We start from the raw sequence: 113,219 nt of genomic DNA, 5'->3' as shown, positions 1-113,219 counted from the left end.
AAAGCATTGTCGAGGCGGTTCCTATTCCTGAATCCCTTGCAGCCTGGATAAAAGAGTTTATCGATATGCACTATATCGAGGAGCCGTTCAAAAAACGTCGTCGCGACGAAGTCCGCGTGGATGGCGTTGAGGACGCCAAGGGCGACCCGCGCATACGTCAGGAAAGTGACGTTTTTCGTGCTCCCTCGAACATCAAAAAGCCGAGAATTCAGTGATGGCCGAATCACGTCTTCAGCGCTGGGCTCGCAAGAAGGCCGAAGCCGCCAAGCGCCCGGAACCATCCCCTCCTCCGGTTATCGAGGCTGAGCCAGCCCCGGAGGAGCAGGAACTGGCAATCAATGAAGCATTGCCGGAACACGAGCTGCTAGAGAAGTATGGCCTGCCTGACCCGGAAAACATTGAGCTGGGTACGGACATCACCGGTTTCATGCGCAAGGAAATTCCGGAGTTCCTCCGCCGCAAGGCCCTGAGGGGACTCTGGAAATCCAACCCGGTACTGGCCGTTCTGGACGGCCTCAATGATTACGATGAGGACTACACACTGGCCTCGACGGCCGGACAGACAGTGAAAACTTTATACAAGGTTGGAGAGGGGCTCGTCGACAAAGCCAAAAAAGCCGCGGACGTCGTGGACGATCAGTCGGAAAAGCAGGCAGTCTCGTCGTTGGCAGGGCCTGATTCCACAACCGCCGAGGAACCGGATTCTGAGGACAGTCCCGAACTGGAAGATATGGCAACGCCGACGGAACTTCCCGAGCAGCAGCTTGCCCAAGAAGAGGCGACCTACTCGGAAGAGGAGCCGGAACCACGATTCCGTCCTCGTATGCGTTTTGACTATTAGCAGAATACGTTTCAGCTATTAGCAAGTTAAAGGTCGGTCAGGCCAATATTCTGGATTGTGTACTAGAATAGCGTGACAGGCCGCACATAATAATTAGAAGGAACAGGAATTGAGTAACACTGCGGAAATCCAGTGCCCGCGTTCGATCTCTGAAGAAGATCGTGCCAGGGCCCAGATCTATCAGCTGCTTGGCGTCCTGCTTGTAGACCCGCCCTCCAGTGAATTGCTGAAAGGGCTGGCTTCATTACAAGGCGACGAGACGCCACTCGGTTCGGCCTGCAAAAACCTGGCAGCCCTCGCCGAACGCACCAACCCGTATGACGCCGAGCGAGAGTTCAACAATCTGTTTGTCGGACTCGGTCGCGGAGAACTGCTCCCCTATGCCAGTTATTACCTTACCGGCTTCCTGAACGAGAAACCCCTGGCAGAACTCCGAACCGACCTTCGGACCAGGGGCATCAAAGCCCGCAGTGACGTGAAAGAACCAGAGGACCATATCGGCACTCTGTGTGAAATCATGGCGGGCATTATCACCGGCGGGTTTCCCTGCGATAGCGGGCTGCCCTCGCAGAAAGCTTTTTTTGATGCCCACCTGGCGAAGTGGGCAGCACTGTTTTTTACCGACTTGGAAGAAGCGCAAAGCGCCGTTTTTTACGCGCCGGTCGGCTCGCTCGGGCGAGCCTTCATGGCGGTGGAAGCCGACGCCTTTGCAATTCAGTAACCGGGACCTGAAGGTCTCTTAACCCAGGGGGAGGTGTCCAATGGACAACCCGAAGCGTGAAAACAGCCGTCGCCGTTTCCTGCAAATGGCCGCTGCTGCAGCACCGGCTGCGGTGGCAATGACGGTTGCACCGAACGCCGCAGCGGAGGTCGTCAGACAAGACGCGCCGAAAAGCCGCGGTTTACGTGATACCGAACACACACGTAAGTATTTCGAATCGGCTCGCTTTTAACGGGGATTTGAGTTGATCGAGGTTGCGAAAGGCCCTTGAGAGATTCAGCTTTCCGAAAAAACGAGAATAATAAAGAGAGAGGTAAACGACATGTTAAGGAAGAAGACCAACGGGGTAGCGAAAGGCTCCCGTGCAGGCTCTTTGCTTTCTTCTCTCGCTGCCAAGACTCTGGACCGTCGTCAGTTCCTGACAACGTCTGGCGTGGCAGTGGGTGGTCTGGCCGCACTGTCGCTGTCATCGGGACGGGTTGAAGCTGCGGCCCCAACGACCGGGGGTGGCGAAGTCGTCGTCAAAAAATCCGTTTGTACGCACTGTTCGGTAGGCTGCACGGTCGAGGCTGAAGTGCAGAATGGAACATGGATCGGGCAGGAACCAGGCTGGGACAGCCCCTTCAATCTGGGTGCTCACTGTGCCAAAGGGGCTTCTGTACGGGAGAGTGCCCATGGCGAACGTCGTCTCAAGTCGCCCATGAAGATGGTCAACGGCCAGTGGCAGAAAATCTCCTGGGATACCGCCATCAACGAGATCGGCGACAAGATGCTTCAGATCCGCGAGGAGAGCGGGCCCGACTCGGTCTACTGGCTGGGCAGCGCGAAGTTCAACAACGAGCAGGCCTACCTTTTCCGTAAGTTTGCGGCCTACTGGGGCACCAACAACGTCGACCACCAGGCCCGGATCTGTCACTCCACCACCGTCGCCGGCGTAGCCAATACCTGGGGCTACGGCGCAATGACCAATTCCTACAACGACATCCACAACTCCAAAGCCATCTTCATCATCGGGGGTAACCCTGCCGAAGCGCACCCGGTCTCGCTGTTACATGTGCTTAAGGCGAAGGAAGAGAATAACGCACCTCTCATCGTCTGCGATCCGCGTTTCACACGCACTGCCGCGCACGCCGATGAGTTCGTCCGTTTTCGTCCGGGCTCCGACGTTGCGCTGGTCTGGGGCATACTTTGGCACATTTTCGAAAACGGTTGGGAAGACAAAGAGTTCATCCGCACCCGGGTGTGGGGCATGGATGAGATTCGTGAGGAAGTAAAACGCTGGAATCCGGAAGAAGTCGAGCGTGTAACCGGCGCTCCGGGCGCTCAACTCGAGCGTGTGGCCCGCACTCTGGTCAACAACCGCCCGGGTACCGTTATTTGGTGCATGGGTGGTACCCAGCACACCAATGGTAACAACAACACCCGGGCCTACTGCATTCTCCAACTGGCACTGGGCAACATGGGCGTTGCTGGCGGTGGCACCAACATCTTCCGGGGGCACGACAACGTTCAGGGTGCTACCGACTTGGGCGTGCTCGCCGACACTCTGCCCGGCTATTATGGTCTGTCCGCTGGCGCCTGGGCCCACTGGTCAAGAGTCTGGGAAGAGGATCTGGACTACCTGAAAGGCCGCTTTGCCGTGTGGGACAAGAACGGCAAATCCAAAGCCATGATGAACGAGAAAGGCATTCCGGTATCCCGATGGATTGACGGTGTCCTGGAAGCCAAAGAAAACCTGGAGCAGCCAGACAACACCCGGGCCATGGTGCTGTGGGGCCACGCGCCCAACTCCCAGACCCGTATGACGGAAATGAAGGAAGCGATGGAAAAGCTCGACCTGTTGGTTGTAGTGGATCCCTTCCCGACCGTTTCTGCCGTACTCCACGATCGCAAAGAGGGTGCCTACCTGCTGCCCACGACCACCCAGTTCGAAACCTACGGCTCGGTAACCGCGTCGAACCGTTCTCTGCAGTGGCGAGAAAAAGTAGTAGAGCCGCTGTTCGACTCCAAGGTCGATCATGAAATCATGAAGCTGTTTGCGGACAAGTTCGGCTTCACCGATCGCATGTTCCGCAACATTGCCATTGATGGAGACGAACCGTCGATTGAGGACATCACCCGCGAGTTCAACCGTGGCATGTGGACCATTGGCTACACCGGCCAGTCCCCTGAGCGCCTCAAGAAGCACATGAAATATCAGCACCACTTCGACAAGACTACGCTGCGTGCAGTCGGTGGACCTTGTGATGGTGATTTCTACGGCTTACCGTGGCCTTCATGGGGCACACCGGAGATGAACCATCCGGGCACTGCCAACCTGTACGACATGTCGTTGCCGGTTTCCGAAGGCGGCCTGACGTTCCGGGCCCGCTTCGGAGTCGAGCGTGATGGCGAAAGCCTGTTGGCAGATGGCGTCTACTCGAAGAACTCCGAGATCAAGGACGGCTACCCGGAATTCACCATGCAGATGCTAATGGATCTGGGCTGGGATGGCGATCTGACGGCTGAGGAGCGGGCCAGTATTGAAGCCGTGGCCGGCCCGGAAACCAACTGGAAGACAGACCTGTCTGGCGGCATTCAACGTGTGGCAATCAAGCACGAGTGCGCACCTTTCGGTAATGCCAAGGCCCGCACCGTGGTCTGGAACTTCCCGGATCCGATACCGCTGCATCGCGAACCGCTATATACCAACCGTCGTGATTTGGTTAAGGATTACCCGACATACGAAGACAAGACTTTCTGGCGGGTGCCTACCCTGTACGAGTCCATTCAGAAGAACGACTTCAGCAAGGAGTTCCCGATCATCCTTACCTCCGGCCGTCTGGTCGAATATGAGGGTGGTGGTGATGAGACTCGCTCAAACCCCTGGCTGGCTGAATTGCAACAGGAAATGTTCATCGAGGTTAACCCACGCGATGCCAACAACCTGAACATCCGTGACGGCAATGATGTCTGGGTTTCCGGCCCCGAAGGCGCGCGGATCAAGGTCAAGGCCATGGTGACCGAACGTGTCGGAGAGGGGGTGGCCTTCATGCCATTCCACTTTGGCGGGCACTATCAAGGCAAGGACCTGAGGGACAAGTATCCCAAGGGCGCAGACCCCATCGTTCTGGGCGAATCCACCAACACGGTTCAAACATACGGGTATGACTCGGTCACGCAGATGCAAGAGACCAAAGCCACCCTGTGTTCGATTATGCCGGCATAACAAGAGGTGTAAATCATGGCACTTGAGGGAAAAGCACGCGCAAAATTCCTGGTCGATGCCGAACGCTGCATCGAATGTAATGCTTGCGTAACGGCCTGTAAGAATGAGAATGAAGTCCCCTGGGGTATCAACCGCCGGCGCGTGGTGACCATCGGAGATGGTAAGCCTGGCGAACGCTCGATCTCGGTAGCTTGCATGCACTGTTCAGACGCGCCTTGTATGGCCGTTTGCCCTGTGGATGTCTTCTACCAGACCGAAGACGGTATCGTGTTGCACTCCAAGGATCTGTGTATTGGTTGTGGGTATTGTTTTTATGCCTGCCCCTTCGGTGCGCCTCAGTTCCCCCAGGCGGGCAACTTTGGCAGCCGGGGCAAGATGGACAAATGCACGTTCTGTGCAGGCGGCCCTGAAGAAGACAATTCAACAGCTGAGTTCACCAAGTACGGCCGCAACCGCATTGCCGAGGGCAAGCTGCCAATCTGTGCCGAAATGTGCTCGACCAAAGCGCTGCTGGCCGGTGATGGCAGCGAGGTGGCAGACATCTATCGCCAGCGTGTGGTGAGCCGTGGTTTCGGTTCCGGCGCCTGGGGATGGGGCACGGCCTATGGGAAGAAGGTCCCTTAAGCCCGCCATGAGTTTCGGGGCCCCCCGGGCCCCGCAAAACTCATGGCGGCAACGAACTCTTCTTCTTGATTCTTTTGGGGTGCTCGCATGAAGCGTAAGTTGTTAGGTGCTGTCGTCCTTGCACTGGCGACACTGGTGTTTAATCCTGTCTGGGCGCAAGAGGCCCCCGCGGTTGATCGCACGTCTACCGGGGGTGCTCAAACCCTGGAAGACATCCTGGCTCGTCAAAAACAGTTGGAAATTGACGAGTCTTTTCGCTCGGAAAACCTGGGTAATCCTGCCAATGCGGCACCGATCAGTGGTCGACTCGGCACCCTGGGAGGGCGCTCGGATTCCGACATCTATCGTGCCATTCGATACAACAAGATTGACCCCAGTACCCAGGCCCGGGGGCCTGCCGCTGACGTCCTGATCCAGGACGGAGGCATACCCTGGTACAAGTTACGAGAGGGGCCGGTCATCACTTACGGTGGCAGTGCAATCCTGGCTATCATTGCGCTACTGGCAGTGTTCTATTTTGTGCGCGGAAGAATCAAAATCACAGGCGGCCCTGCGGGCACCACGGTTGAACGATTCAAAGCCATCGAACGATTTGGTCACTGGCTGTTGGCGGGCTCGTTTGTCGCATTAGCTATAACGGGGTTAATCACCTTGATGGGTCGCAGTTTCCTCATTCCGGTTATGGGGCCCGAGGCCTTTGCCACTCTGGCTGCCGGCTCCAAATGGCTTCACAACAACATTGCGTGGGCCTTTATGTTGGGGCTGGTGATGACCTTCTTCATGTGGGTGGCGCACAACATCCCCAACAAGCTCGATTGGCAGTGGCTCAAAGTGGGCGGCGGCATCTTCACCAACGCCCATCCGTCAGCGAGGAAGTTCAACGCCGGTCAGAAAATTGTTTTCTGGACCGTGATGTTGCTGGGTTTTTCAGTCTCGTTGTCGGGCCTGTCATTGTTGTTTCCGTTTGAAATTCCAATGTTTGCCAAGACGTTTGGCGTCGTGAACACTGTTTTGGGAACGGATTTGCCGACAGTGCTGACGCCGCACGAAGAGATGCAGTATGCCAACATCTGGCACTCTATCGTGGCGTTTGTGATGATGCTGGCCATCATTGCCCACATCTACATCGGCTCGGTCGGCATGGAAGGTGCCTTCGACGCTATGGGTAACGGCCAGGTTGATCTCGAATGGGCTCGTCAACACCACGATCTGTGGGTCGCTGAGGTTGAAGCCAAACAAGGCAAAGGAGGTTCGTCGTGAAGGTAATGATTTCGGCTTTTATCGCGGCCCTGCTCATTGCCACGGCTGCACCAATGGTGCTGAACCAATTTGGCTGGTCGTCGGCGGAACAAACCAGCGCAGAGAGCGTTCGCCTTGACTGATCAGTCCGAGGTATACCAGATCGACGCCGTCGGTCTGGTATGTCCTCTCCCCATCCTGCGCTTCAAAAAACGGACCAAAGACCTGCCCGGCGGAACACTGGTCGATTTCCTGGCGGATGACCCCACCGGCCGAAAGGACCTTCAGGCCCTCTGTGATATCACCGGCCACCGGATTGAATGGACCAGAGAAGAAGAAGCTGGCGTCACTCGTTACCGCATTTCCCTGGCATAAAACGGCATCGAAATCGTCAATCTTTTCCTACACTTCACCACGCCCTCTTGGAAAATCAGGCGCCAACCCCCTATCTTAAATTAGGACTCCTAATAATTGGAATTCCGATGAGTTCAGACCCACTGTGGGAAATGATGATGCCTGAAAATGTCGAGGGACTGGCCCGGTCGATTCCTGGTGCTGCGGAAACCATGACCTTCTGGAGGCACGAGTGGCGGATCAAGTCAGCATCCGGTGTTGTGAAATGACTGAGTGGTACCGGCACTCCCAAACAGCGTGAAAACGGAGACATATGCTGGAATAGCGTGATCATTGATGTAACACGGGAACGTCAGATCCATAGCAAGCAAACCACCGTAAGCCTACCCTCATTTCTATTTAATACAGACTAAAAGGCCAAACAATGAGCGACAACAGTCGACCGGTAATTCTGACTGCCCGGCAAATAAGATTCCTGCAGGACCTGATCCTCGAAAAGCAGTACCAGCTTGCCGCTCAGCAGTCAGAGAATCAGCAGAGCACTGATTACAGTCAACTCAGCGAGCAGATGAGCCACACAACAGATCTGCTGATGCAGCTGACCGACGCATTGCCGGAAGATTGCGCAATTCCCCTCCAGGAAACTCCGGAAATCCCGGCGAGCACCTGCCCCTAGTGACCACCTCGTGGATGCTTGCGGGCTTCCAGGTTACCCAGCGACATTTTCACGTCTCGATCCGAAAGTTCTGGAAGATCGTCAAAATTCGAAACTCGCGGAAATTTCGAATCGATCACAGTCGCCAGCGTATCGTCGATGCACAGGGTGTCTGCCACGGCCTGATGACAACCGGGCATCAGGATTGCCCTGATCTCGCCGATTTCTCTTGTTCCCGTCTCAACGTCTCCGGAGCGACTGGCGCTGATCACGGTGAGCTTTTCGGCCCAATCCACAGCGCGGCCATCAACAGGTTTCGCCTCAATCCGCTCACAGGCTGTCAGGGTTGCTTCAAGCAACGTTCGGAAGTTAGCTGATTCAGCCAGCCGCTCGGCCTTTTCGCGAGCACTGCGATCTTCGTCAGGCACCAATAGTATGTAGGGCGTATTATCAACAAAGACACCCCAGTAGTCGGCCGCAATGGCTTCGGGTTTCGGGTAATAAACCCCAGCGGTCAGGGTCGAATGCTTTTTCCTTCTAGCCAGGAAGGCGCCTTTTTTTTTCACAATCCAATTCTTTGCCTCGGTCTTTTCCGGTTTTCACTTCTTGCACGGGTCGTCCAGCAATGGCCATTGAACGATAGGCTCGAGCCCCATCGGTGGATCATTTCGTGGACGCAGAAATATGGTGATTGCAAGAAGGTTTTACAAATCCGCAGCCAGGCCTGTGCCTGCCGAGCGACATTTCCGCTCTTTTGGCAGCACATATGCGTCGTAATCTCTGGAATGATTCACGAATGACGCAATAATGATTAAGGAAGCATCGATCCCGGCCGATATAAAAAAAGATCGCAGTAATTTGCGTGCTCCAATAGTCCGTAAAGCTTATAGATTCTGGGGAATCAGCATGTCTATCAGAAAACTGTTCATCGTCTCGATTGCCGCTGTTCTGCTGGTCATCGCAATACTCGCAAGCGTTGTGATCGCTTTAAACACGCAGAAAACGATCACGGCAGATGTCGCTGAAAGGCAGAGTGATCTTGTCGAGGAGATCACCGGAATGCTCTCCATCACCGACGAGCTCATGTCAAAACGGGTGAAGAATTCGCTGAATCTGCTCATTGAACGCGGCCAGCAACTCGGAGCCGCCAGGATCCAGGGAACCGAACCGGTCGCAGGCAAACCCGTTCCGGCACTGTTTCTCGGCGACACCATGATCAACAACAACTTTGACCTGGTGGATGGCATAACCGGGATCATGGACGGCACAGCCACTCTATTCGTCAGGGATGGACAGGACTTTGTCAGGGTTTCCACAAACGTAAAGAAAGACGATGGATCCCGTGCCATCGGCACCAAACTGAATATGGCGGGCGCGGCCGGGCAGGCCATTAGCCGGGGCGAAGCCTACTTCGGACAGGTCGATATTCTCGGCAATCCCTACCTCACCGCTTACAGCCCTATCCGTAACGCCTCAAACCAGATTATCGGCATCTGGTATGTGGGCTATTCAGCGGACCTTGAAGAACTTGAAGCGGCCATCACCTCATCCAGCCTGCTGGAAAGAGGATTTCTCGCCCTGGTGGACGACAAGAATCGACTGCGCATGCACTCCAGCTCCATTGAGTCCGATCCACTGCAAAACCTGCTGGAATCTGAGCCGGAAGACTGGAACCTTGCACGTACTGCGTTCGATGCCTGGGGGTACCAGATTATCACCGGCTACTCGGAAGACGAAGTGGCAGCCATGGTTCGCAATCAGACCATCAAGACGGTCATGGCAATTCTGATCGGCGGACTGGTGCTGATCGGCTGCCTGAGTGCCCTGGCACAACTGGTTGTGGCTCGACCTCTCCAAAAAATGATCGATGCCATCAACGACATTGCCAGCGGCGAAGGCGACCTGACGGTGAGGTTCAATGCAACCGGCAAGAGCGAATTGGACGTCATGGCCCAAGGCTTCGATCGCTTGCTAGACCGGTTACAAACTACAATTTCAGAAACCAAAAGATCCTCGGAAAGCCTGCTTGAGGCCTCGTCGAGTCTAAGGGGCATAGCATCAGACTCCGCCACCGTCGTCTCGCAACAAACCGAGGAGACCGAGCAGGTTGCAACCGCCATGAATGAGATGACAGCAACCGCTCAAACTGTTGCCGAAAGCGCCTCCAGGGCTGAAAACATTGCCAAAGAGGCGGATGGTCTGGCCGAAAGTGGCCAATCGCTCATTGCCAAAACCACGGCGAAAATACAGAGCCAGCTCGACAACAACCAGAGCTCAGTGCAAACCAGTGCTTCGCTGAGAGCTGCATCGGATAACATCGGCAATATTCTTTCCGTCATAGAAAACATTTCGGAACAGACTAATCTCCTGGCGCTTAATGCAGCGATTGAGGCAGCGCGAGCCGGAGAACACGGCAGAGGTTTTGCGGTGGTGTCAGACGAAGTCAGAAACCTGGCCCGTCGGACCCAGGAGTCCATCAAAGAGATCCAGGACCAGATCAATCACCTGCAGGAAGGCGTTGCCGGTGTCACCGACGTTATTGAGGTGGGCAGTCAGCTAGCAACTGAAACCAACGACATGATCCGCGAAACCGGCAACGCGATCGAGGCACTGCGCGAGGGCGTTCGAACCATTCGGGACACCAACATTGAAATGGCAAGCGCCGCCGAGCAGCAGAGCCAGGTTTCTGAGGACATCAACCAGCGCCTTGAGCACATTCGGCAAATGGCTGGTAGCAGCCAGGAGAACGCCGCATCAACCAATGAGGCGGCAGAAACGTTGAAGCAACTAGCGGAAAAACTGAAGTCTCAATTGGACTCTTACAGGACCTGACCCAGTTTCCATACCCGGCAATCATTCTTAAATAACGAACGAATCGATCGGATATATATATTTTTGTTCACAGCAAAAGCCTCGGATACTACGCGTATTAAATACTCCTGATTCCGAGGCCCTCGCATGTTCGATGTTCAGGCGATCGAATCCTTGTTCTCACTGCTGGTACCGCTGCTTTTCGGTGCCGGAGCAGTCGCGACCGGATTGGCAACCAACCAGAGCAACCTTCTCGCACGGTCATTGACCTTCAAGCTTGCCTTTGTATCGGCTTTGGCCGCCGCAATCGGAAGTTGGTGGTGGCCGGTCGATGGCGTCTGGTTCAGTCACGCGCCTCTGGCCTCAATCATGTTGCTGCTTATCACTTTGCTGGGAATGGTGCTGGGACGCTTCTCGGAGAGGTATCTTGCGGGGGATCCCGGCCAGCGCCGATTTATGATCTGGCTTCAGGTGATCCTCGCCAGCGTTGCCATGATCGCCATCACCAATCATTTGCTGGTGTTCCTCGTCAGTTGGATTGCCATCAGCGTAAGCCTGCACCAGTTGCTGATGTTCTTTCCTGATCGCCCGCGCGCCGCCCTGGCCGCGCACAAAAAATTCATCTTTGCGCGAATTGCGGAGTTCTGCCTGGCACTGGCGTTCCTTCTGCTTTATGTCCAGTACGACACGCCCTTTATTGATCGGATTCTGGTCCAGGTATCCGGTGCAACAGAGGTGCCCGCCGGCGCCCAGATCGCTGCGGTTTTGATGGCCGTGGCTGCTTTGCTCAAATGCGCACAGATGCCGTTCCACGGTTGGCTGATTCAGGTGGTGGAATCACCCACGCCGGTTTCTGCCCTGCTTCACGCTGGCGTTGTGAACCTTGGCGGTTTCCTGATGATTCTGATGGCACCGCTTATTTCAGAAGTAAGCGCCGCCCAGTGGCTGCTGCTTGCAGTGGCAGGGCCCACGGCGGTGTTTGCCAGCCTTGTTATGATGACCCGTATTTCCATCAAGGTAAGACTGGCCTGGTCAACCTGCTCCCAGATGGGCTGGATGCTGGTTGAGTGCGCTCTGGGGCTGTACGAGCTGGCACTCCTGCATCTGGTTGCCCATTCTGCTTACAAGGCCCACACCTTCCTGAACGCCGGCAACACCGTTGAGTTGTCGATGAAAAAACGCCTGGTTACCGTCAATGAGCCCGGGGCAAAACAGTGGCTGGCCGCTGCCGCCCTGGCCGGCCTGTTCATGCTGCCGACTGTTTTTCTGTCCAATGAGACCAGCACAGCACACATGTTTTCATGGCTTGTCCCGGGCATCGCCCTGACGATTCTGCTCTCAGAATTCCTGTCGGCCGGGGGCGGCGTTGTAACGGTCGGGCGTGGCCTGATTATCGGCGCCGCCTTCTGGGCATTGTACTGGCTTCAGAAAACCTTCTTCGGCATGGTGCTCGCCCCACCGGAGAGCCAGGCAAGCCTGCTGGAAGTGGTTTTTGTCGCGGCCCTTATCGCAATCCTGGTACGCGGCTACTACCAGATTCGCTACCACCGTTTCTCACCCGCAGGCGCCAGGCTTTACCGGTTCCTGTTCGCCGCGGGCTACCTCGATGAGTGGTCCACCCGTCTGACCCTGAAAATATGGCCTGCCAAACTGCCTGATGTCGTGCGGCCGCGAGCCGTGGTCAGCGTGTCTTCAACCTCTGGTTCCAGGGAGTCCGCATAATGTTAGCGTCGAACCTTAATGCCACCACCGAAGCAACCACTCATACACCAGATTGGCAGGCGGCCGTCACCGATGCCTGCGCGCGAATCGCGCCCTCCTGGCCATTGGATCAGATGATCGCCGTGAACCCGTTCTGGGAAATGCGGGACCTGCCATTCACCAGGGTCGCTTCGCGCATGGCGGCACTCAATGGCACCTGCTGCCAGAATCAGGCCGCGCTTGCCGGGCAGGGCAACGGCCCGGCAGCCGCGGAGACCGCCAGCATGCCCGAACACTGGCAGAACCTGAGCGCCCAGCTGGATCGCAATCGCGACACCGCCCATCAGGTAGGCTGGCAGGATGAAGTTGTGCATCAGATAAGCCAGTTCTGCGGCGACTATTTCCAGCGTCTGGATGCCGGTGATTTCAAGGCGGATGCCCAGGACCTTTACCATAGCTGGCTGCAAATGACCCGGGCTGACCGCGGCATTGCCATTGTTATGGGAGAACCATCCCTGCCCTCCCAGTTTCAGGTGTTGCCGGATCAGCATGAAAAACTGATTACCGATGCCCTCGAAGCCCTGGCATCCCAACCGGACTATGCGCCAGATTATGCCCATGCGCTCCTCCTGGATATCAACGGCTGGTCATCCTGGGCCGCCTACTTGCGGTGGCAAGCGCGACTCAGTGGCCACGAGGAAGACCTGCTGCCGGGTCTACTGGCCATCCGACTGGCCTGGGAGCTCGCCATATGGCGGCACGTCCAACACGTTGGCGGGGCCATCTTTGCCGAACTGAAACAACGCTGGCTCAAACAGTGGGATGGCTGGCCAGAGATGCTCCAGACCCACGAGCAATCTCAAACCACAGGTTGGCGCCAGCAAACAGAGGCTGAGTCGGCCTACCAGTCACAGATGGCTGAAAAGCTTCTTACCAGGCCTGAAAATCCCTCGTCGGACGATCAGCCGCTGAAGTTACAGGCGGCCTTCTGCATCGATGTTCGGTCGGAGGTCTATCGTCGTGCGCTGGAAGCCCAGAATCCAGCTATCCAGACCCTCGGGTTTGCCGGCTTCTTCGGCCTCCCGATCTCGTATCGACCCAAGGGCACCGGGTTTTGCCGGCCGCAATTGCCGGGCTTGCTGGCGCCGGCGCTCGAGGTTACTGAGGCCGAACCTGCCGGCAGTTTCAGCCGGCAGTCATTAGCCAACCACTCCCACTGGTCACAGTTTTCCAACGCCGGCCCGGCGAGCTTCAGCTTTATCGAGAGCATGGGCCTGGCAGGTCTGGGACGCATGGTTCGCAAAACCTTTTTTGGCAAGTCCTCGGATAACCCGGTCGATCAACTCCATAAGGGACAGACCGAGTTCGAGATCCGCCAGAACGGGACCCTGCTGGGCGCTGCGGAGAAAGCGGAGTTGGCCGGGGGTATTCTCCGGGCCATGACCCTGACTCATGATTTTGCGCCCACCGTTCTCCTTGTTGGGCACGGCAGTAGTACGCGTAACAATCCCCATGCAGCGGGCCTCGACTGCGGCGCCTGCGGCGGACAGACCGGTTCGGTAAATGTTCGCGTACTTGCCGGCATCCTGAACGACAAGGACGTGCGTGCGGCCCTGGCTGAGCAGGGGATTTTGATCCCCTCCGAAACCCGGTTCGTGGGGGCACTGCATAACACAACCACCGACGAGGTCGAGTGCTCAGGTGATGTTCCCGACGAGATCCGGGGTTTCCTGGCCAATGCCGGCGCCCAGGCACGTCGTGAACGCGCCCTGCGGCTTGGTATCGCAAACGAGAGCGATGTTGACAGCGCCATCAAAAAGCGCAGCCAGGACTGGTCCGAAGTTCGGCCGGAATGGGGTCTTGCCGGCAACGCAAGCTTTATCGTGGCGCCTCGTTCGGCCACGCGACACCTGGACCTGGGTGGCCGCAGTTTCCTCCACGACTATCGCTGGCGCGAGGATGAAGGCTTCAACATCCTCGAACTGATCATGACCGCGCCCATGGTGGTCACCCACTGGATCAACCTTCAGTACTTCATGTCTGTTACCGACAATCTGCATTACGGTAGCGGCAACAAGGTCCTGCACAACGTGGTTGGCGGCCACCTGGGGGTTTTCGAGGGCAACGGCGGCGATTTGCGAATCGGTTTGCCGCTGCAGTCAGTCCACGATGGTAAGCGCTGGGTTCACGAGCCCTTGCGCCTGAGCGTTTATCTGGCGGCACCCAAGGAAGCCATTGCCGAGATCGCGCAAAAACACAAAGTTGTGCAGGAGCTGATCGATAACGACTGGCTGTACCTGTTCCGGATCGACGATGAGCAGACCTCGATTGAGCGTTTCTACCGGAATGAGTGGCAAGCCATCGCCAGCCAGCCCAACCTGTAACCCCTGAGACCTTATGCCCGCAACCATCAAGTTAGACGCAACACAATCAGGCGACCTAGAGAAAGCCGCCAGCCTGCTTCTTGCCGGCCACCTTGTCGCTATACCCACCGAAACTGTGTACGGGCTTGCGGCCGATGCCAGCAACGATCAGGCGGTCCGGAAGGTATTCGAGGCGAAACAGCGCCCGGTCGGACACCCGCTGATCGTGCATGTGGCATCACCGGACCGGATCAGTATCTGGGTCGACCAGATCCCGGAGACTGCCAGGCAGCTGATCCAGGCATTCTGGCCCGGCCCGCTTACGCTGCTACTGCCGAAGAAAAGCGGCGTCAGCGATTTTATTACCGGCGGCAATCCGGGCGTGGCGGTCAGGATGCCGGCGCACCCGGCCACGCTGGCGACCATGCAACGGCTTGGCAGGGAGCTTGTCGCCCCGTCCGCCAATCCCTATGGCAGGATCAGCCCGACCACCGCAGAGCACGTACTCGCGGGACTGTCCGGGAAAATCAAGGCAGTTCTGGACGGCGGAGACTGTTCGGTAGGCATTGAATCCACCATTGTCGATCTGACCGGCGAAACCCCAGTCATCGCGCGACCGGGGCAGATCGGCCAGAGCGATATCGAAGCCTGCCTCGGAATCGCGCTCGCCTCAGGCAAAGCGGCCAGCCAGGCAGTGCCGGGGAGCGTAAAGCGCCACTACCAGCCGGTCACACCTACCGTTGGAGTGGCCACGGATCGGTTTGCCGGGCTTTTGCCCGAAGTTACACCAGCAGGCGAGAAGACTGGCGTTATCTGGTGGCAGTCTGCCCCGGGCGAGCTGGCATCCGAGTCCATTATGCTCAGCGCCGATCCGAACGAGTACGCTCGCATGCTTTATACCGCCATGCACGCTATGGACAAGGCGAACGTGGATCGGATCGTGATTGAGCTTCCCCCCCGGGAAAGCCAGTGGCTGGCCGTTCACGATCGGCTGGGACGGGCCTGTACCGAACAATTCACTTAATCCGGCACACCCTGGCACTCAGGGCAATAATACAGCCGCCGGCTGGCCATCATGGTTTTAACAAGAGGCGACGCGCAATCGTGGCAGCGTTCGCCATCGCGGTTAAACACCATGTGCCGGCGCTGCCCGAACGTCCATCCTTCCTGTTTGAGCCGCTCTGCACGGTCGGGCGGATTGGTGATGCCCTTTAATCGATAGGTTCGCTGAACCAGAGTCAGAATCGCCTCGGCCAATCTCGACTGCTGATCGGCGTCCAGATCACGAGGCCGTGCCCGCGGTGAAATCCCCGCCTCAAAGAGGATTTCCGAGCGAAGGTAATTACCGATTCCGGCAACGAAGGCCTGGTCTAGCAGCAAACCACCCAGGTTCCGGCCCCGGAACCGCTTGTCATCAAACACTGCCAACAGTTGATCGACGCTGACATCCTGATTGAGAGGGTCCGGCCCCAGGCGTGACAGATAAGGCACCTCGCTCAATTCATCGGGCCGAACCAGTTGGATGTCGGAGGCGCTGTATAACCGGGCCGCTTTCTTCGGACCGATAATGGCAAATCGCAGTTGCCGGTTTGTACTCGGTTCCCGATCGGGTTTACCCATGCGCCACTTGCCATACAGCTGGTTATGGCTGTAAACGCACCAAGGCCCGTCTTCATCTGTGGCCTCAAAAAACACCAACACGGCTTTGCTACGGGCCTCCACTCTCTCGACTCTGCGTCCCTGAAGGGCACGCTCGAAAGGCTTCAGGTGTTCAAAGGCAAAAAACACAGATTGCGCTGCCTTGCCGCCAACGGCCTTATGAATGTCATCGACCATGCGGCGTATTTCGGGACCTTCGGGCATACTCGTTTCCGCTCCTGACCGGTCTATCTGCAATACAGGTGAGCTTTACCCTACGTTGCATCCAGCAATTCGGAGTTGTCGGGTCAAAAAGTTTTCTCCGGATCCGGGTAAGCCCTTTACCCAACCTGCTCGTAGGTTTTGGTGTAGCTAAACCACGAGCAAGGTGAGTCATGAAAGACACCAAGCTGGCCCTGTTCATTGCAGCGATTCTGATTGTGTTGGCGGCGGCGACAAGGGAGGAACCGGCTGCCTCGGACAACCTGGCGAAGACCCAGGTTGTCCCTCTGGTATTTGCCGAAGCGCTGGGCGCTGATCAGTGGCCACCCTCGATGAAGGAGCGGTTTCTGGAAGACCCGGAGAACCAGATCAGAATGAGTCAGACTGACAAGACATTGAGGGATGGACGTGGCCCAGATGAGTGGTTGCCGGCTTCGGGTCAATGCGATTACATGGGCAGGTTCATGGCGGTGATGGAGCGTTACCGGCTCCATCACCGCGAGCCCCAATGGCGGGGCTGGCAAACCAAACGACAGCGCTGCTACACCCAGTTTCAGTAGACGCAGCCTGCCGCTCCTCAGCCAAGCGGCCTAGCGCTTGTTGTCAGGGCCAATCAGATCGGAAAGCCGCTCGCGCAGGCTGTCGATGTTGTCTTCACCGCTCTGTTTGAGTTCGTCCAGTTTTTTGCGGCCTTCCGAGATTTTATCTTCCACCGAGCGCACTGCATCGGAGGCGCTCTGCTGAATGTCAGCACTCGCCTTCTCGTTCTCGGCTTCAGCTTCTTTGGCTTTGGCCTTGGCTTTCAGGGAATCGGCTTGCTTTTCCCATTCTTCCAGCTGGGTTTCGGCCTTTTTGATCAATTCGTCTTTCAGTGACATAAATGCCTCCATTGCGCAAATAGCGAGCGATCGCCCATCCTCAAGAAATAAAAGTGGAAACGCAACCCGGACCCAACTGAATAGCTGCCTCAGTCCGATTTTGACGATTGATCCGAGCTATCGGACTCAGAACTGCCCTTGCGCTCGGGCTGCAATTCCTCTTCAACCCAGCGTCTCACCTGGTGTCGATCCTTCCGGCGCACCAGCTGCTCGCTGTGAATGTTCCGCGGGAAGATCTGGGGCCAACCCTCGTGGTTAAGAGAAAAGCTGCGCCGTACACCCACCGGATACTTCGTGGGCCCGTGGATCACGGCGGCCCGGATTTCAACGCCGGTGATGTCCTCGAACAGGTAATCGCTTTCGCTTTCTTCACTGCGACGTCCCAGGATGATGTTCCTGAACGAGCCCAGCACCAGATACCCACCGGGCTGTAACGGGCCCTGGCGCAGCACCTGATGCACGTTGGCATCATCCGCGCCGACACGGCGATAGTCGGTCACCGTCATGATTTTCTCTTCGCCCGCGCGGGTGTAGAGAACCACCTGCACACACTGCACGTGCACCGTTTCCTTGCCCATGTTCACCAGCAGACACAGGGCATCCGGGTTTTCGTTCTGGGCGTGATGAATAATAAGGTATGGGCGATTATTTCGTTTTTACTGCAGGAAAAACAGCTGGAAGTAGACAATCCAGACGATCGCCATGATTGCGCTGCTGACAGGCGCGATGTAATCCATTTATTAATTCCCTCCCGATTCCAACACTCCGAAAAGCCAGCTTGCTTTGAACCTTCCATACTCAACTGGATAACAGGATCCCAATCGGAGATAATAAACGCGATTATTTAACACCAGTGCCATTCGTTAGTCTCTGGTCATGACCATTTACAGCGTTATTCAATTAGTCATTTTTTCGGTTCTGTTGCTCAATACCGTGCACCTGATGCCAGCTTTTGGCCGCTGTCTGAAGGGTGCAGAATCGGCATTCCAGTCCGGGTATCTCTGCGCCATGCTCACCATGCGCCTGGCCCGCAACATTCTGGGCCTGATCCTGGTAACCGCCAGCACCGCGCCCAACCCGGAAATTCACGCCCTGGTGCCCAAGGGTATCCTGCTGTTCCTGGTTCTGGCACTCATTAACGCCGCCCTGACCCAGTACATGGAACGAATCCGGGTGGAAGAGGGCGCCCGTTTCTAGGCGCCTCGCTGTCAGGCGTAAAGCGACTCGATCACCTCGGTATATTTCTCGTAGATATTGCTCCGGCGGACTTTCATGGTCGCCGTTACCTCGTCATCGTCGTGGTCCAGTTCCTTCGTCAGCAAGTGGAAGCGTTTGATCTGCGCCACCTGTGGTAGCTGCTCGTTGCCCTTGTTTACTTCTGCCTGGATGAGGTCATTCACCTGCGGCTGCTCGGTCAGGCTCCGGAAGGTGGTGTAGGCAATGCGCTCCTGCTCTGCCCACTTTGCCACCGTATCGAAATCAATCTGGATCAGCGCAGACACATATTTTCTGGCCTCACCGATCACAATGCATTCCTTGATATAGGGACTGGCCTTGATGGTGTTTTCGATTTCCGTTGGTGAAAGATTCTTGCCGCCGGCGGTGATCATGATGTCTTTCAGACGGTCGACGATCTTTAGCTGGCCATCCCGCCATTCACCCACGTCACCGGTGTGCAGCCAGCCATCCTTCAAAGTTGAAGCCGTGGCCTCGTCGTTCTTGTAATATCCCTTGAACATGCTGCCACCGCGCATGATGATCTCGTTGTGCTCCCCAAGCGTTACCTCAACCCCGGACACAGCCACACCCACCGTTCCAAGGCGCACGTCATCAACGGGTTGTGCCGTGGCAACGCCGGTACTTTCCGTCTGGCCATATACCTCTACCAGGGGAATGCCGATGGTCCGGAAGAACTCCAGTATGCCGGTTGATATAGGGGCTGCCCCGGTGAGCGCAATGCTGCATCGGCGCAGGCCGATAAAATTCTGCAAGGCGCGCAACACAAGCCAGTAACTGATGCCATACAGGCATTTCTCCTTCAGGTTCCAGTCTGCGCGGGGTTTCGTGGCCATAGGCGAACACACCCGGATTGCCCATTTGAACAATGCCTGCCGCAAACGCCCGGTCTCCTGAATCTTGATGTAGATGGACGAGTGCAGTTTCTCCCATATCCTCGGCACCCCCAGGAAAAAGGTCGGCGCAATCTCCCGCAAATCCTCCTGAATGGTCCGCAGGCTCTCGCCGAAGCTGACCGTACTGCCCACATAGACCGGTGCAATGTTGGTAAAGGCCTGCTCTGCAACGTGGCAAAGCGGCAGATAGGAAAGGCTCGAGCCGTGTTCGTCCGCCTGCAACAGCTCAATAAGCCCCGGCGCCGCGGCATGAAGGTTGTGCCAGCTGATCATTGCCCCCTTGGGTCGGCCGGTGGACCCGGAGGTATAGATCATCAGGGCGGTGTCATCCATTTGCTGGCTGTCCAGCAATTCATCCACCAGGTTGGGATGCTGCGTTTCGAATTCCCGGCCCCTGGCCTCGATATCCTCGAATGCCGACGGCGGCTCCGGGTAATAGCGCAGGCCCTTCATATCAATGGCAATGCAGTGCTTCAGTTTGGGCAAATCTGGCCAGGCTTCCAGCACCTTGTCGGTCTGTTCCTGATCTTCGCAGATCGCAAATTCCGCGTCGCTGTGCTGCAGGACATAGGCCACCTCGTTCCAGGGACTGGTGGGATAGACCCCGACACAGATGCCCTGCACCAGGCCGATGCCCATCTGGCCGATGACCCACTCCACCCGGTTTTCCGAGATAATGGCCACGTGGCCACCCGGTTCGAGCCCCATGGCACGCAGCCCCAGCCCGAAGTGCCGGGCCCGCCGGTAATAATCCTGCCAGGAATAGGCCTGCCAGATACCGAAGTCCTTCTGGCGCAAAGCAAGGGCGTCCGGCCGCTCCCGGGCATGGGCCCGGAGCATCTGTGTCAGCGTGAGGTCAGGGATGGAAGGCGTTGTCATGACAGCCACCGTTTACGGCGTTTGTAGTGCTTGATGTCTCGATAACTGCGGGCCTCACCTTCCTTGCCACCCACACCCAGATAGAATTCCTGAACATCTTCATTGGCCGTGAGTTTGTCTGCCGGGCCGTCGATTACGATCTTGCCGTTTTCCATGATGTAACCGTAGGATGCAACCGCCAGTGACACCGCGGCATTCTGTTCCACCAGAAGAATGGCAGTCCCCTGTTCCCGGTTGATTCTGGCCACGATGGTAAAGATCTCTTCCACCAGCAGCGGCGCCAGACCGAGGGAGGGCTCATCCAGCATGATCAGGTCCGGCTGTGCAATCAGCGCCCGACCCAGGGCCAACATCTGCTGCTCGCCGCCGGAGAGGTAACCGGCCAACTGCTTGCGGCGCTCCTTCAGTCTCGGGAAATAGTTATAAACCAGCTCATAGCTGTCACTCAGGGACGGCTTACTGCCACTGAGCGCGTAGGTGGCGGCAATCAGGTTCTCCTCAACCGTGAGGTCCTCGAACACTCGTCGGCCTTCCATGACATGAAAGAGTCCGTCGCGCACAAGCCGCTCCGGCGGAACACCTTTTACATCCTTACTCCTGAAGCGTACTTCGCCGGCAGTGACCTCTCCGTCTTCCAGGGTCAGCAGCCCTGAGACGCTTTTGAGGGTGGTGGATTTACCAGCACCATTGGAGCCGAGGAGCGCTACAATGGCCCCCTTCGGAACCCGCAGTGACAGGCCCCGAAGGACCTGCACTGACTTGTTGTAGACTACCTCGATATTATCGATTTCCAGTAAGGCTTCCATACAGCCCCTCAGTCGAGGTGGATCCAGTCCGACACGGGCTCATAGCGGCCCTCGTCAGCGTTCACCCGCCAGATACGGCCTACCGGGAAAGACATGTCCCGCACGGTCACGGGAATCCCGATGATACCGCCGGTGTCCCAGTCCTCGATGGAGGCCAGGGCCTCTGCCATGTTGTCCGCGTTCAGCTCTTTGCCGGCATCCAGGGTGCGCTTGATCACTTCGGTCCAGACCATGGCGTTGAACCAGCCCTGGATATACCCGGTGGGACGGTAGCCGGCCTCCGGATCACTCTTCTCGGCCTGGGCCCTCAGGGCATCCAGCATCGGGCCACTTTCCTCACTGTCGTAGTAGTTATAGGGCATCACGCCCATGTAACCATCAGCATCTGCACCCATCTTGTCGATAATCAGCTTGTCCGAAGACCAGAAGGTACCCATGAATTGGGTATCCAGGCCCATCTGGCGCATCTGCACCATGAATTCGTTGATCGGTGACAGCACATAACCGTGGAAGACCACGTAATCGGGGCGCACCCGACGCAGTTTCAGCACCTCGGCAGAGACGTCGACACTGCCGGGCTTGGTGACAATTTCTTCCACCACTTCAATGCCCAACTCGGCAGCGCGGGCCTTGCCATTCTCGATCGGGTCCTTACCAAATTCGGTATCGCTATAGACAAACGCCACGTTCGGCATATCGCCGCCTTCACCCTGGGATGCGATGTACTCGAGGATGATGCCGAACATCTGGCTGTAGTTCGGCCCCGGAATGAACTGATACGGATAGGTTTCGTTGTCGGTCAGCACGGTAGCGAAGGACGCGCCGCTCATGAGCGTGTTGCCCTGGCTGTTGAGCTCCGAGGCGATGGCCTTCATGAAACCGGTGCTGTCGCCGTAATAGGTAGCCGGCGAGCTGCTGCCGGAGATCTTCTTGAAAGCCGCGACCGAACGGTCCACCTCATAGGCAGTGTCTTCCATGACGTATTCCACGGGATGACCATTGATGCCGCCCTGGCTGTTGATCCAATCGGTGTAGTCGGTGAGACCGGCATGAAGGTGAATACCGGCAAAGGCAAAGACACCGGAAAGCGGTATGGAGCCACCGAACACGATGGGCTCTTTATCCTGAGCCATCGCCGGGGCAGCAACTGTCAGTGCAGCGACCAGGCTACCAAGCCCGGCAAGCCGGCGACCTTTTTCGAGGATGTTTCTGAACATGTTTCTTCTCCTTGCTGCTTCTTGTTGTTGGTGGTGCATGGGCCCGAGGTAGCGAGCCCGTTGAAACACGATTAATTCCTGAACGGCCACAGGCGGAAGAAGCGACGGATCCGGTGCCAGATCTCCGCCAGGCCGTGGGGCTCGAAGATCAGAAAGCCCACGATCAGGGCGCCAAAGATGATTTCCAGCATCGGCGACATGAACACCGGCGCATTCGGATAGAAAGGCGTCAGCGCGGCGGTCAGCAGCTTCAGGGCTTCCGGCACCAGGGTCATGAAGGCGGCGCCAAGAATGCCACCCAGCAAGTTCCCCATACCGCCGACGATCACGGCCGCCAGATAGAAAATGGACATGGAAAGCGGAAAGCTCTCTGGCGTGACCACCCGATAGAAATAGGCGAACAGGCCGCCGGCGATCCCGGCATAGAACGAGCTGAGCGCAAAGGACATGAGCTTGTAGCGCAACAGGTTAATGCCCAGGATCTCCGCGGAGATATCCCGGTCGCGAATGGCGATAAAGGCCCGGCCAATTCTTGTCCGGAATACATTCCTGGCACCCGCTACCATCAGCACCGCCAGCGGCACAATGATGAAATACATCATGAAATCGCTCTGGAAGGTCAGACCGAACAGGTGCGCCGGCTCCAGGCTCAAGCCACCCATCCCGCCGGTTACCGATTCCCACTCGGCGAAGATGAAATGCAGGAACACGCTGGCCGCGAGAGTCGCGATGGCCAGATACAAACCTTTGACGCGAAGCGAGGGCAGGCCGACGAGGATCCCGACGGCGGCTGCCATGAGGCCGGCCAGTACCAGGGTCACCGGGAAAGGCAATGCGGTGTTAATCGACAGCCAGGCAACGGTGTAGGCGCCCACACCCATAAACCCGGCCTGCCCCAGGGAAATCAGTCCGGTGAAACCGGTCAGGATGTTAAGGCCGGTAGTACTGATCACCGCTATGCCGACCAGGCACCCCAGGTAGAGAAGATAGGAGTCCACCACAAAAGGGAAGACCAGCAAGATCAGCAGGAAGAACCCCAGCCACAATTTCTGGGTCTGGCTTGTCCAGATTGCCTCATCGGCCTCGTAGCTCTGTTTTGCGTCACCGATACGCATCTTACACTCGCTCTATTTCGTGGGTGCCGAACAGGCCGTAGGGGCGGATCACCAGGATGATCGCCAGCACCAGGAAGGTTGCCGGCATCCGGTATTCACCGCCCAGATAGGCGCCCGCTACCGTCTCCAGCCAGCCGATGAACACGCCGGCCACCAGGGCGCCGAGAATACTGTCCAGGCCGCCTACGATCACCACCACAAGAACACTCAGGCCAATGATCCCGAACTGCGGGCTGAGGCCTCCGGTGGCCGCCACCAGCACACCTGCCAGGGATGCCGCAAGAGAGCCAAACACCCACGCCATGTTGAACACCCGGCGCACATTGATGCCCATGGAATAGGCTGCCGCCTGATCCGAGGCGGTGGCTCGCAGGGCCACGCCACCCCGGGAGAACCGGAAATACAGCAGGTAGACAATAAGAAGGGCCGACCCGATAAGAAAGCCGTAGGCAATTTTCGGGGCCAGATACAGCTCGCCGATAAACACCGGCTCGCGAGGCAGGAAATTGGGTAGCAACTGCGGATCCGCCGTCCAGACGAACTCCACCAGACCCACCAGGATGCTCGCAATGCCGATGGTCACCATCACCACTGAAATCGGCGACTCGCCCAGCATCGGCCGGATCATGGTCTTTTCAATGACGCCACCGAGAATACTGCCGCCGATGACAGCCAGCGGAAGGGCAATCCAGGGCGACATTTCCATGCCACCGGCAAACGCCAGGAACAGGTAGGCCGCGAACATCATGATCTCGCCGATGGCGAAATTGATCACCCTCGTCGCTTTATAGATGATCACAAAGCCCAGGGCGATGAGGGCGTAAAGGCCGCCCATGGCAAGGCCTGCCAGGCTGATTTCGCCGAAGAACAACCAATCCATCAGGCGGCCTCCCCCTCGGCATTGAGCTTTTTGCGAAGGCTCTCGATATCACTGTTGCCCAGGTAAGCCTTGATAACCTCGGGGTTGTTCTGAACGTCCGCAGGCAGGCCTTCAGTGATGACCTGACCAAAGTTGAGCACCGCGATGTGGTCGGAAATATCCATGACCATGCCCATGTCGTGCTCCACCATCAGCACGGTGACACCCCACTCTTCCCGAATATCGAGAATAAAGCGGGCCATGTCTTCCTTTTCCTCCCGATTCATACCCGCCACCGGCTCATCCAGCATCAAGACTTTCGGCTGCATGGCCAGCGCCCGGGCAAGCTCGACCCGCTTTTGAAGGCCGTAGGAAAGGCTCGCAACCGGCTGGCGACGAATGTGGTCTATCTCGAGGAAATCGATGATGCGCTCTTCCACATCCCTACGGACAGCCATTTCCTCACGCCGGGCCGGGCCGAAATAGGCCAGCGCACTGAGCAGTCCGCTCTTCATGTGCACGTGGGCGCCCAGCTTGATGTTGTCCAGGACGGTCATACCCCGGAACAGGGCAATGTTCTGGAAGGTTCGGGCAAGGCCCAATGCTGCCCGTTTCGGCGGCTTGATACTGCCCGGCAGCGGCTGCCCCTGATAGCGGATGGTGCCCTGCTGGGGTTTGTAGAAGCCGGAGATGCAGTTGAACAGCGATGTTTTGCCGGCGCCGTTCGGGCCGATAATGGTTGTTACCGTGTTTTCAGGCACCCGGAAGCTCACGTCCTGCAGCGCCTTAACACCACCAAACGACAGAGACAGGTTACTGATCTCAAGGATGCTCACTATACCTCCCGGCACCCCTGGCGCCGGGTACTCAGGCACGTGAACACGCCCTGCCGATACCCATCTCACGCCCGAAGATGATTGTAATTTTTGTTTTTTCTTGTCGTCGGGGTTAGCCCCGATCCAGATTTAAAGTAGTCCATTCAGGCAACATTAGGCAAACCGCTCTATCCTGATACCTCATCATTACGCAGGTTTCTGATCTTCAGACCTGCTGAACAGGGAGGGCGATTCATCATGACAGACACGCTGGTAACCACCTCTTTTGATGCCGGAACAGGGGTAGCCAGGTTGACCTTTAATCGCCCCGAAGCCCTGAACGCCATCAATGTCCCCCTCGCGGAGGCCTTTCTTGCGGCAGTCGAGCATATCAATAGCCTTTCCGGCGTTCGGTGCATTGTCCTGGCAGGCACAGGGCGAGCTTTCATGGCCGGAGGAGACGTGTCCAGCATGGTCGGAACGTCAGAGCAGGCAGGCAAAGCCATAGGCGCGATCCTGGATGCCGTCAATCCCGCCATCCTGCTACTTCGCAGCATGGACGCACCGGTTATCGCTGCGGTCAGGGGCGTCGCCGCCGGCGCAGGGCTCAGTCTCACGCTGATGGCCGATCTGGTGATCGCCGAGGAAGACTCGAAATTTCTGGTCGCCTACAATGGTATTGGCGCGGTTCCGGATTGCGGCGGCAGCTGGGCCCTGGCCCACAAGTTGGGCGCTGGTCGCGCGGCGGAGCTGATGTTGCTGGGACGCACCTTGAATGCCGGCGAAGCAAAAGACTGGGGAATGGTCAACGAGGTCGTCCCGGCCAGCGAATTCGAGAGCCGGGTGAACCGGATGATCGAAAAAGTCGCCAAGGGACCGACTCGGGCCTTCGGTGCCTTTCGCCAACTGATCGATCGTGCCAACGGTGACCGGTTGGCCGCCCACCTGGAGGCAGAGCGCGCGGCCTTCCTTGAAATGACCCGAACCGAGGATTTTGCCGAGGGCGTGTCGGCATTTCTGGCCAAACGGCCGTCAGGGTTTCGCGGCTGCTGACGCCGTTACGAATTCGGCCCGGTTGCGGCCATTGTGCTTGGCCTGATAAAGCGCCCTGTCCGCGGAAGCCATGACGTCAGAGAAGGCAGCATGTTCAAGAGCAAGAGAGGCGCCTCCGATGCTTGCCGACAGATGAACCGGAACACCGTCAACCTCCCGACCGGCTTCAACAATGCGCTGTAACAGCCGCCCGGTTACAGCTTCAATCGCCTCGCGGTTGTTATTACGAAGCACGGCCGCAAATTCTTCCCCGCCAACACGGCCAATGATGTCATCATCCCGGAGTTCCGCTTTCATCAGGTTCGCCACAATTCTCAGTACCTCGTCGCCGGTGGCGTGCCCCCAGCGGTCGTTGATCTGCTTGAAGTGATCGAGGTCGATCATGAGAACGGTGATCAGTGAGCCGTCTTCCCGCGCCTTTTCAAACGCCAGATTACCCTCCCGGTAAAAGGCCCGTCGATTGAACAGTTGAGTAAGGCCGTCCCGCTCTGCCAGCACGACCAGGGCCTGTTCGGCACGGGTAAATGCCAGCAACGGAAGCGCCATGGCCGTCGCGCTCACCAGCAACAGGTGGTTCACGAGAATCAGTTTCAGCAGCCCGTGCAGATCCAGCGGGGCACTTCCTGTCACGGAGACCGCAATCACCAGTACCTGGGCCATCATGAGGGTACCGTGGATGCCGAACAGCGTTTGCAGGATCCGCAGCGGCAGCCGCGGTTTGCGTTCAATGGAAGCCAGACGATAGATCGCCAGGCTAAAGACCAGTGCGGAGAACAGTGCCGTCAGGAATCTGGCAGCCACCGGATCCCATCCTGTACTCACAACCAAACCGAACAGATAGAGTAGAGACGCTCCGTACAAAAAACGGGAGGAACCTCGGGTGCCAGCCATGGGCAACTGCATCAGGGCATGTATCCCTGCGAGGAGCAACAAGGGAGACCCGCCAAGCGCCAGATGAACCGTAAACTGCATGAGCCCGGGCGCTTCGGTTATCTCATTAACTACCGCTAACGCCGTGCCCGCCACAAAAGTAAGACAGGCCAGTGCCCAGAGCAGGAAACAACGTTCACGGTGGCGAAGATGGTAGATTGCCCAGAGCATGCCGCCGATCAGGAGGTTAATCATGACCGAAGTGACCAGCAGCGTTGGCAGGTGCATGTTCAGATCCATAAAGGCACAGCGTTCCAGGCTATACAACGGGATATGTCAGGGTATCAGCTTCCCGCCCAGGCCTGCGCACGTGCCGTGTAGCGTTTGGTATGATAATTGTCACAGATTGACTCGACATCCATGCACTCACTGCGAGACCCCATGAATCCGACCATAGACCTTCTGAAATCCCATCGTTCGATACGCAAATTTACCGGCAAGAAAATTCCCGAGGACCTGCTCCGGGAGTTGATCCGCGCCGGCCAGTGCGCCGCCACCTCGAACCACGTGCAGGCGTATTCAATCATTCACGTGATTGATCCGGACAACCGCCGGAAAATCGCCGAACTCGCGGGCGGACAGGACTACATCGCCGATTGCTCGGACTTTCTGGTGTTCTGTGCCGACATGCGGCGCTCTACCGATGCCGCCGGACGGGCCGGGGCAGACGTGGTGCGGGGGATGACTGAGCAGCTTCTGGTTGCCACCATCGACACCAGCCTGATGGCCCAGAACGTGGCCATCGCCGCGGAATCAGAGGGGCTGGGTCTGTGCTATATCGGGGGCATACGCAACAACCCCGCGGACATTAGCGAAATTCTCCGGCTTCCCGAACATGTCTATCCGGTGTTCGGTATGTGCCTGGGCTACCCGGACCAGAACCCGGAGGTGAAGCCACGCCTGCCGGTGGAGGCGATTCTCAGGGAAGATTACTATTCCGATGCCCGGGACGAGGAGCTGGTCGCCGGGTTCGATCGCACCATGAACGAGTACTATCGGGAACGCACCGGTGGCAACAAGGACACTACCTGGTCCGAGCAGCTCAAGCCGCTGTTCACCTCAAAACTGCGACCGCACATGCGCGACTTCCTGCGCAAATGCGGCTTCGAGATGAAATAACCGCTAGGCAGTTGCTCGCGGCCTCGTGACCCGGTCAACCAGATACACGAGGCCGTGATAGTCGATACCGCTGTGCCGGCTGAGCCCGATTTCGCAGGTTCGGCTGGTGGATATTCCTTCCTCACAGCCGGCCGTCTGCTCTGCCAGCGTTTTCAGAGAATGGGCATTCAGCTCGGGCACGTTGAAGCCCTTGTCGCCGGCAAAGCCACAGCAGTGGATACCCTCGGGCACCACCACCTGGGTGCTGCACCGCCGGGCGATATCGATCAGTCCCTGCGACTCCCCCAGGTGCTGGGTGCTGCAGGTGACGTGCACCGCCAGCGGGGTCTGCTCCGGCTCGAAGTCCAGACGCTCGTAGAGATGATCCCGAATGAACCGGACAGGATCAAACAGCGTCAGGCCGGCTTCTTCGGCGGCTTCGCGGATCTGCAATGTGCAGGGGCTGGTGTCGCAGTAGATCGGATCAACGCCATTCCGGCTGGCCCGCAAAAGCGCCAAAATCAGCTCATCTTTCTTGGTCGCCGCCTGGTCCGGATAGCCCTTGGAGGCAAATGGCTGGCCACAACACAGGCTGTCCAGGGCCTCCGGATACACCACCTGGTAACCGCCCTTCTCCAGCAGCCGCCGGGTCACTTCGATCACCGGTTCCTGCGCCTTATCGCCCCGCGCCGGGCCCATGGTCCGGGACACACAGGCCGCCAGATACACCACCCGGGGCCGGCCATCGGACGGTTCCGGCGCGTTCGGTGAAACAAACCGCACCGGCTGGGGCAGACTCGGATCCCACTGGGCGACCCGACCACCAGACACCTTTCGAACGCCGCCACTGAGCCGGGTCAGCAGTGGCGCACCCAACAGTCTTTCGGCCATTGATGCGCTGGCCAGCACAAAACGGGTGGCTTTCAAGGCGCCGGCAAAATGCTTTGCCAACTGATTGGCCACGGATTGACCGTTGGCCTTTTCACTGCGCAGCTTGCGTACCAGATCGCCGGTATTGATACCGACCGGGCATCGCTGGGCACAGAGACCGGTCGCGGCACAGGTATCCAGACCGTGATACTGGTAGGCCTTCTCCAGTTCAGCCGTGTCTTCACCGGCACGGCGGCGGGCCTGGATGTCCCGCCAGATCACGATGCGCTGACGGGGCGACAGAGTCAGCCCTTCAGATGGACACACCGGCTCACAGAAGCCACATTCGATGCACTTGTCCACCAGCGGATCCGCCTCCGGAAGAGGCTTCAGATTCTTGAGGTGGATCTGCGGATCTTCCGAGAGCACCACGTCCGGATTAAGCAGGTTCTCAGGGTCCAGCAGCCGCTTAATCTGCCACATCAACTGCCAGGCATCATGCCCCCATTCCAGTTCCACGAAGGGCGCCATGTTACGACCGGTGCCATGTTCCGCTTTCAGAGAACCGCCGAATTCCACGGCAACGAGTTGTGCCACATCCTGCATGAAAGCTTCGTAGCGAGCGACTTCCGCAGGGTCGTCGAAGCCCTGGGGGAACACAAAGTGCAGGTTGCCCTCCAGGGCGTGGCCAAAGATGATCGCATCGTCACAACCATGCTTGACGAACAGCGACTGGAGGCGGGTGACCCCCTCGGATAGCTGATCAATCGGGAAGGTCACATCCTCGATGATCACGGTGGTGCCGTTCGGTCTGACTGCCCCCACGGCAGGGAAGGTACCCTTACGAATGGCCCACAGCTGATCAGACACTTTGGCGTCGCGGGTGAAATCCACCCGCTGCTCCAGCGGGAATTCAGCGAGGCACGCCCTGATCCGGGTCAGCTGCTCATCCAGAACCTGCGAAGACGACGCCCGGGTCTCCACCAGCAACGCGCAGGCGCTTTCCGACAGATCATGAATCCAGTCCGGCAGGCCCGGCTTGTCCTGCACCGAACGAAGGCTGCGTCGATCCAGCAGTTCCACCGCCGCCACAGGCTGAGAGCGCAGTGCCGACGCTGCCCGGCAGCAGCTCTCCGCATCCCGGAACACCAACAGGGCCGTGGCTTTGTCAGGGTATTCGGGAACGGTGTTGTAGGTTACCGCGCTGACGAAACCCAGCGTGCCTTCGGAGCCCACCATCAGGTGCGTCAGGATGTCGAGTGGACAGGTAAAATCCACCAGGGCGTTCAGGGACAGGCCGGTGGTGTTTTTCAGGCGGTATTTATGTCGAATACGCTCCGCCAGGTCGGGATTCTCCCGGGTATTGATGGCCAGCTTTTTCAGGGCCGCCAACAGATCACCGTGGCTGTCGCGAAACGCCGAAACGCTTGCCGGATCCTCGGTATCCAGCACTGCCCCGTCGGCCAGCACCAGCCGCATTCCGGCCAGCGTATGGTAGCTGTTCTGGGCCGTACCACAGCACATACCGCTGGCATTGTTCGCAACAATGCCGCCAATCTTACAGGCGTTGATGGACGCCGGATCCGGTCCGATCTTGAAGCCCTTGGGTGCCAACCAGGCATTCGCCTGAGCGCCAATCACACCCGGTTGCAGACGAATCTGGCGGCCTTCTTCCCGGATGTCGTGGCCGTTCCACTGATCGCCCAGAACAATCAGGATCGAATCACTGATCGCCTGTCCGGAAAGGCTGGTACCGGCGGCCCGGAAGGTCACCGGGACCTTGTGGCGGCGGGCGATGGCCAGGAGATCGACAACCTCTGCTTCATCCTGAACCCGCACCACCACCTTTGGGATCAGGCGGTAGAAACTGGCGTCGGTTCCGAACGCAAGGGTGGACACCGGATCGTTAAAGACCCGGTTTTCGGGAATCCGTTGCCGGATATCGGCCAACACTTCCGGGGTAAAAGTCATGCATCCTCCAGAACCAGCACAATGAGCTCACGGGGGCCGTGGGCGCCATAGGCCAGCACCTGTTCGATGTCCGCGGTCTTGGACGGGCCAGACACCAGCAGAACATTTGTTGGCAGCCCGGCCGCCCAGTCCTGAGCCACCATCATGTCATACAGATTGTCGTGAATCTCGCTGGCCTTGAGCAGGGCAATATGTACCGGCGGCACCAGGCTCATCAGCCGCGGTTCATTGCGGTCCGGCCAGAGCACGAGCGTGCCGGTCGCGGCAATACCGCCAAGGGTGCCGGTCAGGCTGGCCTCCACATTCCAGAACAGCTCTTCTTTCCAGTCTTCCACCGGCTGATCGTAGGCCAATAACTCGACCTTCTGCTCCGTGGCCTCGAAGTATGCCTGCAGCGCCCGGCCATGTTCTCTCGACGGGGCGCACAACAGGTTGGTGAGGTTGCGTTTGTTCAGAAGTTCGGCCACCAATTCCGGCCAGTTGTCAGACCGGCACGGATGCACTTCAGTGTGGACCGCTTCCATCAGGCTACGCAACCGGTCGATCCGGTCTTCCGGCGCGTACCGCCAGGGGGCCGTAACCAGCCGCTCGTCGAACTCGTCGGGGCGGGGCGTCGTGCCGGCGAGGCTGTTTCTCAATTTGCCAAGGATGTTCGCGCGGGCGCTCATGATGGCCGACCTCCGTTCTGGTCAAGATGCCGGGCCGCCAGATCATGCAAGGAGCGGCGGGCGGGCACCGGCGCACTGTGATTCTCGGTCCAGGGGCCGGCCTTTTTCGGAGCCAGCGCCCGGAAGCGGGTCGCGGCCCAGAGAAAACTGCGATACAGCGCCGGCCGGGTATTCAGCATCTGCCAACCACGCCAGATCCACCGTTCCGTCCGGGAATATTTGGCGCCGCCACCTTTCACCTGCTGCGGTTGCTCCGGGTTTTTCACGTTCTCCTGACGTAGGCGCTGCAGAAGTTCAGGAATGGGAATCTTGACCGGACAGACCTCGCCGCAGGCTCCGCACAGAGAGGAAGCACTGGGATGGTCCGGCACCTTGTCCAGTCCTGCCATGTGCGGCGTGATGATCTTGCCAATAGGGCCTGGGTAGACCTCACCGTAGGTGTGGCCGCCCACCCGGGTATACACCGGGCAGTGATTCATGCAGGCGCCGCAGCGGATGCAGTTCAGGGTCTGGCGCATCTGGGCATCGGCAAAAGCGCCGGTGCGGCCGTTATCCAGCAGCACCAGGTGCACCTCTTCCGGACCATCCAGCTCGTCGGGCTTGCGGGGGCCGGAAATCAGGTTCACGTAGGTGGTAATGGGCTGGCCAAGGGCCGAGCGGGTCAGCAGGGACACCAGGGGCACCACGTCCCTCAGGTTCGGAACCACTTTTTCAATGCCTGTTACCGCAATGTGCACGGGCGGCGCCGTCGTGCTCATGCGCCCATTGCCTTCGTTTTCCACCAGCAGCAGGGTGCCGGTTTCGGCGATGGCGAAGTTCACGCCGGAAACACCCACATCCGCTTCCATGAATTTCCGACGCAGGGTCCGGCGACCAATCTGGATCAGTTGGTTAACGTCTTCGGTCTCCGGCTCGCCCAGTTTGTCGTGGAACAGCTTGGACACCTGCCGCGCGTTCTTGTGGATCGCTGGCATAATGATGTGGGAGGGCTTTTCGTTGTCGAGCTGAACAATGTATTCCCCCATGTCGGATTCCAGGCATTCGACGCCCCGCTCCGCCAGGTAGTCGTTCATCTCCATTTCTTCGCTGACCATGGACTTGCCTTTCACCACCTGGCTGCCCTTGCGGGCTTCGATGATGCCATGCACCAGGCTGTTGGCTTCCTCGACGGTCTCCGCCCAGTGAACCTTGACGCCGTTCTCCGTCAGCTTCTGTTCAAGCTGCTCCAGCAAATCCGGCAGACGGGAAAGGGCACCGGCCTTGATCCGGTTACCCAGTTCCCTCAGGCCTTCACGCTCGTCGGCATCTGGAAAGGCGTTGGCCCGCTTGGTCATCAGCGAGTCCATGGCCACACGGAAATTGTTGCGCAGCTGACCGTCCGCAAGGGCCTCTTCGGCGCGGCCCCGGAAGTCCGGGGTCAGCTCGGTAACCGGAATACGCTGACTCATGCCACCTCCCCTGCGTTGTCGCCGTTGGTGCGCTCCCAGAGGAAACTGGCCAGGTGCCGGCCCCGGAAGCTCTCTTTCTGTTTCTCCAGCGACCCGTTGATGTTCATCAGGCAGCCGCCGTCGGCGGTCACCATTTCAACCGCGCCGGAGTCGATCAGCGAACGGGTCTTGTCTTTAACCATGGCCCCTGAAACTTCCGGCATTCGCACCGAGAAGGTGCCGCCAAACCCACAGCATTCGCTTTCATGGTCGTGATCGATACGTTCGACACCTTCAAGCTGCTGCAAGAGCTCGCGGGCGTGCAGGTGGGTGTTCATTTCCCGGCGGGCCGAACAGGAGGTGTGCAGTGCAATCTTGCTGGGCGCGCCCCGGTCCGCCAGCTGCACCCGGCAGACTTTCAGCAGGAACTCGGTCAGCTCGAAGGTGCGCTCGGCGAGCGCTTCTACCCGCTTGAGCGTGTCCGGCTCATCGGCAAACAACGCCGGGTAATGGTGCCGGAACATCCCGGCACAGGAGCCGGACGGCACCACGACCGGCAGACCCGATCGATCGAGGATATCCAGCTGGGCGCGGGCCACTGCCTTGGCCTCATCCCGATATCCGGAAGTCCAGGCGGGCTGCCCGCAACAGCTCTGCTCCTGGGGGAAATGCACGCGAACACCTTCCCGCTCCAGCAGGCGAATGGCATCCAGCCCGGCCTCAGGAAAGAACAGATCCACCACGCAGGTACCGAACAGAGTGACCGCTTCCGGCTTCTCCGGGTAATGCCGGTCGGCTTCCCGCTCGGGCGATACCCGGGTGGCATTGGGAGCGGCATCGTAAAACAGCTGACTCATTGATTGCGCCTCAAGACAGTCTCAGACAGACAAACTGACAATTGGTAATACCAATTGACATACAATAATAACCAAGGTATTCGAGACCGCTTGCTGATGTCAAAGTTTTCCGCAGCAGACTTCAGTCTAACCATCGCAGATACACCGGGACTTGGCCTGAATCGCGCCCTGTGGTATTGGTATTACCAATAAATTCTTGGACAGGAAATTCGTTCTTATGGACGTCGGACAGATCGCCCCACGCAGACTCGCGGACACCATCGTGGAACAGCTGGAAACGATGATTCTGGAAGGCACCCTGCAACCGGGCGAGCGGCTGCCCCCGGAACGGGTATTGTCGGAGCAGTTCGGCGTGTCCCGCCCTTCCCTGCGGGAGGCCATTCAGCGGCTGACCGCCAAAGGCCTGCTGATCAGCCGCCAGGGCGGAGGAAACTATGTCACTGAGTCCCTCGGCGGCAGTTTCAGCGATCCGCTGATTCCTCTGCTTGAAAACCGGCCAGACGCACAACGGGATCTGCTGGAATTTCGCCGCACACTGGAGGCGGACTGCGCCTATTACGCAGCCTTGCGAGCGACAGAGGTCGACAGGGCTCACCTGAAAACCGCTTACGAGGCACTGCAAGCCTGCTATTGCAGCGACAGGAACCGGGACCTGGAAGCCGAAGGGGCAGCCGATGCCCGGTTCCACCTGGCGATTGCCGAGGCGAGCCATAACGTGATTCTCCTGCACACCATTCGAAACCTGTTCAACATGCTGAAAAGCAACGTGGTTACCAACATCGGCGGCATGTATCGAAGAGAGGCGGAGACCCGGCAGGGTCTGGTGGAACAGCACCGGATGCTGTACGAAGCCATCACTGAAGGCAGGGCCGAGGAAGCCCGGGAACTGGCCGGCAAGCACATCCAGTACGTTCAGCAAGTACTCTCAGAACGCAGTGAGAGCCACCGCCGACTGGAGCGCTCCCTGCGGAGGGACAAGCTCGCCCGATCCTGAGCCCATGCGGTGAGGGCCTCAGAGCAGGCGATTGATCTCCTTCCACAACCGGCGGTAGGCGTCGGCGGCCACCGAGCCGGGCGCCAGCAGTTCCACCGGCCTGCCCTCCTCACCCATCTTTTCCACCACGCTGGCGTTCGGAATGATGGTTTTCAGGCCTTTGGGTAAAATCTCATCCTGCGCGTTGATCAGCTCCCGGTGCAGCCCTTTGCGCCGGTCGGCCATGGAATAGAACGGGTGCAGCTTACCCGGCTTCAACTTCTTATCCTTGGCAAACTCCAGCAATTGCTTCCAGCTGTTGAGAGACAGCCAGGTGGGAATCACCGGCACGAACACCTCGTCTGCCGCCTTCAGCACCTGCTCGGAAAGCCTGGAAAGCGACGGCGGGCAATCCAGTACCACGAGACTGGTTTCTTCAGACAGCGGCGCCAGCCACTGTTTGATCAGGTTGCTGCCATCCTCCTGATCCAGCTTTACATCCAGGTTGCGGAAACTGGTGTGAGACGGGATGAAATCCAGGTTTTCATAGTCACTTTCGTGAATGAATTCGGCGATGGGCGTCTTGCCCTTGAGCAGCTGCGATAACTTGTGCCCTTTGATTTTGTCGGCCCCGGCCAGATACCAGCTGGAGGCGCCCTGGGGGTCAAGATCCCAGAGCAGTGTGGGATAGCCGGCCTGGCTGGCCAGATAGGCGATATTCACGGCGGCGGCGGTTTTGCCAACACCGCCCTTCAGACTGTAAAACGCAATGGTCCTCATCCTGTCAGATCCCTTAATCCAGGCATAAAAAAACCGGGGAAGTCCCCGGTTAAAGCATTCACACGATGCACAACACAATGCATGTCGTCCTGATGAGTTTTCAGGCTATGCTTTCCCGGTGACAGTTTGATGACAGCCTTCAGGCCATCCTCAAAATTCCCGCATCCTTACTGGCTTACTTTCTCCCAGACGGTCAGCTCGGAGAAGCTGTGCTGGAACTTGTTTCTCGTTTCCCTGATGACAAACGGCAGGCTCCAGGGTTCGAACAACAGCCGGAAATGGGGCGCCAACATCTCCTTGAGGCCGTCGAATGTCGAGAAATCTTCTCCGTTCTTCTTGAACCCGCCAACCCAGTGTTCCTTCGGCGTGTACTCTTCCAGCCAGGTATAGGGTGAGGCAATCACCAGAAGCCCGAGTTCGTTAATCCGCTCATGAATGGTCTCCAGAAACAGAGATGGCTGGTACAACCGGTCGATCAGGTTGCCTGCGAGTACCAGATCATACCCGGTGAACTGCGATGGCAGATCGCAGGCGTCGCCCTGATGAAAAGACACGCGCTCAGCGGCCTCCTCCAGCCCGAGGGACGCAAGAGACTGGTCCTGAAAGGTTACCAGCTCCCCCTCCTCCGGGCGCGCATAACGCACCCTTCTGTCGCGAGCGACTTCCTGGCATTTGTTGACGAACGCCCTGGAAAAATCAATGCCGTCCACGTGCCGGAAATGGCGGGCCAACTCAAGGCTGGTGCGGCCCACGGCACAACCAATATCCAGCGCACGATCCAGGGGCCTGCCATCCATCGCATGCATGGCAGCATCCGCCAGCGCCTTGGGGAAGTTGGCCTCTCCGTGCCACCGCTCGCCAAAGTGAAATTCCAGGTATTGGGCGAGTGTGGTGTCGTTTTCATAGTACTCGGCTTGCTGCAAGAGAATTCTCCTACCCTGAATGGTTCAACGGCTTCATCTAGCGTAACAGGAAGTTGCCAATACCCTGATCAATAACCGTCTCTTCCGAGCGATCCTTGAGAGGTACGCCGGAAACCTCCTGACGGCGAGCCTCCCTGAGCAAATACCCGAGCCGCCGGCTCGCCTCTTCGAACGACAACCCAGCCGGGCGGATATTGGATATGCAGTTTCGGCTGGCGTCAGTCAGTCCGGGCTCCGGCGCCCAGGTCAGGTAAAGCCCGAGGCTGTCTGGAGAACTCAGGCCGGGGCGCTCACCAATCAGCACCACAACACATCGGGCGTTAAGCCGGTTACCGACATCATCACCAATCGCAACCCGTCCCTGAGAGACAACGATCAGGGGCGCCAGTTCCCAGGTCTGATCATCGGCCTCAAGATTCGCCAGCAGCGCCTCGAGAAACCCCACGGCGTTTTCCTGTACGCCATAGGAGGACAAGCCGTCTGCGACCACGAGAGCCAGGTCGACCGGTGAATCACCGGTGTGGCCCTGGCGGTCCAGCGCCTCACAGGATTTCTGGCTGAGCCTGCGCCCGAGATCCGGGCGTTGCAGGTAGGTTATCCGGTCGCTGGCCTGACTTTGCAGATGAACCGGCTCATGGGGCAATAACGCTTTTCTCCGCTCGGTCAGTTCGGCCAGGTCCTTCATCAACGCTGAGGTATCCAGTGGCAGATGGACCGCATCCCTTGCCTGGGCATGGGCGAGCTGAAACGCCAGCATCTCATGCGTGGGCAGGCTGATACCGGCCCGGCCAAGACCAATCCGTGCATCGGTCCAGGCTGAGAGCCGGCGCCAGGGGTTGGCGATTACTGAGGGCTTTTGGCCAGTCATGATCCGACCCCTCCGGGCAAACTGGCCAGGCTTTTCCGGAAGGCTTCTGGTAACCCGTCTGCGGGCACCTTGCCCGCGCCATCCTGGAAAATCTGCATGCGGGTGAGCCACTGTTCGAATTCCGGCGCCGGCCGTTTGTCGAGCACCCGGCGAACGTAAAGGGCATCGTGAAACGAGGTGGTCTGATAGTTCAGCATGATGTCGTCGGAGCCGGGTATACCCATGATGAAGTTACAGCCGGCCACGCCCAATAAAGTCAGCAGGTTGTCCATGTCGTTCTGATCGGCCTCGGCATGATTGGTGTAGCAGATATCACACCCCATTGGCAGGCCCAGCAACTTGCCACAAAAATGGTCCTCCAGGCCGGCCCGCGTGATCTCCTTGCCGTCATACAGGTATTCCGGCCCGATAAACCCGACCACGGTATTCACCAGAAGCGGCTCGAATTTGCGGGCCACGGCGTACGCCCTGGCCTCGCAGGTCTGCTGATCGACACCGTGATGGGCATCGGCCGACAGCGAGCTGCCCTGGCCGGTTTCGAAATACATCACGTTCTTACCCACTGTGCCGCGGTTTAGAGACAGCGCTGCGTCCCGGGCCTCGGCAAGGGTGGCCAGATCAAATCCGAAACTCCTGTTCGTGGCTTCGGTGCCGCCAATGGACTGGAACACCAGATCCACCGGAGCCCGATTCTCGATGGCTTCCAGGGTATTGGTTACATGGGTCAGTACGCAGGACTGGGTGGGAATCTCGTACTTGCGGATCACCTCATCCATCAACTGCAGCAGCCGGACACTCTGGGCCACGTTGTCCGTGGCAGGATTGATTCCGATCACCGCATCGCCGCTGCCATACAGCAACCCGTCCAGGATGCTGGCGGCAATGCCTGTTATATCATCCGTGGGATGATTGGGCTGGAGCCGCGTCGACATCCGCCCCGGCAGGCCGACGGTGCTTCGGAAAGCGGTTTGCACCCGGCATTTCTGCGCGACCAGGATCAGGTCCTGGTTGCGCATGATCTTGCACACAGCCGCCGCCATCTCCGGAGTTATCCCGGCGCGGATGCGCACCAGCATCTCGGGCGTGGCCAGATCGCTCAGCAACCAGTTCCGGAAGTCGCCCACGGTCAGGTGGGAAACCGGCTCAAAGGCCCCGACATCGTGGTCGTCGAGAATCAACCGGGTAACCTCATCCTGCTCGTAGGGGACGAGGGCTTCAGTCAGAAAGGTCTTCAGGGGCAACTCGGCCAGAGCCATCTGGGCCACCACCCTTTCCTCGGCGGTATGGGCGATGACGCCGGCCAGCCGGTCACCTGAGCGCGCGGGCGTTGCCTTCGCCATTAACTCTGCCAGCGTTGCAAACTGCCATCGCCGGTTTCCCAGACTGTACCGATACATTGCCCTCTCCCTGAGGTTCAAACTCCTACTATCTTAGGTGAATATCACCCGGGCAGATCAATAGCACGGTTAGTTTTCGGTGGGCGACCCTGTTCTGAGCAATCCCGTGAGCCAGTCCGTCAGCTCGGGATAAGCGTCGAGATCGAGCACGAATTCCTGCCCCCTGGCAGCACAAGACAGATAGCACCAGGGCGGTTCCAGGCACCACCTGTCCGGCCTGGTGTGATAGCTCAGGGGAGGCCGTTTATCGCCGGGATAAAACCCGGCGGGCAGGCGCCACCGCGTGGGCAGGCGGCTCTGCGGGGCGGTCAGGACCAGGTCCTCGCGAAGCTTCGGAAACACGCCACTGCCGGACCAAACCTCTGCGCCGCCTGCCAATGGAAACGACAGTGAGGACGTGTAGAGCGTATTGCCTGGATCCGGCTCGCCGTGGAGGTGCGGATGATACCGGGCCCATGGCAGGGCATCCGGACCCAGTTCGTCAACAGTATGAACCTGGTCAATATGGAGCCAACCCCAAAGGGCATGGAACGGACGGGATCCGGGTACAAACCGCCAGCGCCGGTTATGCATTTCGGCGTGGCGAAAAACGCCGAAGAACAGAAACAGATCTCCCGGCTCAACTCCCTGATTGCGAAGGTGTCCCTGGGCTGAGCCAGTCTGACCCAGCAGAGGTCGCCAGCCTTCTCCACGGGGGTAGGCACCCGCTATCAGATCCGGATCCAGGTGGGCACCGTGACTACCCCGGATTCGGCCACCGGTGAGATCCCGGGCAATCTTGCCGAGCCTGCGTTTGTCGAAAACCACATCGTCATAGCGGATTCGGGACCGGGTATCAGGAATAGGCAAAACGCACAGCGAGCCATCCGGCAGGACCGGGCTGGGACATCCACCGGCAGAAGAATCAAATCCTTTTCGGCTGAGTATCAATCGCATGGCATTACTCGAAAAGCATGAAGGCTGAACGGGCGGTAAATGCTATCTTAGACAAAACAAAAATGCGCGAATGTCACTGACCGGAACCGCCAACACCATGAGAATTGTCTGCATCTCCGACACCCACAGCATGCACCGCCAGATCCAGGTTCCGGACGGCGACCTGCTGATTCACGCCGGGGATTCCCTCGGGGTTGGCACACTGGACGAACTCGAGGATCTGGACCAGTGGTTCTCGGAGCTGCCCCATACCAACAAGATACTGATTGCCGGAAACCACGACTGGTGTTTCCAGGACGAACCGGCAGAGGCCCGGGAACTGGTGCGTAACGCTCATTATTTGCAGGACAGCCCGTTGGAGCTTGCCGGCCTGAAGTTCTGGGGCAGCCCATGGACGCCAGTGTTCTTCAACTGGGCATTCAATCTGGAACGGGGCGATGCCATTGCCGAGCGCTGGGCCCGCATCCCCGGAGACACCGATGTCCTTATCACCCACGGGCCTCCCGCGGGTATTCTCGACCGAATCGAGTCTCCCTCTGGCATCGTGCGCCCTGGCTGTGAGGCCCTGGCCGAGCGAATCGCCAGACTGTCCCTGAAACTCCATATCTTTGGCCATATTCACGAAGGCCACGGCGAAGAACAGATTGGCGATTGCCTGTGCGTAAACGCCAGCACCTGTAACGGCAGTTTCAAACCGCTGAACCCGCCGATTGTGATCGATCTGTAGCACCGTTCGCGGCTTATCTTGAAACAGGCGCCGGCAGACACCATGTTTTCTATCTCTCGAATTCCACTTTTACTGCGGGAGCTCCATGCCTGACTGTCCTGATTACTCGCTGCTCGAACTGGCCTCCGTCCGCGAAGGCGACTCGGTAGGCACCACGCTTGCCAACAGCGTGGCCTATGCCCAACGGGCCGAGAAACTCGGTTTCAAGCGCTTCTGGCTGGCCGAGCATCACAACATGGAAGGCATCAGCAGCTCCGCGACGTCTGTCCTGATCGGACACATCGCAGGCAAAACGAAGTCTATTCGGGTCGGTTCCGGTGGTGTCATGCTGCCCAACCACCCGCCACTGGTCATTGCCGAGCAATTCGGAACACTCGAGAGTCTGTACCCGGGGCGGATTGACCTTGGACTGGGCCGCGCGCCGGGCACTGACCCGGTGACCGCGCGGGCCCTGAGGCGCGACGGCCTGGGTGCTGAACAGTTTCCTGAGGATGTCGCCCGGCTTCAGTCCCTGCTTGGCCCCCTGCAGCCAGGGCAGCCCGTGAGGGCCATTCCCGGCGCGGGCACCAATGTGCCGCTCTGGCTGCTGGGATCAAGCCTTTACAGCGCCCAGCTGGCCGCCATGCGCGGTCTGCCCTATGCCTTCGCCGGACATTTCGCACCCCGGCTCTACAGGGAAGCGCTCAGAGTCTACCGCGACAACTTCCAGCCCTCGGAAACGCTTGAACAGCCCTATGCCATGCTTGCCCTGCCAGCCGTTCCGGCCGATTCCGTTCAGGAGGCAGAGTTTCTGGCTACCACCAGCTATCAGCGCATTCTCGCCCTCTTCCGCGGACAACCGCTGTGGATGAAACCGCCTGTAAACAGCATGGACGGGCTCTGGAACGCGGGCGAGAAAGCCAGTGTGAAGGATTTTCTGGGTCTGCAACTGCTTGGCGATGCCGAAACCATCGGGAGACAGCTGCGACACATTCTCTCGGACATTGAGGTCGAGGAACTGATGTTCACGGTGGATATCTACGACCCAGAGACGCGCCGGCATGCGCTCGACATCCTGGCCCAAACCAGAAATGCCGGGCTGGCATTGTCCTAAAGCACAGATTCCACCGCGTCGATCAGCTCCGGATCCTGTGGGCGCACCCGGCTCGGAAAGGAGTCGACGACCGTGCCGGAACGATCAATCACATACTTGGTGAAGTTCCAGCGCGGGGGTTGGCTCTGCTCATTGATGGCCCGGAACACCGGGTTGGCCTCGGCTCCGGTCACCGCTCCTGGTGCGATCATGGTGAAGGTCACTCCGAAGTTCTTGAAACAGACGGTGGCCGCCTCGGCTTCGGAATCTGCCTCCTGCCGGAAATCGTCGCTGGCGAAGCCGACCACAACCAGCCCTTTCTCCGAATACTGTTTGTGCAGGGCCTCGAGCCCCTCGAACTGCCCTGTGTATCCGCAACGGCTGGCGGTGTTGACCACCAGCATGGGTTTGCCAGCCGCGAGATCACACAGGTTTACCGTGTCTGTTGAGTGAAGCTTGCGTTGTTCATGATCGAGAAACGCCGGACAACTGTCCGCCATGGCTACCTGCGCTCCTGAAAGACCGAGAATCAAAGCGGTGATTATCAGACCTCGTTTTACCTGTTTCATGGATCCGGATTCCCTGTTCAACTAAGTTTCATTTATACGCCGCAACCGGACCGATGGCTCAGCCAGCACGGTGGACAGAGCAGGCCCTGCTGCTCATCATTCAGGTGATTAAAGCGTTCAGCACCGGAGCAACATTCATCATGACAGACACCCCGATCCACGTCTTCCTTTCCCACGGCCTGGAGAGCGGCCCTGGCAGCACCAAGATCCAGGCCATGAAAGCCGAGTCGGAAACCTTTCCGGGCATTCAGGCCCACGCGATTGATCACAGCAGCACCCGGGATCCAGCGACACGGCTGGCCCAGATGCGCGAGGCAATGGCTGAATGCAATGCCAAGCCGGAAAACACCATCCTTGCCGGTTCGAGCATGGGGGGCTGGGTCTGCGCCCAGACATCCTCGGAAACGCCTGTTCTGGGATGCTTCATGCTGGCGCCAGCCCTGGCGATGGCCCGGTATCCCCAATCCAGCCCGCTGATCCAGGCGGACCACCGTCAGATCATTCATGGTTGGGATGACGACGTGGTACCGGTAGCGCCGGTGCTTGATCTGGCCCGTGATCAGGGCCTTCCGATTCTGGTCCTGCCGGATGGGCACCGACTGGAAAACAGTCTTGATCGGGTCGTCAGTGAGTTCCGCGAATTCCTTCAAACCTGCCTTTCAGATATGAATCGACCGTGATTTCATGAACTTGCGAAACGATCAAAACCATCTCTGCTGAAACGATTGTTTTGGCCATTTTCTTGCGAAAACCACTTTGTTTTGCCAGTCTTTATTAATGTAACAATAAATTTCAGCAAAAAAACGAACGGAGAAAACCCGATGAGCAGCATGAGTAAGTTCAAGAAACTGGCCGGAATTTCAGCGTTCGCATTCGCTGCGATGACCATGGCGAACTCTGTAAACGCCGCTAACTGGCGCTATGCGCACGAAGAGTACGAAGGCGACGTTCAGGACGTATTCGCCTACAAGTTCAAGGAATACATTGAGGATAACTCTGACCACACCCTGCAGGTATACCGTTTCGGCGAGCTGGGTGAGTCTGACGACATCATGGAGCAAACCCAGGCAGGTATTCTGAACTTTGTTAACCAGTCGCCCGGCTTTACAGGCTCGCTGATTCCGGAAGCGCAGATCTTCTTTATTCCTTACCTGATGCCGACCGACATGGATACGGTGATCGAATTCTTCCGCACCAGTAAAGCCATCAATGAAGACTTCCCGGAGCTTTACGCAGAGAAGGGTCTGGAGCTTCTCAAGATGTATCCGGAAGGGGAAATGGTTGTAACGGTTGATGAGCCGGTCACCCAGCCCGAGGACTTCAACAACAAGAAGATCCGGGTCATGACCAACCCGCTTCTGTCAGAAACCTATTCTGCCTTCGGCGCGACACCGACCCCGCTGCCCTGGGGTGAAGTCTATGGTGCGCTGCAGACCAACATGATCCAGGGGCAGGAAAACCCGATCTTCTGGATCGAGTCCGGCGGTCTTTATGAAGTGTCCCCGAACCTGGTCTTCACCAAGCACGGCTGGTTCACCACTGCCATGATGGCCAACCAGGATTTCTATAATGGCCTGTCTGACGCCGACAAGAAACTGGTTCAGGACGCTGCAGACTTTGCCTTTGAAGAAATCATTGTGCACATCGACGGTCTGGCAGACGAAGCCCTGGCCAAGATCCAGAAAGCCAGCGATGAAGTCACCGTCACCCGTCTGAACGACGAACAGATCGAAGCCTTCAAGGCCCGTGCGCCCCAGGTGGAAGAGAAGTTCATCGAAATGACTGGCGACAGTGGCGAAGAACTGCTGAACCAGTTCAAAGCAGACCTGGAAGCAGTTCAGAACAACTAAGACTAGAGGAACCACTCCCGCCGGCTCCGGCCGGCGGGCAGCTGTGCTAACCCCGCCCCGCCGGGGATTCCCTACCGGCAGGGAGCGACATGCTCTGGAGCAGACCCCATGTCCGAGAATTCCCCGGATCTTGAAGACGACACCGGCACCTACGAGTCCGGCCTGCCCGGATTTCTGGGGACCATCGATGAAATCATTGCCAAGGTCGAGGCGTTCATGCTGGCCGCTGGCGTCATCCTGATGGCAATCAATACCTGTGTGAATGTCATTGCGCGGTATGTATTCGGTGAAGGCCTCTTTTTCTCAGGTGAAATCAACCGGATCCTGATTATACTCATCACCTTTGCCGGCATCGGCTATGCAGCCCGCCACGGCAGGCACATCCGGATGTCCGCAATCTACGACGCACTGCCAGTCAAGGGCCGCAAGGTTTTGATGATCATCATCGCCCTGTTCACGTCTCTTGTGATGTTCTTTCTTTGCTACCACTCCTTCGGATACATCGAAACTCTTTACAGTCGTGGGCGTATTCTGCCCGCCCTGGGCTTTGAGATCTGGTGGATTTATATCTGGGTCCCGATCGGTTTTGCCATTACAGGTATTCAGTACCTCCTGACGGCCATCAAGAACTTCACCAGCAAGGATGTTTATCTTTCCACTGGGGTTGTCGACGGCTACGCGGATACAGAATCGGAAGTATGAACCCTGCAGCTGACGTTAAGGAAGGATAGGAAATCATGGCAACTATAATGATGTTGATCATGATCGGGTTGCTGCTGCTGGGCTTCCCGATGATGGTTCCGCTGATCACAGGTGCGGTGGTCGGCTTTGTAATGATGTTCGATGGCTTCGGCCAGATGGGCACCTTCGTCCAGCAGATGATGGGCGGTATCCGGCCCGCCTCGCTGATTGCGGTCCCAATGTTCATTCTGGCAGCGGACATCATGACCCGCGGTCAGTCTGCTGACCGGCTGATCAACATGGTCATGGCGTTCATCGGCCACGTAAAAGGCGGTCTGGCCATCAGTACCGCCACGTCCTGTACCCTGTTCGGTGCTGTGTCCGGGTCTACCCAGGCCACGGTCGTGGCTGTTGGCTCCCCCCTGCGGCCAAAACTGCTGAAAGCCGGCTATTCGGATTCGTTTTCGCTGGCACTGATTATCAACTCCAGCGACATCGCCTTTTTGATTCCGCCCAGCATCGGTTTCATCATCTACGGGGTTATCTCCGAGACCTCCATTGCGGAACTGTTCATTGCCGGTATTGGGCCAGGCATCATGATTCTGTTCATGTTTTCGATCTATTGCCTGATCTACGCCCATATCAACAAGCTTCCCACCGAGGAGAAGTCCACCTGGGGCCAGCGAGCCGTGGCCATGCGGGAGGCCTTATGGCCGCTGTTCTTCCCGGTCATTATCGTCGGCGGGATCTACGGTGGCATCTTCAGCCCGACAGAGGCGGCGGCCGTTTGCGTGCTCTACGCTTTCCTGCTGGAATTCGTGGTGTTCCGATCACTGAAGCTTGCTGACATCTATCGGATTGCAAAGTCCACCGGCCTGATTACCGCAGTCGTGTTTATCCTGGTCGCCGTGGGCACCGGCTTCTCCTGGATTATATCCTTTGCCCAGATTCCCCAGGCGATTCTGGATTCAGTCGGGATCAGCGACATGGGACCGGTTGGCGTGATGATTACCATCTGTGTCGCGTTCTTTATTGCCTGCATGTTCGTGGATCCGATTGTGGTGATTCTGGTGCTGACACCAATCTTCGCGCCAGCAATCCAGGCTTCAGGCCTGGACCCGGTCCTGGTCGGTGTGCTGATCACCCTGCAGGTGGCCATCGGCTCGGCGACACCGCCGTTCGGCTGTGACATCTTCACTGCCATCGCGATTTTCAAGCGCCCCTATCTGGAGGTTATTCGGGGCACGCCGCCGTTCGTATTCATGCTGATAGCTGCTGCCGGGCTTTTGATTGCGTTTCCGCAAATAGCATTGTTCCTGCGCGACCTGGCCTTCAGGTGATCTGACCACCCTGGAGGGTGAATACAAAGGAGAGCGACATGTTCAAACGGATTCTGGTGGCAGTAGACGGTTCAATGACCTCCTTCGAGGCCTTGAGCAAGGCTATTGAGCTGCAAGAACTGACGGATGCAGAGATCTACCTGCTTTGCGTGTACAAGCATCACAGCCTCTTTGAGGCATCCCTGTCGATCGGACGGCCGGCTGAAATGGACATCCCGGATAAAGTGCTTTCAGAGTACGCCAAGGACGTGGTGAATCACGCGAAACAACTGGCTGCGGAGCGCGGCGGCAAAAACGTCAGAGGCTTCGTTAAAGCAGGCAAGCCTTCGAAGGTCATTGTCGATTTTGCCAAGGACAAAGGGGTGGATCTGATCGTCATCGGTACCAAGGGTACGCACAGTGACAAGGATGGCCTGTTTCTGGGCAGTGTTTCGCATCGGGTAGCATCTCACGCGAAATGCCCGGTTCTTGTGGTTTAACCGTCTAACCAAAAACTTCGACCCTGTTACGGCCGGCTTCCTTGGCGCGGTAGAGCGCCCTGTCGGCCAGGGTCAGAATCTGCAACGGTTTCTCGCCACTTTCCGGCCAACTGGCAACACCCACCGAGACTGTCAGTGCGCCAAGATCTTTCTCCCGATGAATGATCGCCACGTCCCTCACTGCGCTACTGAGCTGGCTTGCCTTATCCATTGCCGCTTCTGATGTGGCTCCCGGCATCACCACCACGAACTCTTCACCGCCATAGCGGCAAACAAGATCACTCTCACGGAACTGTTTCTGGAGAATACCCGCAACTATTTTCAGGGCATTATCTCCAGCTTCATGACCGTAAGTATCGTTGAACTTCTTGAAGTGATCGATATCGATGATCAACAGCGACAGCGGAAGATCGTTGCGCTGTGCAACAGCGCTCTCATGCTCGAAAAGCTGATCAAAGTAGCGGCGGTTTTTAAGCCCGGTTAGTCCATCCTCGTACGAAAACTTCTGCAACTCTTCCCGAAGAGCAATGCTGGAGAGAGTAATACTGATTCTCTGAATGGCCTGATCCAGTGCCGCTAAAAGACGGGCCGAACCATACTCGCTCTCTGCGTTGTCGAAAACGCCATCCCCCTCCAGCAGCAGAATGCCTTCAGTGACGTTACCCGCGCTGGCTGACTCCACATTCACCCAGAAGCAAAGCGTGGCACTCTCGACTTCTCTATCCACCCCTTCGGCGCCATGCCACTGTCTCAGTTGCGGCAGCCTGGAGGGTTCCGGTAGACCTTTGCGGGCGTCCAGCAACACCGGCAGAGGGACCGGCCGGCTGAATCCCCAGACAGCGACGCGATCGTACCGGTCGCTTGACCCCCTTTGATAGAAGGCGCCTTTCAGTGGGCTGCAGATATCCGGGAGCGCCCGTACAAGCAGACCGAACGCCTGCTTCAGGCCCAGACAGTCCTGGAGTTCGGTAAGAACGTCGCCCAGAATCCTGTTTTTCTCGTTTTCGAAGGTCAGCATCCGGACCCGTGCCTGCTCACGCCGGGCCAGTGCCTCTGCTTTGGCGGTACGTTCAGCCACCTTTTCCTCCAGAGACACGTTCAACCGCTTCAGCGCTTCCTGGGTTCCCGCATAGTGCCACAGAGAGATAACCACCACGGCCAGTGAGAACAGGAGCATACCCCAGCTAACCGGCACCCGTCCCCAGGGCAGTACCCCGTGGGCAACTGCCATATCTACAATCAGCAAGCCACAGAAAATGCCAAAGGCCAGTAGCAATATCTGTTGTTCCCGCAACATCCGACGGATACGACGCAGCACCACGGCAAAAATGATAACCAGAGAAACAAGGAACAGGGCATCGAATGGCGGGAATGTCGAGGACAGATCAAACACGCCAGCAAGCGCGCCGAGCAATGCACCGACGAGATACACCAGATGAACCTTCCAGATCAGGTTGATTAACCAGGGGCGATGATTTGTCAGCCATTGTTCGAGCAGAAGCGCCAGCGCTACCGGCAGCATGTAGTAGGAACCGGCGGCCAGGTAATCCCACATCAACGGCTGATAGGCAATCAGCAGACTGGCCTGGCTTTCTGATACCAGCATCAGAGCCGAAGCGAGGGTGAACAGTGAAATACTGGCAAACGTCTTCTTTTCCGTCTGGAGTAACGCAAAAATGATCGCCAGCAGCGCAATCAGGGTAGCGAAGCCTGCAATCACCAGGGCTTCCAGGGAATTCTTGAGGATGTACAACACCAGATCCGGGTGGTCCATGATGGAGACTTCACCCCACAGACCGATATCCGTGTAGTTGGAGAAGATCCGGAAATACACCGGCTTGCCTTCATAGTTCTCGGGAAGAACGATTTCATGCCAGGGCCAGCCCTCAAACCGACCCCTACCCTGAGCATCAAACTCCCCATATTGGTAGATTTTTTCACCCTTGACCCAGACCTGAACGATCAGATCCACACTGAAGATGTAGAGGACAGGCTCCTGCCACTCGCCGGTTGGCAGGGTTACCCGGAACCAGACGTTTTCACGTCCTTCACGGCCGGGGGGATTGGAGGGGAAACCAATGCTTTGCCATTTTCCAGGTGCATCCTGCAACACCCACTCTGGAATACCGTCTTCGGTGAAAGGTGAGTCACCCCAGCGGTATTCCCAACCCTGGGTTACCGGCTGCGATGCTGCATGGGCCAAAGCGGGCATCAAGAGGGCCAGGAGCAGCGCGGTAATCAGGCGTAGCAGGCTAATCGATGGCATCAGGAAGGCAAACCTGCGTTCTGTAACGATCAGACCAGATTATAGCCCAGTCCCTGCGAAATCCAGAGGGCTGATGTCATTGCGGCTGCACCACCCATTCCGGGTCCTCAAACTCTCCAATCAGTTTGATATCCACAAACGGCGCAGCACTGCGAATGATAGCGGCCACCTCAGGGTTATGCTGCCCTTCCATGGCATCCCGCTGTTCCTTGCTCTCCCAGGAGGCGATGGCAATCAGGGTGTTGGGGTCGCCAATCTTGCGGTGCAGTTCAGTACCCCGGGCCCCGGGCGCCTGCTGTATAATTTCGCTCGCTCTCACCCAGGCATCCGCGTATTCCTCGGCAGTATGGCCTTCCCGGATATGCACTTCGAAAATAAACTTCATGAGACCTCCCGGCGACTGCCAGTTCAATCCGGTCGCGCATCCCGTGATTGCGGCGAACACCGTTAACGTGAGGAGCGGCCCATCACCAGCAACGCCAGTAGCGCAGAGCCCACCATCAGCAACAGTGCCACCGCATTGAGCACAGGCGTCGACCCTTCCCGGAGGCGATTGAACAGTGCCACCGTCAGCGGTGTATCACTACCTGTCAGCATAACGGTGGTATTGAAGTTTTCAAATGACATCAGGAAAGCCATGGCGGCGGCCCCGAAAATAGACGGCAATAGCCAGGGCAGGGTCACGGTAAACCATGCCAGCAGGGGCGTGGCGCCCAGGTTCAGGGCGGCTTCTTCCAGCTGGGGATCAAACTTGCGCAGGCGGGCCGCGATCACCAGAGTGCTCAGAGTCGCGATGAAGGTCACCTGCCCCATCACCACCAGAGTCATTCCGGGCCGGAACAGATCCAGCTCGATTCCCCAGGCTGCCGACATATCATTGGCCATGCCGCTGTAGAACACCAGTATGGACACCCCCAGAATGACACCGGGAATCACCAATGGCAGCAGCATGAGCAGGTACAGGAATTCCTTGCCCCGGAACTGCACCCGTTCAAACAACACGGCATTAACACACCCCAGGGCAACGCTCACCAGAGTCACCCAGAAAGCAATTTTGGCACTGACCCAGAGCGCCGTAAGCAGCCCATCGTCGTGGAATAGTCCGGTACGGCCCTCACTGCCATCTGCGAAATACCAGTCCAGGGTGAAGCCTTTCCATGGCAGTGACGGGAAAGGCGCGTCGTTGAAAGCAAACACGGCCGTGACCAGCAGCGGCAAGGCCAGGTAAACGAAAAATGCCACCAGGTAGGCCAGATAGAGGCTGTCGAACAGACGGGACCGGGGTACGGAACGGATCATGGCTTCACCCTCACCTTCACCCCATCACCTTGCGCAACGACTGACCAGAGATTTTCAGCCCGAGCCAGACGATGACCGACGACAGTACCAGCAGCAGAACACCGAGTGCCGCGCCCTGCTCCCAGTTAAAACGGGTAATGAACTGGGTGAAGATCTGCTCGGTAAACCAGGCACTGTCCTTCCCGCCCATGAGCACCGGCGTCAGATAGCTGCCAAGAGTGAGCATGAACACCACGATGCAGCCGGAAACGATACCGGGCATGGCCCAGGGCACAACGATTTCGCGCAACACGGTACCATGGCCGCCACCCAGGTCGTAGCCGGCTTCGACCAGGTTCTCATCCATGCCATCGAGGGTTGTCACCAGTGGCACCACCATGAACAGAAGGCCGTTGTAGACCAGGCCGATGATGACCGCAACGTCGTTGTAGAGCATTTCCACCGGACCATCCACCCAGCCCAGGGCCTGTAGCCAGGAACTGAACAGGCCGCTTTCGCGCAGCAGAATCATCCAGCCGTAAGTACGTACCAACTCACTGGCCCAGAATGGAATCAGGCAGGCCAGAAACAGAATGCCTTTGGAGCGGCCTCTGGCAAGACGGGCAATGTACCAGGCAATGGGGAAGGCGATGATCAGCGTCAGAAAGGTGGTGAACAGCGACATCACCCCGGTGCGTACAAACGTCCGCCAATAATAGGCCTCGGTAAAGAAATTCTGGTACTGCTCAATGCCCCAGGCAATGGTGTCCCAGCTTTCCCGGACCTGGAACGAGACCCGGAGCATCTGAAGATGGGGCAGGAGCACCAGCAATACGATCCATAGCAGGAACGGAGTGAGCAGCAACCAGAGGGATAGGCGACTGACCGACGACCTCACAGACTGTCGGCTCCAAAGACCCTGGCCAGGGCCGGATTCCAGGCCAGACGGATTGAACTGTCGGCAGACAGCCTGGGTGCCGAGCCATCCTGAGGCAGGCGGGCGTATACCGGTTGCCCACAGTTCTCTGCCTCGACGCGGCTGTTGGCGCCATCGAACAGAGTGGTGCGCACTTTCGCCTGCAGCGATGAGAAGCCCGCACTGAGCGCATCCCCAGACAGCACCAGGGATTCAGGCCGGATATACAATTCGGCCCGATGGCCGGTTCGAAGGTTGTCCGATGCCACTCTGCCCTGAACCAGCACACCATCATCCAGACGAATTTCGGCCAGATCATCCCGCACGGACACCAGCTCTCCGGACAGGCGATTGTTATCGCCGACGAACCCGGCGACGAACGGAGTGGCCGGTTCCCGATAAAGCTCTTCCGGCGGCGCTACCTGATCAAATCGGCCGTCCCGCATAACCGCCACCTGATCCGACATCACCATGGCTTCCGACTGGTCGTGGGTGATGTACACGAAGGTGGTTCCGAACTGTTTCTGGAGGTGTTTAAGCTCCACCTTCATCTGCTCACGGAGTTTCAGGTCGAGCGCGCCGAGGGGTTCGTCCAGCAGCAGGAGCGTGGGCTCCAGTACCAGGCAGCGCGCCAGGGCCACCCGCTGTCGCTGTCCGCCGGAAAGCTCCTGGGGGTTGCGGTGCTCAAGATCTGGCAGGCCGACCTGCTCCAGCACCCGGGCAATGCGCTTTCGCCGCTCTGCCAGAGGCATTTTCCGGCGCTTCAGCCCATAGGCGATGTTGTCACCGACCGTCATGGTGGGAAACAGGGCCAGATGCTGGAACACCATGTTCACCGGTCGACGATTGGGGGGCACATCGTTCATACGCTGGCCACGGATGTGGATGTCTCCCTGATCGGGTTTATCGAACCCGGCGAGGAGTCGCAACAACGTGGTCTTGCCGCAACCGGAGGGTCCCAGAATCGAGAAAAACGTGCCCGCAGGCACGTCCAGGGACACATGATCCACCGCGGCATTGCTGCCGAACCGGCGGACCAGTCCCTCACAGAACAGGTCCGAATCCATTCCCATGAGAATCAGTTCGCGGCCTGGACGCGATCCAGCACCTGACCTTCCATGGTTTCCAGCCCCGGCGGAACCGGCGGATACCACTTGATATTGTTGATGGCGGCGTCATTAAAGCTTTCGCGATAAGCGTCCCTCAGATCAGCTTTGACAAACTCATCCGCACCTTTTGAGGCGGTAAAGTTGCCTGACGCATTGGTAATACGGGCCGCAATCTCAGGCTGCATCACAAAATTGATCCACTTGTAGGCAGCTTCTTCGTTCTCGCTACGGCGGGGAATCGCGAAAGTGTCGATCCAGCCGAGGGCACCGGATTCGGGGGCCACAAACCGGATGTCCGGGTTCTCGGCATTGAGCTTCCAGCCGCCGGCATCCCAGGCCATGGCCGCTTTCACTTCACCGGTACGCAGCAGGGCCAGCAACTGGTCGCCACCGGTCCAGTAGGTTTTCACATTGCTTTTGCAGTCGATCAGTTTGTCCTCAACCTTTGCCATGATCGACTCGTACTGGTCCCGGTCATCGTAGGCTGCGAACGGATCCAAACCCATCGCAAAGGCAAAACCGATCAGTGTGGGTCGCTTGAGGCGGTAGCTGACCTGTCCTTCGACAGCAGGATCACACAGGTCGGTATAGTCAGACACGGTATCCGCTACCGAGCTGTGCACGATCAGACCACTGGTTCCCCACACCGAGGGCACCCCATAAAACTGGCCATCCAGTTCGGTGGAATCCTGGGTCGCCTTGACCATGGACGGCTGCAACTGATCCGTGTTCACCCGGCTGAAATCGATCGGCTTGTAGATATTGAACTGGCGCTGCACACCAACAATCCGGTCCTGGCTCGGCTGGGCCAGGTCAAACCCGGCACCGCCCGTGGCACGGAGCTTGGAAATCATGTCTTCATTGTTGGAGAGGGTCACCTTCACATCGATGCCGGTCTCCTCCTCAAACTGGGCGACCACATCATCCGGGGCGTAGCCACCCCAGGTAATCAGGCGCAGCTCTTCTGCCAGGGTACTGCCAGAAAAACCTGTGGTGGCAAGGGCTGCAGACAGCAAAAAAGCACGGTTCCGTGTCGAGCGAGAGGGCATGATCATAACGTGTCCTTACTGATGGCAAGTTCAGAAGTTTGCTAACCATTTGTTATCAGGAAGTTATAGACCATGTATTGCAGTTTTGTGAAACCCGATACAAAAAACGGAGGCCGCAGCCTCCGCTTTTTCAGGACCATTAACAATCCGCGCGCTTAGCGGCCAGACTTCAACATTTCCCAGTACTTGGCGTAGACCTGCAGGGCGTCGTCGCCGATGTCGGTCTGGAACTCCGCATTGATCATATCGGTGGCGTTCGGATAGCTTGCCCGGTTATTCGCCACTTCGTCCGGCAGCAAGTCCCGCGCTGCCAGGTTCGGAGTGGCATAACCGATCTCCTCACTGATCAAAGCGGAGATTTCCGGCTGCAACACGAAACTGATGAACTGGTGGGCCGCTTCCGGATTCTTCGCGTTCTTCGGAATCACGAAACTGTCCAGCCAGGCGATAATGCCTTCTTCCGGATAGACGTACTCCAGCGACTCCATGGTGTCCTTGCCCATCACGGCTTCGCCGTTCCAGATCATACCCACGTCGGTCTCACCCTCCAGGTAAGGCATGCGGGGCGCATCGGAATTGAAAGTACGAACCGAGGGCATCAGTTCGGACAGCTTTTCATAGGCCGCCTCGATTTCATTCGGATTGGTGCTGTTGCCGGAGTAGCCCAATACCCGCAGGCCAACGTGGAAAACCTCCCGCATGTCGTTGGTCAGCATCACCCGGCCATCGAAACGGTCTTCCCACAGGTCTTCCCAGGCAGTGACAGGCTCACCTTCGATGTCTGCGGTGTCCACGGCCAGCCCCGTGGTACCCCAGAGGTACGGGACGGAGAATTTGTTCTCCGGATCAATATCCAGGTTCACCAGTTCCGGGTCCAGATTATCGAAGCCCTCGATCTTGCTGCGATCGATCGGCAGCAGCAGGTCTTCCTGACGCATCTTGCTGACGTAGTAGGTAGAAGGTACCGCCAGGTCGTAGGCTGCACTGTCATCCAGCAATTTCAAGCGGGCATACATGGCCTCGTTGCTGTCGTAGGTGGTGTAGACCACCTGGATACCGGTTTCTTCAGTGAAGCGGTCGAGCACTTCCTGGGGCATATACTCGGACCAGTTATAGAGGTTGAGAACCTGGGGCTCCTCAGAACTGCACCCCGTCAATCCCACTGCCAGCAAGCCGGCCAGTGCCAGTTTCTTCATCGTTTGCTCCTTATCAGAATCCATTGAGACAACATCAGCATAACCAGTGAAAACACCAGCAACAGTGTGCCCAGGGCATTCACCTCGGGTTTCAGGCCCACACGCACCATGGAGTAAATGCGCAGGGGCAGAATCTCGTAGCTCGGGCCACTCACAAAAGTACTCACTACCACATCATCGAGGGACAGTGTAAACCCTAGCAGCCAGCCTGCCAGTAATGCCGGCATGATCACCGGGATCAGCACGGTACGGGTCATGGTGAAATCAGAAGCACCAAGATCCCGGGCGGCCTCTGGAAGACTCTCATCGAATCCGCTCAGCCGCGCCATCACCGTGATCACCACAAACGGAAGACAGAAGGTGACATGAGCCAGTAGCAGCGATACATAGCCGAGCTGCAGCCCCACCAACAGAAACAGGGCCAGCAACGAAATGGCCAGGACAATCTCCGGCGACATCATCACCACAAACAGCATGCCATTGAGCAGCTTCTTGCCCCGGAACCGGTAACGATGCAGGGCCAGGGCGGTCAGGGCGCCAATCACCGTGGACACGGTGGCGGCAGACAGCGCCAGCCAAAGGGAATTCCACATGGCATTGACCATGGCCCGGTTATCGAACAGCGCCTCGTACCAGCGCAGGCTGAGCCCGCCCCAGGCATAGCCGGTGCGGGATTCGTTGAAGGAGAACACCACCAGCACCACGATGGGCACGTAGAGCAAAATGTAGACGAGGGTCAGATAGGTGCGGGGCAACCATCGTGTCATCAGGCACCCTCCTCGCCAATTCGCCGTTTACTCAGGCGATGGGCGAACATGAGGAACGCCATGGTCAGGGTCAGTACAATGCTGGCCGCCGCCCCGAAGGGCCAGTTGCGGGCATCGAGGAACTGGTTCTTGATCACGTTACCCACCAGCAGATTGCGGGAACCGCCAAGAATGTCCGGCACGAAGAAAAGCCCCATGGCCGGCAACAGGACCAGCATCACGCCGGCCAGAACCCCCGGCAGGGTGAGCGGCACAATCACATGGATAAAGGTGGACAGCCGACCCGCGCCCAGATCGTGGGAGGCCAGCAGCAACTCCTGCTTCAGGTCTTCGAACACCGAATACAGCGGCAGGATCATAAACGGCAGCAGCAGATACACCAGCCCGATGATCACCGCGCCCTCGGTATAGAGGAGCTGCAGGGGCTCATCAATCAGCCCGATCGACATCAGGGCGCTGTTCAGCAGACCGTTGGTAGCCAGGATCAGCTTCAGGGCGTAGGTGCGCACCAGGGAATTGGTCCAGAAGGGCACGATCAGCAGGAAGATCAGGATCAGTTGTCGCTGCTTGCCCACTTTGGACAAGGCCCACGCAAACGGGTAACCAATCAGCAGGCACACCAGGGTGGTCATCGCCGCCATGTACAGGGAGTGGAGAAAAACCTCCAGATACAGCGGGTCAAACAGCTGGCGATAGGCATCCAGATTCAGGGGCAGGGACAGAAAGGTTGCCGGATCCCGGGTCATGACACTGGCGCCTACCACCAGGAGATTCGGTGCCAACACCAGAAACAGGAGCCAACCCCAGACCAGGATCAGGACGGCAGTTTTGAACGGCTGCTGCATAACGCTATGCATCGGCCGCAAGTTCCTCTGCCGTTGCGGTTTCGCCGGGCAGCAGCCATTCCCAGCCATCCACCCAACTGACCTTGACCGGCTCGCCCAGGCGGTAATCGAAGGCGGGATCGTCCTCATCAAAGAATTCGCTGGCCAATACCTCGGTGCCGTCGTCCAGGTGAATGACAGAATCCAGCGTGCTGCCTTTGTAGTTACGCTCGACAATCTTGCCCGCGACACCCTGCGCATCGGCCGGATCCAGCACCCGGATGTCTTCAGGCCGCAGCAGCACGCTCAAGGGCTGGCCTTCGCTTACCGCGAAGTCCGGTCGGCGCAGGGTTCGTTTGAGGCCAAAGACATCCACGGTAATAGAGCCATCGTGAACCGACTCGACCGTGCCCGGGAAAAAATTGGTTTCCCCTACAAACCGCGCGGTAAAGAGGTTGGCCGGTCGCTCGTAGACCTCCCGTGGAGTACCGAGCTGCTGCACCAGGCCATCCTTGAGGACCACTACGCGATCCGACATGGACAGGGCCTCTTCCTGATCGTGGGTTACGAACACGAAGGTGATGCCCAGTTCCCGTTGCAGACGCTTCAGCTCAACCTGCATGGTACGGCGAAGCTTGTAATCCAGGGCCGAAAGCGGTTCATCCAGAAGTAGCAGCCTCGGCCGCTTGACCACCGCCCGGGCGATGGCAACCCGTTGCTGCTGGCCGCCGGACAACTGATGCGGCTTACGGCGGGCAAAATCCTGCAACTGGACCATGGCCAGCGCTTCATCGACTCGCTGGCGAATCTCGTCCTTCGGGCGCTTTTCCATCTTCAGGCCATAGGCCACGTTGTCGAACACCGACATGTGGGGAAACAGCGCATAATGCTGGAATACGGTATTGAGCGGACGGTTTTCCGGGGCAGTGTGGGTGAGATCTTGTCCCGCCAGGGTGATGCTGCCCTCATCGGGATGTTCGAAACCGGCCATCAGCCGCAGCAGGGTGGTTTTTCCGCACCCGGAAGGGCCCAGCAGGGTAATGAACTCGCCGTCGTAGATCTCAAGATCCAGACCGTCGAGCACCGTTTTGCCACCGAATTGCTTGGAAAGATTGCTCAGGGATAGCAGTGTCTGTTTCATCGGCGCTGCCCAAAGAATGAGCGGCCTATTTTTCCAGAAACCGACGCAAACAAAAAGGGGCGCTGGGGTATTACAGCCCCGGCGCCCCTTTGACTGACAAAGCCCTCAAGCCTTTGGCTGGCTCTCAGGTATTGTCAGGCTTCAGTCCTCAGCCACACTGTTCAGGTAGGCCTTGTCCGAAATGTTGGTCCACTGACGAACCTGCTTCAGGTAGTCGCGCTGGGACTCGATGATTTCCTTCGCGAGCGGATCGTTCTCAGCGGCCTCGGCCAGCAGCCGGTTGGTGGTGCTACGCAGGGCATCAATGACTTCCGGCGGGAACACCTTGTGGGTCACATCCGGGTAGTCTTCCTTCATCCGATCCCAGGCCACGCCACTCTGGTGGGTGCTCTGGATGTACATGTCATAGGCGGCGGTGCGCATGGCCACACGCAGGATTTCCTGAAGATCCTTTGGCAGCTCTTCCCAGGTCTTCTTGTTGATCAGGAACTGGACTTCCGCGCCCGGCTCCTGCCAGCCCGAATAGTAGTACTTGGCGATCTGATGGAAGCCCATCTGGAAATCCAGGGCGGGACCGACCCATTCAACGGCATCCACGGTGCCACGCTCAAGTGCGGTATAGAGCTCACCCGGCGGCAGGTTGGTCACGGCAACCCCCAGCTCGGACATGACTTCGCCGGCAAAACCGGGGGTGCGCATCTTCAGACCCTGCAGGTCTTCCAGCGAGTTGATTTCCTCGCGGAACCAGCCACCCATCTGGTTACCGGTATTACCGCCCGGGAAAGACAGCATGCCGTACGGCTCGTAGACCTTCTGCATCAGTTCCATGCCCTCGCCGTGATAGAACCAGGCGTACATTTCAGGCGCAATCAGCCCGAATGGGATGGTGGTGAAGTACATGGCGTTCGGGATGGTGCCCTTGTAGTAGTAGGACGCGGTGTGCCCCATGTCGTACTGGCCGTTCCGCACCAGATCAAAAATCCCGAACGGCGCCTTGTGCTTGTTGGACGGATCTATGCGGATCTGCAAACGGCCGTCCGACATGGTTTCCGCCATGTCCGCCATATGCTGAACCGTCTCTCCCAGTACCGGAGAATTGGGCCCCCAGGTTTGCGCAAGGCGCAGAGTATAGTTTTCCTCGGCGAGGCCGATGCTGCTTGCGAGAAGCAGCGCCGACGCTACCGTTGCTTTCAGCAGGTGGGTCATTGTGGTTGAACCTCTATTTCATTGTTATGTTGTGATTTTTGATGCCTCGGAGATAGTAACCTGAGAGTTTAAAAAAGGCCAAAATCTGGTCACCCGGGCGTTTATTGACTATGTTGAATACCACTGATTGCAGTAATTCCAGGGATCCGGGATACAGTCCATGCCAGACAACGAGCTTTCCAGACATCGGGCACAGTTAGAGGCCCTCCGGGCCGCCTACGTGGAAAAGTTGCCCGAGACGTTTGAACGTCTCGAAGCGCTCATCGACGCGATACCGACCGACCCGAGTGATGCATTCGGGCTCGACAACCTGAACGCCTCACTCGGACTGCTATACCAGGAGGCCCACAAGCTCGCTGGCACTTCCGGTTCTCTCGGTCTTGAGTATGTTTCTACAGCAGCAAGGCAGTTGCTGTCTCTTGCCGAGAACTGGCACACGCATCCTCTCGACGCTCTTTCGAAAAGAGAAACAATGGATACGCTGGTCGAGACCATGCGAAATTGCGACCTGAAGCCGGTTGAGGAAAGCCCTGGACCCAGTAAACGCGGCTCTCGGAAAATCCACATTGTGGACGATGACGAGTTGGTGGCTCAGGAAATGCTTACCTGGCTTATTGAGGCCGGATTTGATGCGGAAGTTTTCCTGTCTTCGTCGGTTTATCTGGATATATTTGAAACGCTTGCCCGGCCAGACATGATTATTATGGACGTCGCCTTTGGCGAGGACATGAGCGCGGGGCCGGACATCATTCGACAGCTTCGCAACCGGCTGGGGAGAATGCCGGCGGTTATCTTTCTTTCCATCCATGACGAAATGCCCGCCAGGCTTGCAGCGCTCCGGGCGGGTGCCTCGCGCTATCTGGTCAAACCGGTCACCAAAGACCGCCTTATGGACCTCGCCCATGAATTCGCCGAGCGCAAGCACACGACAACCTACCGCGTTCTGCTGGTAGATGACGATCAAACCGCCCTGCAGGCCGCAAAAATACAGCTGGAATATGTTGGGCTTGAGGTACATGCCTGCGAGGAACCTCTGCAGGCATTGACAGTTGCGCGGGCGATCAGGCCAGATGTCATCATTCTGGATATTGTGATGCCCAACGTCTCCGGGACGGAACTCGCTGCCATCCTCAGGGAGGACCGTGAATTCGATGCCACTCCCATCGTCTTCCTGACGTCACAGTCTCATCAGGATGAGAAAACCTTGAGTGTTGCCCTCGGAGGCGACGACTACGTCCTGAAGCCGTTCGACACCGACTACCTGACCGCCACGGTCCGCGCCCGTGCCAAACGCTCCCGAAGGTTGCGCGAGCTCATCAATGCGACCGACAGCCGCTGATCAGACCTTGAACTGACCAACTAGCTCCCGAAGGCTCTCCCCCAGGCGCGCCAGTTCGTGGCTGGCTTCGTTGGTCTGGTTTACGCCGGTATCACTGCGTTGGGCAGCATCGACAATACGGACCACGTTCTGGTTAATCTCTTCGGCGACCTGGCTCTGCTGCTCTGAGGCTGTGGCGATCTGAGTCACCTGATCATGAATCTTGCCGACCGATGTCTCGATGGTTCGCAACGCGCTGGTTGCATGATTGATTCTTTCGACGGTTTCCGTCGAGCGGTTGCGTGATTTGTTCATCCGCTCAACCGATGCCTTGGATTCGGTAACAAAGCCGTCAATCATGGTGCGAATCTGATCAGCAGACTCGGCGCTGCGTTTCGCCAGCTGACGAACCTCATCCGCAACCACTGAGAAACCACGCCCATGCTCACCAGCCCGTGCAGCCTCGATGGCGGCATTAAGGGCCAGCAGATTGGTCTGCTCAGTCACAGCATGAATGACATCCAGCACCTGCTGGATCTCATCGGACTTTTCCGCCAGGGCATTGATGCTTCGGGCGGTATCTTCGATTTCTTCGGACAGTTTGTTCACGGCGCCCTGAGCACTGCTGATGGTTTCGCCACCTTCCCGGGCCATGCGATCGGCGTCTGAGGCCGAACTTTCAACTTCATTGGCATTACCGGAAATCTGCTGGATGGTGGCGGCCATTTCGTTGATGGCTGAGGCAATCTGATCCGTCTCGGACCCCTGCTCCTGAACCGAAGCCCGGGTCTCGTTTGCAACCCGGCTCAGTTCTTCCGCTGCAGAAGCCACCTGGTCTGTTGTCGCGCCCACCTCACGCATGGTGTCCTGGATCTTGACCACGAAGGCGTTAAAACGCCGGCCCAGCTCGGCCAGTTCGTCATTGCCCTCGTCTGGCAGTCGCTGGCGCAGGTCACCCTCACCGTCGGCGATTTCCTGCATCATGTTGCTGACGCTCTTCAGTGGCCGGGTCACGCTACGACCCACGAAGATGCCGATTACCAGGGCAATCACGACCACCAGCACTGTCACCAGCAGGATAAAGCCCAGGGTTTCGGCCATACCGGCTTCAATTTCTTCGCGAGCTGCTGCTACCTGGCGATCAATGTCGGTAATGTAGACGCCGGCCCCGATCATCCAGTCCCAGTCCGGGATGATCGTGGAGTAGGACATCTTGGGTTCTTCATTGCCAGAGGCCGGGTTCATCCAGTCATAGCCATAGAAGCCCTCACCGCGGGCCGCGTCGAAAAGATTGCCAACCAGTTTCCTGACAACCGGGTTTGACGTGGGGCCTTCTTTCGAAGGATCTGGAGCATACGCCAGGTTGAAAACATCCCGGGTGTAGGCGAATACATAATTGGTTTCGTCAAAACGGATAGAACGCAGACGCGCGGCAGCCGCCTCCTTCGCCTCTGCTTCTGTCATTGAGGGGTCGTTCTTGGCCTCCAACACCACTGCCTCAGCAGCATCAATCAGGTTCTGCAGCCCGGTCTTGCGTGCCTCGAGAAGACTGGTCTCCAGGCGTTTGAGTTCGGCTTCTCCGTTCGCCTGAATCTGATTGGCGGTGATCCAAGCGAGGGTTGCCGCCGTTATCAGTACAGGCATCAGTACGGCGATAAGTAAGCGGCTTCGGATTTTTAACCGGCTCAGAACATTCATGCTTTCAAACTCCCGGGAACTTGCTATTGATGCGGATTATCCACAGACCAACTCAGGTGATCTGTTCCAGTTTGTTAAAAGAGATTTCACTGACTCTCTCTGCGCGTGTTCAGCGCTACGGATAAACGGACCTTCCGCCAATGTTTTCAGACAAGTAGAGTAACGGCAGTAACGTAAATGTCTTGAGCAAGCGTCAGACTAAAGGACCACTACGAAGGTAGGCCAATGAAGCACCTGTTTCTGGTACGCCATGCCAAATCCAGCTGGGCCGATGAAACGCTCTGTGACCGGGAGCGGCCACTGAACGCCCGGGGCGAGAGTCAACTGGTACCTCTGGGCAAGGCTCTGGAAGCAGCGGGCGCGTTCCAGGGCGAGATCTTCACCAGTGATGCCACCCGCGCCATCGCCACACTTGAGGGGGCAGTGCCTGAGATGGCTGCTCGCGAGCGCTGCCAGCATCTTGCCGAGCTGTACACCTTTGACTACCGGCGTCTGCTCGCCTGGCTGGAACATCGCGACGCTGATTCCGGAATCACGCTTGTAGGTCACAATCCTGCCTTGCTGGAACTGGCCCAGTGGCTGCTGAAACATCCTCCCGAACAGCTACCTACCGCCAGCTTCATTCACATCCGCCTCCCGATCAAACATTGGCACCAGCTAGACCGGGGCAAGGGCAAGCTGGTGGCTCTGATGACGCCACAGGATTACAGCTATGCCCACTTCGAACGGAAACTTAAAAAGAAAGCCAGAACCGAGGGAGACGACCCGGCAAGGGACATCCCCAAGGCCCTTCACCACCAACATGATCGGCTAAGGCAACTGGAGCGTGGTGTTATCCTGGGCCTGGACGACGAATTCCTGCACCAATACCGGATTGCGATTCGGCGCAGCCGGGCCATTGCCGAATCGGTGCAGGAAGTGACCGGTGACAAGACGCTGGCAAAAGCGGTTAAAACCCTGAAACGTCATGCCCGTGCGACGGGACCGTTACGCGATCTGCATGTTTTTCTCCAGGACTTGCCTGAATTGTGTGGCGACAATTCGGAAATCCGGGCAGCCCTGCAGATCTGGTTCGAACAGGAAACCGCCAACCGCCACAAAAAACTGGTCAAGCGCCTGCAGAGCAAGCGCTATCACGACAGCATGGAGCACTGGCTGAACCTCATTGAGTCCCGAAAGTTCCAGAAGTTGGCGGAGACTCTGAGGGCAAAAGACATCCGAAAGGCGGTGGAGAGCCGTATAAAAGGGTTCAACAAATTGACCGCTGAGCTGATGCATACCTCCCCGGATGAGGATATTCATCGGCTTCGCAAGCAACTCAAGCGAATCCGTTACCTGATGGAGCTGGACTCGAAAACCTGGAAGTCCGAGCTGAAAACGATGAAAGCACGCCAAAAGCTGTATGGCCGCTTCCAGGATCTACATGTTCAGATCGAACTGCTTGACCAGTTCCGCAAGGCGGCCCCGGAGGTCTTACCCGCCGCCCTCGACGGGATTCTGGAAACCCTCGAAGAGCGCAAAGTGGACGCCCGGAAACAGATTCTGACCCTTGGAGGACTTGATGGAGCCCCGTTATGACACCCTGTTTTACGACGGACAATGCCCACTATGTGCCAAGGAGATTCGCACCTTGCGCAAACTGCAGCGTGGCAATCTCATCTTCGCAGACATCCACGAACAGCGTGATGGCAGCGGCAATTTGCCGAGCCATGAAACTCTGCTGCGACGCCTGCACCTGATGACCTGGACCGGGGAATGGGTCATCGGCTTGCCTGCAAACGTTCGGGCCTGGTCCCACACGCCCTATGGCTTTCTGTTCAAGCCCCTGCTGTGGCCCGGCATTTTCCAGATTGCCTCGCGTATCTACGGGAGATGGGCAGATAAGCGCTTTGAACGTAAGTACGCCTGCGCCTTCGGTAACAACGAGGCGGCTTAATCGTACATATGCGGAGTGACGCTCGGCGGTCGAACCCTTATCCTGAGGCATAACCTTATTCCATCAGTTTGAGGAGCTCAGCTATGAAAACTGCCCATGACCTTGTAGAAGCCGCCAGGAAAGAAATCCAGGAAGTGCCCCTGGATCAGGCGGACGATGCCATCAGGAATGCCGATCTTCTGCTGGATGTGCGGGATGCGGATGAATACCGGGCTGGCCATATACCGGGCGCGGTGAACATTTCCCGCGGCTTGCTGGAGTTCAAGTTTACCAACGATCCGGCGTTTGAGAGCCGCGACATGAACATTGTCTGCTACTGCAAAACATCCGGGCGAGCCGCCCTGAGCGCCAAGGCCCTGAAGGAAATGGGCTACATGCATGTGCAGTCCATCGCCGGTGGATTCGATGCCTGGCAGGAAGCAGGCAAACCGGTCGCCAAGCCGGAACTGCCCTCGTTCGAGTAATGGATACCTACAGGCAGCAGGTCTTGTACTTCCGGCCACTGCCACAGGGGCAGGCGTCGTTCCGACCGGGCTTCAACTGGCCCTCGCTGGTGTCTCCCCGAAGGTAATACCAGCGGCCCTGCTCCTGAACGAAATCGGATTTTTCTTCGAGAAAGCCCCAGCCCTTGCCCAGGCGGTAGAGCGCTCGGAAATGAACCCTGCCGCGATTGCCCGACTCACTGGTGTCCAGGATCTGCAAACCGGTCCATTCCGGCGAGTCTGCCAGAGTGAGCGTCTGTGGTCGTGTGCTCTGGTGCCAGGTGGCTCGCAGGTAATCCGGAAGATCGAGAACGAACGCTGCGTAACGGGACCGCATCAATGCCTCCGGCGACGGAGCCGGTTTATCCTGATGGAACGGCTGGCAGCATTCGGGGTAGGATTTGCCGCTGCCACAGGGGCAACTTTGGTGTTCAGGCTGCTGGGTCATCGGGGATCATTCTTTTCGACTTTGCTCCTGGCCCCGCAGTGTATCAATATCTGACCGGTACTGCTCCGGCCTTTTCCAACGACTTCCTGGTGATTTCCTTTGACGGATGTATCGCTGTTACAGATTCTTCTGGCCAACCTTGCCATTCTCGCCGGGGCCTGCCTGCAGGGCGTGGCCGGCTATGGCATTGGTACACTGGCTGCGCCATTGCTTTTTCTTATCAGCCCGGTGTTGGTCCCCGGCCCCCTGATACTGAATGCCACTCTGCTTACTGTCTTCATGCTGATACGCAATCGAGGCGCATTGCAGGTCCGGGAAGTGCGCTTTGCCATTGTGGGCGGAGTTGTCGGCGCAATTCTGGCGGCTCTGACATTGCTGGTGATCTCGACGGCGGGCTTCGAGCTGATTTTTGGTGTGCTGATTCTCGCCGGGGTAGCGCTCAGCATTGGTGGGCTAAAGCCTGCGCTGAACGCCCGCAACAGCGTGATGGCCGGAGCCGCCTCGACCTATATGGGCACGATTACCGCAGTGGGTGGGCCACCGATCGCCTTGATCTACCAGAATGAAAAGGGGCCTCTGGTCAGGGCCAATATGTCCGCGTTCTTTCTGGCGGCCAGCGTCCTGAGCCTGTCAGGCCTGCTCGCTTCCGGCTACCTGGGAACGCGGGAGCTGTTCCTGTTCGCAGTGACCTTCCCGGGCGTATTCCTGGGCTTCTGGCTTTCCGGCAAACTCGTCAACCGCATGCCCTTTGAAGGCCTTCGCCCGGTCATTCTCGGCATCGCGGCCATCGCCGGAACCGCAGCCCTCATTCGCGGCCTGCTCCCGCTCTAGGAATCGGCCCAGAGCCGGACACGGAACCGATTCTTGCGCCAGAGCAGCGCCAGCCAGATGGCATTGGCGTTGATCAGGAAAGCCAGGATCCACTCGAAAGCATCGTCCTTGCGGCTATAGAACTCCGGGGCCACGCCATTCAGGATCACTGAAAGAATCCCCACAGCGAGGGTCAGTTGGCAGAGATTCAACAGCCTCATGCCCGTGTGTTTCCAAAGTGGATGGCTGCGCAAGCCGGCGCTAACCAGCAACTCACAGATGAAGGTGAGCGAAAAATACAGAACCACACCAACACGGCGGACCAGATTGAAGCCGTCGCCGGCATGGCCCAGCGCCAGGGTATAGGCGGCAAGCGACACACTGGCCACCATACCCAGCCACGGGATCCAGGCAACCCCGGACGAATGTACGCCGAGCTGGCGCAACCACCGGCCGTTGAGCCACCAGAACAGAATCCCGAGCAAGGCCGCCGGCAGCATGGTACCTTTGAAAATGAAGTAAGATGTTCCGTGACGGCCGGTACGACTGATGCTGGTGCAACTATCCCAGTAGGGAATGCATAGCTCAACGTGGCCCTCCAGCACCGAAACAACAAAGGTGACATGGATCGTAACCAGCGGAATGAGAGCCGCAGCCAGTGCAAGCCACCAGAGGTGGAAAAAGCGGTGATCCGACATGATGGACGATTCCCGTTCAGGTATCGAGAAACGAATATCGACGATGCTCAGGCGCTTGACCCCAGCATGATTAGCGAACACTATTTGACCAAATTTTGCAATTCAGTCTCTTCATTTACCAACTCATTCCGTCAAAATGGCTAAAGTAGGTAATCGGACCGAGCCATGAACAAAAGCCATCAGGAAATTGTTGAAACACAGGTGGATGTCGCCGAGCTTGCCATTGGCATGCATGTTACTCGGCTGGACCGCCCGTGGGAGGAGACCGATTTTCTGATTCAGGGCTTTGTGATCAAGGACCAGGCGGACATTGACGCCCTACGGGCCCAGTGCGCGTTCGTTTTCATTGAGGGGCGGGTCCAAAAAGCGCGCGCTCCCCAGGAGGCCGGCTCGCGGAACGGTCAGCGATCAGGACTGCTGGGACTGTTCAAACGCAAGTCCGCCCCCGAACCGACACCCAAAACCCCGCCTGTGCCGCGCAAGCGAGTCACCTATATCAATAAGGTCGACGCGGGCACTGAAATGGCCACGGCCAGGATCCGGTTCAAGGACGCCCAGGACACGGCCAAGTCGATCATGTCTGGATTGCGCGTGGGACGCACGCTGGACATCAACAACGCGCGCAAAGTTGTCAAAGGGTGCGTTGAGAGCGTGCTGAGAAACGAGAATGCCCTGATGCTCCTTACCAAGATCAAGCATCAGGACGCCTACACGGCCGAGCACTGCATCAATGTTTCGATTCTTTGCGCGGCATTCGGGAAACACCTCGGATTACTGCATGGGGAAATCGAGAGCCTGGCGCTCTGCGGCCTGTTGCATGATGTTGGCAAAACAAAAATCCCGGACGAAATCCTGAACAAACCGGGCGCCCTGACTCCTAAAGAATTTGAGCTGATGAGGCACCATACGACTCACGGAAGAACCATTCTTATGGGCACCAGTCATTCACTGAATACGGCTGTCGATGTTGCGTTCAGTCATCATGAAAGGATGGACGGTTCAGGGTACCCCAGGGGCCTCAGCGACCATCAGATTCCCTATTTCGCGAAGATCGTGGGGCTGGTCGATACCTACGATGCGATTACCAGTGATCGAGTCTACGACAAAGGCAGGGCGTCCATGCAGGCGCTGGATATCATCCACAAACACCGGGGCACCCAGTTTGACGCGGAACTTGCGGATCAATTCATTCAGCTCATTGGCATTTATCCGCCCGGCTCCATTGTGGAAATGGTCAACGGCGAGGTTGGCATCGTTATCGAGAGCCGGCCAGATCATAAACTCAAGCCCTGCGTTCTGTTGGTCAGAGAAGCTGATAAAAGCCGGATGAACCCCTATCGCACGGTCGACCTGAAGGCCAGCGCGGAAGATGGCGCTGGTGAGGTGTATCGTATCGCCCGGGAAGTCCCGGACGGAACCTATGAGATCGTTCTTCAGGAGTTTGTCGATCAGGACCTGATTGTCACCAAGCCAAAGCCCCACCTCGGTTCCAAAACCACATAAAAGCGACAGTCGGTTACTTTTCAATCCGAAACGCCTTGCTATACTGCTGGCCAAACAGACTCCGGCACAAAAGACATGGATTCCGGCATACCGTCCCTCAACATTCCCGCCACACCAGAAGACGTGGAGCTTCTGGGGGGCACCCCCGTCGAGGGGCTTAGAGCCGTGCTCGACAACCTGGACGCCCTGGTTTACGTATCAGACTTTGAAACCCATGAGCTTCTGTACATGAATGCTTATGGCCGGAAAATCTGGGGGTCCATAGATGGCAGAAAGTGCTGGGAAGTCCTGCAGGATAGCGCCAGCCCCTGCGACTTCTGCACCAACCACCTGCTGATTGACTCAGCAGGCAGTCCTTCCCCCCCGCACATCTGGGAATTCCAGAACCGACTGGACCAACGCTGGTACCAGTGCCGGGACCAGGCGATTCCCTGGATAGATGGCCGGCTGGTCCGCCTGGAGATCGCTACCGACATCACCGAACGAAAAGAAATGGAGCTGGCACTCAAGGAAGCCCATGAGAAAGCCCGGGCTGCTGCCTTGGAGGACGACCTTACCGGACTTCGAAACAGAAGAGCCTTTTTCGAACTGGGAAACCAGCTTTTGAAACAGTCCCGCCGCAACAACTCGCCTCTGGGCATCATCATGTTTGACCTGGACCACTTCAAGCAGATCAACGACAACCATGGCCACGAGGCCGGGGATGAAGTGTTGCGGGCCATCGGGAATCTGGTCCGTCGCAACGTCCGGGAGGCCGACATTGCCGCGCGCATTGGCGGAGAGGAGTTCGCAATCCTTCTCGCCGATGCTCATGCAGCTGAGGCCTCAGAAATGGCAGAACGACTGCTGGGGCTCATGCAGGGAATGCCAGTCCAGTATCGTGATGTCCGTCTCCTGCCAGCGGCCAGTTTCGGCATTTCAGAACTACACCCCGAGGAGCCAGACCTGAAGAATCTTCTGGCCAGGGCCGATAACGCAATGTACGAATCCAAAGCGTTTGGCAGGGGAAGGGTGCGAATCAAGCCCTGAACGCACCCGGGCAATTCAACCGGGACGCCTGGTAACCGCCATGGTCAGCCGGGAAATACAGGTGGTTTTACCTTCTTCGTTCTCAAGCAGAATTTCCCATACCTGAGTGGCGCTACCAATATGGATGGCCCTGGCCGTGCCATACACCCAGCCTTTGGTAACCGGACGGATGTGGTTGGCGTTGATATCCAACCCAACCGCAACGGTTTCCGAATCCTTCAGACAGCAATTGGCCGCCATGCTTCCCAGGGTTTCCGCCAGCAACACCGACGCTCCTCCATGGAGAATGCCAAACGGCTGGACTGTGCGTTCATCCACGGGCATACGGCCCTTCACATAATCATCGCCAATTTCCAGGTATTCGATACCCATGTGACTAACGGCCGTGTTCTGACTGGACTGGACAAGTTGTTCGAGGTTCGGGGTACGGGACCAGATTGCCATGGGGGAATTACTCTCGATGTTGTTTGAAAAGAAATCTCGGAAAGGCTAGTGTATACAGATAGGATGCGAACTACCAAGCCCTTCTTCTGTGTCCCACGCCTGCCTTTTCGATCAATCCCTCAAACTCCCGCACAGGCACCGGCCTGCTGAAATAATAGCCCTGAAACCGGTTGCACCCCATCATAACAAGGCGTTCCAGCTGCCCTTTCGTTTCCACGCCTTCCGCCACCGCCGATAGTTTCAGTGACGAAGCGAGGGCCAGAATGGTCTCTGCGATGGCAGCATCATTGGGATCATCGAGGATGTCTCGCACAAATCCCTGGTCAATTTTAAGCTCATCCAGCGAGAGCCGTTTCAGGTAACCAAGGGATGAATAGCCCGTGCCGAAATCGTCCAGGGAAATGCGTATGCCCATGCTTCTCAGGGTTCGCAGTGTTTCTTCCACCAACTCAAGATCGTAAGCCAGTGCACTCTCGGTGATTTCCACTTTCAGGTTTCTGGGGGATGCCCCCGTTTTTCTGAGCAATGCCATCACAGTTGAGCAAAAAGACGGCAGATGGAACTGCCTCGCACTCACGTTTACCGACACCTGGAGCCGTGCCAGAACACCGCCCCGTTTTTTCCAACTGGCTATCGTGGACATGACCTCTTCGAGTACCCAGTAGCCAACCGATTCAATGAGGCCCGTTTCCTCTGCCAGCGGAATGAACTCGGCGGGAGACACCATGCCACGGCCCGGACAACGCCATCGAAGCAACGCCTCGGCACCTATCGGCTTACCTTTCTCGTCAACAAGAACCTGGTAGTGCACTGCCAACTGGTTCTTCCGAATGGCCAGTCGAAGGTCGGATTCCATGGCCAGGCGTTCGGACACCTTTTTCTGCATCATGGCATCGTAGAAACGGATGCAGTTGCGACCGTCTTCCTTGGCACGAAACATGGCCATGTCGGCCTGACCAAGGAGCTCTTCGAGGGAATCATCGTGATCAAAAAACAGGGTGACACCAATACTTGGCGTACCGGTGTACTCAAAGCCATTCAGTTCATAGGGTTCGTTCAGTGCTTCCCGGACTTTCTCACAGACCTTTTCCACGCGGGCGGCAGCGCTGGAAGCATCGGCCGGAAACCCCTTCAGAATGAGAACAAACTCATCGCCACCAAGCCTTGCGACGGTATCCCACTCCCTGACTGTCTGCTTGAGCCTTTTGCCGACCTGAATCAACAGCTCATCTCCTGTCATATGGCCCGCCGAGTCATTGATGTTCTTGAAGTGATCCAGATCGATAAAGACCAGGGCGCCGTGGCTATGATCCCGGGTGCTTCCAGTTAACGCCTGGGCCAGGCGATCCCGCAACAGGCGCCGGTTTGGAAGGCCCGTCAACGCGTCGTAGAACGCCAGTTTCTCTATCTCTGATTCCGATTGCTTGCGGTCACTCACATCGTAGAAGTACCCGTGCCAGATCATGCTGTCATCGGCCAACCGGGCAGGAACCGACCGCGCTTCCATCCAAGCCGTTGTTCCGTCCTGTTTCCTGGCCCGGAAGTTTGTTTCAAACGGCGTCATTTGCCGCCTTGATTCATCTACATCTTCGTCGAAGGATTTCTTGTCTTCTGGATCAATGAGGTCTAAAAGGGGCTTCGCATCCAGGCTGAGTGCATCGGCCGGGAGTCCGAACAGCTCCTTCACTTTTTCACTGATGAAGGGAAACGTGGTTTGCCCGTCGGGGTACATCCTGAACTGGAAAATAACCCCCGGAAACTGGTCGGAATACCGATAGAGGCTGTTTTCGAATCGCACATTGCGACTGGCCAATATCTGTCGGTGCACCGAAGCCCCCAGAACTTCGCCTACCTGGAGCAGAAATTCCTCTGTACCCGGATCCAGTGCACAGGAATGGTCAAGAAAATCGAACCCCAGAATACCGCTGACTTGTCCCTCCAGCTTCAAACCAACGAGAACCAGACTCCGGATACTTTCAAGAAGGAATTCCAGTTTCTCTTCTTTTGCATCCGGGGGAAGTTGTTCGACTTCGGGGATCACCAGAACCGGAAGGATCTGAAGCTGCTCCATAAGCCAGGGATATCGGTCCTTCGGAACATTTTGAATGGCATCCCGTTGGGGTGTGACGCCGTCTCTGCAGGTTTCATGGGAGATTGAAATTGTCTGGGTGGCTTCTTCGAAATTGATCAGGTAGGCGCGATCAGATCCAAGCCAATCGCCAAGCTCAGCAATAACCCCGTGGATGCAACCATCCAGTTCGTCAATCTTCGAGCGGGCAAGGTTGAGCGACAACCTGTACACGAAATCCCTGTGGCCCGAGGTAACTGCCTTTGCCATTGCTACGGACTCCTTCCCAGCAATACTGCCCATGAATTTTATTTTATACCGGGAGTACCTGTACTGAGTTACGACGGGTGCGCCTCAAAAGTTCATGTGCTAGCACTAACGGTAGCCTCTCAACTCGCTTTTGTATAACGAGCTTTATACTGCACCCTGCCAGAGTTCACAAGCTCATAAAGCCGGTCCGCAATGCGCTCTCTTAGTTCAAAGGAATTACACGGCGAAGCCTTGGAAAAAGTCAGAAACAGGCCCTCACGGCTAACCGGCGTTTCCAGCGGAACGAAATCGTCAGCAATGCCCATGTATTCAAGTTTCACCTCTCCCTGAAGGACTTCATAGAGCACATAATCAACACGATCAACCAACGCCATCTGGAAGGATTGCTCAATGGACCGGACACCTTCAATGCGCAGATTCTGCTCTGCATACCGGTCGAAGTTCTGGCCAAAGCTGTTGTTGATCAGGGTACTGCCGCGCTTGCCCTTCAGGTCTGGCCAGTGGCGATAGACGAACTCCCGCCCGATGGGCACCCAGACCGCTGTTGGCAAGTGCGTGACCGGAGGAAGCAGATAATCCATGTAGCGAATGCGTTCCGACGTGATGAACGCCCCGGCTACCATATCAATCTCCCCCTCGCGCGCCATCCGTTGGACCCGGGCCCAGGAACCGATATCTTTCACTTCCACAGTTACGCCGAGGGGTTGGGTAATTTCCCGGAGCAAAGCAGGTACGGCGCCATTCAGGAAACCAGGATTTTGCTCGTCTCGCCAGAGCAGGGGCGGATACTCCGGATTACCACTCACGGTGAGTGTGTCGCACGGGGTTACTGCCGTGGCATTAGTCGGCGAAAGAATCATCGCGGCTGCAAAAAAGACAAGTGACTTACCAACAACAGAAAACAATAGCTTATTCAACTCTGACAAGACCTTCTTTGTGCCAGCCCAGACGGCCGGTTTCGACAACCTGGCGACGTATCCCCGGCACTGGCCGGATCATGAAAAGATCGCCGTTTCTGCCCACCATGGCTCGGGGTACACCAGTTGCTTTGGCTATGTCAGCGTGCGTTTCCATGTGTTCAGCCTCACCATGCACCGGAATGGCAATGGCAGGCCTGACCCATTTGTACATTAACTCCAGTTCTTCCTGCGCAGGATGACCTGAAGCATGAATTGGCAAATCCGCATCTTCGGCGGTGATTACCCGGACACCCAACTCTTTCAGTCTCGCCACGAGCGCCTCGATGGCTTCTTCATTGCCGGGAATAGCACGGGCGCTGAAGATAACTGTATCGCCGGTTTCCAGCTCGAAATCCGGATGCGTACCAGCAGCCAGTCTGCGCAGGGCCGTTCTGGGTTCACCCTGACTGCCGGTGGCCACGGCCAGGACTTCATCCCGGGGCAGATAGCCAAGATGAGCGGGATTGATCAACTGGTCAGCCGAATCCCACAGGCCGGCGGCTCTGGCGGCGCCACTCATATTGATCAGCGAACGGCCCAACAGCCCCATATAGCGCCCTGTTTCCCGCGCAATCGAAGAGAGCGTATGCAGGCGGGCAATATTGCTGCCGAAGCAGGTCACTACAACGCGCCCCTCAGCGGATCGTATAGCCTGCAACAATCCGGTATGCAAGGCCGCCTCGGACACCGAGTGACCTGACACCGTTGCGTTGGTGGAGTCGCATACCATGGCGTTCACACCCTCTTTCGCCAGATCGCTAAAGGTCTGTGGCGAATAGCCATGGCCGACCAGCGGCTGCTCATCCAGCTTCCAGTCACCGCTGTGAAAGATGTTACCTGCGGCGGTTCTAATCATCAGGGCGTTGGGGTCCGGGATGGAATGCGTCAGCGCCAGCCATTGCACGCTGAAAGGCCCGATCTGTTTGCTCTGGCCGGTCTCCACTTCAATGATCGGAACCCGGTGCAGCAGATCGAACTCCGCCAGTTTTCGTCGCAGAATTTCCGCAGTGAACCGACTGGTGTAGATCGGACACTGCAACAGCGGCCAGAGATAGGGTACGGCTCCAACGTGATCCTCATGGGCATGGGTAATAATCAGGCCTGCCAAGCGGTCACGGCGGTCAGCGATGAAAGCGGGATCCGCCATTTGTACCGGCGGCTCCCCCCGGTGGTGCACGGTTCCGTCAGCGGCAATACGGCCAGGCTTTGGAAAGGTGACGCCGCAATCCACCATCAACCAGGCACCGTCGTGGCCATAGAGGTTGAGGTTCATGCCAATTTCGCCGGTCCCTCCCAGGGGCAGAAACCACAGATCAGACTGCGCAGGAATCATTCGGCGGCTCGGTCCAGATACTTCAACACCAGGTCCTCGTGTATGCCTTCCATTTCAATCAGTTTCAGCGCCGCCCGGATATCGTCGGCGTACTGAATCACCGGCGAGTTTTTCGCAACGGCGATGTAAGAGCGCTCTCCGGGCACAAAGAACGGCGAGACCTCAATATCCAGACCCAGTTTCTCAACCGCGTACAAACCCACCAGTTCTGGCGCAATCACCACATCCACCCGGCCCTTCTGCAGCATCAGCATCAGGTTTTCATATCGGGGCGCCGGCTCTTTGAGCAGGTCCTCATCATCATCAAACCTCGGGAAATACGACGCGCCTTCCAGCACGCCAATGGCCCTGCCATAAAGATCGGCGTAGCGTTCAATGCGGTGCTCTTTGTTCAGATAAAAGAACAATCGCCGTTCTGGCGGAAACGCCGGCGCCACAAATTCCATCAATTCGGCCCGTTCCTCGGTTTCCAGAGGACCAAGCATGACATCAACCTCGCCCTGCTGGACCATTCTCAACACGCGCCTGAACGGGGCTTCCCGGTAGTGCACTTCCCAGCCGAGCCGCTCGGCAATCTCCTCGAAGATCTCCACGTAGAGGCCGGTTCTCTCCCCACCCTCGAGAATCCGGTATGGGGGTGCATGGTTGGCACCCACGGTGATGGTAAGAGGTTCCACAGTTTCTGTGCCCTGCTGGGCCCAAGCGTGAAACACCAACACCATCAGAAGGGCGGCTGTTAGCACTCGCATTCCTGTCGTCCTTGCCTGTGAGCCTTTCAGGTTCTTATGCAGTCTGGTCATCTGTGTCCAGTATAGACGGTTCAAGATCCGGGAACGTCGGATTTACGTAATCACGGTTGAAATCAACCACCCATGGCACAAGGTCGATTACCAGATCAGTTAAGAAGCGGTTCACCAAACCGGCTACACGTTATTTACCAATAGCTGTCGAAGTGCCATTCATTCGTCAACATATAAGGACGGACACCATGAAGATTCTGATGGTTCTCACCTCACACGACCAGATGGGCGACACCGGCCACAAGACCGGCTTCTGGCTCGAAGAATTCACCGCGCCCTACTATGTTTTCCGGGATGCCGGTGCAGACATCACCATCGCCTCGCCGAAAGGCGGCCAGCCGCCAGTGGACCCCAACAGCGAGGCGGAAGAGGCACTCACGGAAACCACCCGTCGTTTCCAGCAGGATGCCCACGCCAAGGAATCCCTTGCCAGCACCAAGAAGCTGAGTGATGTGGACATGAACGAGTACGACGCGATTTTCTATCCGGGTGGCCACGGCCCGCTCTGGGATCTGGTCAACGACGACAAGTCCATTGCCCTGATCAAGACCGCCTACGAGCAGGACAAGGTCATTGGTGCGGTTTGCCACGCGCCGGCCGTGTTCAAGAACGTGGAAGTCAAACCGGGCCAGAACATCGTTGGCGGCCGGGAAGTAACGGGCTTCACCAACAGCGAGGAAGAAGCAGTAGGCCTCAGCGGTGTGGTGCCTTTCCTGCTCGAGGACATGCTGAAGGAAAATACCGCCACCTACACCCGCGGTGACGACTGGGCTCCGCACATCGTGGTGGACGGCAAGCTGATCACCGGGCAGAACCCGGCATCCTCCGAGGGCGCCGCGAAAGCCGTTGTGCAGGCTTTGCAGGAGGCCTGATCCGGTAAAGACCGGAAGATGAACCCAAGGCCAGGTGAGATTCTCATCTGGCCTTTTTCTTACGCTTCGAGTTCATTCCCCCGCGTGACTGATCAACTGGCCAGGAGCGCCCTGCTCCAGCAGTTCACGAATATGATCCGGTATCGTCACTTTTCCCATCACTGAAGGCTGAATCACCACGTAAGTCACATCGGCATCGGCGATAAACGCCTCATCCCCATACCTGAAGAATTCAAGATGCAACGTGAACGAAGTGTTGCCGATTCGCCCCGCCCGAACACGCGCCTCCAGCACATCATCGAACTTTGCCGGGGCTTTCCAGTTTACGGTGAGACTCACAACCTGAATATCCAGGTCCTGATCCAGTAGATGCTGGTAATCGCCAAACAGCGTACGGATGTATTCGTTCACTGAAATATCAACGAAATCCGCATAACGGGCATTGAATACCACACCCTGGGCATCGCACTCGCCATAGCGAACCCGGAAGCGAAAACGGAAAGGCAGATCACCAGTCATGAAGCGCTCCGATTAAAGTTCAGTTACTGACGCCAACAGCTTCTCATATCTGTGCTAACGTTTTGAGGAATATCTCAAAAAAGCTGGCCAGCGCTATGAGCAACCCGAAGCACACCCTTTTCTGGATGACGCTGTTCCTCGGCGTGGTCGTCATCGTCGGCGCCCTGATCCACAAACCTCTGATCTCGGCCTTCATGGCCAACTGGGTTTTCAACCTGCTGATTTTCGGAGTATTGATCGTCGGTATCGCCCTCACCTACCGGCAGGTATTTGTCCTTTTTCCGGAATTGAAGTGGATTGCACAGTTCCGGACCGGGCATGCCGGACTGTCGGTGGTTCAGGAGCCTAAACTGCTGAAGCCACTGGCAAGACAGCTCGGAGAAGATGCAACCAAGGACCGGTTCACTCTGTCTACGCTCTCCCTGCGGACCGTGCTTGATGGTATTCACTCGCGTATGGATGAGCAGCGCGAGATCACCCGTTACTTCATCAGTCTTCTGGTTTTCCTCGGTCTGCTGGGTACCTTCTGGGGCCTGCTCGGCACCATCAACTCGGTCGGCCAGGTGATCACCGGCCTTGATATGAGCCAGGAGGATTTCGGCAAGGTGTTTGCCGAACTGCAGGAAGGCCTGCTCACACCGCTTGAGGGCATGGGCACGGCCTTCAGTTCCTCCCTGCTGGGCCTTGGCGGCTCGCTGATTCTTGGTTTTCTCGATATCCAGGCCGGCCATGCCCAGAACCGCTTCTATGACGGCCTTGAGGAGTGGCTGACCGGCGTGACCAATCTTGTAGACCGCGTAGACAGCGAGAAAGACCTGTCATGATCGGATCCAGGCGCCGAAGCCGAAGCACCACCAACGTCTGGCCGGGGTATGTGGATGCCCTGTCGGCACTGCTGATGCTGGTGATCTTCATGCTGCTGGTATATGTGGTCAGCCAGCTCTATCTGTCCCAGACGCTGTCTGACCGGGATACCCAGCTGGCCCGCCTGAATGCCCAGTTGAACGAACTCTCGGAGATGCTTGGCCTGGAAGAAAGCCGGAGTGAGGCACTGGAAGCTCAATTGACCAGCGTTCAGGACCGCAACAACAGCCTGGTCGACCAGCTGGAATCTACCCGTGAGCGGCTGATGCAGCAGACCGCCATCGCCGATGCGCAATCAGAACGACTGGCCGGCATGGAAGAATCCATTGACGAAAAAGACGAGATGTCCGCAAGCCAGCAGGCCATGATCCTGCGGCTATCCAATCAGATCGCCTCACTGAGGGAACAACTCAGACAGATTGCCTCGGCCCTGGAGCTGCAGGAACAGATGACGGCGGAGAAAGAGCAGGAGCTGGAACAGGTGAGCCGACGGCTGAACACCCTGCTCGCCGAGCGGGTCAGCCAGCTGGAACAGTACCAGTCGGAATTCTTTGCCCGGCTCCGGGATATTCTGGCGGGTAACGAGAACGTGCGGATTGTCGGCGACCGCTTCCTGCTGCCCTCGGAACTGCTGTTTGCCTCCGCCTCGGCGGAACTGGGCGAGGAAGGCCGGCAGGAGCTGGACAAGCTTGCGGATTTGCTGCTGGATGTGGCCGAACGAATACCCGAGGACGTGGACTGGATACTGCGCATCGACGGCCACACCGATATCCTGCCCATCAATACACCGCGCTTTCCATCGAACTGGGAGCTGTCCACCGCGCGGGCGGTTGCAGTCGTGCGCTACCTTGCAGCGCAGGGTGTACCGGAACGGCGCATGGCGGCTGCCGGCTTTGGCGAGTTCTTCCCGGTGGCGGAAGGCACCTCACCGGAAGCGCTTCAGAGAAACCGGAGAATCGAGCTCAAGCTGACGGATCGCTAGCCCTGGGAATGGCTCAGCAGGGCGCTGACCGTCATGGTGTAGGGCGCCTCAATGCCCAGTCGCTCGCAGCGTCGCAGGACCGCGCCGGCAATACTGTCAAGCTCCAGGGGCCGCCCTTTTTCCTTGTCGACCAGCATGGATGTCTTGATGGCGTTGAAGTTGCTGATCAGGTCGAACATCTCGGCCAGATCCTCCGGCCCGAGGTTGACGTCGTCGGCCTCCGATGCAGCCACTGTTTCCGCCATCATTCCATGGACAATCTTCCGGAATTCTGGGTGGTGTGTGAGGCTCCGGGTATCAAGACCGGTCAGGGCGGACAGCGGATTCACACCGTTGTTGATCACCAGCTTGCGCCAGAGTTCGTAACGGATGTTTTCAGAGACGGTGGTTGGAATGCCGGCCGCGTTGAACAATGCTTCCAACCGTCTGAGCAGGGAAACGCGGGGATCGTCAGGTCGCTGCCTGGGCCAGGCACCCATCACAACCTGGGCAACGCCCTCGGCGAACACATGCCCGGGTTCGGTAATGTGGCCGCCAATGCGCACCGCAAGCCCACCCAGTACCCGATCCTCACCAACCACCCCGGCAATCACCAGCTCGTTGTCGACCCCGTTCTGGAGCGACAGTATCGGAACAGACGCGTTCTCCAGCCAATCGGAAATCTCATCCATGACCGGCGCTGTCGCCGTGGACTTCAGGGCGATGACGATCAGATCAAAGTCATCGGGTTCATGCTTCTGCATCAGCTCTGTGTGGGAAAAGGCCGGCAGTGCCTGATGCAGAATCTCGCCTTCATAATCCACAGTCAGGCCACCGGTTTTCAACGCCTTGAGATGATCACCACGCGCGGTCAGGACCAGCTCGTGTCCCGCCTGGGCGAGTCTTGCCGCGTAATATCCACCAATGCCACCGGCACCCATCATTAAAATCTTCAGACCTGCCAAGGGAACCTCACCGCTCAGAAAATGCCCGCCGAATTTGACACCCAGAGGAAGCAGACAAGCCGTTAGTCTGCAGGCGCCAGGCCCATTATATCAGGACCTGTGCCGAGGCAGCGCTCAACGGCCTGACCGACTGCCAGCAGCCGCTCTTCCCGCCAGGGCCCCATCAACAATTGAAGCCCTACCGGCAAACCCATCGAATCGAAACCGACCGGCAAACTCAGCCCACACAGGCCCAGATAATTCGCCACGGCTGTGTTGCGCAGAACCTGCATATTGGCCGCTACATAGGCATCAGGGTCCGCCAGACTGCTCACGGTTGGCGGCGTAAGCGTAACCGTCGGTGTCAGAAGAGCATCCACTGTTGATAGTTCTTCGGCCGCCTGAGCAGACAAACGATCAATCAGGGTACGGCGTTGAATGTACTCCCACGCGGGTAATCCCTCGGCTTTGTGAAGCCTGGCCGCCACATCGGGATCAAGCGACGATCTGTAATCCGGTAGCTCTTCCCTGATTAAAGCCGCCAGTTCCGGTGCTGCCACGCCGCCCTTGAGGAACATTGAATGAACCGTTGCCAGACCGGACAACTCAAACTTCACCAGCCGGGCGCCGGCAGCTTCAAGCTGTTTAAGGGATGCTTCGACAGTTTCCGCAATGCCGGGACTGCAATTCTCCCAAAAAAAACCATCCGGAACCCCCAGGGTCAAATGGGACAGGTCCGGGCTGGCAGGTATCCCGGCGCCTCTGCGAGCTAACATCGGGTCAAGCGCCTCGAACGCAAAGGCCAGATCCTCAACACGACGGGCCAGCAAACCGGGTGTATCCAGGGTGCTCGACAGCGGAACAATTCCGCGGGTGGACCAGCGCCCGCCTGTGGTCTTGAGGCCGGCCACACCCGTCATTGCTGCAGGAACACGCACAGAGCCGGCGGTATCAGTGCCCAGAGCCAGCGCCGCGGTTCCATTGATCAAAGACACTCCGGCACCTGAACTCGACCCGCCAGGCACCCGATGCTCATTCTTGCACCAGGGGTTTTGGGGGGTTGGCCAATGGGCGTTTGTTCCCAGCCCCCCGAAAGCGAACTCCACGCAGTGGGTTTTACCCACCACCGGAGCAAGTTGGGATTGCAAGGCTCGAACCAGAGGCCCTTCAGCCTCCCAGCTTTTCGGCAAGGCTCTCGCACAACCGGCGTAGGTGGGAAAACCCGACACCCCGAACATGTCCTTTACCGATACCGGTATACCCATCAAAGGCCCGGTGGAACCACCGGCAGCCCTGACTTGATCAGCGGCGCGGGCAAGTTCCAATGCCGGCTCGGGGCGCCAGCTGATATAGGCTCGGTTATCACAGTCCTTGCTGGCTTCTATCGAGGCTTCAACCAGAGACTCCGCTGTCATGTCCCGGGATCGGAGCCCATCAGCAAGATCGCGCAATGGCATCGACAGCAACTGTTTCCCGGCCATTGGGATTACCGCATCCAGCCAAATCCGGACAGCATCTGGCCAGCATTATTCATACCGCTGCTGAACATCCGCTGAGGGAATTTACATCCGCCAAGCGTAAACGCGGCGTTGAGGAGGCACACGGTTGGATCTTCCAGTTTACGGTTATGCCTGTTACCGGACAGGCCGCCCTTGACCGAGATCGCGGCACCCCACTGCTGGTCCTGAACCCAGCCGTTGATCATCTCACGCAGGTGCCGGTCATGCAGCGATACCTGGCTTTCGCGCTTGTCATCCAGACAGATCACGAGGACACCCTGCTCCCGAATGGTTTCCAGACATTGCCCGACAAGCCGGTACTCTCCTTCACTCATCCCGGTATTAAGTCGGAGCTCACAGAGGTCCGCCGGTTCTTCGGAAAGCAACGCCCGAAGAAAATTCTCTCTACCCTCACACGTTTCATCCTGAAAACCCGGAGCAAAGCCCCGGGAACTGAGCAGAGAAAAGACACGCTCCGAACGCTCATGATCCCCTTTCAGGTGGGTGACCTCCGGCGCCTGGAGACTTGTGTCCGTGCTTAACAGCAAGACACTCCTGACACTTTGCCCCCAGATCATCCTCGCTGGTCCGGAACCAGCTTGTCGCTGAGCCTCCAGGCTTCGTGCATCACATGAGACAAATAATACCGGCAGCTTGTCCACGATTTCCTCCAAAACGGGCCTGTCCAGAAGCTGGGACTCAGCGCCCCAGCTTCTTCGCGGATTGACCACCGATACCGAAATGCTGCTTCGGCATTTCATTGATGATGATCCGGACACTCTCTACAGGCGCCCCTAGCGACCGGCAAAGCGCATCGGTGACCTCTCTGATGAGCGCTTCCTTTTGCTCATCAGACCGGCCTTCCAGGATGTTGATCTGGGCGACAGGCATAAAACCTCCTTATTCGAATCGTGCGGATACCGTACCCAGGCCCTGGTATCGGACCGTGATGTTGTCACCGGGCTCAACCGTGATGGCTGCGGTAATACCGCCGGTCATGATGAAGGTGCCAGCCGGGATGTGTTCACCGCGCTCTGCCAGCAAATTGGCCAGCATGGCGACACTGGAAGCCGGATGGCCCAGAACCGCGGCACCGGCCCCAACGTCTACCACTTCGCCATTCTTCTCGACCACCACGCCCAGGGTTTTCAGATCCACATCAGCGACATCAGCCATCTGGCCACCGGTAATAAAGCGGGTCGAGGAGGCGTTGTCTGCCACCACACTCACCAGATCAAACTTGAAGTTTTCGTAGCGCGAATCGATCACTTCCACCGCGGGGATCACGAAATCGGTGGCGGCCAGAACCTGGCCAATGTGGCAGCCAGGGCCCTTCAGCGGCTCCTTGGTGACAAAGGCGATCTCGGCCTCGATCTTCGGGTGGATCAGTTCTTTGGTGTTCACCACTCCACCGTCGGGCACGCTGAAGTAATCCGCCAGGAATCCGTAGATCGGCGTCTCCACTCCCATCTGGGCCATCTTGGCCCAGGAGGTAAGGCCCATTTTCATGCCAACGACTTTGTTGCCACGGGCTTCCTTGCGACGGCGGATCTCCCACTGCACGTCGTAGGCATCTTCGAAGGTCATGTCCGGAAAGTCGTTGGTGACCTTGGTGATGTCATGGGCCTGCAATTCGGCGTTTTCCACGTGTTCCGCCAGGGCCAGAACCTGCTCACGGCTCAATGTCTTGCTCATGCGTTCTGCTCCTTCTGTGCCGCCAGCAGATCCAGCGCCACATCCACAATCATGTCTTCCTGGCCACCCACCATGCGGCGTTTGCCCAGCTCCACCAGAATATCCACGGTCTTCAGGCCGTACTTCTGCGCCGCCACTTCGGAATGGCGCAGGAAGCTTGAGTACACACCGGCATAGCCCAGCGCCAGGGTTTCACGGTCCACACGAACCGGGCGGTCCTGCAACGGACGCACGATGTCGTCGGCGGCGTCCATCAGGGCGTACACGTCGGTGCCGTGCTCCCAGCCCATCTTGTGGAAGGCGGCGATGCAGACTTCCAGCGGCGCGTTGCCAGCGCCGGCGCCCATACCGGAAAGGGAGGCATCCACCCGGTCACAGCCCTCTTCCACCGCCACGATGGAGTTGGCTACACCCAGGGCGAGGTTGTGGTGGGCGTGAATGCCGGTCTGGGTTTCGGGTTTCAGCACGTCTTTTAGAGCCCGGAACCGGTCGCGGATGTCGTTCATGTTCATGGCGCCGCCGGAATCGACCACGTACAGGCAAGTGGCGCCGTAGTCTTCCATCAGCTTGGCCTGCTCAGCCAGACCCTGCGGGGTCTGCATGTGGCTCATCATCAGGAAGCCGACGGTATCCATGCCCAGCTTCCGGGCGTGTTCGATGTGCTGCTTGGACACATCCGCCTCGGTGCAGTGGGTAGCCACGCGCACAATCCGGGCGCCGGCGTTGTAGGCGTTGTCCAGATCATGGACGGTGCCGATGCCGGGCAGCAGCAGGGTGGCAATCTTCGAATGGGTAACCACTTCGGCCACCGCCTCGATCCACTCCAGGTCGGTGTGGGCACCAAAGCCGTAGTTGAAGCTGGAGCCCTGCAGTCCGTCGCCGTGGGCCACTTCGATGGAGTCCACCTTGGCCTTATCCAGCGCACGGGCAATATCCTGCACGTTCTTGATGGAGTACTGATGACGAATGGCGTGGCTGCCGTCTCGCAGGGTCACGTCGGAGATGTAGAGTTTTTTGCCGGGATTGAATGTCATGGGAATACCCTCCTCAGTTGACCAGCGATTCGGCGATGCGCTCGGCGGTACCGAGAGCGGCGGAGGTCATGATGTCCAGGTTACCGGCATAGGCCGGCAGGTAGTGGGCGGCGCCCTCCACTTCCAGGAAGATGGAGGTCTTCAGGCCGCTGAAGCGGCCCAGGCCCGGGACATTCATGGGCTGGTCTTCGGGGATGTCGTCGAACTGCACTTTCTGCTTCAGGCGGTAGCCCGGCACGTAGCTGTTCACGGCCTTGACCATCTCTTCCACGGAAGCTTCCACCTGGGCCTTGTCGGCCGCATCCGAGAGCACGTATACGGTGTCCCGCATCAGCAGGGGCGGCTCGGCCGGATTCAGGATGATGATGGCCTTGCCCTTCTGGGCACCACCCACCACTTCGATAGCCCGGGAGGTGGTTTCGGTAAACTCATCGATGTTGGCGCGAGTGCCAGGGCCGGCGGACTTCGAGGAAATCGACGCGACAATCTCCGCGTAGTGGGCCTTGGCGACTCGTGATACCGCGGCCACCATCGGAATGGTGGCCTGGCCGCCACAGGTGACCATGTTGACGTTGCCTTCCTGGAGCTGCTGCTCAAGGTTCACCACCGGCACACAGTAGGGACCGATCGCTGCCGGGGTCATATCAATGATCTTGATGTTCTCTTTGTGGCCGCGCAGGAACACTTCGTTGTGCATATGGGCCTTGGCGGAGGTGGCATCGAATACGATATCGATGTCGGCGAATTCCGGCATCTTTACCAGTCCGTCGACGCCTTCGTGGGTGGTGGCCACGCCCATGCGGGCAGCCCGGGCCAGACCGTCCGATTCCGGATCGATACCGACCATGGCGCCCATTTCAATGTGCTTGCCATTGCGCAGGATCTTGATCATCAGATCGGTGCCGATGTTGCCCGAGCCGATGATCGCTGCCTTGATTTTCTTGCTCATAGCCTGTTCCTCATTGTTCTTTTCGGTCATGCGAAGCGCACGGATGCGCTACCGATGCCGCCGATGTCGACCCGCATGTAATCACCGGCCTTGACCGGCTCAAGGGGTACCAGCGAGCCGGAAAGAATGACTTCGCCGGCCTTAAGGGAAATACCGAACTCACCCAGCGTGTTCGCCAGCCAGGTGACACAATTCACTGGCGAACCCAGGGCCGCTGCCCCGGCGCCCGCACTGATCACACTGCCGTTCTTCTCGACCACCATGCCGCAGGTAACCAGATCCACCTTGCGAGGCGATACCGCCTGGTCCCCGAGCACAAACAGACCGCAGGAAGCGTTGTCAGCAATGGTGTCCTGAATGGCGATCTTCCAGTCCTGGATGCGGGAATCGACAATCTCGAAGCAGGGCATCACGCATTCCGTGGCCGCCAGAACGTCGGCGTTGGTCACGCCCGGACCGGTCAGGTCCTTTTTCAGGATGAAGGCAATTTCGCCCTCTGCGCGCGGCGCGATCAGCCGGTCGCTGATGGGCATGACCTCACCGCTGTTGAACACCATGTCGTCGGTGAGATAGCCAAAATCCGGTTGATGGACGTTGAGCATGTTCTGTACGGCTTTGCTGGTCACGCCAATCTTCTTGCCAATAATCGAGGCGCCATCCGCCAGACGACGTTCCAGCATGCGCAGGGAAATGTGGTAGGCATCATCAATGGTGATATCCTCACCACGGCTGGTCAGCGGGCTGACCGCTTCCCTTTTCATCATTGCCTGGTAGAGCTCGTCGCCAAAGGCGTGAATTTTCGTCTGTTCCATTAGTTACCTCCGGCAGCGGCCTGATCGGCCTCGTTCAGGAAATCATTGACCAACCGGGCAAACCGGCCGGCATGCTCAATCTGGGTCCAATGGCCACAGCGACCGAATACATGCAGCTGGGCGCGGTCGATCAGTTCAGCCAGTCGATAAGAGGCGTCGAGAGGAATGACTTCATCTTCCCGGCCATGGAGGATCAGGGTTTCATGGGGAAGCGCCCGGATGTCGTCTTCGTTACTAGCCAGGTTATCGACCCAACGTTGACGAGGAGCCGGGAACATGGCCGAAAACGACTCCTGGAAACCGGGCCGGATGCTGGCCTGATAGCGCATCTCCGCCAGCTCGCTGGTCAGCAGGCCCTTGTTGAAGGCAAACACGTCCATCAAACGGCGCATGGTCTCAAGCGAAGGTTCGTACCCCCACACCTCGTCCAGGCCTTTGGTAATCGGGAAGCTGACCCCTGCTGAGCCCATCAGCACCAGGCGGCGTACCCGCTCTGGATGCTCAATGGCGAGCGCCAGGGCCAAACCTCCCCCGAAGGAATTCCCCACTAGGTCGACCTGTTCCAGGCCCAGCTCATCCATCACGCCCAGGGCGTGCTTGACCCAGCGCTCCCGGTTGTAGATCTGGTCTTCCGGGCGCTCGCTGTAGCCGAAGCCCAGCATATCCGGCGCCACAACGCGACGGTGTTTGGCCAGTTCCGGAATCACCAGGCGCCAGTTTGCCCAGGCCGTCACACCGGGGCCGGAGCCATGAATCATCATCACGGGGAAACCGCCTTCGCCATGGTCGTGCACGTTGGTGCGGTAGCCTGCGGCAACAATTTCACGCCCGATTTCAGGGCTGTCTACAGGTGCATTCATGACGCCCTCACAATTTGACGCAGATGTTTTTCATTTCGGTGTAGAACTCGAGGGAGTGCACACCACCTTCACGACCGACCCCTGACTGCTTACTGCCACCGAACGGTGTCCGCAGGTCTCTCAGGAACCAGCTGTTTACCCAGATAATGCCGGCTTCAATCTGGCCCGCGACGCGATGGGCGCGGGTGATGTTTTCGCTCCAGATTGCTGATGCCAGGCCGTAGGGGAGACTGTTGGCCAGCTCGATTGCCTCTTCTTCGGTATCGAACGGGCGGATATGGCAGCAGGGTCCAAAGATCTCGTCCGTAACGACCGCCGAATCGTCCGGCAGGCCGGTCCAGATGGTGGGCTCGACCCAGGCTCCGCCCGCCAGCTCGGAAGGCATCTCAGGAACACCACCACCGGTCACAACGGTTGCTCCGTCATCGACGGCTTTCTGGTAGTAAGAGAGCACCTTTTCGCGGTGTTCGAGGCTGACAAGCGGCCCCAGGTTGGCTTCTGCATCATCAGGCGGGCCAATCTTCAGACCTTCCGCGGCTTCCTTGAGGCGACCGACAAACTCGTCGAAAACCGACCGCTCAACGTAAACTCGCTCGGTACCCAGGCAGACTTGGCCACAGTTGGCAAAAGCAGAGCGCATGGTGCCCTCGATGGCCTTGTCCATGTCGCAATCGGCGAATACCAGGCCGGCATTCTTGCCGCCCAGCTCCAGGGAAATATCCCGGATACCTTTGGCAGCCGCCTTCATAATGACTTCACCCGTGCCGGTCTCACCGGTGAAGGTGAACCCGTCAACCTGCGGGTGCTCGGTCAGATAGGCGCCAGCGGAATCACCACCGAAGCCATGAACAACGTTGTAGACGCCATCCGGCACACCGGCTTCCCTCATCACCTCGCCCAGAAGGGCGGTGGTGGTCGGTGTCTCTTCCGACGGTTTGACGACGACGGTATTGCCACAGGCCAGGGCCGGCCCGACCTTCCAGGTCATCAGCAGCAGCGGCAGGTTCCAGGGGCTGATCACACCGATCACACCCTTGGGACGGCGAACGGCGTAGTTCAGGGCACCCGCGCCGTCCGGCGTGGCCATTTCGAAGGATTCCGTGGGCACGTTCTTGATCATGTCCGCGAACACCTTGAAGTTGGCCGCACCCCGGGGGATGTCGATGTGGCTAGCCAGGGATTTCGGCTTACCGGTATCCAGGCACTCGGCTTCCAGGAATTCCTCAAAGCGTTCGTTGATGCCATCGGCCACCCGATGCAGAATGCGGGTGCGCTCGTCCAGAGTCATCTTGCCCCAGGGGCCTTTCAAGGCCGCCCGGGCTGCCCTCACAGCGGCGTCGACTTCGTCTCGACCACCCTCGTGCACCTTGGCAATGACCTTGCCGTTGGCGGGGTTCACGTTGTCGAACAGCTTGCCGCTGGCGGAGCCCACGTACTGACCGTTGATGTAGTGTTTGATCTCTTTCATTGCTGCTAAATCCTGTTGCTGGATGGTGTCAGGTCAGAACTGTCAGGAACCGCTCGTTCAACTGGCGATCGTGATAGAAGATGGCCTTGCCGAGCTGCTCCGCCTGCCAGGTCACCGGTTTGTGGTCCGGATAGGTGTAGTCACCGCCACAGAATACTTCGTTGCGATTGCCCGACGGATCGAAGAAATAGATGGTTTTGCCGTGGGTCAGGCCGTGCCGTGTGGGCCCGATATCAATAGAGGTATCGGTCATGGAAATCAGGTCTGCGGCCCGCAGGACGTCTTCCCAGGTTTCGAGGAAGAAGGACGCGTGGTGGAACTTGCCTTTCTCTTCATGGTGAATGAAAGCAATGTCGTGCTCCTTCATGGACACGGTCAGGAACTGGGCAATCCGGGTGCCTTCCGGGTCCAGCACCTGCTCGGCCAGATGGAACCCGAGCACGTTCACGAAGATGTCATACACAGCCGCCAGTTCCGGCCCGTAGAACAGGCAATGGTCAAATCGCACCGCCTTCATGCCGGAAAGGCCACGGGGCCAGGCCTCGGGATTAACCTCGGTAACACCCCATTTGCCGGTGTAGAGTTTGTCGGCGTATAGCTCGAACGCGTGGCCCGAAGGCACGGTAAAGCGGATCCGGCGGCCGCAGTCTTTCAGCTCGCCTTCGGGAATCTGCTCTACATCCAGCCCGTAAGCCACCAGGTCTTTTTCCAGCTGAACAAGCGCTGCCTCATCCACAACCTTGAAGCCCATGAAATCACAACCGGGCTCGTCGGCCTCAACCAGTACCACGGAGAACTTGTCCACTTCGGTCCAGGCCTTCAGATAAACCCGACCCTGTTCGTCGCGGTCTGTCTCAATCAGGCCCATCAGGTCTGTGTAATGTTTTACCGCTTCTTCAATGTCCAGAACGCGAATCTGAACGTGACCAGGACGCATAACACCTTTTTTCATGACGATTACCTCTACGGTTTTGTTTTTGTCTGTTCGGCGAGTGGCGCTGCAGGTTGCGGCATACACTCGATCATCAAATCGGTTCTCGGGTAGATCCGGCAGGCCAGGACTTCCCCTTTATCAAGAGCCTCCGGGGGGCAGTGGGCCTTGCTCATCTTTCCGCACCGGAACTCGCCTTCAACAACGCGGATCTTGCAAAACCCGCAGCCACCGCCCCGGCAACCCACCGGGACACACTTCTTGCCAACCAGCTCCATGGCCTTGAGAACACTCTGGTCCTCCTCACACCGGAACCGGTCGCCGGTCGTGCGGTTGACCACATGGAATACCGCCATGCTTCCTCCGCATCAGATCTTCTTGAAAAGCGCCGAACGCTGGTTGTCTTCCGCACCATCTGCAGCCGTCAGGAACTTCTCCATGAAAATGTCCCGCTCGAACAACCGTCCCTGCATCAACGCGGTAATTGCGGAATCAATCATCGGGGGCGGTCCACACATGTAGGCCTTGTTGCCAGCAAACCGCCCGTCGTAGTGCTCCTTGGCGGCTTCATGGACATAGCCCCGAAAGCCCTGCCAATCGGTGTCGTCGTCGGCATCACTCAGTGCGGGCACGTAAGTAAAGTGCTCATGATCCCTGGCCAGCGCCTCGAACAACTCGCGGTTGTAAAGCTCGGCCTGGTTCCGGGCACCCTGGAACAGGGTGATCTTGCGCTCGTCGTTCTGCTCCAGCAGGTCCAGAATCATGGACTGCGGGCTGGAAAGGCCGGAGCCGCCGGCAATGAAGATCAGATCGCCCGGCTGGGAGCTGCGGACAAAAAATTGCCCGTAGGGGCCGGACAGGTTCAGCTCTTCGCCGACCTTGAGCTGTTCATGGATGTAGGTGGTGGCAGCACCGCCAGGCACCAGGCGAACGTGCAGTTCCACTTCGTCGGACTTGCTGGGCGGGTTGGCCAGTGAGAAAGCCCGGGGGCCGTCCACATCCGGCAATTCGATATTGATGTACTGGCCGGCCTGGAACGTCATGGGGCGGTCCAGCTTCAGATGAACACCCTTGATGGTGGGCGACAGGTCGACGATGTCTGTCACGGTAGCGGTGTAGTCCTCCACCGGGTATCCCTCGAAATCCGGATCGACATCGATATCTGCTTCGATGGTCACGTCACTTTCAACGGTGGCACAGCAGGCAAGCACCTTGCCCTCGTCCCGCTCAATGTCCATCAGGGCAAAGGGCGAGGCGTCGCCAATCTCCACGTCGCCTTCCAACACCTGGACCTTGCACGTTGCGCAGGTGCCATGACCGCAGGCGAAGGGCAGCCAGACACCCTGGCGGAGCGCGGCCTGGAGGATGGTCTGGCCGTCCTCCACTTCAATCTGCTCGCCGATAGGCTCGATAGTCACGGTATGACTCATGGCACTTCTCCCCGCTCAGTAACCGACGTCGGCAATGCCGTTCAGCCCCGGCGTGGTGACCGTGAGCATGCTTTTGTGATCAATGCCGTTGTCTTTCAGGCTGGCGTCAGCCCGCGGCGTGAACGGTTCATCGTTCAGCAGCCACTCGGCATTCAGGAAGTCGGCTTTGGCGGCATCCGGATGGGCGGCAGCTGCCGGTTTGATAACGGTCTCGACGAGATCGCCGAACGTCATATCCGGCTGCACCAGCAACGCAAACGGCGCGCAGAACAGCAAGTGATTGGGCCAGTAGACATACAGCAGTTGCATGCCATTGAAGTTCTCAACCTTGTCTTTCGGTTCGAACTTGTAGTCGTATAACGCGTTAACACTCATGGTGGTCACCTTGTTGTTTTTGTGCGTGGTTCGCCCGACGCCCCAGGCAGCCGGGCGATTCCCGGGTCACTGTCAGGCTGCGTCTTTACTCTGGTCAGCCGGTTTCTGGCCCTTGATGGAAAGCCAATGCTTGTGGTCTGGGGACCCTACGTACTCGAAATTGTCCTCGCCGATATTGATGTGGTAGTACTTCTGCACCACTGTCTCGACGTCGGCACCCTCACAGTTGCCCTGGTAGATCTGGTGCACCGGCAACCAGGCCTGGACGTACTTCTCCGGTTCATCCTTGAAAATGTCGCAGCAGGCTTCGGAGCAGAAGTGGTAGCGCTCGCCTTCATGCACCAGCTGACGATGGCTCAGCTTGGTGGGCGCACCCATCTCGGTAAACAGGGTGGGTACCTGACACACCTGGCATAGCTGCGGCAGGGTGTTGTTGTAGAAGCGCCGGCCAGCGGCGGCTTCTTTCGCCAGGTACTCGTAGCGGGGACGGTAGTACTTGTCGAAAGTCTCCGGGTACTTCTCGGACATCCAGTCCATTTCTTCCTTTTCCGGAATCCAGGTGTGGAAGTTGGTGGCCTGGCTGTACTGGTAGAAGGTGGTCCACAGCTGATGGCTCAGGTGATGCTTGGCATCGTTGGCCACGTCCTGGTATTTGGGCGGACGGATACCATAGCGTTCCAGATCCTTGAACAGGGCACCGCCATTCTGCTCGTAATAGACTTCCCAGGCCTCGGCCCAGCTCATAACCTTGTTCGGCAGCATGTAGTCCATCATCATGCTGACCAGGCTGAGCAGGCGGAACCCGCGCCAGAACCACTTGTCGATCCAGCGCTGAACGATGGGCACGTTGTCCTCGTGCTGCTCCAGGATGAACTTGATCACCTCAAGGCCCAGGGTCATGTGCCGCGCCTCATCAGACTGAGCCGAGAAACCAAAGGTCACCGTGGCCATGTCGCCGTTGTAGGCGGCGCCGGACATAAAGGGCACGAACAGAAGGTTGGTCAGCACATACTCGAAGGAGAACGAGATAGCGGTCAGGAACTCGAACGGGCCGGCCGAGCGAGCATCGTCAAAGAACGACTTGGGCACCGACAGGAACCAAACCCGGTCGTGCATGTAGGCAGCATCGTGCAGGCCATTGAAGTGCTTGTTGTAGTGGCTCATGGCGTGCTGCTGGGTCTGGGAATGACGCAGCTCGTCAATGGCCTGCATCTGGCAGGCCACGCGTGCACCGGCACCACTGAACTGTCTGCCTACTTTGGCATAACCCTGGAACGCCGCATGTTCAAGCGGTGATACGCCGGTCAGGAACAGTTTCAGGGCGTTGACATAGCGGGCATCGGAAATGTTCTGATGGCCGTTGTTCTGGGCAAAGGCATCAAAAATTGCGTACAGCTTCTTCTCTTTTTCCGCCTGGTACTTCCAATAGGCATCCATGGTCAGACGGAACGGGTCTTCCCACTGGGACCAGTCAGTGATCTTGATACCCTCGAACTGCTCGTCCGGGAAGATGTCCTCTTTCTTCTGGTAGCTGGGCTCCCAGGCCATGTCCCGAGTCAGGTACTGGTACTTGTCTTTCAGGTTCAACTTTTTGTTTTTAACAGCCATGATGTGTCTCCCGATTATTTCCACTCAAGGATGAAGTGGTCATCGTCTTCGTCGACGTTGCCGCCAATACTGATGACATCGATAAGCATTTCCTGGACATCCCAGTCGCGGCCCAGCTTTTCTTCCATGGTCTCCCGGTTGATCACCAGGCGCTTTTCGGCCTGGATCCGGATCATTGCCGGCTGGTGCTGAACCTCCGCTTCAGGGTTGTCTTCCTGAATGGCTTCCACCATGTAGCGGGCGTTGTCGTTGTCCTGGAATGCGATGAATACGAGCTGGCTCATGCCGATACTCCCTGGGTGTTGAGCCCGAACTTCTTGAGACGGGTGGCGAGTTGCGCCCTGACCTCATCGAGGGCTTCCACGCCAACGGATGCTTCCGCCAGCGGCTTCAGGGCGTTGTAGATTTCCGGCTCCCACTGGTCGGCCCAGGTCTGGAGCTGCTGGAGGTTGGCTTCGCTTTCGCCGGCAACCACCTTGACCATGGCGTTGGTCCAGCGTTGGGAATCCTTGTACCAGTCGCGCATGAACTCGGTGAGCATGGAAACGTCTTCGGCACCCTGCTCTTCCCACCACTGGTCCATCTTTTCGTAAACCAGCGGGAACAGCAGGCCGTCCATCAGCACGTTCTGAATGAGGGTCAGCTCGAACCAGTCCTGGACAACCAGGGTGTCTTCCACCAGCTTGCGCATGGGTTGCCAGAGCGCATCGTCCATCCAGTAACCCTTGGACTCGTCGAGCCCGGCACCGGTGGTCCCGTCAATCATCAGGGCAATTCGCGAGAGATACTGGCCGATACCGAGACGGTCCATGGCCTGGTAGATATGCATCTGGGATACCGTGGTTGCGGTGGCCTCACCTGCGATTTTGCTGTTGTTCATGTTGGCGCCCAGCTCCAGGTGACGCAGGGGAACCAACAGACGCAGCAGCATGGTGCGGGTTTCTTCCGGCAGACGGGTCAGCAGGTTACGCTTGTCGCAGAAGCCATAGCTGGTCTCGGCGGCCTCCTGCATCTTGGCGCGATTGCCGACGTATGCCCCGTAGTAGAACTGGCGCGGATCAGTCACCGCATACCAGTCTTCCATGCGAATCGCGGTACGCCGCTCGTCGTTGAGCTCGTAATTCGGATCCCACTGGGGGCGGTAGTGGAAATTGGTTTTCGCCTCCAGGTCGTAACTGGCTTCCTGGTAGCGGGTGGCGGGTTTGTCTCCGAAACGGCGTGCGATGTGGCCGTAGGTCTGACGGATGGGCTCCACCGAGTTGGTCTTTATTTCGATAGTCATATCAACCTTACCGTGTTGTTTTTGTGGAACAGAACGTTGATGGATGTTGCTCATTAACGCTGGCCGCGCTCCCCGAACCGCCACTTGACCATGTCTTCGTCGATTTGGCGGATCATGTCGGAGTCCATGTGGACCACGTTGTTGTGCTTGCAGAAGATTTCGAACGCCTCCCTGGGTAGAACCAGTTCGACGAACAGCTCCGGGTGACCGATGGCAAAGTCGAATTCCACGAACTTGTCGCCCGGCTCGCTGCGAACCCGGATATAGCGGGTCATCTCGTCAAAGGATTTGGCTCGTGTCTCGCTGGTCATGATTTGCACCACTGGGTTTGTTGTTGTCTGGGAGGGGACGAGCAACGCGTGTGCCAAACCCGTCAAAAAGCCGAGCGCAAATATCCATCCAACTGTTTTTCAAACAGTTATCAGTCATTCGAAATGAATCAGCGTGAATAGTTCTTGGAGAATACCTGCTGCTTCCGCGGCTATCTTTTTACTAAATGATCAATTTCCCCCGCCCGAATAACCAAATGCTGAGACGCTCTGATCTCGCCCTGCTGCAAGCAGTTTTTTATCATTTGGTTGATTTGTGACATCGATCAGGTATTAACTATTTAAGCGAAATGCCAACAGGCTCTCCGAAAAGAGCAGTCCCCGCCGACAACAACAAAAGGGGTGAACACCATGGCTGCAAGCTACAAGCCACAGCTGAGTTATTCAGACTTCAGGGATCTCACGGACCAGATCCAGTTTCAATCCACGGAGGGCAAAATCTGGTTTGGCGAACAGCGTATGCTGTTGATGAATCTCAGTTCATTGGCAGCATTCCGTCGCGAGATCGTTAATAGCATGGGCATTGAGAGAGCCAAGGGATTCTTCCTAAGGCTTGGCTATCTCTCTGGGCTCAAGGATGCTGAGCTGGCCCGCAAGCTGAGGCCTCATTGCAGTGAGCTGGATATTTTTCTGGCCGGTCCGCAACTTCACTCGCTGAAGGGTATGGTGAAAGTCGTTCCACTGGAGATCGATCTGGACCAGGAAACCGGAGATTTTTACGGACGCCTTGAATGGATCGACTCCTGGGAAGTGGAGATCTGCAAGACCGAGCTGGGTCTTATGAAAGAACCGGCCTGCTGGGTACTGCTGGGGTATGCCTGCGCCTATACCTCATCGTTCATGGGCCGGGAAATCATCTTCCGGGAAGTCAGCTGCCGGGGCTGTGGCGATGAGAAATGCATGATCGAGGGTAAACCTGCGGAGCAATGGAAGGACGGGAAAGAGTTCTCCCGCTACTTCAAAGCGGATCCGATCATCGAAGAGCTTTACGATCTTCAGGCACAATTAAACTCCTTGCGAAGCTCCTTTCAGCGGCAAGAAGGCCAGTATTACGGCATTGGCCAGTCCGCATCCTATAACAAGGTGTGCCGGATGATTGACAAGGCCGCACAGGGAAAGGTATCGGTACTTCTCCTGGGCGAGACAGGCGTCGGCAAGGAAGTAATAGCTCGCAGCGTCCATTTGCGAAGCGCAAGGGCTGATGGGCCCTTCATCGCCGTGAATTGCGCGGCCATTCCGCCGGATCTGATTGAGGCGGAACTTTTCGGCGTTGAAAAAGGCGCCTACACGGGTGCGAACCAGTCGAGAGAAGGGCGTTTCGAACGCGCCAACGGTGGAACCATCTTTCTGGACGAGGTTGTGGAGCTCACTCCCCGAGCCCAGGCCACCCTGCTCAGAGTATTACAGGAAAGTGAACTTGAAAGAGTGGGCGACAATCGCACCCGAAAGGTCAACGTTCGAGTGATCGCCGCCACCAACGAGAGCCTTGAACAGGCAGTCGAGGACGGCCGCTTCAGAGCCGACCTATTTTATCGCCTGAACGTTTTCCCGGTGAGAATCCCACCTTTGCGGGAACGACTTGAAGATTTGCCTTTGCTGGTCGGCCACTTCCTGGAAAAATTCCACGCCCAGTATGAAAAACGCACTCTGGGGTTATCGGACAAAGCCCTGGCGCTGTGCATGAACTATCAGTGGCCGGGCAATATACGGGAGCTTGAGAATGTCATCGAGCGCGGTGTCATCCTAACTGACAACAACGAATCCATCAGTCAGGATGCCCTGTTCGTCTCGCCTCCTCCATCGGAGCCAATGCCCATAGAACGAATTGATGCAGACGGTAATGTCTGCGTCGGCCAGGCTGCCGGCAAGGAGGAAAGCTGGTCTGATCATATCATCAACAGCGGAATCAGCCTGGAGGAAGTGGAAGAAACGCTGATGCGGCAGGCCATGGAACAGGCGAATCAGAATGTCTCAGGGGCTGCTCGAATTCTGGGGCTGACCCGTCCCGCTCTCGCCTATCGCCTTAAAAAAACTGGCATTCTCGATGAAAGCTGATTCTTCAAAGAGTATCTGCGACATGGAAGTTACACCTCCTTCACACCGACTATGACGAAATGGACAACCCAGCCCAGCGCTTGATCATTTGATAAAAATCAACGCTGTAATCCCACGTTATCGAAAATCAAAACCTGCCAAGCACAAAGCATTTTTAATTTTATTTTCAAAAGCTTAGATCGTTTAAATCCGTTCTGGCACAGCCGTTGCTGAACCACCGTCAGTCGCTTTTCCACAAAAACAAAGACGGTGACATAACATGCCATACCCCATGGAATATCCTCGCGGCAAAGTTCCAGTCACGCTCGCTCTTGCGAGTGCGTCCGCGCTGCTGACCGGTTGCGAGGCGCCGCTGAATCTTGAAGCGGTACGACAACAGTCCCAGCAAGCCATTCAGCGAACCGATTTTTTCCAGTCCGTCGCCCGGAACGATCAAATTGTCGCCATCGCCGGCAACAACGGCGCGTTGCTTGTGAGCGAGAACGGCGGTTCGGACTGGCAACGGGTCCCGGTGCAAACCACCGAGAGTTTTCTTTCCCTTGATGCCTGCCCGGACGGCAGTTTCATCGCCCTGACCTTCAACAATCAGCTCTGGCACGGGAACCCTGCCGGTACCCAGTGGACTGCCCATGAGCTTCCGAGCCAGGAGCAGATGATGACCGCCGATTGCGCGCCCGACGGCACCTGGTGGGCGGGCGGCAGTTTCACCACGCTGCAGAGCTCATCGGATCAGGGTACGACCTGGCAGGAAACTTCCCTGAATGAGGACGCCATTCTGACCAACCTCCAGTTCCTCGATCCGGAAACGGCACTTGCGACCGGAGAATATGGCCTGGTTCTGAAAACCCTGGATGGTGGCGAGACCTGGGATTACGCCGGCTATCTACCGGACGAATTCTATCCCCATGCAGCTTACTTCGAATCAGCAGACGAAGGCTGGGTTGGTGGCCTGAACGGTTTTATCTACCACACCACCGACGGCGGAGAAACCTGGGACCGCCAGCCTACCGACACCAGCATGCCGGTGTTTGGCTTCGTCAAGGCCGGCAATGCCCTGTTTGCCCTGGGTGATAACGCCACGGTTCTGGCGTTGTCCGGAGGCAGCTGGACAGGTCTTGAAACACCCAACCAGCCCCTTTACCTGCGCGACGGCGTGGTTCTCGCAGACAACCAGCTCCTGGTAGCCGGAGGCCGCGGTCTGCTCCTTCAACTCGACATTCCCGTGGCCTCAGTGGCCAGCAACAACCGAGGTAACTGATCATGGCCGGACTGCACAGATTCACGCACTTCCTGCACCAGCTGGAACTCTGGATTTTCAGGAATCCTCGGAAGGTCCTGTCGCTGATCGCCATCCTGACGCTGTTTTTCGCGCTACGGATTCCGGGGCTGAAAATCTTCACGGACTTCGCCGATCTGTTGCCCCAGCAGCATCCTTACATCGAGCTGCACAACAGCATCAAGGACGATTTTGGCGGCGCCAACGTTCTGGTGGTCGGTGTTGAATTCGCCGAAGGCGACATCTTTTCCAATGAGAACCTGGCAACCATCGACCGGGTAACACAGGCGGTCGATAACCTGCCCGGCGTGAACCACAACCTGGTTGCGAGCGTTACGCACCGCAATTCCCGGGAGATCTGGCTGACTGAAGTAGGCAGCATTAACTCCGAGCCCTACTACGACTCCACCCGAGGCGAGTATTCCGAACAGGCCCTGAGTGAAATGAAGGCTGCAGTGGCCGCAAACCCAAGAGTCTATGGGCCTCTGGTGTCTCCGGATTTCAGAATGGCTCTAGTCAAAGCACAATTGATCGAAGGCAAGCTCGACTACGAGAAGACATTCGCGCAACTGCAGCAGCTCCGCGAGCAGGAGGCCGGTGACGACGTCACCATCTACGCCACAGGCCAGCCCGTACTTGTTGGCTGGGCCTACACCTACATGGACCAGATTCTGCAGATCTTCATCTTCACCGTTCTGGCCATGCTGGCACTGCTGGTTTTCCATTTCCGCAAAGCCTATGGGGTGCTGATTCCCCTGGGCGGCGTTCTGATCTCCACGATCTGGGGCCTTGGGATCATCAGCCTGCTCGGGTACAACCTGGACCCGCTCGGGCTGGTCATCCCCTTTTTGATTGCTGCCCGGGCCATGAGCCACGGTGTTCAGCTGGTAGAACGTTATTACGCAGAAACCCGCGAGCTGGGCGAGGGCCCAAAGGCCGCCAAGGCTACCTTTGACAGCCTGTTCCGCCCCGGCTCCCTGGGCGTGGTGTCTGACGCCATCGGCCTGTCACTGATCGCCATTGGCTCGATTCCCCTGAACACCCACCTGGGGATCTATGCCTCTCTCTGGGCCATCACCGTTGTCTTCACGGTTCTGATCGGTGTTCCCCTGCTGCTTTCGATCCTGCCCACACCAAAGAATGCCGAGATGCGCGAGACCGCCCTGCGCTATATCGGCAGCAGCTGCTCACGAACCGTGACTCGCCCCGGACGGGCAAAAATTGTACTGGCAGCGGCGGCAGTCTTGATGGGTGCCGGCGTCCTTGCGGCGTCCAACGTCCAGATCGGCGACTCCGAACCCGGTTCTCCGATCCTGTACCCGGACCACGATTACAACATCTCCTCCCGCGTGGTGAATGACCGCTTCCCCGGCTCCGAGGAGCTGTATGTGATCGCCGAAACCGACGAGAAAGGCGGCCTCAAGCGGCCGGAAGTCCTCAAGGCACTGTCAGATTTCCAGGCCCACATGCTCACCGATCCCGGTGTTGGCGGATCCAAGGGTCTGCCCGACCTGGTAAAGCAGGTAAACCGGCTGATGCATAACGACGATCCACGCTGGTATCAGATTCCCCACGATCAGCGCTATGTGGGCGGCCTGATGTTCACCTACATGGCATCAAGCCCGATTCCCGGCGCCCTGGATGAGTTCAATGACACCGACGACCGTGTCGCCAATCTGGTGTTCTTCTACAAGGACCGCCAGGGCGAAACCATCCGCCGGGCCATTCACATGGCCAAGGAATGGATCGCCGAAAACGGTGACAGCGTCGAGGGACTGACCATCCGGCTGGCCGGCGGAACGCTCGGCGTTGCCGCAGCCATGAACGAATCGGCGTTCGACACCAACATGATCGTGCTGCCGCTAGTGTTCCTGCTCATTTTCGCCTTCGTGATGCTGTTTTATACCTCCTGGCACGCCGGCCTGATGATGCTGTTGGCAATGCTGTTCGCCACCACCCTGACCTATGCCTACATGGGCCTGTACGGACTCAGTATCGACATCAATACCGTGCCCGTGATTGCCGTCGGCATAGGCGTCGGCATTGATTACTCCATCTACATGATGGATCGCATACGCGAGGAGATGGCCAAGTGTGGCGAGCTGCGCGAAGCGGTACGCCGGGCCATCGCCACTACCGGCATGGCCATCAGTTTCACCGCGCTCACCCTGATGGCCGGCATCATCATGTGGGTAATTTTCTCTGACCTGCGCTTCCAGTCCGACGCCGCCATGCTGCTGTGCGTGATGATCGTGATCAACGGCATCGCCGCCATGCTGCTGGTGCCCTCCTGGGTGCTGGTGTTCAAACCCCGCTTCATTACCAACGTCTACGCAGACGAAGACGGCATTCTCCATGCCGACCGTCAACGTCCCGAACCGACTCCATCACCGGCCAGCAACCGTCAGGACGGTGAAGGATACGTAGCCGGAGCAACGTCCCGGGCCTGACCCGGGGCAAGCCTCCATAACAACCCAAACGAGGATCTGCCATGCAAACAAAAATAAAAGGCCTGAGTCTGTGGTGCGCTGTATTCTCCAGCACCACTGCACTCACCCTGGCTGCGCTGCCCGGCACTGTTGCCGCGGAGGACACCAGGATCAATGGCTTCTATGAGAACGCAACCTACGCACGTGACGGAGTGGGGCTCTCCAAATTCCGGAACACCATTCAGCTCGAGGGGGAAAAACGGATAGGGAACGTGGGCATTTTCAGCAATGTCTCCGTAAACGGCACGCTTCGCGGTACTTACGACGGTGTCTACGACCTCAATGATGACGAATACGGCAGTGAAGCCGGCGGGCCGGTTCAGCTCCAGGACATTGCCCAGGGCTCGGTTCCTCACGGAGGCGGTATTGCGCCCACACCGCTCTTCGGTTTCGACATCAATGAGAACCCCAACGACGGCATGGTAGTTCTCGGCGAGCACCTGCATGATCAGGACAACGGCGTTGCTTTTGGCGTACCCGTACGTCCCTGTGACGTCGACAGCCGCGGCTGTATCGATGACTACCTCGACAAGGACGAAGATGAGCTGCGTTTCCAGGAGTTCAATGACCGTCTGGATTTCATCCGGGAACTCTATGTTGATTTCGATCTTAACTTCGACAGTGGCAACGTACTCAGCACCCGTCTGGGTAAACAGCAGGTCATCTGGGGCCGCACCGATCTGTTCCGGGTCCTGGATGTGATCAACCCGGTGGACTATTCCCGCAACAACATCTACGACGAGCTGGAAGATATCCGGATTCCCATGTGGATCCTGAAAACGGACTACCGTATGGGCCCGACGGAAGTGTTCGAAGGCTTTGCCTTTGACGACCTGAACTTCCAGGTGGTGTGGAACTTCGACGAGTTCCGTCCCCACGACATCGGCCAGTGCGGCCAGCCCAACGTGATCCTCGACGCCGGCTGTTTCTTCCGGGGCATGAACAACCTCTGGGAAAATGGCAGCACCGTGGCCAACTTTGCAGGCGCCACACCCGATGGTGGTCTGGCCACCGACTTCGGCCCCGGCCAGATCGGTATCCGCCGCGCCAATATGCCGAGCTGGAAGCTGTCCAATACCCAGCTGGGCCTGAAACTGGAAGGTGTCTATGGCGACCTGGGTTTCTCCCTGAACGCCCTGACCTACCGTTCCCAGTTGCCCTCGCTTCGTGGCGGCATTCCAGCCCAGAACCCGTTTGACGGTACAACAGACGTTTATCCGTCCCTGATCGCCTTTGATATCCACTTCCCGCGGGTCAACCTGGTGGGTGGCTCCCTCGACTACTACTCCCAGGGCATCGACACCGTATTCCGGTTCGAGACCGCCTACACCTCGGGCGAGGAGTTTGCCAACACCCTGCGCGAGAGACTCTATTCCGAGTCTGACGTGGCACGTTACGTTATTGGCGCAGACAAGAACGTGTTCATTCCCTTCCTGAACGAAAACCAGTCGTTCCTGTTCTCCGGCCAGATCTTCGGCCAGCACATTCTTGATCACGAGCGTGAGCAGAGAACCTATGGTGAGGCCGGCATTCCGGACTGGGAGCACAACTGGATTGGCACCCTGCTGATTCAGGGCTTCTACATGAACAACCGTCTTATCCCGAAACTGATTACGGCTCACGACTTCCGCGCCCAGGCCACCACGCTAGCCCCGAGTGTTGACTGGATCGTGACGGACCGGTTCCGGGTGACCGCCGGCGCCAACGTGAAAGTCGGGGACGGTGCCCGCAAATTCGACGACTGCCGTTCCTGTAACCCCTGGGATCCGTTCACCCAGACACCGGGTGTGGTCAATCACCAACCAGGTGAGTCCGCCGGTCTGGGCGGCTATGAACCCCTCGGCCGCTTCAAGTCCGGTCCGATCGGCATGGCCCAGGAAGAAGACGAAGTTCAGCTGACCGTTCGCTACAGCTTCTGATCACGAGGTAACACCATGAGACAAAAAACAATGAATACCTTCAAACGCACACTAGTTGCGGGCTGCACTGCCAGCCTGATGGCCACCGCCGCGTTCGCGGACGAGGCGACAATTACCGAGTCTTTTTACCCCTACAAGACCGAGACACCAGGCTTTGAGGGGCTCGAACCAGGCATGGTGATCGACCAGAGCAACGTAGCCCAGTTCAAAGAAATCATTGATCCGGCCTTCTACGGCTTCATTGAGCAGGGCTGGACCACCATTGTTGTGGGCGAGACCACCTCGTTCGACCTTCATCCAAGCTACGTGGAAGCTACAAGGCTGGCCATGGACCAGGTCACCTTGGGCGAGAAGGTCGGCGAAATAAATGGCTGGCAGGCAGGGCGGCCATTTCCGGAAGAACCCAGTTCAGAGGACCCCCGTGCCGGTGAAAAGCTGGCCTGGAACTACAAATACGGCTACAACTGGGGCGATAGCGCCGCTATCTCTCCGTTCTACTGGAAATACCGTGACATGAACTCGGGCGATGTGGAACGGACGATCAAATTCAACTTCCACTTCCTCAACTATAAAGGCCGTGTAAACCAGGAACCCACTCCGGAAATTACACCGAACCCATCTGATCTTTTCCGTGCAATTTACGTGCAGGTACTGGATCCGGCTGACGTACGCGACACCCAGTTGCTCATTCACCGGGCTGCGGATGACCTCAAGCGCGACAACTCCTGGCTGTACCTCGGTTTTCAACGTCGCGTCCGTCGTTTGGCCACCGGTCAGGTCACCGACGCCTTCCTGGGCTCCGACCTGATGATCGAGGACTTCGAAGGCTACAACGGCAGGATTTCCGACATGGATTGGACCTACAAGGGTACCCGTTACATGCTGATGCCGTTCTACAACCACAATGAGCTCAAGCTGGACTCTGAAACCCACAGTGACAGCGACGGCTACCAGGTGGTTGCCTTCAGCGGCCAGGGCGGATGCTTCCCGGATATCACCTGGCAGCTTCGCAAGGTCTATGAGGTCGAGTCTGTGCCGGTCGATGAGAGCCATCCGCTGTCCAAGCGCGTGCACTTTATGGACGCCCAGACCTTCACCATTCCGCGCACCGTCTCCTATGACCGTAAAGGCAGCCTCTGGAAAACCTTCACCATTGGCCAGGCCCATCCGGACCATCACCTGGCCAAGAACAAGGGCACCGGTGTTTCCATCGACGACAGCTTCAGCATGATCGACGTGCAGGCCAGCCACTGCACCACTGGCCAGTTCAAGGGCCAGGTGGATCCTGAAATGTCGCCGCCCAACATGTTCAACGTTCAGTACCTGCGCGCCACGGGCAGTTAACCGGGCATCATTGTTGCTCCTCTTTCGGGCCCGCTTCGGCGGGCCCCTTTTTTGGACTATGGAGGATATCGAACATGACCGATAATCAGTCTGCCATTGGCGAACAGGATTCAACGGCGCCCCTCACCGTAGTTGTTTCGCGGAGGGTCAGGAAGGGCCAGCAAGAAGCGTTTGAAGCGTTAAGTAGCCAGATGACCGAGCGGGCATCCCGTTTTCCAGGTTACCTGGGCACGGCCATGTTCCGGCCAGCTTCCCCTGACGATCCCGAGTACCGGATTGTCTTCAAGTTCCGGGACCGGGAAACCCTGACCACCTGGGAGGAATCGGAAGAACGCGCCGAGCTGCTGGAACAGATCGAAAGCCTGCTGGTGCAGCCCAGCGAACGGGAAGTCACCTCCGGCATCGTGACCTGGTTCACCCTGCCCGGCCAGAACCCGGTGCAACCACCACCCAAATGGAAGATGACTATTGTCAGTTGGCTGGCACTTTACCCCGCTGTGACCCTGGTGTTCGTCATTTTCGGAGACCTGCTGGCCCAGGTGCCACTATTGCTGCGGACGATGATCGTCACAATCGTGGTGATGGGGTTAATGAGTTATGTGTTGATGCCCAGAATGACGAAATGGTTCGCCTTCTGGTTGTTTCCCCGACAGAAGGGACCCTCCCGTTGAGCGAACGATTCATGGATGCCTGACAAGAGCAAAGTCAGGGAGCAAGCCAGGCCGCGCTGACCCGCTCCCGACCGACTCAGAAATGAATAACCGACCGGATGCTCTTACCCTCGTGCATCAAGTCAAACGCCTTGTTAATGTCTTCCAGCGGCATGTTGTGGGTAATGAACACATCCAGCGGAATCTCGCCCTTTTCGGCTTTTTCCACGTAGCCCGGCAACTCGGTACGGCCTTTCACGCCGCCAAACGCTGAGCCTTTCCAGACCCGGCCGGTGACCAGCTGGAACGGACGGGTGCTGATTTCCTCGCCGGCGCCGGCGACGCCGATGATGACGGATTCGCCCCACCCCTTGTGGCAGCACTCCAGGGCGGCGCGCATCACCTTGACGTTACCGATACACTCGAAGGAATAGTCCACGCCGCCGTCGGTCATTTCAACGATCACTTCCTGGATCGGCTTGTCGTAGTCGTTGGGATTGACCACATCGGTCGCACCCAGCTGTTTGGCGATGTCGAACTTTCCCGGGTTGATGTCGATGGCAATGATGCGACTGGCCTTGGCCATGGTGGCACCGATGATAGCCGCCAGGCCGATACCACCCAGGCCGAAGATGGCTACCGTTGCCCCTTCTTCCACCTTGGCCGTGTTCATCACCGCACCGATGCCGGTGGTCACGCCGCAACCGAGCAGACACACCTTCTCAAGGGGCGCTTCCTTGGGAATCTTGGCCAGGGAGATCTCGGGCAACACGGTGTACTCGGAGAAGGTGGAGCAACCCATGTAGTGGTACAGCGGCTTGCCCTGGTAGGAGAAGCGGGAGGTGCCGTCCGGCATCACGCCCTTGCCCTGGGTGGCCCGAACGGCGCCGCACAGGTTGGTCTTGCCGGAGGTGCAGAACTTGCACTCGCCACACTCGGCGGTGTAAAGCGGAATCACGTGGTCACCCACTTCCAGGTTTTTCACGCCCGGGCCCACGGCCTCCACAATACCACCGCCTTCGTGGCCGAGGATGGTCGGAAACAGGCCTTCCGGGTCGGCGCCCGACAGGGTGTAGGCATCAGTATGGCAGACGCCGGTGGCAACGATGCGCACCAGCACTTCACCTTTTTGCGGCGGGGCGACATCCACTTCAACGATTTCCAGCGGCTTGTTGGCTTCAAAGGCCACCGCGGCACGGGATTTGATCACTGGCATGCTCCTCTGGTTCTGTCAGGAATCTCGGGCATTGCTGATTCCCTTTGTATGATGAATTGACAGATTGACGGTTTGACGATTACTAGACGACTGGTCTACTATAGCAAATATGACGTCAACCGACACCCGCACTCACATTATTCACACCGGCGCCGACCTGATCGGCCATAAAGGCTTTGGTGCGACAGGCATCAACGCCGTGCTGACCGCAGCTGGCGTACCCAAGGGGTCGTTCTACCACTACTTTAGCAGCAAGAATGATTTCGGCCTGGCGGTCATTGATACCTTCGCGGAGGAATACGACGCCAAACTGGATCGGATTCTCAATGACACCAGCCGCTCCTGCGTCGACCGGCTGCGCGCCTACTTCGACACCGGCTTTGAAACCATGACCAGCTGCGAGTACACCCGGGGCTGTCTGATCGGCAACCTGGGCCAGGAACTGGCGGGACAGAACGAAGCCTTCCGGCAGAGGCTGGACTCGGTCTTCGCCAGCTGGGAAAGACGCTTTGAGCATTGCATCCGTGCTGCCCAGCAGGCCGGAGACATCAGCGCCGACATCGACGCGGCAGACGCCGCCAGTTTTCTTCTGTCCGGCTGGGAAGGCGCCATCCTGCGTTCGAAGGTCCTCAAGTCCACCGAACCCATGGAGAGGTTCGTGCGAGTCTTTTTCAAACACTGCCTGAACATCGGCTGAAATTTTTTTCGATTGCCGACTAGTAGACTGGTCTAATTAATATCATTTGATCCTGAAGGAGGATGCCCGATGAGCAACCAGAACGATCCACTTTTTCAACCGCACCATCTGGGCGAACTGGCCCTGCCCAACCGGATTCTGATGTCACCACTGACACGTTCCCGCTCAAGCCAGCCCGGGGATATCCCCAACGACATGAACGCCCGCTACTATCAGCAGCGGGCCAGCGCTGGCCTGATTCTCAGTGAAGCCACCCAGGTTTCGCCGCAAGGCAAGGGCTATGCCTTTACCCCCGGCATTCATTCGCAGGAACAGATTGAAGGCTGGAAGAAGGTAACCGGGGCGGTGCACATGGCCGGCGGCCGAATTCACATGCAACTGTGGCACGTGGGCCGGATTTCCCATCCGGACCTGCAACCGAACGGTGAAAAGCCCGTTGCGCCTTCTGCCATCAAGCCCGAAGGTGCCAAGACCTTCATCAGTGCCGACTCCGGCATGGTGGATATCCCGGAGCCCCGGGCCCTGGAAACCGCGGAAATGACCGACATTGTCGAGCAGTACCGCCAGGGTGCGCTGAACGCAAAAGAAGCCGGCTTTGACGGCGTTGAAGTCCATGCGGCCAACGGCTATCTGCTGGACCAGTTCATCAAGAGCGGCAGTAACCATCGCACTGACGAATACGGTGGCTCGGTGGAAAACCGTCTGCGCCTGCCATTGATGGTCGTCGAAGCGGTTATCGACGTCTGGGGCAAGGACAAGGTCGGCGTCCGCGTCAGCCCCACGGGTAGTTTCAATGCCATGGACGACGACAACCCGGCCGAAACCTTCGGTACCTTCGCCCGGCACCTGAACGACCTGGGCATTGCCTACATCGAAGTGGTGGAAGACTCCTTCCAGGGCAATCACGCGAACGGCCGCCCGGAAGAAGTCATCGACGCGATCCGCGCCGGCTTCAAGGGCACCTACATTGCCAATGGCGCCTACACCGCCGACGAGGCCCGAAAGCGTATCGACGAAGGCCGGTGCGATCTGGTCACCTTCGGCCGCCCGTTTATCGCCAACCCGGATCTGCCGGAGCGCTTCCGCCAGAACGCGCCCCTGAACGACTGGGACGACAGCACCTTCTATGGCGGTGATGAACACGGTTACACCGACTACCCGACACTGATAGAACTCGAAAAAAGCGCCTGAACAGCGCTTTCATTCCCAAAGGAGACAAACCATGAGCAACACCAATGACCCGATCAACAGCAAAGTAGTGATTATTACCGGCGCCAGCAGTGGTCTCGGTGAAGCCACGGCCCGCCGCCTGGCAGACCGGGGCGCCAAGCTGGTACTCGCAGCACGCCGGGAGGACCGCCTGAAAGACCTGACGGAAGATCTCAAATCCCGGGGCGCCGAAGCCATCTGGCAGGTCACCGACGTGACCGACCGCAATCAGGTTGAGTCTCTGGCCGCTGCGGCAAAAGAGGCGTTTGGCAGGATCGATGTGCTGGTCAACAACGCCGGGCTGATGCCCCTGGCACCGCTGGACGCCCTCAAGGTTGATGAGTGGGAACAGATGGTAGACGTCAACATCAAGGGCGTGATGTATGGTATCGCCGCTGTACTGCCGACCATGCGGGAACAGCACAGCGGGCACATCCTCAACCTGTCGTCGGTCGCCGGGCACAAGGTCTTCCCCGGTGCCGCCGTCTACTGCGCCACCAAATATGCGGTGAAGGCGCTGTCCGAAGGCGTTCGTATGGAAGGCGGCGACGAGATCCGCAGCACCAACATCTCGCCGGGAGCCGTCGCCACCGAGCTCACCAGCACCATCACTGATCCCGACGCGAAAAAGGCGGCGGATGAGCTCTACGAAGTCGCCATTGATTCCGATGCCGTGGCCCGGGCAGTTGTCTATGCCATCGAGCAGCCGGCGGATGTCGATATCAATGAAATCATCCTGCGGCCGACGGCTCAGGAGCTGTAGAACTTCTCTCGATCCTCGAACCCTGCACCATGCTGCCCCGCAAGGGCAGCGTTGGTGCAAAAGATCCACGGCCAGTCTCATCAAAATCCTCGAAAGATCACCACCTACCTGCGAAGTTCCCACGCACATCACATATCATTGTTGCGCCCCCAAAAACTTTTCCGAATCTGGTACGTATCTGAAGGGTTGAATCAAAAGGCCAAGGAGCATCCACCTTGCATACGCTTTACTGGTTTACCCGGGATCTTCGCCTGCACGACAACGCCGCGTTGCTGGCGGCCTCGAAGTCCGACGTGCTTTTATGTGTCTACGTTGTTGATCCCCGCTGGTTCGCACCGGGGCCACTGCAAAGCAAAGCCATGGGCGATCATCGCTGGCGCTTCCTCTGGCAGAGCCTGATGGCGCTGGAGCGAACCCTGCGGACGCTTGGCCAGCGCCTGCATATTGCCTATGGCGAGCCGGAAGCCGTGGTCCCCGAGCTGGTGCATGCCCACCGTATTGCCCGGGTTGTCCGGTCGCGGTTGCCGGGCACCCGGGAAGCTGGCCAGTGGCGCGCGATCAAGGACAAACTGCCACAGACCCTGTTCCAGCAATTCGAAACCCTGAGCCTGTTTACCGAGGGCTCCCTGCCCATGACCCTGCAGGATCTGCCGGACACCTTTTCCCAGTTCCGCAAGCAGGTTGAGAAAACCGGAGAACGCTGTACCGAGCGTTTGCGTATCCGCACTCTGACAGCCCTGCCTCCGCCACCAGGGTTCCCGGAGGACAATCGCGGCGACTGCCCGCCGATACCAGAGCCGATGCATCCATTGCAGTTTATGGGGGGTGAAACAGCTGGCGTGGAGCGGCTTCGGGAATTCCTGTACGGCAACCACAACATTGACCGCTACAAGGAGACCCGCAACGCCCTGGACTCCTGGGACGCCTCCTCAAAATTCTCGCCCTGGCTGGCCAACGGCAGTCTCTCGGTTCGCGAAGTGGCGGAAACCATCACAGAGTACGAAGCCAGTGAGACCAAAAACGAATCCACCTATTGGCTCTGGTTCGAACTGCTCTGGCGGGAATACTTCTACTGGTACGCCCTGAAACACGGCGCCAACCTGTTCCGCCGGGATGGCGTCCAGCGCAAGCGTCGACACGGCACCTTCTATGGCCACCGTTTCAAGGCCTGGTGCCAGGGCAACACAGAATACCCAATCGTAAACGCGGCCATGAATCAGCTGCGTGAAACCGGTTACATGAGCAATCGGGCCCGGCAACTGGTAGCAAGCTGTTTCATCAACGAACTGGGCCTCGACTGGCGATACGGAGCGGCATGGTTTGAAGAGCAGTTGATCGACTATGATGTAGGGAGCAACTACGGCAACTGGCAGTACCTGGCTGGCGTGGGGGCGGACCCGAGAGGCCTGCGGCAATTCAATCTGGAAAAACAGACGCAGCAGTACGATCCCACCGGCACCTTCATTGACCGCTGGGGCGGACACGCGGAACAGCCTGTAGGTTTACACACAGTGGATGCGGCAGACTGGCCCTTGTAGCAATAAGGCGAACAGCCATGACGGATAGGAAGGACAACGGCAATACGGCACGTGAGACCCTGGCTCGCATCATCGATACCAGCTCTCCCTCTACCTTGCTCAGTTGCGGCAACCTCGCGACCGAAGTCTCACGGATCTGGCAGAAATATCAGAAGGGCGTTGACGTTCACACACTGGACACCATCGACCCCAATGCCCACCTGCTCCTGGACCGGGTGGCAGACTTGGCCCTGGTTACCGAAACCCTCGAACATCTGCCCCACGACGAAGGCGCCCTTCTGCTGGGACAACTCAGGAACTATGGCACCCATCAGATTGCGGTTCTTGTGGGAGAGGCTCCCGACTGGGCGTTTACGGACTTCATCGGCCTTGGCTTCCGTCGCCATGCCGAACTGGAAAATGATAACGGTGCACTGACGCTGTACACCTACAATCTGGATACTTACAACCACAAGCGGGCCTGGAACAATCCAGAGAACTGGGCCAATCCGGAAATGTGGGGCAAAGCATGGTGGTAGAAAGCGCAGAAGTGAGCAGTCCGTCTTCCCGAAAACTCAAACCCAGTACGATCCGGATCGGTACCCGTTACCGGGCCAACCGACTGAAAGGCCCTTACGACGCCATTGTAATCGGCTCCGGCATTGGCGGCCTGACAACGGCCGCTTGCCTGGCCAAGGTCGGCAAGAAGGTGCTGGTACTCGAACAGCATTACACCGCCGGCGGCTACACCCACAGCTACGCCCGCAACGGTTACGAGTGGGACGTGGGCGTTCACTATATTGGCGATATGGGCTCACCCAATACCCTGGGCCGGCGACTGTTCGATTACATTACCGACGGCAAACTGGAATGGGCACCCATGGATGAGAATTACGACCGTTTCTTTCTGGGAGACAAGGTCGTCAATCTGCGTGCCGGCAAGGAGGGCCTTCGGCTCTCCTTGCTGGATGCCTTCCCGGATGAACAGGGAGCCATCGACCAGTATGTAAAACTGCTGGGGAAGGTAGCCGACGGCATGCAGTGGTATACGCTTTCCAAGCTCACGCCCGGACTTCTGAGCCCGCTCGTTCATAAAGGCCTGGATATGGCCTTACCGGATTACTTCAACAAGACCACCTGGGACGTTTTGAGCGAACTGACCGACAACCAGGAACTGATCGGTGCGATCACCGGCCAGTGGGGCGATTGCGGCGTCACACCGAAGCAATCCAGCTTTATGGTTCATGCGCTGATCGCCAAGCACTACCTTTACGGTGGCTTCTATCCGGTTGGCGGCGCGTCGGAGATCGCAAAAACCATCATCCCCGTCATCCAGCAGCCCGGTGGTGAGGTATTCACCTACGCCGATGTGACTGACATCCTGGTCGAGAAGGGCAAGGCAACCGGCGTGCGCATGGCCGACGGTGAGGAAATCCGGGCACCAATGGTCATCAGCAACGCCGGGGTGATCAACACCTTTGAAAAATTGCTGCCGGCTGAGGCCGCAGAAAAAATCGGCTACAAGCGCAAACGCCGGCACATTATTCCCTCCATGCCCCATATCGGGCTCTACATCGGCCTGAAAGGAACTCCGGAAGCGCTCGGGCTGCCGCGCACCAATTTCTGGATCTACCCGAGCGCCGATCACGACAGCAACGTGCAACAGTTCCTGGATGATCCGGAAAACACCGAGTTTCCGGTGGTGTATATTTCCTTCCCGGCAGCCAAGGACCCGGACTACCAGAACCGCTGGCCTGGCACCTCCACCATAGAGATTGTCGCACCAACCACCTGGGAGATGTTCGAGCCCTGGCAGGACACTACCTGGGGCAAGCGCGGGGAAGACTATGAGGTCCTTAAGCAGAAAATTACCGACCAATTGCTGGAAGTGATGTACGAGAAACTCCCGCAGCTTCGGGGCAAAGTGGATTACGTGGAGACCTCCACGCCGCTGTCTACCGCCTGGTTCTGCCGCTATGGTCGGGGCGAGCTCTACGGTCTGGACCACAACCCTGAGCGCTTCGAACAGGACTGGCTGAAACCGAAAACCGACATTCCCGGGCTCTATCTCACCGGCCAGGACATCCTTACCTGCGGCGTGGTGGGCGCGATGATTGGTGGGCTGGTCAGCACCCTGGCCATCCAGGGCTGGCGCGGCGCCGGGTTGGCAAAACGTATTTTTGTGGGGTAACAGGCGTTGCCCAGGCCGATCTGTGCCGATTGCGGCATGCACCTGAATATCTGTGTCTGTGAAGCCTGTGCCCCGGTGCCGAACAGTACCCGGGTTTCGGTCCTTCAACACCCAACCGAGGTGGGTCACCCCAAGGGTACCGTGCGCATACTGGCCCAATGCCTCGCCAGAGTCGACGTTTTCCAGGGCGAGACGCCAGACGATTTTGACCAGGCCGGCTTCAATCCACACACAGAAGCCGGACATTCCGCGCTGCTGTTCCCCGGTCCCGGCAGCGACACGCTCGAATGCGCAAACCTCCATGACATCCATCACTGGATCATTCTGGACGGAACCTGGCGTAAGGCCGCAAAGATCCTGCATCAGAATCCTGCCCTGGCGGCGCTGCCCCGCTTCCATTTGGCGGAACCTCCGGCGTCTGCCTACGCCATCCGAAAGGCCCCGGGCAAGCAACACCTGGCCACAGCAGAGGCGGTTGCCTATCTGCTGAACGTGGTCGAGCCGGGCCTGGATACCCGGCCCATTTCCAGAGCCGTGCGCTCACTGGTGGACAAACAGCTCGCCCAGATCCCGGCCCGGCTGCACAAGCATTATCAATAAACCGATGCGGGTGAGACGAGCGGCCGATGCGGACGTAATCTCCGGAAACCTGAACAAAACCGAGAGCACCCCATGTCCGCGCAATTCGACTCTGCAGACCTCTCCCGCATTATCGAGATGGCCTGGGAAGATCGCACACCCTTCGAGGCCATCGAAGCCCTCTATGGCCTTCAGGAGAAAGACGTCATCCGCCTGATGCGACGTGAGCTGAAGACTTCAAGCTTCCGGCTCTGGCGCAAGCGGGTAACCGGACGCAGCACCAAACACCGCCAGTTGCGGCCCGAAGGGGTGAGTCGGGGCTATTGCCCGACCCAGTACAAGCATCGGTAAGCGTCGCACCATTGGCATTGCCGGCATGGCTGCGCGATCATGAACACTCAGGTAACAAGCAAGGAACCAACGCAATGGCAGTGTTCAACCAGAAAGATGCCCGGGAGCAACTCGATGCCGAGGCCAGCAAGGTACACCGGTCCGACCTTGAGACTCTGCTTGAAAGACAGCGCGCGATTGAAGAAAAGGTGAAGGGTAGCGGCAAGCTGGCACGCTTCAGCGGCGACATCAAGCTGATGTTTTCCATGATCCGCGACTACTGGTACGGCAATTACCGGAGCGTACCCTGGAAGACAATCGCGGCAGTGGCAGGGGCACTCCTGTACGTGCTGAACCCGCTGGATGTCATTCCCGACCTTTTGTTCGGCTTCGGATTTATCGACGATGCCGGCGTCGTGGCCCTGTGTCTGAAACTGGTAGAATCCGATCTGCTCCGCTACGCTGAGTGGAAGGAACATCAGGAAGAATCTGAAAACCGGGTCAGTGCGAATTGATTAATTTCTGAACTGACGGTATTCTCCCGCCCCTGCTGTAGGAACACCTGAATCAAATCTGGAGTTGTCGTGGATTTAGCCACTCTCATCGGTCTTGCCGGCGCTATTCTGCTGATTGCATCCGCCGTTATTCTTGGTGTTTCACCTTCTGTATTTATCAACCCTGCCTCGTTGCTGATTGTCGTGGGTGGCACCATGTTCGTGGTGTTGGCCAAGTTCAGCGTCGCCCAGTTTCTTGGCGCCTTCAAAGCGGCCGCCCGGGCCTTCAAGTTCAAGCTGCCGGAAACCCAGGCCAGCATTGAAGAGTTGGTGGATATCGCCAACGTGGCCCGCAAAGAGGGCGTTCTTGGGCTGGAGGATAGAGAGATCAGCAGCCCGTTCCTGGCCCAGGGTATACAGATGCTGGTGGACGGTCAGGACGGCAAGACCATCAAGGAGCTCTTGAACAAGGAGCGCCTGATGACCCTCGACCACAACCGTTCTGGCGCCAAGGTATTCACGGCCATGGCCGATGTGGCGCCGGCCATGGGCATGATCGGCACGCTGATTGGTCTGGTTCAGATGCTGTCGAACATGGAAGACCCGAAGTCCATCGGCCCGGCCATGGCGGTCGCACTGTTGACCACACTGTATGGCGCCATGATTGCCACCATGATCGCGACTCCGATTGCCGACAAGCTCTCCCTGCGGATGACCGAGGAAGCGCGCATGCAGTCGCTGTACATTGATGCCCTGGTGGCCATTCAGGAAGGCACCAATCCCCGGATCATCGAGCAGATGCTGTCGAGCTACCTGCCCCCCAAGGAACGCGAGAAAGCGGCTGCAGCTGAAGGCGCCTGACCATGGATGAATTGCCTGAAGAGGAAAAACCGGGGATTCCGGCGTGGGTAGTTACCTTCGCCGATCTCATGTCCCTGCTGATGTGCTTCTTCGTGTTGCTGCTGTCCTTCTCGGAGATTGATGCCCAGAAGTTCAAGCAGATCGCCGGTGAACTCTCCAAAGCCTTCGGCGTTCAGCGGGACGTGCCGGCCCTGGAAATACCCAAGGGTACCAGCCCCATTTTCGACAAGTTTTCTCCCGCACCGCCCGAGCCTACCGTGGTCAACGAGGTCAAACAGACCACCACAGAGGAAGCCCCCGAGCTGCAGACCCTGAAAAGCCCCACCGACATGGCCGTGGAGGCTGCCATGGAAGAGCAGCTGCAGGAAACCATGGACGAAATCCTCAAGGTGCTGGAGCCGGCGATCGCCGATGGGCGCATCAATGTAAGCGAGGATCAGCGGCGGATCGTGATCCGGGTGGAAGAAAAAGGTTCGTTTCCCTCAGGTTCGGCTCAGCTGACCTGGGAATTTGAGGGCCTGTTGCTGGACATGGCCGAGGTTATTGAGGGCATCCCCGGCGACCTGACCATTGAGGGCCACACCGACAACGTGCCTATCCGTACCGACCGCTTCTACAGCAACTGGGATCTGTCGGCTGCCCGGGCCGCCGCGGTGGCCAACGTGCTGGTCGCCCGGGACCAGGTTGAACCCACGCGACTTTCCGTCACCGGACTGGCGGATACCGAACCCAGAGTTCCGAATAGCTCAGCAGAAAACCGGGCCAAGAACCGGCGCGTGGAAATCATCATTGATCTCTCCGGCCCGATGCAGGAACAGGAGGTTCGCCTCCGGGAACTGATCCAGTCCGAATCGGACGATGACCAGTCGGCACTCGGGATCGAATCCGACAGCTCGACATCAAACGAAATCAGCTGGTAAGCGCACTCTATTTTGGTGCGCCCGACACCAAAACGCACAATGCTAGCCCGGATTTCTCATAGTGCTCCAACAACCTTCGCAGACCAAGCCTGGTAGTGCCAGATCCGAGTGGTCATGGTCGAAGTTGGCGATTATTTAGCCAGTTTCCGGCATTCAGGCACAACTCCCCCTTTCCCCCATTG

General features: G+C 57.9%; 114 protein-coding genes (1 of these 114 running past the window's edge). 54 read left to right on the top strand and 60 right to left on the bottom strand.

Annotated features, from left to right (window positions below; all coding sequences use genetic code 11):
* The 11 genes from AC13DD_RS08555 to AC13DD_RS08505 all read left to right on the top strand — a co-directional run.
* On the top strand, window positions 1-215 hold the 3' portion of the coding sequence (locus AC13DD_RS08555) for a DUF3305 domain-containing protein (protein ID WP_482902064.1). The gene continues 364 nt to the left of window position 1, outside the view; only the last 215 of its 579 coding nucleotides appear in the window; its start codon lies off the left edge, out of view; the stop codon is at window positions 213-215.
* Window positions 215-841, top strand: coding sequence for a DUF3306 domain-containing protein (locus AC13DD_RS08550; RefSeq protein ID WP_014579229.1), 627 nt, complete (start codon window positions 215-217; stop codon window positions 839-841). The genes AC13DD_RS08555 and AC13DD_RS08550 overlap by 1 nt, the downstream gene beginning before the upstream one ends.
* Window positions 842-950: 109 nt before the next feature.
* The gene (locus tag AC13DD_RS08545) at window positions 951-1,562 is read left to right on the top strand and encodes a TorD/DmsD family molecular chaperone (protein ID WP_482931056.1); all 612 of its coding nucleotides are present in this window, start codon (window positions 951-953) and stop codon (window positions 1,560-1,562) included.
* A 40-nt stretch (window positions 1,563-1,602) separates the two neighbouring features.
* Window positions 1,603-1,794: a twin-arginine translocation signal domain-containing protein gene (locus tag AC13DD_RS08540; protein WP_008177284.1), complete on the top strand. Its 192-nt coding sequence runs from the start codon at window positions 1,603-1,605 to the stop codon at window positions 1,792-1,794.
* Between the two features lie 90 nt (window positions 1,795-1,884).
* The gene (locus AC13DD_RS08535; RefSeq protein ID WP_273017997.1) at window positions 1,885-4,770 is read left to right on the top strand and encodes a formate dehydrogenase subunit alpha; all 2,886 of its coding nucleotides are present in this window, start codon (window positions 1,885-1,887) and stop codon (window positions 4,768-4,770) included.
* A gap of 15 nt (window positions 4,771-4,785) precedes the next feature.
* A complete protein-coding gene (gene fdh3B, locus AC13DD_RS08530) occupies window positions 4,786-5,394 on the top strand; it encodes a formate dehydrogenase FDH3 subunit beta (RefSeq protein ID WP_008177277.1) in 609 nt (202 codons plus the stop codon).
* A gap of 87 nt (window positions 5,395-5,481) precedes the next feature.
* The gene (locus AC13DD_RS08525) at window positions 5,482-6,654 is read left to right on the top strand and encodes a formate dehydrogenase subunit gamma (RefSeq protein ID WP_008177275.1); all 1,173 of its coding nucleotides are present in this window, start codon (window positions 5,482-5,484) and stop codon (window positions 6,652-6,654) included.
* Entirely contained in the window at window positions 6,651-6,776 is a 126-nt protein-coding gene (locus tag AC13DD_RS08520) for a hypothetical protein (RefSeq protein ID WP_264752631.1), read from the top strand. The genes AC13DD_RS08525 and AC13DD_RS08520 overlap by 4 nt, the downstream gene beginning before the upstream one ends.
* Window positions 6,769-7,008 carry a sulfurtransferase TusA family protein gene (locus AC13DD_RS08515; protein ID WP_053113861.1) on the top strand — a complete coding sequence of 80 codons (240 nt, stop codon included), beginning with the start codon at window positions 6,769-6,771 and terminating at the stop codon, window positions 7,006-7,008. Before AC13DD_RS08520 ends, AC13DD_RS08515 begins: the two co-directional genes overlap by 8 nt.
* 107 nt (window positions 7,009-7,115) lie before the next feature.
* Window positions 7,116-7,256, top strand: coding sequence for a hypothetical protein (locus AC13DD_RS08510; RefSeq protein WP_008177269.1), 141 nt, complete (start codon window positions 7,116-7,118; stop codon window positions 7,254-7,256).
* A 155-nt stretch (window positions 7,257-7,411) separates the two neighbouring features.
* Entirely contained in the window at window positions 7,412-7,663 is a 252-nt protein-coding gene (locus AC13DD_RS08505) for a hypothetical protein (RefSeq protein ID WP_008177267.1), read from the top strand.
* Here AC13DD_RS08505 and AC13DD_RS08500 read toward each other — a convergent pair.
* Window positions 7,660-8,208 (bottom strand): hypothetical protein, encoded by a 549-nt coding sequence (locus AC13DD_RS08500; protein ID WP_482931055.1) that lies wholly within the window; start codon window positions 8,206-8,208, stop codon window positions 7,660-7,662. The genes AC13DD_RS08505 and AC13DD_RS08500 overlap by 4 nt on opposite strands.
* 340 nt (window positions 8,209-8,548) lie before the next feature.
* Between AC13DD_RS08500 and AC13DD_RS08495 the strand changes: the two genes are divergently transcribed.
* From AC13DD_RS08495 to AC13DD_RS08480, 4 genes are all read left to right on the top strand, one after another.
* Window positions 8,549-10,474, top strand: coding sequence for a methyl-accepting chemotaxis protein (locus AC13DD_RS08495; protein WP_008177264.1), 1,926 nt, complete (start codon window positions 8,549-8,551; stop codon window positions 10,472-10,474).
* Between the two features lie 126 nt (window positions 10,475-10,600).
* Window positions 10,601-12,175: an NADH-quinone oxidoreductase subunit L gene (locus tag AC13DD_RS08490; protein ID WP_104270516.1), complete on the top strand. Its 1,575-nt coding sequence runs from the start codon at window positions 10,601-10,603 to the stop codon at window positions 12,173-12,175.
* Entirely contained in the window at window positions 12,175-14,538 is a 2,364-nt protein-coding gene (locus AC13DD_RS08485; RefSeq protein WP_405418077.1) for a YbcC family protein, read from the top strand. Before AC13DD_RS08490 ends, AC13DD_RS08485 begins: the two co-directional genes overlap by 1 nt.
* A gap of 13 nt (window positions 14,539-14,551) precedes the next feature.
* The gene (locus tag AC13DD_RS08480; protein ID WP_273085285.1) at window positions 14,552-15,541 is read left to right on the top strand and encodes an L-threonylcarbamoyladenylate synthase; all 990 of its coding nucleotides are present in this window, start codon (window positions 14,552-14,554) and stop codon (window positions 15,539-15,541) included.
* Here AC13DD_RS08480 and nei read toward each other — a convergent pair.
* Window positions 15,538-16,380, bottom strand: a complete 843-nt coding sequence (gene nei, locus AC13DD_RS08475; protein WP_405418074.1) for an endonuclease VIII — start codon at window positions 16,378-16,380, stop codon at window positions 15,538-15,540. The two genes, AC13DD_RS08480 and nei, sit on opposite strands and share 4 nt — an antisense overlap.
* Window positions 16,381-16,550: 170 nt before the next feature.
* Here nei and AC13DD_RS08470 point away from each other — a divergent pair, with 170 nt between their 5' ends.
* A complete protein-coding gene (locus tag AC13DD_RS08470) occupies window positions 16,551-16,937 on the top strand; it encodes a hypothetical protein (protein ID WP_405418071.1) in 387 nt (128 codons plus the stop codon).
* A gap of 30 nt (window positions 16,938-16,967) precedes the next feature.
* On the opposite strand, the gene AC13DD_RS08465 is transcribed toward AC13DD_RS08470, so the two are convergent.
* Window positions 16,968-17,255, bottom strand: a complete 288-nt coding sequence (locus tag AC13DD_RS08465) for a hypothetical protein (RefSeq protein ID WP_175497368.1) — start codon at window positions 17,253-17,255, stop codon at window positions 16,968-16,970.
* Between the two features lie 89 nt (window positions 17,256-17,344).
* A complete protein-coding gene (locus AC13DD_RS08460; RefSeq protein WP_254775439.1) occupies window positions 17,345-17,833 on the bottom strand; it encodes a hypothetical protein in 489 nt (162 codons plus the stop codon).
* 298 nt (window positions 17,834-18,131) lie between these two features.
* On the opposite strand from AC13DD_RS08460, the gene AC13DD_RS08455 reads away from it, so the two are divergent.
* Window positions 18,132-18,452, top strand: coding sequence for a hypothetical protein (locus AC13DD_RS08455; protein ID WP_008177254.1), 321 nt, complete (start codon window positions 18,132-18,134; stop codon window positions 18,450-18,452).
* Window positions 18,453-18,463: 11 nt separating this feature from the next.
* On the opposite strand, the gene AC13DD_RS08450 is transcribed toward AC13DD_RS08455, so the two are convergent.
* From AC13DD_RS08450 to AC13DD_RS08425, 6 genes are all read right to left on the bottom strand, one after another.
* Window positions 18,464-20,266: an AMP-dependent synthetase/ligase gene (locus tag AC13DD_RS08450; protein WP_405418066.1), complete on the bottom strand. Its 1,803-nt coding sequence runs from the start codon at window positions 20,264-20,266 to the stop codon at window positions 18,464-18,466.
* The gene (locus AC13DD_RS08445; RefSeq protein ID WP_008177252.1) at window positions 20,263-21,072 is read right to left on the bottom strand and encodes an ABC transporter ATP-binding protein; all 810 of its coding nucleotides are present in this window, start codon (window positions 21,070-21,072) and stop codon (window positions 20,263-20,265) included. The genes AC13DD_RS08450 and AC13DD_RS08445 overlap by 4 nt, the downstream gene beginning before the upstream one ends.
* An 8-nt stretch (window positions 21,073-21,080) precedes the next feature.
* Entirely contained in the window at window positions 21,081-22,289 is a 1,209-nt protein-coding gene (locus AC13DD_RS08440; RefSeq protein ID WP_008177251.1) for an ABC transporter substrate-binding protein, read from the bottom strand.
* 71 nt (window positions 22,290-22,360) lie between these two features.
* On the bottom strand, window positions 22,361-23,404 hold the full coding sequence (locus AC13DD_RS08435; RefSeq protein ID WP_008177250.1) for a branched-chain amino acid ABC transporter permease: 1,044 nt from the start codon (window positions 23,402-23,404) through the stop codon (window positions 22,361-22,363).
* Window position 23,405: 1 nt separating this feature from the next.
* Window positions 23,406-24,284 (bottom strand): branched-chain amino acid ABC transporter permease, encoded by an 879-nt coding sequence (locus AC13DD_RS08430; protein ID WP_104270508.1) that lies wholly within the window; start codon window positions 24,282-24,284, stop codon window positions 23,406-23,408.
* Entirely contained in the window at window positions 24,284-25,099 is an 816-nt protein-coding gene (locus AC13DD_RS08425; protein ID WP_008177246.1) for an ABC transporter ATP-binding protein, read from the bottom strand. The genes AC13DD_RS08430 and AC13DD_RS08425 overlap by 1 nt, the downstream gene beginning before the upstream one ends.
* 237 nt (window positions 25,100-25,336) lie before the next feature.
* Here AC13DD_RS08425 and AC13DD_RS08420 point away from each other — a divergent pair, with 237 nt between their 5' ends.
* Window positions 25,337-26,131: an enoyl-CoA hydratase/isomerase family protein gene (locus AC13DD_RS08420; RefSeq protein ID WP_008177244.1), complete on the top strand. Its 795-nt coding sequence runs from the start codon at window positions 25,337-25,339 to the stop codon at window positions 26,129-26,131.
* On the opposite strand, the gene AC13DD_RS08415 is transcribed toward AC13DD_RS08420, so the two are convergent.
* Entirely contained in the window at window positions 26,111-27,289 is a 1,179-nt protein-coding gene (locus AC13DD_RS08415) for a GGDEF domain-containing protein (RefSeq protein ID WP_482931054.1), read from the bottom strand. The two genes, AC13DD_RS08420 and AC13DD_RS08415, sit on opposite strands and share 21 nt — an antisense overlap.
* Window positions 27,290-27,442: 153 nt before the next feature.
* Between AC13DD_RS08415 and nfsA the strand changes: the two genes are divergently transcribed.
* The gene (gene nfsA, locus AC13DD_RS08410; RefSeq protein WP_053113821.1) at window positions 27,443-28,180 is read left to right on the top strand and encodes an oxygen-insensitive NADPH nitroreductase; all 738 of its coding nucleotides are present in this window, start codon (window positions 27,443-27,445) and stop codon (window positions 28,178-28,180) included.
* A 3-nt stretch (window positions 28,181-28,183) separates the two neighbouring features.
* Here the strand turns inward: nfsA and AC13DD_RS08405 are convergent, their stop codons facing one another.
* Genes AC13DD_RS08405 through AC13DD_RS08390 form a run of 4 tightly spaced genes read right to left on the bottom strand, consistent with a single transcriptional unit; the run spans window position 28,184 to window position 33,952 of the window.
* Window positions 28,184-31,000 carry an FAD-binding and (Fe-S)-binding domain-containing protein gene (locus AC13DD_RS08405; RefSeq protein ID WP_482931053.1) on the bottom strand — a complete coding sequence of 939 codons (2,817 nt, stop codon included), beginning with the start codon at window positions 30,998-31,000 and terminating at the stop codon, window positions 28,184-28,186.
* The gene (locus tag AC13DD_RS08400) at window positions 30,997-31,668 is read right to left on the bottom strand and encodes a LutC/YkgG family protein (RefSeq protein WP_053113818.1); all 672 of its coding nucleotides are present in this window, start codon (window positions 31,666-31,668) and stop codon (window positions 30,997-30,999) included. The genes AC13DD_RS08405 and AC13DD_RS08400 overlap by 4 nt, the downstream gene beginning before the upstream one ends.
* Complete coding sequence (locus AC13DD_RS08395) at window positions 31,665-33,116, bottom strand: LutB/LldF family L-lactate oxidation iron-sulfur protein (protein WP_014579197.1); 1,452 nt, start codon at window positions 33,114-33,116, stop codon at window positions 31,665-31,667. Before AC13DD_RS08395 ends, AC13DD_RS08400 begins: the two co-directional genes overlap by 4 nt.
* Window positions 33,113-33,952, bottom strand: coding sequence for a (Fe-S)-binding protein (locus tag AC13DD_RS08390; protein ID WP_053113816.1), 840 nt, complete (start codon window positions 33,950-33,952; stop codon window positions 33,113-33,115). The genes AC13DD_RS08395 and AC13DD_RS08390 overlap by 4 nt, the downstream gene beginning before the upstream one ends.
* Before the next feature lie 217 nt (window positions 33,953-34,169).
* Here AC13DD_RS08390 and AC13DD_RS08385 point away from each other — a divergent pair, with 217 nt between their 5' ends.
* Window positions 34,170-34,946, top strand: a complete 777-nt coding sequence (locus AC13DD_RS08385) for a GntR family transcriptional regulator (protein WP_053113814.1) — start codon at window positions 34,170-34,172, stop codon at window positions 34,944-34,946.
* Window positions 34,947-34,964: 18 nt separating this feature from the next.
* Here the strand turns inward: AC13DD_RS08385 and AC13DD_RS08380 are convergent, their stop codons facing one another.
* The 5 genes from AC13DD_RS08380 to AC13DD_RS08360 form a co-directional block, all read right to left on the bottom strand.
* Entirely contained in the window at window positions 34,965-35,705 is a 741-nt protein-coding gene (locus AC13DD_RS08380) for a ParA family protein (RefSeq protein ID WP_053113811.1), read from the bottom strand.
* 167 nt (window positions 35,706-35,872) lie between these two features.
* Complete coding sequence (locus AC13DD_RS08375; protein WP_014579194.1) at window positions 35,873-36,628, bottom strand: putative 4-mercaptohistidine N1-methyltransferase; 756 nt, start codon at window positions 36,626-36,628, stop codon at window positions 35,873-35,875.
* Window positions 36,629-36,665: 37 nt separating this feature from the next.
* Window positions 36,666-37,496 (bottom strand): ethanolamine ammonia-lyase subunit EutC, encoded by an 831-nt coding sequence (gene eutC / locus AC13DD_RS08370; protein ID WP_053113810.1) that lies wholly within the window; start codon window positions 37,494-37,496, stop codon window positions 36,666-36,668.
* The gene (locus AC13DD_RS08365; protein ID WP_053113809.1) at window positions 37,493-38,893 is read right to left on the bottom strand and encodes an ethanolamine ammonia-lyase subunit EutB; all 1,401 of its coding nucleotides are present in this window, start codon (window positions 38,891-38,893) and stop codon (window positions 37,493-37,495) included. Before AC13DD_RS08365 ends, eutC begins: the two co-directional genes overlap by 4 nt.
* A gap of 69 nt (window positions 38,894-38,962) precedes the next feature.
* Complete coding sequence (locus AC13DD_RS08360; protein WP_039882166.1) at window positions 38,963-39,829, bottom strand: Nmad3 family putative nucleotide modification protein; 867 nt, start codon at window positions 39,827-39,829, stop codon at window positions 38,963-38,965.
* A gap of 97 nt (window positions 39,830-39,926) precedes the next feature.
* On the opposite strand from AC13DD_RS08360, the gene AC13DD_RS08355 reads away from it, so the two are divergent.
* Window positions 39,927-40,556 carry a metallophosphatase domain-containing protein gene (locus tag AC13DD_RS08355; RefSeq protein ID WP_257903045.1) on the top strand — a complete coding sequence of 210 codons (630 nt, stop codon included), beginning with the start codon at window positions 39,927-39,929 and terminating at the stop codon, window positions 40,554-40,556.
* A gap of 85 nt (window positions 40,557-40,641) precedes the next feature.
* Entirely contained in the window at window positions 40,642-41,649 is a 1,008-nt protein-coding gene (locus AC13DD_RS08350) for an LLM class flavin-dependent oxidoreductase (protein ID WP_008177218.1), read from the top strand.
* Here the strand turns inward: AC13DD_RS08350 and AC13DD_RS08345 are convergent.
* The gene (locus tag AC13DD_RS08345) at window positions 41,646-42,197 is read right to left on the bottom strand and encodes a glutathione peroxidase (RefSeq protein WP_482931052.1); all 552 of its coding nucleotides are present in this window, start codon (window positions 42,195-42,197) and stop codon (window positions 41,646-41,648) included. The two genes, AC13DD_RS08350 and AC13DD_RS08345, sit on opposite strands and share 4 nt — an antisense overlap.
* 53 nt (window positions 42,198-42,250) lie before the next feature.
* On the opposite strand from AC13DD_RS08345, the gene AC13DD_RS08340 reads away from it, so the two are divergent.
* The 5 genes from AC13DD_RS08340 to AC13DD_RS08320 all read left to right on the top strand — a co-directional run bounded on the left by AC13DD_RS08340 (window position 42,251) and on the right by AC13DD_RS08320 (window position 46,547).
* Window positions 42,251-42,877, top strand: coding sequence for a YqiA/YcfP family alpha/beta fold hydrolase (locus tag AC13DD_RS08340; RefSeq protein WP_014579187.1), 627 nt, complete (start codon window positions 42,251-42,253; stop codon window positions 42,875-42,877).
* A gap of 141 nt (window positions 42,878-43,018) precedes the next feature.
* Entirely contained in the window at window positions 43,019-44,047 is a 1,029-nt protein-coding gene (locus AC13DD_RS08335) for a TRAP transporter substrate-binding protein (protein ID WP_041645964.1), read from the top strand.
* A 108-nt stretch (window positions 44,048-44,155) separates the two neighbouring features.
* Window positions 44,156-44,749: a TRAP transporter small permease gene (locus AC13DD_RS08330; RefSeq protein ID WP_008177210.1), complete on the top strand. Its 594-nt coding sequence runs from the start codon at window positions 44,156-44,158 to the stop codon at window positions 44,747-44,749.
* Between the two features lie 35 nt (window positions 44,750-44,784).
* Window positions 44,785-46,068 (top strand): TRAP transporter large permease, encoded by a 1,284-nt coding sequence (locus tag AC13DD_RS08325; RefSeq protein ID WP_039882165.1) that lies wholly within the window; start codon window positions 44,785-44,787, stop codon window positions 46,066-46,068.
* A 38-nt stretch (window positions 46,069-46,106) separates the two neighbouring features.
* Window positions 46,107-46,547, top strand: coding sequence for a universal stress protein (locus AC13DD_RS08320; RefSeq protein ID WP_008177208.1), 441 nt, complete (start codon window positions 46,107-46,109; stop codon window positions 46,545-46,547).
* Between the two features lie 4 nt (window positions 46,548-46,551).
* On the opposite strand, the gene AC13DD_RS08315 is transcribed toward AC13DD_RS08320, so the two are convergent.
* The 11 genes from AC13DD_RS08315 to AC13DD_RS08265 all read right to left on the bottom strand — a co-directional run bounded on the left by AC13DD_RS08315 (window position 46,552) and on the right by AC13DD_RS08265 (window position 58,299).
* Window positions 46,552-48,813, bottom strand: coding sequence for a sensor domain-containing diguanylate cyclase (locus tag AC13DD_RS08315; protein ID WP_482931051.1), 2,262 nt, complete (start codon window positions 48,811-48,813; stop codon window positions 46,552-46,554).
* 76 nt (window positions 48,814-48,889) lie between these two features.
* Window positions 48,890-49,198 (bottom strand): antibiotic biosynthesis monooxygenase family protein, encoded by a 309-nt coding sequence (locus AC13DD_RS08310; protein ID WP_202346477.1) that lies wholly within the window; start codon window positions 49,196-49,198, stop codon window positions 48,890-48,892.
* A 62-nt stretch (window positions 49,199-49,260) separates the two neighbouring features.
* Entirely contained in the window at window positions 49,261-50,112 is an 852-nt protein-coding gene (locus AC13DD_RS08305) for an ABC transporter permease (RefSeq protein WP_273018144.1), read from the bottom strand.
* A gap of 16 nt (window positions 50,113-50,128) precedes the next feature.
* Window positions 50,129-50,989 carry an ABC transporter permease gene (locus AC13DD_RS08300; RefSeq protein ID WP_273085316.1) on the bottom strand — a complete coding sequence of 287 codons (861 nt, stop codon included), beginning with the start codon at window positions 50,987-50,989 and terminating at the stop codon, window positions 50,129-50,131.
* Window positions 50,986-52,080 (bottom strand): ABC transporter ATP-binding protein, encoded by a 1,095-nt coding sequence (locus AC13DD_RS08295; RefSeq protein WP_273085319.1) that lies wholly within the window; start codon window positions 52,078-52,080, stop codon window positions 50,986-50,988. Before AC13DD_RS08295 ends, AC13DD_RS08300 begins: the two co-directional genes overlap by 4 nt.
* A gap of 5 nt (window positions 52,081-52,085) precedes the next feature.
* The gene (locus AC13DD_RS08290) at window positions 52,086-53,165 is read right to left on the bottom strand and encodes an extracellular solute-binding protein (protein ID WP_482931068.1); all 1,080 of its coding nucleotides are present in this window, start codon (window positions 53,163-53,165) and stop codon (window positions 52,086-52,088) included.
* A gap of 155 nt (window positions 53,166-53,320) precedes the next feature.
* Window positions 53,321-54,361 (bottom strand): extracellular solute-binding protein, encoded by a 1,041-nt coding sequence (locus AC13DD_RS08285; protein ID WP_291905523.1) that lies wholly within the window; start codon window positions 54,359-54,361, stop codon window positions 53,321-53,323.
* The gene (potC, locus tag AC13DD_RS08280) at window positions 54,358-55,128 is read right to left on the bottom strand and encodes a spermidine/putrescine ABC transporter permease PotC (RefSeq protein ID WP_222465960.1); all 771 of its coding nucleotides are present in this window, start codon (window positions 55,126-55,128) and stop codon (window positions 54,358-54,360) included. The genes AC13DD_RS08285 and potC overlap by 4 nt, the downstream gene beginning before the upstream one ends.
* Window positions 55,128-55,985, bottom strand: coding sequence for a spermidine/putrescine ABC transporter permease PotB (gene potB / locus AC13DD_RS08275; protein WP_136630711.1), 858 nt, complete (start codon window positions 55,983-55,985; stop codon window positions 55,128-55,130). The genes potC and potB overlap by 1 nt, the downstream gene beginning before the upstream one ends.
* Entirely contained in the window at window positions 55,978-57,093 is a 1,116-nt protein-coding gene (gene potA / locus AC13DD_RS08270) for a spermidine/putrescine ABC transporter ATP-binding protein PotA (RefSeq protein WP_482931050.1), read from the bottom strand. The genes potB and potA overlap by 8 nt, the downstream gene beginning before the upstream one ends.
* 141 nt (window positions 57,094-57,234) lie before the next feature.
* Window positions 57,235-58,299, bottom strand: a complete 1,065-nt coding sequence (locus AC13DD_RS08265; protein ID WP_069182698.1) for a TRAP transporter substrate-binding protein — start codon at window positions 58,297-58,299, stop codon at window positions 57,235-57,237.
* A gap of 160 nt (window positions 58,300-58,459) precedes the next feature.
* Here AC13DD_RS08265 and AC13DD_RS08260 point away from each other — a divergent pair, with 160 nt between their 5' ends.
* Window positions 58,460-59,638, top strand: a complete 1,179-nt coding sequence (locus AC13DD_RS08260; RefSeq protein ID WP_069182697.1) for a response regulator — start codon at window positions 58,460-58,462, stop codon at window positions 59,636-59,638.
* On the opposite strand, the gene AC13DD_RS08255 is transcribed toward AC13DD_RS08260, so the two are convergent.
* Window positions 59,639-61,315: a methyl-accepting chemotaxis protein gene (locus AC13DD_RS08255; protein WP_482931049.1), complete on the bottom strand. Its 1,677-nt coding sequence runs from the start codon at window positions 61,313-61,315 to the stop codon at window positions 59,639-59,641. It lies immediately after the preceding gene.
* A 225-nt stretch (window positions 61,316-61,540) separates the two neighbouring features.
* Between AC13DD_RS08255 and AC13DD_RS08250 the strand changes: the two genes are divergently transcribed.
* The 3 genes from AC13DD_RS08250 (at window position 61,541) to AC13DD_RS08240 (ending at window position 63,715) form a co-directional block, all read left to right on the top strand.
* The gene (locus AC13DD_RS08250; RefSeq protein ID WP_136630707.1) at window positions 61,541-62,893 is read left to right on the top strand and encodes a CHAD domain-containing protein; all 1,353 of its coding nucleotides are present in this window, start codon (window positions 61,541-61,543) and stop codon (window positions 62,891-62,893) included.
* On the top strand, window positions 62,877-63,251 hold the full coding sequence (locus tag AC13DD_RS08245; protein ID WP_405417998.1) for a thiol-disulfide oxidoreductase DCC family protein: 375 nt from the start codon (window positions 62,877-62,879) through the stop codon (window positions 63,249-63,251). Before AC13DD_RS08250 ends, AC13DD_RS08245 begins: the two co-directional genes overlap by 17 nt.
* 83 nt (window positions 63,252-63,334) lie before the next feature.
* Entirely contained in the window at window positions 63,335-63,715 is a 381-nt protein-coding gene (locus tag AC13DD_RS08240) for a rhodanese-like domain-containing protein (RefSeq protein ID WP_349343977.1), read from the top strand.
* A gap of 7 nt (window positions 63,716-63,722) precedes the next feature.
* On the opposite strand, the gene AC13DD_RS08235 is transcribed toward AC13DD_RS08240, so the two are convergent.
* Window positions 63,723-64,181 carry a YchJ family protein gene (locus tag AC13DD_RS08235; RefSeq protein WP_482902057.1) on the bottom strand — a complete coding sequence of 153 codons (459 nt, stop codon included), beginning with the start codon at window positions 64,179-64,181 and terminating at the stop codon, window positions 63,723-63,725.
* A 99-nt stretch (window positions 64,182-64,280) separates the two neighbouring features.
* Between AC13DD_RS08235 and AC13DD_RS08230 the strand changes: the two genes are divergently transcribed.
* Window positions 64,281-65,012 carry a sulfite exporter TauE/SafE family protein gene (locus AC13DD_RS08230; protein WP_136630705.1) on the top strand — a complete coding sequence of 244 codons (732 nt, stop codon included), beginning with the start codon at window positions 64,281-64,283 and terminating at the stop codon, window positions 65,010-65,012.
* Here AC13DD_RS08230 and AC13DD_RS08225 read toward each other — a convergent pair.
* On the bottom strand, window positions 65,009-65,770 hold the full coding sequence (locus tag AC13DD_RS08225) for a hypothetical protein (protein WP_482931048.1): 762 nt from the start codon (window positions 65,768-65,770) through the stop codon (window positions 65,009-65,011). The two genes, AC13DD_RS08230 and AC13DD_RS08225, sit on opposite strands and share 4 nt — an antisense overlap.
* A gap of 84 nt (window positions 65,771-65,854) precedes the next feature.
* Between AC13DD_RS08225 and AC13DD_RS08220 the strand changes: the two genes are divergently transcribed.
* Together AC13DD_RS08220 and AC13DD_RS08215 are read left to right on the top strand one after the other, a co-directional pair.
* Window positions 65,855-67,192, top strand: coding sequence for a cyclic di-GMP phosphodiesterase (locus AC13DD_RS08220; protein ID WP_412536945.1), 1,338 nt, complete (start codon window positions 65,855-65,857; stop codon window positions 67,190-67,192).
* Window positions 67,193-67,267: 75 nt separating this feature from the next.
* The gene (locus AC13DD_RS08215; protein ID WP_482931047.1) at window positions 67,268-68,221 is read left to right on the top strand and encodes a GGDEF domain-containing protein; all 954 of its coding nucleotides are present in this window, start codon (window positions 67,268-67,270) and stop codon (window positions 68,219-68,221) included.
* 15 nt (window positions 68,222-68,236) lie between these two features.
* Here AC13DD_RS08215 and AC13DD_RS08210 read toward each other — a convergent pair whose 3' ends face one another.
* The 5 genes from AC13DD_RS08210 to AC13DD_RS08190 all read right to left on the bottom strand — a co-directional run bounded on the left by AC13DD_RS08210 (window position 68,237) and on the right by AC13DD_RS08190 (window position 74,044).
* On the bottom strand, window positions 68,237-68,665 hold the full coding sequence (locus tag AC13DD_RS08210; protein ID WP_405417987.1) for a hotdog fold thioesterase: 429 nt from the start codon (window positions 68,663-68,665) through the stop codon (window positions 68,237-68,239).
* A gap of 70 nt (window positions 68,666-68,735) precedes the next feature.
* Complete coding sequence (locus AC13DD_RS08205) at window positions 68,736-71,003, bottom strand: putative bifunctional diguanylate cyclase/phosphodiesterase (RefSeq protein WP_405417984.1); 2,268 nt, start codon at window positions 71,001-71,003, stop codon at window positions 68,736-68,738.
* A gap of 119 nt (window positions 71,004-71,122) precedes the next feature.
* Entirely contained in the window at window positions 71,123-71,920 is a 798-nt protein-coding gene (locus tag AC13DD_RS08200) for a substrate-binding periplasmic protein (RefSeq protein WP_412536943.1), read from the bottom strand.
* Entirely contained in the window at window positions 71,913-73,295 is a 1,383-nt protein-coding gene (locus AC13DD_RS08195) for a ribonuclease J (RefSeq protein ID WP_136630699.1), read from the bottom strand. Before AC13DD_RS08195 ends, AC13DD_RS08200 begins: the two co-directional genes overlap by 8 nt.
* Entirely contained in the window at window positions 73,292-74,044 is a 753-nt protein-coding gene (locus tag AC13DD_RS08190; protein WP_136630733.1) for a substrate-binding periplasmic protein, read from the bottom strand. Before AC13DD_RS08190 ends, AC13DD_RS08195 begins: the two co-directional genes overlap by 4 nt.
* Before the next feature lie 239 nt (window positions 74,045-74,283).
* Between AC13DD_RS08190 and AC13DD_RS08185 the strand changes: the two genes are divergently transcribed.
* On the top strand, window positions 74,284-74,967 hold the full coding sequence (locus AC13DD_RS08185) for a type 1 glutamine amidotransferase domain-containing protein (protein ID WP_041645947.1): 684 nt from the start codon (window positions 74,284-74,286) through the stop codon (window positions 74,965-74,967).
* A 72-nt stretch (window positions 74,968-75,039) separates the two neighbouring features.
* Here AC13DD_RS08185 and AC13DD_RS08180 read toward each other — a convergent pair whose 3' ends face one another.
* Window positions 75,040-75,486 (bottom strand): acyl-CoA thioesterase, encoded by a 447-nt coding sequence (locus AC13DD_RS08180; RefSeq protein WP_305965565.1) that lies wholly within the window; start codon window positions 75,484-75,486, stop codon window positions 75,040-75,042.
* Between the two features lie 95 nt (window positions 75,487-75,581).
* Between AC13DD_RS08180 and AC13DD_RS08175 the strand changes: the two genes are divergently transcribed.
* Both AC13DD_RS08175 and AC13DD_RS08170 read left to right on the top strand, forming a co-directional pair.
* Window positions 75,582-76,310, top strand: coding sequence for a MotA/TolQ/ExbB proton channel family protein (locus AC13DD_RS08175; protein ID WP_136630697.1), 729 nt, complete (start codon window positions 75,582-75,584; stop codon window positions 76,308-76,310).
* Window positions 76,307-77,332, top strand: coding sequence for a peptidoglycan -binding protein (locus AC13DD_RS08170; RefSeq protein WP_136630696.1), 1,026 nt, complete (start codon window positions 76,307-76,309; stop codon window positions 77,330-77,332). Before AC13DD_RS08175 ends, AC13DD_RS08170 begins: the two co-directional genes overlap by 4 nt.
* On the opposite strand, the gene AC13DD_RS08165 is transcribed toward AC13DD_RS08170, so the two are convergent.
* The 18 genes from AC13DD_RS08165 to AC13DD_RS08080 form a co-directional block, all read right to left on the bottom strand.
* Complete coding sequence (locus AC13DD_RS08165) at window positions 77,329-78,276, bottom strand: ketopantoate reductase family protein (RefSeq protein ID WP_227549319.1); 948 nt, start codon at window positions 78,274-78,276, stop codon at window positions 77,329-77,331. The two genes, AC13DD_RS08170 and AC13DD_RS08165, sit on opposite strands and share 4 nt — an antisense overlap.
* Before the next feature lie 62 nt (window positions 78,277-78,338).
* Entirely contained in the window at window positions 78,339-79,736 is a 1,398-nt protein-coding gene (locus AC13DD_RS08160; RefSeq protein ID WP_069182678.1) for an amidase, read from the bottom strand.
* A 5-nt stretch (window positions 79,737-79,741) separates the two neighbouring features.
* Entirely contained in the window at window positions 79,742-80,302 is a 561-nt protein-coding gene (locus tag AC13DD_RS08155; protein ID WP_069182677.1) for a hypothetical protein, read from the bottom strand.
* Between the two features lie 151 nt (window positions 80,303-80,453).
* Window positions 80,454-80,645, bottom strand: coding sequence for a 2-hydroxymuconate tautomerase (locus AC13DD_RS08150; RefSeq protein WP_069182676.1), 192 nt, complete (start codon window positions 80,643-80,645; stop codon window positions 80,454-80,456).
* Between the two features lie 9 nt (window positions 80,646-80,654).
* Complete coding sequence (gene dmpH / locus AC13DD_RS08145) at window positions 80,655-81,449, bottom strand: 2-oxo-3-hexenedioate decarboxylase (protein WP_069182675.1); 795 nt, start codon at window positions 81,447-81,449, stop codon at window positions 80,655-80,657.
* Window positions 81,446-82,483 (bottom strand): 4-hydroxy-2-oxovalerate aldolase, encoded by a 1,038-nt coding sequence (gene dmpG, locus AC13DD_RS08140; protein ID WP_136630695.1) that lies wholly within the window; start codon window positions 82,481-82,483, stop codon window positions 81,446-81,448. Before dmpG ends, dmpH begins: the two co-directional genes overlap by 4 nt.
* A 13-nt stretch (window positions 82,484-82,496) precedes the next feature.
* Window positions 82,497-83,432 (bottom strand): acetaldehyde dehydrogenase (acetylating), encoded by a 936-nt coding sequence (locus tag AC13DD_RS08135; RefSeq protein WP_069182852.1) that lies wholly within the window; start codon window positions 83,430-83,432, stop codon window positions 82,497-82,499.
* Between the two features lie 26 nt (window positions 83,433-83,458).
* Window positions 83,459-84,244, bottom strand: a complete 786-nt coding sequence (gene dmpE / locus AC13DD_RS08130; protein ID WP_069182673.1) for a 2-oxopent-4-enoate hydratase — start codon at window positions 84,242-84,244, stop codon at window positions 83,459-83,461.
* Entirely contained in the window at window positions 84,244-85,104 is an 861-nt protein-coding gene (locus AC13DD_RS08125) for an alpha/beta fold hydrolase (RefSeq protein ID WP_136630693.1), read from the bottom strand. Before AC13DD_RS08125 ends, dmpE begins: the two co-directional genes overlap by 1 nt.
* Before the next feature lie 7 nt (window positions 85,105-85,111).
* Window positions 85,112-86,572 carry a 2-hydroxymuconic semialdehyde dehydrogenase gene (locus tag AC13DD_RS08120; RefSeq protein WP_069182671.1) on the bottom strand — a complete coding sequence of 487 codons (1,461 nt, stop codon included), beginning with the start codon at window positions 86,570-86,572 and terminating at the stop codon, window positions 85,112-85,114.
* 28 nt (window positions 86,573-86,600) lie between these two features.
* Complete coding sequence (locus AC13DD_RS08115) at window positions 86,601-87,524, bottom strand: catechol 2,3-dioxygenase (RefSeq protein WP_136630692.1); 924 nt, start codon at window positions 87,522-87,524, stop codon at window positions 86,601-86,603.
* 11 nt (window positions 87,525-87,535) lie between these two features.
* Window positions 87,536-87,859 (bottom strand): 2Fe-2S iron-sulfur cluster-binding protein, encoded by a 324-nt coding sequence (locus AC13DD_RS08110; RefSeq protein ID WP_136630691.1) that lies wholly within the window; start codon window positions 87,857-87,859, stop codon window positions 87,536-87,538.
* A gap of 12 nt (window positions 87,860-87,871) precedes the next feature.
* Entirely contained in the window at window positions 87,872-88,933 is a 1,062-nt protein-coding gene (locus AC13DD_RS08105) for an NADH:ubiquinone reductase (Na(+)-transporting) subunit F (protein WP_136631159.1), read from the bottom strand.
* A 15-nt stretch (window positions 88,934-88,948) separates the two neighbouring features.
* Complete coding sequence (locus AC13DD_RS08100) at window positions 88,949-89,308, bottom strand: phenol hydroxylase subunit P4 (RefSeq protein ID WP_069182668.1); 360 nt, start codon at window positions 89,306-89,308, stop codon at window positions 88,949-88,951.
* A 72-nt stretch (window positions 89,309-89,380) separates the two neighbouring features.
* Window positions 89,381-90,916: an aromatic/alkene/methane monooxygenase hydroxylase/oxygenase subunit alpha gene (locus AC13DD_RS08095; RefSeq protein WP_136630689.1), complete on the bottom strand. Its 1,536-nt coding sequence runs from the start codon at window positions 90,914-90,916 to the stop codon at window positions 89,381-89,383.
* Between the two features lie 14 nt (window positions 90,917-90,930).
* Window positions 90,931-91,200 (bottom strand): MmoB/DmpM family protein, encoded by a 270-nt coding sequence (locus AC13DD_RS08090; protein WP_069182666.1) that lies wholly within the window; start codon window positions 91,198-91,200, stop codon window positions 90,931-90,933.
* A complete protein-coding gene (locus AC13DD_RS08085) occupies window positions 91,197-92,198 on the bottom strand; it encodes an aromatic/alkene monooxygenase hydroxylase subunit beta (RefSeq protein ID WP_069182665.1) in 1,002 nt (333 codons plus the stop codon). Before AC13DD_RS08085 ends, AC13DD_RS08090 begins: the two co-directional genes overlap by 4 nt.
* Window positions 92,199-92,251: 53 nt before the next feature.
* Window positions 92,252-92,509: a phenol hydroxylase subunit gene (locus AC13DD_RS08080; protein ID WP_136630688.1), complete on the bottom strand. Its 258-nt coding sequence runs from the start codon at window positions 92,507-92,509 to the stop codon at window positions 92,252-92,254.
* A gap of 369 nt (window positions 92,510-92,878) precedes the next feature.
* Between AC13DD_RS08080 and AC13DD_RS08075 the strand changes: the two genes are divergently transcribed.
* The 6 genes from AC13DD_RS08075 (at window position 92,879) to AC13DD_RS08050 (ending at window position 102,281) form a co-directional block, all read left to right on the top strand.
* Window positions 92,879-94,582, top strand: coding sequence for a sigma-54-dependent Fis family transcriptional regulator (locus AC13DD_RS08075; protein WP_136630687.1), 1,704 nt, complete (start codon window positions 92,879-92,881; stop codon window positions 94,580-94,582).
* Between the two features lie 259 nt (window positions 94,583-94,841).
* Window positions 94,842-95,840 carry a WD40/YVTN/BNR-like repeat-containing protein gene (locus AC13DD_RS08070; RefSeq protein ID WP_083231746.1) on the top strand — a complete coding sequence of 333 codons (999 nt, stop codon included), beginning with the start codon at window positions 94,842-94,844 and terminating at the stop codon, window positions 95,838-95,840.
* Window positions 95,841-95,842: 2 nt separating this feature from the next.
* On the top strand, window positions 95,843-98,308 hold the full coding sequence (locus AC13DD_RS08065; RefSeq protein ID WP_069182662.1) for an efflux RND transporter permease subunit: 2,466 nt from the start codon (window positions 95,843-95,845) through the stop codon (window positions 98,306-98,308).
* Window positions 98,309-98,349: 41 nt separating this feature from the next.
* The gene (locus tag AC13DD_RS08060) at window positions 98,350-100,266 is read left to right on the top strand and encodes a DUF1302 family protein (protein ID WP_136630686.1); all 1,917 of its coding nucleotides are present in this window, start codon (window positions 98,350-98,352) and stop codon (window positions 100,264-100,266) included.
* A 15-nt stretch (window positions 100,267-100,281) separates the two neighbouring features.
* Entirely contained in the window at window positions 100,282-101,610 is a 1,329-nt protein-coding gene (locus tag AC13DD_RS08055) for a DUF1329 domain-containing protein (RefSeq protein WP_069182660.1), read from the top strand.
* Between the two features lie 74 nt (window positions 101,611-101,684).
* The gene (locus AC13DD_RS08050; protein ID WP_069182659.1) at window positions 101,685-102,281 is read left to right on the top strand and encodes an antibiotic biosynthesis monooxygenase; all 597 of its coding nucleotides are present in this window, start codon (window positions 101,685-101,687) and stop codon (window positions 102,279-102,281) included.
* A gap of 76 nt (window positions 102,282-102,357) precedes the next feature.
* On the opposite strand, the gene AC13DD_RS08045 is transcribed toward AC13DD_RS08050, so the two are convergent.
* The gene (locus tag AC13DD_RS08045) at window positions 102,358-103,470 is read right to left on the bottom strand and encodes an S-(hydroxymethyl)glutathione dehydrogenase/class III alcohol dehydrogenase (RefSeq protein WP_069182658.1); all 1,113 of its coding nucleotides are present in this window, start codon (window positions 103,468-103,470) and stop codon (window positions 102,358-102,360) included.
* 115 nt (window positions 103,471-103,585) lie between these two features.
* Between AC13DD_RS08045 and AC13DD_RS08040 the strand changes: the two genes are divergently transcribed.
* The 11 genes from AC13DD_RS08040 to AC13DD_RS07990 all read left to right on the top strand — a co-directional run bounded on the left by AC13DD_RS08040 (window position 103,586) and on the right by AC13DD_RS07990 (window position 113,037).
* On the top strand, window positions 103,586-104,173 hold the full coding sequence (locus tag AC13DD_RS08040; protein WP_069182657.1) for a TetR/AcrR family transcriptional regulator: 588 nt from the start codon (window positions 103,586-103,588) through the stop codon (window positions 104,171-104,173).
* A 69-nt stretch (window positions 104,174-104,242) separates the two neighbouring features.
* Window positions 104,243-105,364 (top strand): alkene reductase, encoded by a 1,122-nt coding sequence (locus AC13DD_RS08035; RefSeq protein ID WP_069182656.1) that lies wholly within the window; start codon window positions 104,243-104,245, stop codon window positions 105,362-105,364.
* A gap of 31 nt (window positions 105,365-105,395) precedes the next feature.
* A complete protein-coding gene (locus tag AC13DD_RS08030) occupies window positions 105,396-106,145 on the top strand; it encodes an SDR family oxidoreductase (protein WP_069182655.1) in 750 nt (249 codons plus the stop codon).
* Between the two features lie 215 nt (window positions 106,146-106,360).
* On the top strand, window positions 106,361-107,683 hold the full coding sequence (locus AC13DD_RS08025; RefSeq protein ID WP_069182654.1) for a DASH family cryptochrome: 1,323 nt from the start codon (window positions 106,361-106,363) through the stop codon (window positions 107,681-107,683).
* Window positions 107,684-107,700: 17 nt separating this feature from the next.
* Window positions 107,701-108,201, top strand: coding sequence for a DUF6231 family protein (locus AC13DD_RS08020; protein WP_069182653.1), 501 nt, complete (start codon window positions 107,701-107,703; stop codon window positions 108,199-108,201).
* Window positions 108,192-109,853 carry a phytoene desaturase family protein gene (locus tag AC13DD_RS08015; protein ID WP_069182652.1) on the top strand — a complete coding sequence of 554 codons (1,662 nt, stop codon included), beginning with the start codon at window positions 108,192-108,194 and terminating at the stop codon, window positions 109,851-109,853. The genes AC13DD_RS08020 and AC13DD_RS08015 overlap by 10 nt, the downstream gene beginning before the upstream one ends.
* A gap of 6 nt (window positions 109,854-109,859) precedes the next feature.
* Complete coding sequence (locus AC13DD_RS08010) at window positions 109,860-110,453, top strand: tRNA-uridine aminocarboxypropyltransferase (RefSeq protein ID WP_227514451.1); 594 nt, start codon at window positions 109,860-109,862, stop codon at window positions 110,451-110,453.
* A 72-nt stretch (window positions 110,454-110,525) separates the two neighbouring features.
* A complete protein-coding gene (locus AC13DD_RS08005; protein ID WP_136630685.1) occupies window positions 110,526-110,783 on the top strand; it encodes a TIGR03643 family protein in 258 nt (85 codons plus the stop codon).
* A 74-nt stretch (window positions 110,784-110,857) separates the two neighbouring features.
* Window positions 110,858-111,277, top strand: a complete 420-nt coding sequence (locus tag AC13DD_RS08000; RefSeq protein WP_482931046.1) for a YkvA family protein — start codon at window positions 110,858-110,860, stop codon at window positions 111,275-111,277.
* 69 nt (window positions 111,278-111,346) lie between these two features.
* Entirely contained in the window at window positions 111,347-112,117 is a 771-nt protein-coding gene (pomA, locus tag AC13DD_RS07995; protein ID WP_069182649.1) for a flagellar motor protein PomA, read from the top strand.
* A gap of 2 nt (window positions 112,118-112,119) precedes the next feature.
* A complete protein-coding gene (locus AC13DD_RS07990; protein WP_069182648.1) occupies window positions 112,120-113,037 on the top strand; it encodes a flagellar motor protein MotB in 918 nt (305 codons plus the stop codon).
* The last annotated feature ends 182 nt before the right edge of the window (window positions 113,038-113,219 follow it).

The sequence above is a fragment of the Marinobacter sp. L-13 genome, from assembly GCF_056857715.1.
Note: the sequence above shows the minus strand (reverse complement) of the source record. Positions and strands in the feature narration are given on the sequence as shown.

Excerpts from the sequence above, each read along its gene's own strand:
- AC13DD_RS08550 (WP_014579229.1), top strand. The coding sequence starts at position 215 with ATGGCCGAATCACGTCTTCAGCGCTGGGCTCGCAAGAAGGCCGAAGCC.
- AC13DD_RS08540 (WP_008177284.1), top strand. The coding sequence starts at position 1,603 with ATGGACAACCCGAAGCGTGAAAACAGCCGTCGCCGTTTCCTGCAAATG.
- AC13DD_RS08535 (WP_273017997.1), top strand. The coding sequence starts at position 1,885 with ATGTTAAGGAAGAAGACCAACGGGGTAGCGAAAGGCTCCCGTGCAGGC.
- fdh3B (WP_008177277.1), top strand. The coding sequence starts at position 4,786 with ATGGCACTTGAGGGAAAAGCACGCGCAAAATTCCTGGTCGATGCCGAA.
- AC13DD_RS08525 (WP_008177275.1), top strand. The coding sequence starts at position 5,482 with ATGAAGCGTAAGTTGTTAGGTGCTGTCGTCCTTGCACTGGCGACACTG.
- AC13DD_RS08510 (WP_008177269.1), top strand. The coding sequence starts at position 7,116 with ATGAGTTCAGACCCACTGTGGGAAATGATGATGCCTGAAAATGTCGAG.
- AC13DD_RS08505 (WP_008177267.1), top strand. The coding sequence starts at position 7,412 with ATGAGCGACAACAGTCGACCGGTAATTCTGACTGCCCGGCAAATAAGA.
- AC13DD_RS08495 (WP_008177264.1), top strand. The coding sequence starts at position 8,549 with ATGTCTATCAGAAAACTGTTCATCGTCTCGATTGCCGCTGTTCTGCTG.
- AC13DD_RS08490 (WP_104270516.1), top strand. The coding sequence starts at position 10,601 with ATGTTCGATGTTCAGGCGATCGAATCCTTGTTCTCACTGCTGGTACCG.
- AC13DD_RS08485 (WP_405418077.1), top strand. The coding sequence starts at position 12,175 with ATGTTAGCGTCGAACCTTAATGCCACCACCGAAGCAACCACTCATACA.
- AC13DD_RS08480 (WP_273085285.1), top strand. The coding sequence starts at position 14,552 with ATGCCCGCAACCATCAAGTTAGACGCAACACAATCAGGCGACCTAGAG.
- nei (WP_405418074.1), bottom strand. The coding sequence starts at position 16,380 with ATGCCCGAAGGTCCCGAAATACGCCGCATGGTCGATGACATTCATAAG.
- AC13DD_RS08470 (WP_405418071.1), top strand. The coding sequence starts at position 16,551 with ATGAAAGACACCAAGCTGGCCCTGTTCATTGCAGCGATTCTGATTGTG.
- AC13DD_RS08465 (WP_175497368.1), bottom strand. The coding sequence starts at position 17,255 with ATGTCACTGAAAGACGAATTGATCAAAAAGGCCGAAACCCAGCTGGAA.
- AC13DD_RS08460 (WP_254775439.1), bottom strand. The coding sequence starts at position 17,833 with ATGGGCAAGGAAACGGTGCACGTGCAGTGTGTGCAGGTGGTTCTCTAC.
- AC13DD_RS08455 (WP_008177254.1), top strand. The coding sequence starts at position 18,132 with ATGACCATTTACAGCGTTATTCAATTAGTCATTTTTTCGGTTCTGTTG.
- AC13DD_RS08450 (WP_405418066.1), bottom strand. The coding sequence starts at position 20,266 with ATGACAACGCCTTCCATCCCTGACCTCACGCTGACACAGATGCTCCGG.
- AC13DD_RS08445 (WP_008177252.1), bottom strand. The coding sequence starts at position 21,072 with ATGGAAGCCTTACTGGAAATCGATAATATCGAGGTAGTCTACAACAAG.
- AC13DD_RS08440 (WP_008177251.1), bottom strand. The coding sequence starts at position 22,289 with ATGTTCAGAAACATCCTCGAAAAAGGTCGCCGGCTTGCCGGGCTTGGT.
- AC13DD_RS08435 (WP_008177250.1), bottom strand. The coding sequence starts at position 23,404 with ATGCGTATCGGTGACGCAAAACAGAGCTACGAGGCCGATGAGGCAATC.
- AC13DD_RS08430 (WP_104270508.1), bottom strand. The coding sequence starts at position 24,284 with ATGGATTGGTTGTTCTTCGGCGAAATCAGCCTGGCAGGCCTTGCCATG.
- AC13DD_RS08420 (WP_008177244.1), top strand. The coding sequence starts at position 25,337 with ATGACAGACACGCTGGTAACCACCTCTTTTGATGCCGGAACAGGGGTA.
- AC13DD_RS08415 (WP_482931054.1), bottom strand. The coding sequence starts at position 27,289 with ATGCACCTGCCAACGCTGCTGGTCACTTCGGTCATGATTAACCTCCTG.
- nfsA (WP_053113821.1), top strand. The coding sequence starts at position 27,443 with ATGAATCCGACCATAGACCTTCTGAAATCCCATCGTTCGATACGCAAA.
- AC13DD_RS08405 (WP_482931053.1), bottom strand. The coding sequence starts at position 31,000 with ATGACTTTTACCCCGGAAGTGTTGGCCGATATCCGGCAACGGATTCCC.
- AC13DD_RS08400 (WP_053113818.1), bottom strand. The coding sequence starts at position 31,668 with ATGAGCGCCCGCGCGAACATCCTTGGCAAATTGAGAAACAGCCTCGCC.
- AC13DD_RS08395 (WP_014579197.1), bottom strand. The coding sequence starts at position 33,116 with ATGAGTCAGCGTATTCCGGTTACCGAGCTGACCCCGGACTTCCGGGGC.
- AC13DD_RS08390 (WP_053113816.1), bottom strand. The coding sequence starts at position 33,952 with ATGAGTCAGCTGTTTTACGATGCCGCTCCCAATGCCACCCGGGTATCG.
- AC13DD_RS08385 (WP_053113814.1), top strand. The coding sequence starts at position 34,170 with ATGGACGTCGGACAGATCGCCCCACGCAGACTCGCGGACACCATCGTG.
- AC13DD_RS08380 (WP_053113811.1), bottom strand. The coding sequence starts at position 35,705 with ATGAGGACCATTGCGTTTTACAGTCTGAAGGGCGGTGTTGGCAAAACC.
- eutC (WP_053113810.1), bottom strand. The coding sequence starts at position 37,496 with ATGACTGGCCAAAAGCCCTCAGTAATCGCCAACCCCTGGCGCCGGCTC.
- AC13DD_RS08365 (WP_053113809.1), bottom strand. The coding sequence starts at position 38,893 with ATGTATCGGTACAGTCTGGGAAACCGGCGATGGCAGTTTGCAACGCTG.
- AC13DD_RS08360 (WP_039882166.1), bottom strand. The coding sequence starts at position 39,829 with ATGCGATTGATACTCAGCCGAAAAGGATTTGATTCTTCTGCCGGTGGA.
- AC13DD_RS08355 (WP_257903045.1), top strand. The coding sequence starts at position 39,927 with ATGAGAATTGTCTGCATCTCCGACACCCACAGCATGCACCGCCAGATC.
- AC13DD_RS08350 (WP_008177218.1), top strand. The coding sequence starts at position 40,642 with ATGCCTGACTGTCCTGATTACTCGCTGCTCGAACTGGCCTCCGTCCGC.
- AC13DD_RS08345 (WP_482931052.1), bottom strand. The coding sequence starts at position 42,197 with ATGAAACAGGTAAAACGAGGTCTGATAATCACCGCTTTGATTCTCGGT.
- AC13DD_RS08340 (WP_014579187.1), top strand. The coding sequence starts at position 42,251 with ATGGCTCAGCCAGCACGGTGGACAGAGCAGGCCCTGCTGCTCATCATT.
- AC13DD_RS08335 (WP_041645964.1), top strand. The coding sequence starts at position 43,019 with ATGAGCAGCATGAGTAAGTTCAAGAAACTGGCCGGAATTTCAGCGTTC.
- AC13DD_RS08330 (WP_008177210.1), top strand. The coding sequence starts at position 44,156 with ATGTCCGAGAATTCCCCGGATCTTGAAGACGACACCGGCACCTACGAG.
- AC13DD_RS08325 (WP_039882165.1), top strand. The coding sequence starts at position 44,785 with ATGGCAACTATAATGATGTTGATCATGATCGGGTTGCTGCTGCTGGGC.
- AC13DD_RS08320 (WP_008177208.1), top strand. The coding sequence starts at position 46,107 with ATGTTCAAACGGATTCTGGTGGCAGTAGACGGTTCAATGACCTCCTTC.
- AC13DD_RS08315 (WP_482931051.1), bottom strand. The coding sequence starts at position 48,813 with ATGCCATCGATTAGCCTGCTACGCCTGATTACCGCGCTGCTCCTGGCC.
- AC13DD_RS08310 (WP_202346477.1), bottom strand. The coding sequence starts at position 49,198 with ATGAAGTTTATTTTCGAAGTGCATATCCGGGAAGGCCATACTGCCGAG.
- AC13DD_RS08305 (WP_273018144.1), bottom strand. The coding sequence starts at position 50,112 with ATGATCCGTTCCGTACCCCGGTCCCGTCTGTTCGACAGCCTCTATCTG.
- AC13DD_RS08295 (WP_273085319.1), bottom strand. The coding sequence starts at position 52,080 with ATGGGAATGGATTCGGACCTGTTCTGTGAGGGACTGGTCCGCCGGTTC.
- AC13DD_RS08290 (WP_482931068.1), bottom strand. The coding sequence starts at position 53,165 with ATGCCCTCTCGCTCGACACGGAACCGTGCTTTTTTGCTGTCTGCAGCC.
- AC13DD_RS08285 (WP_291905523.1), bottom strand. The coding sequence starts at position 54,361 with ATGAAGAAACTGGCACTGGCCGGCTTGCTGGCAGTGGGATTGACGGGG.
- potC (WP_222465960.1), bottom strand. The coding sequence starts at position 55,128 with ATGACACGATGGTTGCCCCGCACCTATCTGACCCTCGTCTACATTTTG.
- potB (WP_136630711.1), bottom strand. The coding sequence starts at position 55,985 with ATGCATAGCGTTATGCAGCAGCCGTTCAAAACTGCCGTCCTGATCCTG.
- potA (WP_482931050.1), bottom strand. The coding sequence starts at position 57,093 with ATGAAACAGACACTGCTATCCCTGAGCAATCTTTCCAAGCAATTCGGT.
- AC13DD_RS08265 (WP_069182698.1), bottom strand. The coding sequence starts at position 58,299 with ATGACCCACCTGCTGAAAGCAACGGTAGCGTCGGCGCTGCTTCTCGCA.
- AC13DD_RS08260 (WP_069182697.1), top strand. The coding sequence starts at position 58,460 with ATGCCAGACAACGAGCTTTCCAGACATCGGGCACAGTTAGAGGCCCTC.
- AC13DD_RS08255 (WP_482931049.1), bottom strand. The coding sequence starts at position 61,315 with ATGAATGTTCTGAGCCGGTTAAAAATCCGAAGCCGCTTACTTATCGCC.
- AC13DD_RS08250 (WP_136630707.1), top strand. The coding sequence starts at position 61,541 with ATGAAGCACCTGTTTCTGGTACGCCATGCCAAATCCAGCTGGGCCGAT.
- AC13DD_RS08245 (WP_405417998.1), top strand. The coding sequence starts at position 62,877 with ATGGAGCCCCGTTATGACACCCTGTTTTACGACGGACAATGCCCACTA.
- AC13DD_RS08240 (WP_349343977.1), top strand. The coding sequence starts at position 63,335 with ATGAAAACTGCCCATGACCTTGTAGAAGCCGCCAGGAAAGAAATCCAG.
- AC13DD_RS08235 (WP_482902057.1), bottom strand. The coding sequence starts at position 64,181 with ATGACCCAGCAGCCTGAACACCAAAGTTGCCCCTGTGGCAGCGGCAAA.
- AC13DD_RS08220 (WP_412536945.1), top strand. The coding sequence starts at position 65,855 with ATGAACAAAAGCCATCAGGAAATTGTTGAAACACAGGTGGATGTCGCC.
- AC13DD_RS08215 (WP_482931047.1), top strand. The coding sequence starts at position 67,268 with ATGGATTCCGGCATACCGTCCCTCAACATTCCCGCCACACCAGAAGAC.
- AC13DD_RS08210 (WP_405417987.1), bottom strand. The coding sequence starts at position 68,665 with ATGGCAATCTGGTCCCGTACCCCGAACCTCGAACAACTTGTCCAGTCC.
- AC13DD_RS08205 (WP_405417984.1), bottom strand. The coding sequence starts at position 71,003 with ATGGCAAAGGCAGTTACCTCGGGCCACAGGGATTTCGTGTACAGGTTG.
- AC13DD_RS08195 (WP_136630699.1), bottom strand. The coding sequence starts at position 73,295 with ATGATTCCTGCGCAGTCTGATCTGTGGTTTCTGCCCCTGGGAGGGACC.
- AC13DD_RS08190 (WP_136630733.1), bottom strand. The coding sequence starts at position 74,044 with ATGCGAGTGCTAACAGCCGCCCTTCTGATGGTGTTGGTGTTTCACGCT.
- AC13DD_RS08185 (WP_041645947.1), top strand. The coding sequence starts at position 74,284 with ATGAAGATTCTGATGGTTCTCACCTCACACGACCAGATGGGCGACACC.
- AC13DD_RS08180 (WP_305965565.1), bottom strand. The coding sequence starts at position 75,486 with ATGACTGGTGATCTGCCTTTCCGTTTTCGCTTCCGGGTTCGCTATGGC.
- AC13DD_RS08175 (WP_136630697.1), top strand. The coding sequence starts at position 75,582 with ATGAGCAACCCGAAGCACACCCTTTTCTGGATGACGCTGTTCCTCGGC.
- AC13DD_RS08170 (WP_136630696.1), top strand. The coding sequence starts at position 76,307 with ATGATCGGATCCAGGCGCCGAAGCCGAAGCACCACCAACGTCTGGCCG.
- AC13DD_RS08160 (WP_069182678.1), bottom strand. The coding sequence starts at position 79,736 with ATGGCCGGGAAACAGTTGCTGTCGATGCCATTGCGCGATCTTGCTGAT.
- AC13DD_RS08150 (WP_069182676.1), bottom strand. The coding sequence starts at position 80,645 with ATGCCTGTCGCCCAGATCAACATCCTGGAAGGCCGGTCTGATGAGCAA.
- dmpH (WP_069182675.1), bottom strand. The coding sequence starts at position 81,449 with ATGAGCAAGACATTGAGCCGTGAGCAGGTTCTGGCCCTGGCGGAACAC.
- dmpG (WP_136630695.1), bottom strand. The coding sequence starts at position 82,483 with ATGACATTCAATCCCGGCAAAAAACTCTACATCTCCGACGTGACCCTG.
- AC13DD_RS08135 (WP_069182852.1), bottom strand. The coding sequence starts at position 83,432 with ATGAGCAAGAAAATCAAGGCAGCGATCATCGGCTCGGGCAACATCGGC.
- dmpE (WP_069182673.1), bottom strand. The coding sequence starts at position 84,244 with ATGGAACAGACGAAAATTCACGCCTTTGGCGACGAGCTCTACCAGGCA.
- AC13DD_RS08125 (WP_136630693.1), bottom strand. The coding sequence starts at position 85,104 with ATGAATGCACCTGTAGACAGCCCTGAAATCGGGCGTGAAATTGTTGCC.
- AC13DD_RS08120 (WP_069182671.1), bottom strand. The coding sequence starts at position 86,572 with ATGAAAGAGATCAAACACTACATCAACGGTCAGTACGTGGGCTCCGCC.
- AC13DD_RS08115 (WP_136630692.1), bottom strand. The coding sequence starts at position 87,524 with ATGAAAAAAGGTGTTATGCGTCCTGGTCACGTTCAGATTCGCGTTCTG.
- AC13DD_RS08110 (WP_136630691.1), bottom strand. The coding sequence starts at position 87,859 with ATGGCGGTATTCCATGTGGTCAACCGCACGACCGGCGACCGGTTCCGG.
- AC13DD_RS08105 (WP_136631159.1), bottom strand. The coding sequence starts at position 88,933 with ATGAGTCATACCGTGACTATCGAGCCTATCGGCGAGCAGATTGAAGTG.
- AC13DD_RS08100 (WP_069182668.1), bottom strand. The coding sequence starts at position 89,308 with ATGAGTGTTAACGCGTTATACGACTACAAGTTCGAACCGAAAGACAAG.
- AC13DD_RS08095 (WP_136630689.1), bottom strand. The coding sequence starts at position 90,916 with ATGGCTGTTAAAAACAAAAAGTTGAACCTGAAAGACAAGTACCAGTAC.
- AC13DD_RS08090 (WP_069182666.1), bottom strand. The coding sequence starts at position 91,200 with ATGAGCCAGCTCGTATTCATCGCATTCCAGGACAACGACAACGCCCGC.
- AC13DD_RS08085 (WP_069182665.1), bottom strand. The coding sequence starts at position 92,198 with ATGACTATCGAAATAAAGACCAACTCGGTGGAGCCCATCCGTCAGACC.
- AC13DD_RS08080 (WP_136630688.1), bottom strand. The coding sequence starts at position 92,509 with ATGACCAGCGAGACACGAGCCAAATCCTTTGACGAGATGACCCGCTAT.
- AC13DD_RS08075 (WP_136630687.1), top strand. The coding sequence starts at position 92,879 with ATGGCTGCAAGCTACAAGCCACAGCTGAGTTATTCAGACTTCAGGGAT.
- AC13DD_RS08070 (WP_083231746.1), top strand. The coding sequence starts at position 94,842 with ATGCCATACCCCATGGAATATCCTCGCGGCAAAGTTCCAGTCACGCTC.
- AC13DD_RS08065 (WP_069182662.1), top strand. The coding sequence starts at position 95,843 with ATGGCCGGACTGCACAGATTCACGCACTTCCTGCACCAGCTGGAACTC.
- AC13DD_RS08060 (WP_136630686.1), top strand. The coding sequence starts at position 98,350 with ATGCAAACAAAAATAAAAGGCCTGAGTCTGTGGTGCGCTGTATTCTCC.
- AC13DD_RS08055 (WP_069182660.1), top strand. The coding sequence starts at position 100,282 with ATGAGACAAAAAACAATGAATACCTTCAAACGCACACTAGTTGCGGGC.
- AC13DD_RS08050 (WP_069182659.1), top strand. The coding sequence starts at position 101,685 with ATGACCGATAATCAGTCTGCCATTGGCGAACAGGATTCAACGGCGCCC.
- AC13DD_RS08040 (WP_069182657.1), top strand. The coding sequence starts at position 103,586 with ATGACGTCAACCGACACCCGCACTCACATTATTCACACCGGCGCCGAC.
- AC13DD_RS08035 (WP_069182656.1), top strand. The coding sequence starts at position 104,243 with ATGAGCAACCAGAACGATCCACTTTTTCAACCGCACCATCTGGGCGAA.
- AC13DD_RS08030 (WP_069182655.1), top strand. The coding sequence starts at position 105,396 with ATGAGCAACACCAATGACCCGATCAACAGCAAAGTAGTGATTATTACC.
- AC13DD_RS08020 (WP_069182653.1), top strand. The coding sequence starts at position 107,701 with ATGACGGATAGGAAGGACAACGGCAATACGGCACGTGAGACCCTGGCT.
- AC13DD_RS08015 (WP_069182652.1), top strand. The coding sequence starts at position 108,192 with ATGGTGGTAGAAAGCGCAGAAGTGAGCAGTCCGTCTTCCCGAAAACTC.
- AC13DD_RS08005 (WP_136630685.1), top strand. The coding sequence starts at position 110,526 with ATGTCCGCGCAATTCGACTCTGCAGACCTCTCCCGCATTATCGAGATG.
- AC13DD_RS08000 (WP_482931046.1), top strand. The coding sequence starts at position 110,858 with ATGGCAGTGTTCAACCAGAAAGATGCCCGGGAGCAACTCGATGCCGAG.
- AC13DD_RS07990 (WP_069182648.1), top strand. The coding sequence starts at position 112,120 with ATGGATGAATTGCCTGAAGAGGAAAAACCGGGGATTCCGGCGTGGGTA.